General features: G+C 38.8%; 75 protein-coding genes, 2 pseudogenes and 4 riboswitches. Of the genes and pseudogenes, 56 read left to right on the top strand and 21 right to left on the bottom strand.

The genetic code is table 11. The annotated features are described in order from the left end of the window. Together J7E77_RS03360 and J7E77_RS03355 are read left to right on the top strand one after the other, a co-directional pair. Positions 1–230 (top strand): GNAT family N-acetyltransferase (locus J7E77_RS03360; RefSeq protein WP_374102942.1); only part of this gene is annotated, 230 nt, incomplete at its 5' end. A gap of 201 nt (positions 231–431) precedes the next feature. Further along, positions 432–599: a DUF2187 family protein gene (locus J7E77_RS03355; RefSeq protein ID WP_251027978.1), complete on the top strand. Its 168-nt coding sequence runs from the start codon at positions 432–434 to the stop codon at positions 597–599. A gap of 352 nt (positions 600–951) precedes the next feature. Here the strand turns inward: J7E77_RS03355 and J7E77_RS03350 are convergent, their stop codons facing one another. Continuing rightward, the gene (locus J7E77_RS03350; protein ID WP_214712336.1) at positions 952–1,101 is read right to left on the bottom strand and encodes a hypothetical protein; all 150 of its coding nucleotides are present in this window, start codon (positions 1,099–1,101) and stop codon (positions 952–954) included. Between the two features lie 1,064 nt (positions 1,102–2,165). Between J7E77_RS03350 and J7E77_RS03345 the strand changes: the two genes are divergently transcribed. After that, positions 2,166–2,708: an acyl-CoA thioesterase gene (locus J7E77_RS03345; protein ID WP_214712421.1), complete on the top strand. Its 543-nt coding sequence runs from the start codon at positions 2,166–2,168 to the stop codon at positions 2,706–2,708. 175 nt (positions 2,709–2,883) lie between these two features. Here the strand turns inward: J7E77_RS03345 and J7E77_RS03340 are convergent, their stop codons facing one another. Next, the gene (locus J7E77_RS03340; protein WP_214712335.1) at positions 2,884–4,383 is read right to left on the bottom strand and encodes a sodium:solute symporter family protein; all 1,500 of its coding nucleotides are present in this window, start codon (positions 4,381–4,383) and stop codon (positions 2,884–2,886) included. Beyond that, on the bottom strand, positions 4,383–4,586 hold the full coding sequence (locus J7E77_RS03335) for a DUF3311 domain-containing protein (protein WP_214712333.1): 204 nt from the start codon (positions 4,584–4,586) through the stop codon (positions 4,383–4,385). The genes J7E77_RS03340 and J7E77_RS03335 overlap by 1 nt, the downstream gene beginning before the upstream one ends. Positions 4,587–4,886: 300 nt before the next feature. Between J7E77_RS03335 and J7E77_RS03330 the strand changes: the two genes are divergently transcribed. Next, positions 4,887–5,363 carry a VanZ family protein gene (locus J7E77_RS03330; RefSeq protein WP_214712332.1) on the top strand — a complete coding sequence of 159 codons (477 nt, stop codon included), beginning with the start codon at positions 4,887–4,889 and terminating at the stop codon, positions 5,361–5,363. A gap of 479 nt (positions 5,364–5,842) precedes the next feature. Further along, a riboswitch (cyclic di-GMP riboswitch) is annotated at positions 5,843–5,928 on the top strand. Positions 5,929–6,683: 755 nt separating this feature from the next. Here the strand turns inward: J7E77_RS03330 and J7E77_RS03325 are convergent. Continuing rightward, positions 6,684–7,667: an LCP family protein gene (locus tag J7E77_RS03325; RefSeq protein WP_214712329.1), complete on the bottom strand. Its 984-nt coding sequence runs from the start codon at positions 7,665–7,667 to the stop codon at positions 6,684–6,686. Between the two features lie 337 nt (positions 7,668–8,004). On the opposite strand from J7E77_RS03325, the gene rfbA reads away from it, so the two are divergent. The 5 genes from rfbA (at position 8,005) to J7E77_RS03300 (ending at position 11,993) form a co-directional block, all read left to right on the top strand. Further along, positions 8,005–8,883: a glucose-1-phosphate thymidylyltransferase RfbA gene (rfbA, locus tag J7E77_RS03320; RefSeq protein WP_214712327.1), complete on the top strand. Its 879-nt coding sequence runs from the start codon at positions 8,005–8,007 to the stop codon at positions 8,881–8,883. Positions 8,884–8,896: 13 nt separating this feature from the next. Further along, on the top strand, positions 8,897–9,445 hold the full coding sequence (gene rfbC / locus J7E77_RS03315) for a dTDP-4-dehydrorhamnose 3,5-epimerase (protein WP_214712325.1): 549 nt from the start codon (positions 8,897–8,899) through the stop codon (positions 9,443–9,445). Between the two features lie 15 nt (positions 9,446–9,460). After that, positions 9,461–10,315: a dTDP-4-dehydrorhamnose reductase gene (gene rfbD / locus J7E77_RS03310; protein ID WP_214712323.1), complete on the top strand. Its 855-nt coding sequence runs from the start codon at positions 9,461–9,463 to the stop codon at positions 10,313–10,315. Further along, positions 10,315–11,343 (top strand): dTDP-glucose 4,6-dehydratase, encoded by a 1,029-nt coding sequence (gene rfbB / locus J7E77_RS03305; RefSeq protein ID WP_214712322.1) that lies wholly within the window; start codon positions 10,315–10,317, stop codon positions 11,341–11,343. The genes rfbD and rfbB (J7E77_RS03305) overlap by 1 nt, the downstream gene beginning before the upstream one ends. Before the next feature lie 515 nt (positions 11,344–11,858). Continuing rightward, complete coding sequence (locus J7E77_RS03300) at positions 11,859–11,993, top strand: BA3454 family stress response protein (RefSeq protein WP_098932569.1); 135 nt, start codon at positions 11,859–11,861, stop codon at positions 11,991–11,993. Here J7E77_RS03300 and J7E77_RS03295 read toward each other — a convergent pair. Further along, positions 11,990–12,586, bottom strand: coding sequence for a hypothetical protein (locus tag J7E77_RS03295; RefSeq protein WP_214712321.1), 597 nt, complete (start codon positions 12,584–12,586; stop codon positions 11,990–11,992). The genes J7E77_RS03300 and J7E77_RS03295 overlap by 4 nt on opposite strands. A gap of 259 nt (positions 12,587–12,845) precedes the next feature. Here J7E77_RS03295 and J7E77_RS03290 point away from each other — a divergent pair, with 259 nt between their 5' ends. From J7E77_RS03290 to J7E77_RS03280, 3 genes are all read left to right on the top strand, one after another. Beyond that, positions 12,846–13,355 carry a DUF2179 domain-containing protein gene (locus tag J7E77_RS03290; RefSeq protein WP_088089906.1) on the top strand — a complete coding sequence of 170 codons (510 nt, stop codon included), beginning with the start codon at positions 12,846–12,848 and terminating at the stop codon, positions 13,353–13,355. Positions 13,356–13,686: 331 nt separating this feature from the next. Further along, positions 13,687–14,754: a sulfite oxidase gene (locus J7E77_RS03285; protein WP_214712320.1), complete on the top strand. Its 1,068-nt coding sequence runs from the start codon at positions 13,687–13,689 to the stop codon at positions 14,752–14,754. Positions 14,755–14,869: 115 nt separating this feature from the next. Next, positions 14,870–15,463, top strand: coding sequence for a YdeI/OmpD-associated family protein (locus tag J7E77_RS03280; RefSeq protein WP_214712319.1), 594 nt, complete (start codon positions 14,870–14,872; stop codon positions 15,461–15,463). A 141-nt stretch (positions 15,464–15,604) separates the two neighbouring features. On the opposite strand, the gene J7E77_RS03275 is transcribed toward J7E77_RS03280, so the two are convergent. Beyond that, complete coding sequence (locus J7E77_RS03275) at positions 15,605–16,975, bottom strand: sigma-54 interaction domain-containing protein (protein ID WP_214712317.1); 1,371 nt, start codon at positions 16,973–16,975, stop codon at positions 15,605–15,607. A 219-nt stretch (positions 16,976–17,194) separates the two neighbouring features. On the opposite strand from J7E77_RS03275, the gene J7E77_RS03270 reads away from it, so the two are divergent. The 5 genes from J7E77_RS03270 to J7E77_RS03250 all read left to right on the top strand — a co-directional run bounded on the left by J7E77_RS03270 (position 17,195) and on the right by J7E77_RS03250 (position 22,722). After that, entirely contained in the window at positions 17,195–18,277 is a 1,083-nt protein-coding gene (locus tag J7E77_RS03270; protein WP_214712311.1) for an aromatic ring-hydroxylating oxygenase subunit alpha, read from the top strand. Beyond that, a complete protein-coding gene (locus J7E77_RS03265; protein WP_214712310.1) occupies positions 18,270–19,721 on the top strand; it encodes an aldehyde dehydrogenase family protein in 1,452 nt (483 codons plus the stop codon). Before J7E77_RS03270 ends, J7E77_RS03265 begins: the two co-directional genes overlap by 8 nt. 18 nt (positions 19,722–19,739) lie before the next feature. Beyond that, positions 19,740–20,831: a tartrate dehydrogenase gene (locus J7E77_RS03260; RefSeq protein ID WP_308160369.1), complete on the top strand. Its 1,092-nt coding sequence runs from the start codon at positions 19,740–19,742 to the stop codon at positions 20,829–20,831. A gap of 239 nt (positions 20,832–21,070) precedes the next feature. Further along, on the top strand, positions 21,071–21,259 hold the full coding sequence (locus tag J7E77_RS30390; RefSeq protein ID WP_088089896.1) for a DUF3311 domain-containing protein: 189 nt from the start codon (positions 21,071–21,073) through the stop codon (positions 21,257–21,259). Further along, positions 21,256–22,722, top strand: a complete 1,467-nt coding sequence (locus tag J7E77_RS03250; protein ID WP_214712309.1) for a sodium:solute symporter family protein — start codon at positions 21,256–21,258, stop codon at positions 22,720–22,722. The genes J7E77_RS30390 and J7E77_RS03250 overlap by 4 nt, the downstream gene beginning before the upstream one ends. Positions 22,723–23,178: 456 nt before the next feature. On the opposite strand, the gene J7E77_RS03245 is transcribed toward J7E77_RS03250, so the two are convergent. Next, on the bottom strand, positions 23,179–24,678 hold the full coding sequence (locus J7E77_RS03245) for a sodium:solute symporter family protein (RefSeq protein WP_214712308.1): 1,500 nt from the start codon (positions 24,676–24,678) through the stop codon (positions 23,179–23,181). Beyond that, the gene (locus J7E77_RS03240; RefSeq protein ID WP_214712307.1) at positions 24,678–24,881 is read right to left on the bottom strand and encodes a DUF3311 domain-containing protein; all 204 of its coding nucleotides are present in this window, start codon (positions 24,879–24,881) and stop codon (positions 24,678–24,680) included. The genes J7E77_RS03245 and J7E77_RS03240 overlap by 1 nt, the downstream gene beginning before the upstream one ends. A 135-nt stretch (positions 24,882–25,016) precedes the next feature. Between J7E77_RS03240 and J7E77_RS03235 the strand changes: the two genes are divergently transcribed. After that, positions 25,017–25,295, top strand: a complete 279-nt coding sequence (locus J7E77_RS03235) for a hypothetical protein (RefSeq protein WP_214712306.1) — start codon at positions 25,017–25,019, stop codon at positions 25,293–25,295. Positions 25,296–25,401: 106 nt separating this feature from the next. Here the strand turns inward: J7E77_RS03235 and J7E77_RS03230 are convergent, their stop codons facing one another. Beyond that, positions 25,402–27,624 (bottom strand): glycerophosphodiester phosphodiesterase family protein, encoded by a 2,223-nt coding sequence (locus tag J7E77_RS03230; RefSeq protein ID WP_251027976.1) that lies wholly within the window; start codon positions 27,622–27,624, stop codon positions 25,402–25,404. 486 nt (positions 27,625–28,110) lie between these two features. On the opposite strand from J7E77_RS03230, the gene rfbB (J7E77_RS03225) reads away from it, so the two are divergent. The 4 genes and pseudogenes from rfbB (J7E77_RS03225) to J7E77_RS03210 all read left to right on the top strand — a co-directional run. Then, positions 28,111–29,139, top strand: coding sequence for a dTDP-glucose 4,6-dehydratase (rfbB, locus tag J7E77_RS03225; RefSeq protein ID WP_214712304.1), 1,029 nt, complete (start codon positions 28,111–28,113; stop codon positions 29,137–29,139). A gap of 646 nt (positions 29,140–29,785) precedes the next feature. Next, on the top strand, positions 29,786–30,076 hold the full coding sequence (tnpA, locus tag J7E77_RS03220) for an IS66 family insertion sequence element accessory protein TnpA (protein ID WP_308160368.1): 291 nt from the start codon (positions 29,786–29,788) through the stop codon (positions 30,074–30,076). A 75-nt stretch (positions 30,077–30,151) separates the two neighbouring features. After that, positions 30,152–30,454: pseudogene (gene tnpB / locus J7E77_RS31605) on the top strand (IS66 family insertion sequence element accessory protein TnpB); the annotation flags it as partial. A gap of 52 nt (positions 30,455–30,506) precedes the next feature. Continuing rightward, positions 30,507–30,794, top strand: a pseudogene (locus J7E77_RS03210) (transposase domain-containing protein); the annotation flags it as partial. Here J7E77_RS03210 and J7E77_RS30385 read toward each other — a convergent pair. Both J7E77_RS30385 and J7E77_RS03205 read right to left on the bottom strand, forming a co-directional pair. Continuing rightward, a complete protein-coding gene (locus tag J7E77_RS30385) occupies positions 30,716–30,907 on the bottom strand; it encodes a mechanosensitive ion channel domain-containing protein (protein ID WP_308160367.1) in 192 nt (63 codons plus the stop codon). The pseudogene J7E77_RS03210 and the gene J7E77_RS30385 overlap by 79 nt on opposite strands. Before the next feature lies 1 nt (position 30,908). Further along, positions 30,909–31,547, bottom strand: a complete 639-nt coding sequence (locus tag J7E77_RS03205; RefSeq protein ID WP_251027975.1) for a mechanosensitive ion channel domain-containing protein — start codon at positions 31,545–31,547, stop codon at positions 30,909–30,911. 613 nt (positions 31,548–32,160) lie between these two features. Between J7E77_RS03205 and J7E77_RS03200 the strand changes: the two genes are divergently transcribed. After that, positions 32,161–33,336 (top strand): glucose-1-phosphate adenylyltransferase, encoded by a 1,176-nt coding sequence (locus J7E77_RS03200; RefSeq protein ID WP_214712302.1) that lies wholly within the window; start codon positions 32,161–32,163, stop codon positions 33,334–33,336. A gap of 741 nt (positions 33,337–34,077) precedes the next feature. Beyond that, a complete protein-coding gene (locus tag J7E77_RS03195; protein WP_214712299.1) occupies positions 34,078–34,746 on the top strand; it encodes a hypothetical protein in 669 nt (222 codons plus the stop codon). A 227-nt stretch (positions 34,747–34,973) separates the two neighbouring features. Here J7E77_RS03195 and J7E77_RS03190 read toward each other — a convergent pair whose 3' ends face one another. The 3 genes from J7E77_RS03190 to J7E77_RS03180 all read right to left on the bottom strand — a co-directional run bounded on the left by J7E77_RS03190 (position 34,974) and on the right by J7E77_RS03180 (position 36,289). Continuing rightward, positions 34,974–35,357 (bottom strand): GNAT family N-acetyltransferase, encoded by a 384-nt coding sequence (locus J7E77_RS03190; RefSeq protein ID WP_214712297.1) that lies wholly within the window; start codon positions 35,355–35,357, stop codon positions 34,974–34,976. Positions 35,358–35,526: 169 nt separating this feature from the next. After that, complete coding sequence (locus J7E77_RS03185) at positions 35,527–35,874, bottom strand: VOC family protein (RefSeq protein WP_214712295.1); 348 nt, start codon at positions 35,872–35,874, stop codon at positions 35,527–35,529. Positions 35,875–36,094: 220 nt separating this feature from the next. After that, a complete protein-coding gene (locus J7E77_RS03180; protein WP_214712293.1) occupies positions 36,095–36,289 on the bottom strand; it encodes a hypothetical protein in 195 nt (64 codons plus the stop codon). 338 nt (positions 36,290–36,627) lie between these two features. Between J7E77_RS03180 and J7E77_RS03175 the strand changes: the two genes are divergently transcribed. Then, complete coding sequence (locus tag J7E77_RS03175) at positions 36,628–36,948, top strand: hypothetical protein (RefSeq protein WP_214712291.1); 321 nt, start codon at positions 36,628–36,630, stop codon at positions 36,946–36,948. Positions 36,949–37,163: 215 nt separating this feature from the next. Here the strand turns inward: J7E77_RS03175 and J7E77_RS03170 are convergent, their stop codons facing one another. Then, positions 37,164–37,751, bottom strand: coding sequence for an NAD(P)H-dependent oxidoreductase (locus tag J7E77_RS03170; RefSeq protein WP_214712290.1), 588 nt, complete (start codon positions 37,749–37,751; stop codon positions 37,164–37,166). 116 nt (positions 37,752–37,867) lie between these two features. Continuing rightward, on the bottom strand, positions 37,868–38,041 hold the full coding sequence (locus J7E77_RS03165) for a hypothetical protein (protein WP_214712289.1): 174 nt from the start codon (positions 38,039–38,041) through the stop codon (positions 37,868–37,870). Between the two features lie 595 nt (positions 38,042–38,636). Continuing rightward, positions 38,637–38,721: riboswitch (cyclic di-GMP riboswitch) on the top strand. Between the two features lie 26 nt (positions 38,722–38,747). Here J7E77_RS03165 and J7E77_RS03160 point away from each other — a divergent pair. Further along, positions 38,748–38,873 (top strand): anti-repressor SinI family protein, encoded by a 126-nt coding sequence (locus J7E77_RS03160; protein ID WP_214712288.1) that lies wholly within the window; start codon positions 38,748–38,750, stop codon positions 38,871–38,873. Between the two features lie 653 nt (positions 38,874–39,526). Here the strand turns inward: J7E77_RS03160 and J7E77_RS03155 are convergent. Beyond that, positions 39,527–43,216, bottom strand: a complete 3,690-nt coding sequence (locus tag J7E77_RS03155) for a polysaccharide deacetylase family protein (RefSeq protein WP_308160366.1) — start codon at positions 43,214–43,216, stop codon at positions 39,527–39,529. Between the two features lie 505 nt (positions 43,217–43,721). Beyond that, positions 43,722–44,435: a GntR family transcriptional regulator gene (locus tag J7E77_RS03150; protein ID WP_168240990.1), complete on the bottom strand. Its 714-nt coding sequence runs from the start codon at positions 44,433–44,435 to the stop codon at positions 43,722–43,724. A gap of 430 nt (positions 44,436–44,865) precedes the next feature. Here J7E77_RS03150 and J7E77_RS03145 point away from each other — a divergent pair, with 430 nt between their 5' ends. The 16 genes from J7E77_RS03145 to J7E77_RS03070 all read left to right on the top strand — a co-directional run bounded on the left by J7E77_RS03145 (position 44,866) and on the right by J7E77_RS03070 (position 63,250). Further along, on the top strand, positions 44,866–45,885 hold the full coding sequence (locus J7E77_RS03145; protein ID WP_214712287.1) for a LacI family DNA-binding transcriptional regulator: 1,020 nt from the start codon (positions 44,866–44,868) through the stop codon (positions 45,883–45,885). Between the two features lie 276 nt (positions 45,886–46,161). Then, positions 46,162–47,427 (top strand): ABC transporter substrate-binding protein, encoded by a 1,266-nt coding sequence (locus J7E77_RS03140; protein ID WP_214712286.1) that lies wholly within the window; start codon positions 46,162–46,164, stop codon positions 47,425–47,427. Between the two features lie 162 nt (positions 47,428–47,589). After that, complete coding sequence (locus J7E77_RS03135) at positions 47,590–48,429, top strand: carbohydrate ABC transporter permease (protein WP_251027983.1); 840 nt, start codon at positions 47,590–47,592, stop codon at positions 48,427–48,429. Further along, positions 48,429–49,259, top strand: coding sequence for a carbohydrate ABC transporter permease (locus tag J7E77_RS03130; RefSeq protein ID WP_214712284.1), 831 nt, complete (start codon positions 48,429–48,431; stop codon positions 49,257–49,259). Before J7E77_RS03135 ends, J7E77_RS03130 begins: the two co-directional genes overlap by 1 nt. 35 nt (positions 49,260–49,294) lie before the next feature. Next, positions 49,295–50,629, top strand: a complete 1,335-nt coding sequence (melA, locus tag J7E77_RS03125) for an alpha-glucosidase/alpha-galactosidase (RefSeq protein ID WP_214712283.1) — start codon at positions 49,295–49,297, stop codon at positions 50,627–50,629. A 211-nt stretch (positions 50,630–50,840) separates the two neighbouring features. Continuing rightward, positions 50,841–50,921: riboswitch (cyclic di-GMP riboswitch) on the top strand. A 648-nt stretch (positions 50,922–51,569) separates the two neighbouring features. Then, entirely contained in the window at positions 51,570–52,550 is a 981-nt protein-coding gene (locus tag J7E77_RS03120) for a LacI family DNA-binding transcriptional regulator (protein WP_214712281.1), read from the top strand. Positions 52,551–52,562: 12 nt separating this feature from the next. After that, positions 52,563–53,468 (top strand): ribokinase, encoded by a 906-nt coding sequence (gene rbsK, locus J7E77_RS03115; RefSeq protein ID WP_214712280.1) that lies wholly within the window; start codon positions 52,563–52,565, stop codon positions 53,466–53,468. Beyond that, on the top strand, positions 53,465–53,860 hold the full coding sequence (rbsD, locus tag J7E77_RS03110; protein ID WP_214712279.1) for a D-ribose pyranase: 396 nt from the start codon (positions 53,465–53,467) through the stop codon (positions 53,858–53,860). The genes rbsK and rbsD overlap by 4 nt, the downstream gene beginning before the upstream one ends. A gap of 1 nt (position 53,861) precedes the next feature. Beyond that, positions 53,862–55,364 (top strand): sugar ABC transporter ATP-binding protein, encoded by a 1,503-nt coding sequence (locus J7E77_RS03105; protein WP_214712278.1) that lies wholly within the window; start codon positions 53,862–53,864, stop codon positions 55,362–55,364. Further along, complete coding sequence (locus J7E77_RS03100) at positions 55,361–56,299, top strand: ABC transporter permease (protein WP_214712277.1); 939 nt, start codon at positions 55,361–55,363, stop codon at positions 56,297–56,299. Before J7E77_RS03105 ends, J7E77_RS03100 begins: the two co-directional genes overlap by 4 nt. Before the next feature lie 24 nt (positions 56,300–56,323). Continuing rightward, positions 56,324–57,262 (top strand): ribose ABC transporter substrate-binding protein RbsB, encoded by a 939-nt coding sequence (rbsB, locus tag J7E77_RS03095; RefSeq protein WP_214712274.1) that lies wholly within the window; start codon positions 56,324–56,326, stop codon positions 57,260–57,262. A gap of 697 nt (positions 57,263–57,959) precedes the next feature. Next, positions 57,960–59,180, top strand: coding sequence for a benzoate/H(+) symporter BenE family transporter (locus J7E77_RS03090; protein WP_214712272.1), 1,221 nt, complete (start codon positions 57,960–57,962; stop codon positions 59,178–59,180). 292 nt (positions 59,181–59,472) lie between these two features. Continuing rightward, a riboswitch (TPP riboswitch) is annotated at positions 59,473–59,576 on the top strand. A gap of 111 nt (positions 59,577–59,687) precedes the next feature. Next, positions 59,688–60,371 (top strand): thiaminase II, encoded by a 684-nt coding sequence (tenA, locus tag J7E77_RS03085; RefSeq protein WP_214712271.1) that lies wholly within the window; start codon positions 59,688–59,690, stop codon positions 60,369–60,371. Next, a complete protein-coding gene (locus J7E77_RS03080; protein ID WP_214712411.1) occupies positions 60,371–60,967 on the top strand; it encodes an ECF transporter S component in 597 nt (198 codons plus the stop codon). Before tenA ends, J7E77_RS03080 begins: the two co-directional genes overlap by 1 nt. Continuing rightward, positions 60,945–62,516, top strand: coding sequence for an ABC transporter ATP-binding protein (locus J7E77_RS03075; RefSeq protein ID WP_214712265.1), 1,572 nt, complete (start codon positions 60,945–60,947; stop codon positions 62,514–62,516). The genes J7E77_RS03080 and J7E77_RS03075 overlap by 23 nt, the downstream gene beginning before the upstream one ends. Continuing rightward, on the top strand, positions 62,513–63,250 hold the full coding sequence (locus J7E77_RS03070) for an energy-coupling factor transporter transmembrane component T family protein (protein ID WP_214712262.1): 738 nt from the start codon (positions 62,513–62,515) through the stop codon (positions 63,248–63,250). Before J7E77_RS03075 ends, J7E77_RS03070 begins: the two co-directional genes overlap by 4 nt. A gap of 67 nt (positions 63,251–63,317) precedes the next feature. Here J7E77_RS03070 and J7E77_RS03065 read toward each other — a convergent pair whose 3' ends face one another. Next, positions 63,318–63,707, bottom strand: coding sequence for a VOC family protein (locus J7E77_RS03065; protein ID WP_098935158.1), 390 nt, complete (start codon positions 63,705–63,707; stop codon positions 63,318–63,320). 503 nt (positions 63,708–64,210) lie between these two features. On the opposite strand from J7E77_RS03065, the gene J7E77_RS03060 reads away from it, so the two are divergent. From J7E77_RS03060 to J7E77_RS03005, 12 genes are all read left to right on the top strand, one after another. After that, a complete protein-coding gene (locus tag J7E77_RS03060) occupies positions 64,211–66,301 on the top strand; it encodes an Ig-like domain-containing protein (RefSeq protein WP_214712259.1) in 2,091 nt (696 codons plus the stop codon). Positions 66,302–66,499: 198 nt separating this feature from the next. After that, on the top strand, positions 66,500–67,831 hold the full coding sequence (locus J7E77_RS03055) for an Ig-like domain-containing protein (protein WP_214712258.1): 1,332 nt from the start codon (positions 66,500–66,502) through the stop codon (positions 67,829–67,831). An 88-nt stretch (positions 67,832–67,919) separates the two neighbouring features. Further along, on the top strand, positions 67,920–70,265 hold the full coding sequence (locus J7E77_RS03050) for an Ig-like domain-containing protein (protein ID WP_214712257.1): 2,346 nt from the start codon (positions 67,920–67,922) through the stop codon (positions 70,263–70,265). 208 nt (positions 70,266–70,473) lie between these two features. Continuing rightward, entirely contained in the window at positions 70,474–71,709 is a 1,236-nt protein-coding gene (locus tag J7E77_RS03045) for an ABC transporter substrate-binding protein (RefSeq protein WP_214712256.1), read from the top strand. A gap of 17 nt (positions 71,710–71,726) precedes the next feature. Next, positions 71,727–73,478, top strand: a complete 1,752-nt coding sequence (locus J7E77_RS03040) for a cache domain-containing sensor histidine kinase (protein ID WP_214712255.1) — start codon at positions 71,727–71,729, stop codon at positions 73,476–73,478. After that, positions 73,468–74,640, top strand: coding sequence for a response regulator transcription factor (locus J7E77_RS03035; RefSeq protein WP_214712254.1), 1,173 nt, complete (start codon positions 73,468–73,470; stop codon positions 74,638–74,640). Before J7E77_RS03040 ends, J7E77_RS03035 begins: the two co-directional genes overlap by 11 nt. 164 nt (positions 74,641–74,804) lie before the next feature. Then, positions 74,805–76,073 (top strand): ABC transporter substrate-binding protein, encoded by a 1,269-nt coding sequence (locus J7E77_RS03030; protein WP_214712253.1) that lies wholly within the window; start codon positions 74,805–74,807, stop codon positions 76,071–76,073. Between the two features lie 61 nt (positions 76,074–76,134). Beyond that, positions 76,135–77,058: a carbohydrate ABC transporter permease gene (locus J7E77_RS03025; RefSeq protein ID WP_251027974.1), complete on the top strand. Its 924-nt coding sequence runs from the start codon at positions 76,135–76,137 to the stop codon at positions 77,056–77,058. A gap of 15 nt (positions 77,059–77,073) precedes the next feature. Further along, a complete protein-coding gene (locus J7E77_RS03020; protein WP_214712252.1) occupies positions 77,074–77,919 on the top strand; it encodes a carbohydrate ABC transporter permease in 846 nt (281 codons plus the stop codon). Positions 77,920–77,935: 16 nt separating this feature from the next. Beyond that, positions 77,936–78,907, top strand: coding sequence for a carbohydrate kinase family protein (locus J7E77_RS03015; protein ID WP_214712251.1), 972 nt, complete (start codon positions 77,936–77,938; stop codon positions 78,905–78,907). Next, positions 78,897–80,318 carry a glycoside hydrolase family 32 protein gene (locus tag J7E77_RS03010; RefSeq protein ID WP_214712248.1) on the top strand — a complete coding sequence of 474 codons (1,422 nt, stop codon included), beginning with the start codon at positions 78,897–78,899 and terminating at the stop codon, positions 80,316–80,318. Before J7E77_RS03015 ends, J7E77_RS03010 begins: the two co-directional genes overlap by 11 nt. Positions 80,319–80,333: 15 nt before the next feature. Then, a complete protein-coding gene (locus J7E77_RS03005; RefSeq protein WP_214712246.1) occupies positions 80,334–80,963 on the top strand; it encodes a YesL family protein in 630 nt (209 codons plus the stop codon). 181 nt (positions 80,964–81,144) lie between these two features. On the opposite strand, the gene J7E77_RS03000 is transcribed toward J7E77_RS03005, so the two are convergent. Next, the gene (locus J7E77_RS03000) at positions 81,145–82,992 is read right to left on the bottom strand and encodes a bifunctional diguanylate cyclase/phosphohydrolase (RefSeq protein WP_214712243.1); all 1,848 of its coding nucleotides are present in this window, start codon (positions 82,990–82,992) and stop codon (positions 81,145–81,147) included. A gap of 173 nt (positions 82,993–83,165) precedes the next feature. After that, positions 83,166–83,762 (bottom strand): DUF5317 domain-containing protein, encoded by a 597-nt coding sequence (locus J7E77_RS02995; RefSeq protein WP_214712240.1) that lies wholly within the window; start codon positions 83,760–83,762, stop codon positions 83,166–83,168. A gap of 866 nt (positions 83,763–84,628) precedes the next feature. Between J7E77_RS02995 and J7E77_RS02990 the strand changes: the two genes are divergently transcribed. Together J7E77_RS02990 and J7E77_RS31060 are read left to right on the top strand one after the other, a co-directional pair. Then, entirely contained in the window at positions 84,629–84,856 is a 228-nt protein-coding gene (locus J7E77_RS02990; RefSeq protein WP_214712239.1) for a hypothetical protein, read from the top strand. After that, positions 84,853–84,984, top strand: a complete 132-nt coding sequence (locus J7E77_RS31060; RefSeq protein WP_285290461.1) for a hypothetical protein — start codon at positions 84,853–84,855, stop codon at positions 84,982–84,984. Before J7E77_RS02990 ends, J7E77_RS31060 begins: the two co-directional genes overlap by 4 nt. The last annotated feature ends 5 nt before the right edge of the window (positions 84,985–84,989 follow it).

Here is an 84,989-nt window from a genome sequence, read left to right as displayed (position 1 = left end):
ATGCTGGAAAAGGTATTGGTCGAAGATTAGTTAATCGTATTCTAAGTGATGCACCGAAACTTGGAATTAGCCGTGTAATGTCTTTTACATACGAAACAGAGTTTTTCAAAAAATGTGGTTTTAAGATCGTCGCAAAGGAGACTTTGCCTGAAAAAGTGTGGGTGGATTGTATGAATTGTCCTAAGTTTAATTGCTGCGATGAAGTCGCAATGATTAAGTATGTTGGGTAAGGAGTCAGATAGGTTGCATACAGTGATATTAACTTGGTAGTTTACAAGAGAAATAGGAATGGCGCCATTATGTGGTGCCATTTTCTTCGTTGTTTAGGAGATGATAAATTCCTAGATTTGTAATGGTACAATGTGACCTGCGAGAAAAGACCCAAGTAAATAATCGCCACTTGGGCGGTGATTTAAGTCGAGTTAACTATTTTGTTCAAAGATAAGAGAAGGAAAAATGAAAATTCAGTCATTGTGAATATAACCGAAAATAAGACGAAGTGGGAGTTTGAAGGAAATAAAACCGTTGTGGCACATAAAAATTACAAGGTTTTTGTTGTGCATGACGTGAAAGCAAACGTCATATATACCCGATTTTAAAAGAATTGATTTGTGGTCAAAAAGTGGTTACCGTAGAAGGTAAAGAGTAGATTTTGCCCATTATTCTTAAATTAATAGTAAGTATAACTATGATATTTTTTCTGAATATTCATTAAAACTTAAAAATGTAAGCGTTTTCTATTATAATAAATAGTGGGTTGGATGGCATGTGTGGCCGTCATCGTATTTGGCGTATGCGGGGCCGATACTAGGGACAATGTTGAAATATCTTTGTGGTGATATACTAAACATCATTCGTTAAATCTTGTGTAAAATCAAGGATGAAGAAGAAAATAACAAAAACTTATTACAAATAAGATGTGCTGGATAGTATAAATGACTATCCAGTTTTTTATTGGGAATAGGTTTCATACTTCAAGATTTTAGAAACGACATTTATGACACCGTAACTCTCTAAAATTCCATCTAAAGATATGAAATAGGAAAACGAGTTGACCCCCTCTCGTTGTGGATGATAGCTGCTATGTTTCCATTCCTCCATATAACAGCCTTCTCAGCGGAAGCGTTGTTATCCACATTCTGCTGGAAGGGCCGAATATCTTAACTAACGCAAACACTGAAAAATGTCACCGTTTCATTCGTTATATTTCATTCATTTTTTCGTTTTGTTCCATTTGATTTAATTTCTTCATTGTGTATCTATTGAAAAAAAATAACATGAGGATGAAAAAAATTAAACATCCACCCATAATCCACAAGAAATATTGCATCCAATCAATGAGAACTGAAAACTCCATTCAAATCCCCCTTTAATATTTACCTGCCTTTCATTATTTCTACATTATGTAAATAATTTCCTCCTATTAAAGAGCAATAATGTAGGGTTTGAAATTTTTAAGTTATGTATTTATTTGACCATTACATGGGTTACGAAAAAGAAATCAAGGTTGATGGTGGATCATAAGCTATATAAGCATTGGTATATCGATGACTTTATTGAGTATGCCGGAATACAAGAATTAGCCTAACGAAGTATTAAGCCTTTATTTTAGTACAGACATTCTTTAGAATGTGAAAATTCCAATGGAAGGATTGCTGTAAGAGGATAAAGGTAGCTCAGGTAACTCCTGCCCTATGGTGAGCTCAAAAAGAGACCGAAAGACATAGGTGTTCGCAAGAAGGCTAAACCCTAAGCCAGCGAAGGGTTGGACAATTGTCTTTACTTGAAAATCTAAGGGGCTGGTAGTACCCCTAGTATAATGCATCGGTTTACATAATACACTACTAAATTTTTGTGGTATCTACTGGTATGATGGTGTTTCTAATTAGGGATAAGAAAAGGGGAATTAGCTATTCCAAAAGTTCCCCCATAAAGGTTTTTTATATGGAAATATAATTTTTAAATATTTTATTTATTTGAAATATTCAACTATCATTATTTATAAGCAATTAATAATTCTTCCTTAAATCAATGTCAACGCTTTTTTCAAACAGCCCACAAATCTGTCGAGTTATTTGGAGATACAGATTCTGTATTATCAGAAGGCAAAGAGCTATACAAATTCCCGTGGCGTATGTACGATGGCAACAACGGTTTAGATAACTATAAATAAGGAGAATAAGTATGGAAGAAAATATTGTAGAGAAACACGAGTTATACGAACAAGTCGTGTATTTCCAAATGATGTAAACAATCACAATACACTATTTGGGGGGAAATTAATGAGTGATGTGGACCAGGTAGCATCTATTTCCGCAGCTCGTCATAGTCGCAGGGAATGTGTAACTGCTTCAACTGATTCAGTTGATTTCTTATATCCTATTCGCACATCCGATTCGGTTTGTTTTGAATCATATGTGACATGGACAGGTACATCATCCATGGAAGTTTTTGTGAAGATTATTGCTGAAGATTTAAAAAGTGGTGAATGTAGAATTGCAGCAACTGCACTGTTAACGTTTGTCGCACTTGATCAAGATAAACGTCCAGCACATGTTCCAAAGGTCACTCCAGAAACAGAAGAAGAGAAAAAATTACATGAAACCGGACAAGACCGAGCAAGGGAACGTAAGGATAGAAAACAAAAGAGCAAAATACTAGCAGCTTTCCTAACAACAAATTACAACTTCACATCCATACTCCCTTAAAAGGAGTACTATTTTTTCAAAGCATTATCCATCCTTTTTCTCTTATTAATTAGAACATACCTTCTTAAACTAACCTGTTTCATTTAAGTCGAGGATTTTAAATGGAAAAAGGCCCTAGTGAGAATAACCTCTCCCAGGGCCTTTTTATGCATTGATAGGGTTGAAAATTCCCCCATTATGCGCCTTTTCTATGTTTTGATTGTACAGACTTTGAAGGATTAAACAGATACTCTTTTACAGAATTTGATTGATGTTTCGCTTTTGCTGTGAAAAAAGGATTTAAAATAATAATGGTTAAGAAGTTTGCTGATAATCCCCAAAACCCTTCGTAAATTCCATGCGAGCTGTTTGTTCCGTACACTGTAAATGTTGTTGCCAACCCAACAAGCAATCCAATGGTTGTTGCCTCTTTCGTTTGATTTTTCCAGAATAAGCTGACAACAATCGCAGGGAATATTTGAACCATTCCTGAAACACCTAAAAGCTGCAAAGATACTAATGCTGTAGGGAATAACAGTCCAAATAATAAAGCAAGACCAATGACAACAAACACCATTGAACGAGTTACGAGAGTTAATTTAGCCCCTTTTACGTTGGGATTGATTAAATCACGATAAATGTTGTTTGCAAATAAGTTGGAAGCACCGATCGCCATAATAGAGCATGGAATTAATGATGCTAGGGCAATCGTTGAATAAGCTAACCCTTGTCCAATACCACCGTATGAAACTTGAATTAGATTTAAAAAGGCAAAACGTGGATCGCTTCCAGCCGGTAACACATGGTACGCAACAAAGCCAAGGAAAATGACTAGGATTAAGACCACATTATATAAAGGCAAGAACATCGCATTTTTTCGAACGGCATCCGCACTTTTCGCTGTGAATACTCCTGTTGCTCCATGAGCCCACATAAATAATGCCAAGGCCGAAACTACAGAAGCTGTCATGAACCATGGAATGCCTTTGGGGCCATCTGTAGGAATCGTCAGCAATTGTGGTGATTCCTTCACAAGTGTATCAATCATCGGACTCCAACCGCCAAAATGGATAATCGGCAGAGAAACCACAAGGAATAACATAATCGCCCATACAAGAACATCTTTAATGATTGCTGTATAGGTTGGGCCTTTGATTCCGCTAAAGAATGTAAAAAGGGCCACAAGCAGGAATGACGTAATCACAACTACCTTAACATTGATATATCCTGTTCCAGCTACTTGAAGCGTATCTTGAATTCCGGCTAACTGCAAATCAATATACGGGATAAGCATCAATACACCGACAATAGCAATAATAGATGAAAGAAGTTTACTGCCAAAACGCTCTCTGGCATAGTCAGCAAGTGTGGTTAATTTAAATTGATTCGCTACTTTCCATAGCTTAGGAAGGTAAAAGTAAGAAACAAAATAGGCTAAAATACAGTAAGGAATAGCAAAGAATGCAAGACTTCCCCCTGCATAGGCTGTACTCGTCAGTCCCAAAAATGTATAAGCTGTATATAAATCAGCCCCTACTAAAAACCAAACTAGCAATCCGCCAAAGCGTCTACCGCCAACAGACCATTCCTCTACAGAACTTCGCGAAGATTTATTGCGCCCTGCTATAAATCCAATCAAAACAACGGTCAAGACAATGAATACTGTGATTAACAAAGCTGTCAAATTTCCATGCATTAGTCAAGGCTCCCTTCTGATTTTTGAAGTTGATAAATCCCAAGTGTGCAAAATGGTGTTAATACGATCCATAAAAAGAGCCAAAATTGAAGGAAGGGTAATCCTAAAACAACAGGGTCAATTCGATTTACGAATGGTAAAACAGCTAACTGAGAAATAAAAGGGAGTATTATTAAAAATACTTTCAAAAATTTTTTGCCCATTTGATGTACCTCCTGTTTGATATTCATATAATACTATTGTCTCGAAAATAGTATTGTTAAATAATTTTTCATGAGGGTTATAATAACAATTTTGTCGAGAGATTACAAGATAATTTTTTAATAATTTAAAAAAATCAAATTAACAAATTATTATAAGTTATTGGATTTATTTAGAAAATCACGGAAATAAGTGTCGCTTAGGGAAATTTTACTATAATTTTATATTCTCTGAAAAAATGGTAGAATGGAGGTTATATATTTTGGATAGTCAGAGTTGCAAATGGAGATGGAGCGAGAGTCATGTTAAAGTATCGAAAACTCATGTATCTTTTACCATGGCTAATTGTAGTCATTTGGATGTTACTCATATTTAATCTTTCGGCCCAGCCAGCTCAGAACTCTGACAAGCTTAGTATAGGAGTAACAGAGAAAGTGGTAGAAACCGTGGAGAAGGTTACTCCTGAAACGGAATTAAACTTAGACAGTTTGAATCATATCGTAAGAAAAAATGCGCATTTCTTTATTTACCTGGTCCTGGCAATATGGGTGCAGATTGCGTTAGGAGTTAATCGGGTCATAGGATTTAAACGCCTTTTGATCGTTATTGGGATCTGTGTCCTTTATGCGATCTCAGATGAATACCACCAGTTATTTGTAGCGGGCAGAGGGGCTCAGGTAAAAGATATTTTTATTGATAGTGCGGGAGTGATAGTGGGAATCGTGATTTATGGGATAGTGAATCGATTTTCATCAAAAAAAAGCGTAAAACCCTTATGAGATAAGGATTTTTACGCTTTTTTTAGATGATACTGTTGCCGGTCCAGCCTATTAGAAAATAAAATGAGTGATTACTTTGATCCAACCGAAAAACGCAATCCATAACGGAACACTAAGTGATGTACCCCAAATTAATCCAATTAATAGATTCCCCTGTTTGTCCATGAAATCCACTCCTATGATCGACATAGATAAACATTTATGTTTTTTATTGATAACGCTTTCAATAGTTGAGATCTCAAATAGGCCTTCCCCTAGGGGGTGTAAGTTTTCAGATTGTTTCCTTTATGATACCCAAACACTGTTCGGGAAAAAAGTAGAAATGTGCGAAAATTGAAAAAATATTTCGACAATAAATGTGGTGAAGTGTAAATGGATGTAAGACCGTCGTTGCGTCACTTTATTATCATATTAAATAGGTTTATAGGGCTATTAAATCCTAGTAATAGATGGTATAATATGAAAATAAACACATAGTTCGTACGAAAGGGCACTCCCATTGAAAGATGGTGTCGCAAAACTAGAGGGGCTAAGGTTTTCACAACTATGCTAGCCAGTTACCGAATATGATTGAACACCTTACTACGAATTATCAAACACACTCTAGGAGGTAATACTATGTTTATATTTATTGCAGGCCTATTTGTTGGATCGTTCTCTATGCTTTTGATTATGAGTCTAATGGTTGCAGCGAAAAGAGGAGACCAGTTAATCGAAACACATCAATAAATTGAAAGCGTTTTCTAGAACAATCCCGTCTTTTTAGGGGTTGTTTTTTTATTTTTAGGTGAGGCGATCAGAGATTCTATCACATTTTCGTTACCTAGTAGCTCTACGTGACTGTACTGAAAATTTTCGGACGTTTTAGGTCACGTAGAACCACCCTACGTGACTGAACTCAAGAAATTCCAACGTGTTGGGTAACGTAGAACCCCTCTACGTGACTGAACTCAATAAATTCCAACGTCTTGGGTAACGTAGAACTACTCTACGTGACTGAACTCAATAAATTCCAACGTGTTGGGTCACGTAGAACCACTCTACGTGACTGAACTCAAGAAATTCCAACGTGTTGGGTCACGTAGAACCACCCTACGTGACTGAACTCAAGAAATTCCAACGTGTTGGGTCACGTAGAACCACCCTACGTGACTGAACTCAATAAATTCCAACGTGTTGGGTCACGTAGAGCCACTTATCGTGACTGACTTCTTTGCCAAAGCCTATTTTTAAAAGGGTCTCCTCCCCACTCCAAAGCGAAAAAAAGCCAAATGATGCTTTATCATCATTCGGCTTAATAGAGTTACCAATCCATTCTATTTAAAAGTTCTGAGCTACTAGATCTTTGATTTTGTCCTGATTAATCACTAGCTGGTAGTTATTTGCTTTTAAGATATCATCGTACATTCTTTTTCCTTCACCGGGAATTTGGTGGTATTCCAACTGGGTGTTGGGGTCGAAATCTTTCGCTGCTAGTCCAAGGCTTAACATATCTTGTGTAGACATATTGGTCGCAATCACAAAGTCAGGGATGGATTTCACTAAAGAAGGCAAGTTGGTGATATTATTTGGACTTAAGGCTTTCTTTGCAATTCCTTTTAGTGCTTCTTCTTGTAACTTTTGCCGACCATATTCGCCACTTGCGAGGGAATAGCGCTCGTGTACAACCTCAGCTACCATTTTTCCATCAAAGGAATGGGTTCCTGCAGTTATCACTTTATCCTTGTTTTCACCATACCAAGGATGTGTTAATTTCACATCAAATGGTAAGCTCATCTCAATGCCATCGACGGCATCAACCATTGCTTGAAAGCCGCCATAATTGGTTTCGACATAGTAATTGATCGGAGTTCCCGTTAATTCAGCGACTGCATTGACTGCTGCTTCCACCCCTTTTTGGGCGCCTTTTGTGGCCTGCATAATATATTGAACACTTGTTAGTTTGGTATAGCCGTACCCATCTAAATGAACGCGGGTATCACGTGGAATGCTAATCGCATCATATTGATGTTTTGTTAAATCGACATGGACCAACATCATCGAATCCGAGTGACCTACATTTTGACCTTTCCGTTCATCGGACCCGATCAATAACAGGTTAAAAACGGGTTCTTTTACCTCGACAGATTCACTTGTTGATGTGGTATCGCCCGTTTTTCCTGAACTTACCACAGGCACCGTGGAAAAATGATTTGTCGGCTGTATCTTATAGTATTCATATCCAAGGCCCGCAACGATGAGTAAAATAATCCCCAATATGCTAAAGCCGGCAATCTTCCATTTGCGTCTATTCTTCTTTTTCATAATTTCCTCCGATGCATTGGCAAAATCAATTCTATTAATTTTACAGTTTTTAAATCATCTATTCAATCATAATTTATGGGAAATCATTGGCATTCTTGTGTCATCGAGTCAATCATTCTCAGATTCCCAGTTATCCTGAAATTAAGCTCGATTGCCAACGTAGAAATCGGGCTCTTTATTTTTACCAGCGTTAATTAAAACATCGAACATTCCTGTTCGTATGTAGCGGTGGAATATTTCGTGAACTACAAAATAAGCATATATACATAAAGGAATGAAACCCGATAGGCAGCCCAAACTAAAATTCCTTCCATAACGACCCGGAATGGAGGTTACGATGAAAGCTATTATTCTAGCAGGTGGAAGCGGGACACGCTTATATCCGTTAACGATGGTCACCAGTAAACAATTATTACCCATTTATGATAAGCCGATGGTCTATTATCCGCTTTCCACCTTAATGCTTGCAGGGATTCGTGATATTCTGATTATTTCAACTCCAGAGGATACCCCGCGTTTCGAGGCGCTGCTCGGAGATGGATCACAGTTTGGAATACATCTAGAATATAAAATCCAGGAGAGCCCAGATGGATTAGCCCAGGCTTTTTTAATTGGGGAAGAGTTTATTGGCGATGATTCTGTCGCGATGATTTTAGGAGACAATATTTTCTACGGCAGTGGGATGCGAAAAATTCTCCAACGTGCGGCTCAAAAGGAGAGTGGGGCAACCATTTTTGGTTACCATGTGCAAAATCCAGAGCGTTTTGGTGTAGTGGAATTTAATGAAAATGGAAAAGTATTAAGCGTCGAAGAAAAACCGCAGGTACCAAAATCAAATTATGCGATCACGGGATTGTACTTTTACGACAATCGAATTGTGGATATTGCCAAAAGTGTCAGACCTTCGGCACGAGGTGAGTTAGAGATTACCACTGTAAATGATCGATATTTACGGATGGAAGAACTTGAGGTTGAGCTGCTTGGTCGAGGTTTTACGTGGATGGATACGGGAACACATCAAAGTTTAGTGGAAGCCACTAATTTTGTAAAAACAATTGAGGATCATCAAGGAATTAAAATCGCGGCACCCGAAGAGATCGCCTATATCAATGGCTGGATTGATATTGATAGATTAATTGAATCAGGTGAGAAATTTTCCAAAACGGGTTATGGCCAATATCTATTAAAAGTAGCCAATGGCAGCATCAAGTATTAAAAGAGGTGATAGGTTGAATGTGATTGAGACTTCCCTGCCAGGGGTAATGATTATCGAGCCAAAACTTTTTGGCGATCATCGTGGTTGGTTTATGGAGACCTATAGCGAGGCAAGGCTTCAAGAAGCAGGAATCGTTGTGAAATTTGTTCAAGATAACCAATCATTCTCGGCAGCCAAAGGGACATTACGGGGATTGCATTATCAATTACATCCAAAAGCGCAAACCAAGCTCGTTCGCTGTACCAAAGGGGCGATATTTGATGTGGCCGTCGATCTTCGTAAAAGAAGCCAAACGTATGGAAAGTGGTTTGGAATCGAGTTAAGTGCGGAAAATAAACGTCAATTATTGATTCCTAAGGGGTTTGCACACGGATTTCTGACGGTGACCGATGATGTAGAAGTTCAATATAAAGTAGACCACTTGTATGCACCTGAATGTGACCGGGGCATCATCTGGAACGATCCAACCATTGGGATTGAATGGCCAGTTGAGATGACTCCGATACTATCAACAAAAGATGAACTGGCTCCGCTACTAGCAGATGCAGAAAATAATTTTTAATTTGGAGAATAAACGATGAAAATTCTAGTGACGGGTTTTACAGGACAGCTCGGTTTTGATGTGGTTCGTGAAGGGGCGAGGCGCAGTATTGAAATGGTTGGCGTGGGGTCAAAAGATCTGGACATAACAGATGAACGTTCTGTTTCCAAGGTTGTAAAAGAAATCAATCCGGATGCGATAATCCATTGTGCTGCCTATACGGCGGTTGATCAAGCAGAGGATGATCAAGAAAATTGCTGGAAGGTGAATGTCGATGGGACCAAGTATTTAGCCTGCGCCGCCAAGGAACTAAGGGCTAAATTTATGTATATCAGTACAGATTATGTTTTTGATGGATTGGGTGAAGTACCTTTTGACGAAACGAGCGAGCCCAACCCCGTCGGTTATTACGGTCAGACCAAATATGAAGCGGAGAAAATTGTCCAAACGATCTTATCCGATTGGTTCATCGTACGGATATCATGGGTTTTTGGACTAAACGGGAATAATTTTGTGAAAACAATGATGCGATTGTCTGAAACTAAAAATGGACTACATGTGGTGGGAGATCAAGTGGGTTCGCCAACGAATAGCTTGGATTTGTCACGTTTATTAATTGATATGATTCAAACGGATCGATATGGAATTTATCATGCCACGAATGAGGGATTCTGCAGTTGGGCTGAATTTGCTGAAGAAATTTTTCACAAAGCAGGCAAAATAGTAAAAGTTCATTCCATTAAAACCGAGGAATATTCGACCAGGGCAGTCCGACCCATGAATTCCCGAATGTCGAAGCAAAAGCTACTGGACAATGGATTTATTCCATTGCCGTCTTGGCAGGAATCCTTAGAGCAGTACTTAAAAGCGTTAAAGCAAGAGGTGGAGTAATGCAAGGGAAAAAGCTTCTTGTAACAGGTGGAGCCGGATTCATTGGTGGAAACTTTGTCCAACATATGATAAACAAATACCCTCAGTATGGTATTTATAATTTAGATGGGTTAACCTATGCGGGCGATCTAACCAAGCACCGTGAGATCGAAAAGATGGAAAACTATCATTTTATGAAAGCCGATATTGCTGATCGCGAAGCCATTCTACCGCTTTTTGAAAAAGAAAAGTTTGATTATGTGGTCCACTTCGCCGCAGAGAGCCATGTCGATCGCTCGATTACGGACCCAGAAATATTTGTTCGGACGAATGTGTTGGGGACGCAAGTGTTACTTGATGCCGCCAAACAAATAGAAGTCACCAAGTTTGTTCATGTATCAACAGATGAGGTATACGGTGAGTTAGAGCTGGATTCATCGACATTGTTTACAGAAGAGACGCCGTTACAGCCCAATAGTCCATACAGTGCTAGTAAAGCCTCCTCTGATTTCTTGGTTCGTGCTTATCACGAAACATTTGGACTGCCAGTCAATATTACACGTTGTTCCAATAACTATGGTCCCTTCCATTTTCCAGAGAAATTGATCCCGTTAACGATTTCTCGCGTAGAAAATAATCAGAAGGTACCAATTTATGGTGACGGAAAGAATATCCGTGATTGGCTGCATGTCCATGATCATTGTGCAGCACTAGACCTTGTTTTGCATAAGGGTGTTACCGGTGAAGTCTATAACATAGGCGGGCACAACGAGCGGACAAATTTAGAGGTGGTAAAAACGATTATTACCACGTTAGGAAAATCGGAAGAGTTCATTGAATTTGTCCCTGACCGTTTAGGTCATGATAAGCGCTACGCCATTGACCCTACGAAGTTGGAGAAGCTAGGGTGGAAACCAACTTACACATTCGAAACGGGAGTCGCTCAAACGATTGAATGGTATGTGGATAACAAGTGGTGGTGGGAGCAAATTATTAGTGGGGAATACAAGAATTACTTCAAGAAGCAGTATTCTTTAGATCAATCATAGATTGTCATAGCCAGGGATGGCTTAACTGCTACAAGTTCCATTTTAGTGAGAGTAGCTCACAACTATTAATAAATAAGAAGCGTTAGTTTAATAAATAAGTAAGATCCATCTTATCTAAGGTGGGTTTTTTACTTTGGGGCTATTTAGTTTCAAAGATTAAAACAAAAGGGTAATTTAAGATCGGTAAAAGGAGCCAGCCTTTTTTAGTTTATATGTTTCGACATTTTTCTGCATTCTAAGATGTGTAAAAAAATACATAAGAGATTAGAATCATATAAAGTTTGTTGATTTTATTGACTTTTCCAGTCATTACCGTTGCTAGTGAGTATATTCATTTTTGTTAAGTTGAGAATTTGTCAAATCTTGACCTTTTATTTAGCTTTAATCACTTTCATTTTATTTGTAAAATATAAAAAAGTTAAAAAACATTTTTTAGGCATAACTAAATGAACTTTGATTTATTACAGAAGTGGAATGAACAAAAAGTTAGAATTAAATAAAGGAGATAGAACAAAATGTACAAGTATACAATCTATGTAACACATAAAGGTAAAGTCTATCAAACCAACGTAATAGCTACCAAAGACCAAACAGAAGAAGAAGTTTATCGTATGGCACAAGAACAAGTTCTGAAACAATGGGCAAATTAGATACGGGATCCTGGGATTAAAGGGATTGAATGGAACTTCCACTTGAAGAATGGATTTTGGATAGCTTCCAATACTTGAAATCGAGCTGCCAATGGCGGCCTTATTTCAGCACTTGCACTTATAACTCGTGCTGGTGGTTTACTTGCATTTTTAGACCGTAAAAAAAGCCTGGCTGCCAATACCAGGCTTTTTGCTTTCTCTTTTACGGTCTTGCACTTGAAACAGCTGTCCAGCCACTGTACACTTTTACAGTGCCGACCAAGGCCGGCTGTCTTTTTGACAAGAATTCCATACCATACTTCTGATGATGCACCTGGGTATAAATTAACATCGTATTCATCCAGTCCTGCGAGCTGGTATAAAAATGATGCGGTTGCAAGTGGGGTGATTTTCAGACCGCTCGTTGTAAAGAAATTATAATTGCTCTCAATAAGATTAGCGGCCATCAAGGGTTCTTCCGGTCCGGAGATATAGGATATATCAAAACCCATTAATATCCACTGTTCTTCCGCTGCCGGAACCCGGTTGGATTCATCTTCAGATTGAACGATTTCGTTGGCTTCATCACCAAAATACATATCAAATTGCTGCAAATCCACCACTTTAGGTTTGTCGGTCTTGAATTCCTGCAAAGTGAACTTGTGATAATCCCATGCACTGTACGGTGTCGCTCTGTCCCCTGATGCTGCGAAAGCCGTTTCTGGAATTAAGGAGACGGCTAATAGATTGAAATTTTTGGTAGTAGAAACGTTAAATATCTTCTTTCCTTTTAAAGGAAGAATAACACTATTTTATTTAGATTAAAAAAGATAAAATAAAGAGTACTTTAAATATGACGATAGAGGTGCCAAAGTGAAAGAGATTCTTTTGATTTTGCTGTTACAACTGATTTATGTACCTATATACACGCTACGAACAATCTTTTTGGTTAAAAATATAACCGTGTTAGCATCGATATTAGGTATTGCAGAAATGTTAATTTATGTTTTTGGCCTTTCTCTCGTATTTGGTGGAGATCAAAGTTTTGTATCAATGGTTGTTTATGCAGTTGGCTTCGGGTTAGGAATTATCCTTGGGACGAAATTGGAACAAAAAATAGCTATTGGTTATATAAACGTAACGGTTAATACACAAGAAAAAAATAGTAATTTGATAGACACATTACGACAAAATGGCTTCGGCGTTACTTTATATACGGGTGAAGGCCGAGACAGTGAACGTTATCGAATGGAAATATTGACAAAGAGAAATAGAGAAAATGAACTAATTGCAACTGTGGAGATGTTTGAACCTAGTGCGTTTATTATTTCATATGAGCCAAGAAGATTTAAAGGCGGTTTCTTATTGGATCGACTTCGATAGATGAATTGAAACACAACAAACTGTTGTGTTTTTTATTATTTTGGCTCTGTTATACTTGGCTGTTGATTTCCGCTCCAGGCGCTTCGCTTTCCGCGGGCGTGCCGGGGAGCCTCCTCGTCGCTTCGCTCCTGCGGGGTCTCCCCTGCCCCGTACTCCCGCAGGAGTCTTCGCGCCTTCCGCTCCAATCATCATGTGCCAAAATCAACAATAAGCCTTAACATAGCCATTATTTTAAAAAAACAGATTTTAATTTAATAAGAGGGAATTTGAATAATAAACCACCGATTACATATGCATTAAATAGCAAAGCAATTTTTAAGGAGGTATTTACTTGAAAAATTTTGACCATCCCCAGGTAAAACCCTACCTAATTACAAAGACTTTATTCCCTGAAAATCAGGAAACACCTATACATTTTTTAAATAGCGATATTGTGGATGGAAAATTATTTTACAGAAGAAACCATTTTTCTTACCCTCACTTTACATCATCCTTTTATCTTCTCCCAATTGATGGACTGGTGCATACCCCAAGAATATTTTCTTTACAGGAAATTTACTCATTGCCATCGAAAACTATAAAAGTTGTTTTAGAGTGTGCTGGAGATAAGCGTGAGTTATTTCAACCAAAGGTATTTGGTGAACAATTTGGAAAAGGTGCAATCAGTCAAGGAATTTGGAAAGGTGTTTCATTAAGGACCTTACTACAGCACACTGGTTTGATTGATACTGCAAAAGAAATTGTTTTTGAAGGCTATGATTATGGAGAAAGACCTGATTCCAACCAAATTGTTAATTTTTCAAGAAGTTTACCCATTAAAAAAGCCCTTGAACCAGATATCCTTATTGCTTATGAATATAATCATCAACCCATCCCATTCAAGCATGGTTTTCCCCTGAGATTGATTGTTCCTGGATGGTATGCAATGGCTTCTGTAAAATGGATTAAAAAAATTACTGTGCTTGACAAGGAATTTAAAGGTCCCTTTCAAGTAGTTGATTACGTTTATTACCCAAACAAAGAAAACGATGGAGGAAAGTTTTCCGTCACTGCGGCCAATGTTAACTCCACCATACAATATCCTTTAGATAGACAATTATTGCATACAGGAATTTATGAAATTAAAGGAATTGCACGGACAGGAGAAGGAAAGATAACAAAAGTAGATATTAGTTTAGATGGTGGTCAAACTTGGGATCCCTGTCAACTAAATTCTCCATCCGAAAAATACTCATGGGTTCATTGGAATTATAAATGGGAGGCACTAAAAAAAGGTGAATACACGATAAAATCAAAAGCAACTGATTCTCAAGGGAATGTTCAACCTTCAGAAGCATTTTGGAACAGAAAGGGCTATGGATACAATGCCTTTGATAGTATAAAAGTTAAAGTAGAATAAAACCAAAACATTAAAAGTCCAAGATAGGATGTTATTTTTTCTTAAGAATTGGAGAAATTGAGAATGATCTTTCTTGATTGTTAGCTGATTGAAAAATTGAAGAGGGTGTTCCTTGATGACAAATAGTAGAATGAACCCTAAGGTTGATGAATTTTTAAGTAAAGCTAAAAAGTGGAAGGAAGAATATGAGAAGTTGAGAAATATCGTTCTTGACTGTAAGCTGACCGAAGAATTTAAGTGGATGCATCCTTGTTACACGTTTGAGAAAAAAAACATAGTTTTAATCCATGGATTTAAAGAATATTGTGCGCTTCTGTTTCACAAAGGTGCCTTGTTAAAGGATGCCCATGGGATTCTAATCCAGCAAACGGAGAATGTACAGGCGGCACGCCAGATTCGGTTCACGAATGTTCAAGAAATAGTTGAAATGGAAACCATCTTGAAAGCTTATATATATGAAGCCATTGAAGTTGAAAAAGCCGGTTTGGAAGTGAATTTTAAAAAGAATACAGAATTTATAATTCCTGAAGAATTTCAAAATAAATTCGATGAAATCCCTGCCTTGAAAACTGCTTTTGAAGCATTGACGCCGGGACGGCAAAGAGCATACATACTTTATTTTTCTCAACCCAAACAATCCAAAACTCGAGAGTCAAGGGTTGAAAAATATATGCAGCAAATTCTCAATGGAAAGGGATTAAATGATTAGTAACAGGGGCTTTACTAAAATAAGAAATTATAATAAATACACAAAAAAACGCCGTGCTAATTACGGTGTCTTTTTGTGTGCGATTGAACATGTAGAAAGGGATGACCGCCTACAAGTCCAATCTAAGAAAGTCCAAGACGCTCAGGTATTCATCAGGTCCTCGCAGTACTCCCGGATTAGTTTCGAGGCTTTCGACTGGCTAATCCCGAGGTCTTTCGCGACTTTCCTGGACGATTTGTAGGTTTGGTAAGCTCTTCTGATTAAGAACCGCTTCGTTTCGTCAATTGCTTTATCGAGTGAAGTGGGGAGAGCGAGCTGGGTGACTTGTTCCACGTTGTCGGTGATCATATCAGGCAAGTCGGCCACCTGGATAATTGAGTCGCTAATGACGACTAACCGTTCAATCAAGTTTTCGAGCTGGCGTACATTTCCTGGCCATGAATAATGGATTAATATATTCATACATTCTTCCGAGATAACTTTGTTGTCATGGTATTTTTTATTGAATTGATGTAAAAAGTTGTACGTGAGCGGAATGATATCTTCTTTGCGCTCCCGCAGCGGCGGCAGGTAAATGTCGATCACATTCAGCCGGTAAAATAAATCTTCCCGGAATCGTTTGTCATTGACCATTTCAATTAAGTCCCGGTTTGTTGCGGCGATGATTCGGATATCGACTTTTTTCATTTCGCTGCTGCCGATGGGAATGAATTGTTTATCCTGGATTACTTGTAAAAGCTTTGCCTGCAGGGCGAGTGGCATTTCTCCGATTTCATCAAGAAAAACCGTGCCGCAGTTCGCAGCTTCGATCAATCCCGGTTTTCCGGTTTTGTTTGCTCCGGTAAACGCCCCTTTTGAATAGCCGAATAGTTCCGATTCGAGCAGCTCTTCCGGTATGGCCGCACAGTTAATCGTCAGGAACGGGCCGTTTTTCCGCTTGCTGATCCGGTGGATGTAATGGGCGAGTACGCCTTTTCCTGTTCCTGATTCTCCTTGGATTAAAATCGTGGAATCGGTCGGCGCTACTTTTTCGCAAAAAGTCAGGATTCGGTTGATCTTGCTGCTGTTCGTAATGAACTGGCCACCTTCCTCCTCTTGAGTGGTTTTTGACTCATTGCTCGTTCCAACCGCTTTTCCCATTTTATATGTCTGTAATTCGGTCGATGTGGTGACGACAAGTTCGATTTCCCCCTCATCATTTAAGATGGGAATCGCCGACGTCATCAGTTCAGCCCCGATATACGTCTGCTGCCTCATGTAGCAAGGCTTTTTTCTTTTATACACTTCTGGCACGATCGACGGTTTCCAGTAGCCTTTTTCAAATAATTCGACATTGTATTTGCCGATGACATCACTCGGCTTCAGCCCATAATGGCGCTCACAGGCCTGGTTAACATATAGAATCCGCTTCTCGCCGTCAAGGACGAAAATTTCATCGGAGGAATGATCGAGAATTTTTAAAAGAGTTTGCAGCGTCATCTCAATATTGCCAGTTGCCTCAGGACTTTTCATAGAATGATCCTCTCTCTTCACAAGTAATGAGTTAATTTTGACAAAAATTTGACCATATTGAGTCAATTATAACTCAATATGAAAGTGTTTTTAGTAAAAATCAAAATTTTTTGTGTATTCTTACAGCTTTTTAAACTTGGCACACGAATTGCATATATACAATTGACAGGCGGCAAAGCATGTAGGCAATCATCATTTATTTACGGAGGAGAATGAACTATGGCTTATAACACAGTAGAAAATGCATCCAATCGAACATTTGAAAGAACATTGACTTATGACAAATACACAGATCCGAAAGTACTTGAAAAAGAAATAGATCTTGTTTTCTCTAAATCTTGGCAGCTAGTGGGGCATGTCAGTCAGTTAGAAAAAGTAGGTGCTTTCTTTACGACTGAAGTAGCTAACGAGCCGATTATAGTGACTCGTGGGCAGGATGAAGTCATCCGCGCTTTTTATAACGTCTGTCCGCACCGTGCAACAAAGCTTGAAAAAAGTGAGTCAGGTAAGAAGAAAATTTTACAATGCGCCTACCATGGCTGGACATTTAAATTAGATGGGCAATTAAACAAAGCACCTAACTTTAAAGGTGAAGATGCAGCTTGTGTACAAGACGCTTGTCTACGCTCAGTCCGCATGGAAATCTTGGAATCTTTAATCTTTGTTAACTTGGACGATAACGCGAAGCCGATTAGCGAATCTTACGGCGATTTCTTCGATCGCTTGAGCAAATATCCGTTTTTAAGTGAGTTAAAACGAACAAACCAAAAAACACGAGTGATTAAAGCGAACTGGAAAGCGTTTATTGACAATTATTTAGAGTGTGACCACTGCCATGTAGCACACCCAAGTTTCGTTGCCGCCCTTGACATGGATGATTATCAAATCATTACATGTGAAAATTATTCACTTCAAGGCTCAATGGTTAAACCTGATAAAAATTATGGGTCAGTCGATTTAAATCAGGCCGAAATGCAAGGCGGATCTTTCTTCTGGCTATGGCCAAACCTGATGCTGACAATTTATCCGGGTCCCGGCAATATGGCGACGATTCAAATGGTGCCGATTGATCATGAAACAACTTTGGCTGTTTACACTTATTATTTCCGTGATGAGAATTTGACTCAGGAAGAAAAAGACTTAGTTACTTTTGCTGAACAAGTGCGCCAGGAAGATGTAGAACTTGTAGAGTTAGAGCAAATCGGTTTCCGCTCTCGTGCATTTAACAAAGGAAGGTATGCGTCTTCAGAAAAAGCAATTGTACAATTTCATGAAATGGTATTGGAGGCCCTCAATGAGTAATTTAGCGAATGAAGTAAAAGTGAAGAAGCATTTTCTGATGATCAATGGCGAAAAAGTAGAAACAGCGAAATATGCTCCTTTATACTCCCCTTATTCTGGGGAAGAAATCGCTCAAATTGCGATGGCGGATAAAGAACTAACTGTACAGGCAATTGCTGCTGCCTACAACGCACGCGGAGTAATGGCAAAAATGCCGGCGTATCAGCGGGCGGAGATTTTGGAAAACGTTGTGGCGCTATTAAAAGAGAAAGCGGCCGAAGCGGCTGAAGTCATTTCTCGTGAATCAGCTAAACCAATTATGTTCGCGAAAGCGGAAGTGGCTAGAACGATTGAAACGTATAAGTTTGCGGCTGAAGAAGCAAAAAGAATTCACGGTGAAACGATTCCTTTTGACGCAGCAGTTGGCGGCGTCGGAAGAATTGGTTACACGTTAAGAGAGCCGATTGGGGTCATTGGAGCGATCACGCCGTTTAACTTCCCGATGAACCTTGTTGCTCATAAAGTCGGGCCGGCTATAGCTGCCGGTAATTCTATTGTCTTGAAGCCAGCGTCGCAAACTCCTTTGTCCGCACTCTTTATCGCGGAAATTTTTGAAGAAGCAGGTCTTCCAGCGGGCGCTTTAAATGTAGTAACAGGTCCCGGCAGCACGGTTGGGGACGCGATTGTGGAAGACGACCGTGTAAGCATGGTCACATTCACAGGTAGCCCGGGCGTCGGCATAGGCATCCGAAACAAGGCATGCTTGAAGAAGACGACACTTGAACTCGGTTCAAACTCGGCATTAATTATCGACAAAGATATTGACATCGATCAAATTATTGACCGCTGCATCATGGGCGCGTTCTCTAACCAAGGGCAAGTTTGTATTTCCCTGCAGCGTGTGTATGCTCATGAAGATGTGTATGAAGAATTTGTTGCGAAGTTCACTGAAGCAGCGAAGAAACTGAAACTCGGCGACCCGCTTGATTCGGACACATATATTTCCGCTTTAATCTCTAAAGAGGAAGCTGAACGTGTACTAGGCTGGATCGAAGAAACCAAAAGCAGCGATGCAACGATAGCTGCGGGCGGCAAACTTCAAGATGGCGTTCTTGAGCCAACAATTATTACAGATGCGGACCATTCGTTAAAAGTTTCTTGTCAGGAAGCATTTGCACCGGTTGTCGTTGTAAACAAAGTGAGTTCAGTTGAAGAAGCGATTGAGCAAGTTAATGATTCTCGCTTCGGATTACAGGCCGGAATTTACACAAACAATGTGAAAAATGCTTTGTACGCTTCACAGGAATTGCATGTGGGCGGCGTAATTATTAATGACGTGCCGACCTATCGTGTCGACCAAATGCCATACGGCGGTGTGAAAGAGAGTGGGACAGGCCGTGAAGGAATAAAATACGCGGTGGAAGAAATGACTGAAATGAAATTGGTCGTTTGGAACCAAGGCTAAAAAACGAGGGAGATCATTGTGAAGCAATTTAAAATAGCAGTTATCGCCGGAGACGGTATTGGCCCTGAAGTCATTAATGAAGGGGTCAAAGTATTAAAAAAAGTGGCTGAACTTGATGCGGGTTTCCAATTTAATTTCACTTACTATCCATGGGGATGCGAATTTTATGCGAAAAATGGAAAAATGATGGATGATGATGGAATTGAACAGCTGAAAGATTTTGACGCGATTTATTTGGGAGCAGTCGGATTTCCCGGTGTCCCGGACCATATTTCACTGTGGGATTTGTTGTTAAAAATCCGAAAAAGTTTTGATCAGTATGTTAATATTCGGCCTGTGACGCTGTTAAAAGGGGCTCACTTGCCGCTTGTGGATGTGAAACGCGAAGACATCGATATGCTGTTCATTCGTGAAAACAGTGAAGGCGAATATTCAGGCGCAGGTGACTGGCTGTTTAAAGGGCAGGAACACGAAGTCGTTTTACAAAACGGTGTATTTTCCCGTAAAGGGACGGAGCGAATCATTCGTTACGCGTTTGAAACGGCGAAAAAAGAAGGAAGATCGCTGACGAGCATTTCTAAAGGAAACGCCCTTAATTACTCAATGGTTTTCTGGGACCAGGTATTTGAAGAAGTGAGCGCAGAATATCCTGAAGTCGAAACGGCTTCTTATCTCGTCGACGCAGCGGCGATGTTGATGATTAAAGATCCAAAACGCTTTGAAGTCGTTGTGACATCGAACTTGTTCGGCGATATTTTAACGGACTTGGGTGCGGCGATCGCTGGTGGGATAGGGCTCGCTGCCGGAGCGAATATTAATCCCGAAAGAGACTTTCCGTCTATGTTTGAGCCGATTCACGGATCAGCTCCTGATATTGCAGGACAGCAGATAGCCAATCCGCTTGCCGCTATTTGGTCCGCTAGCCAAATGCTCGACTTTTTCGGCTATGAAGCATACGGAAAACTAGTGTTGGATGCGATTGAACAACTTTTGGTGGAAGATGAAGTTTTGACACCTGATATGAATGGAACTTCTACTACGTCTGACGTAGGAAACCGTGTAGTAGACCTGATGAAATCTTTAGTTTTTTCTCAAAATGTGAAAAGCTGATAGACTGATAGATTCATCTGCTGTATTAGGTATTACATAAAAGGTCTCAATTGGTCTTTTATGTAATACCCATTTCATTTGTGTTTTCGAAAATTTAAAGCGTTTTCAAACATGATGCTAAACTCACTTGTTTTTATATTATCAATACTCTACTCTAATAGAATTCGAAGAAATCGAAATAAGCAGAGAATATAAGGTCTGAAAATTCATGCTAATTTTTCGTGAGGGGGAATTTCTGAGTGAAAGTTTTAATTTGGATCCTAGCAATAATTCCTATTATTGGTGCGTTTACAGTTGTAAACCGTATCGAGCCGTATATATTTGGGTTACCCTTCATTGTTTTTTGGGCGACTGCCTGGCTCGTTTTAACTTCATTATTTTTGTACATTATTAATATTCTAATAGATAGACAGGAGGGAATTAAATGAATAGTGCTATCTTCATTCTCATAGCTACTCTTCTTCTTGCTTTCTATTTAGGTGTCCGTGCCCGCAAAGGACAACAGCTCGAAGAATGGGCCGTAGGCGGCCGTAATTTTGGTTCTATCACCATGTTTGTGTTAATGGCTGGTGAAATTTTTACAACGTATGTGTTTCTGGGAGGAAGTGGCGGATCCTACCGAATGGGAGGCCCTATCATTTATATCTTCAACGCCTTCTGCTATATTGTGCCATTCTGGATTTTGCCTCCCATTTGGCGTTATGCCAAAAAGCATCGAGTGATTACTCAATCTGACTTTTTTGCTAAGAAGTATGATAGTAAACCACTCGGGTTATTAGTAGCAATTGTCGGGGTCGTTTCAATGATTCCTTATATCGTTTTACAGTTAAAAGGACTTAAAATCATTGTATCAGAGACTTCATATGGTGCGATTTCACCCAATTTAGCGGTGTGCATTGGGGTGGTTGCTGTCACGATATTTGTGACATTGTCTGGTATTCACGGTTCAGCCTCAACAGCCATTTTAAAAGACATTCTCCTTCTCGTTGTGATTCTATTTTTAGGTATTTATTTGCCGTATCACTACTATGGCGGAATAAAGCCGATGTTTGAAACATTGGATGCGGCAAAGCCGGAGTTTTTATTAATTCCTAAAGAAGGATACAGCATATCCTGGTATATTTCGACATGTTTAACGATTGGATTAGGGCAATATATGTGGCCGCAATGCTTTGGTGCAAGCTTATCATCTAAAAATGAAAGGACACTGCGCCAGAATGCTGCTATTTTGCCGCTTTACCAAATCATTTTAGTATTCATTTTATTCATTGGGTTCACAGCCCTTTTACAAATTCCAAATTTACAAGGAGCAGATACAGATTTAGCTCTCTTTAAAATCGCAAAAGCAACGTTCGATCCGTGGGTGGTCGGAGTCATAGGAGCCGCCGGTATCTTAACCGCACTTGTTCCGTGTTCGATGTTATTACTAACTGCCTCGACGATTTTATCGAAAAATATATATAAGGCAATCAAACCGAATACCACCGATGAGCAAATTGGACGATACACTCGTAGGTTTGTCCCTATTGTGGCACTAATCGCTTTATTTTTCACTTTTTTCGGTGGAAACAGTATTATTGCCTTGCTGATCATGGCTTACAGCTTTGTGCTGCAATTATTCCCTCCACTGCTTTGCAGCTTATGGAAGAAAAACCCTGTTACTAAAACAGGCGCATCTGCAGGTATTATAGCCGGTGTCATCATGGTCGCTTATGTAACCATAACCAGTTCAACTATGGGGACGTTCTTTCCGGAAGCACCTTCGTTTATAAAAGATCTTGATATCGGTATAGCGGCCCTTGTCGTTAACATTGTTTTCATGTTCGCGGTCAGTGCATTTACTAGAACATTAGTGAAAGTAGAGACAGAGATTGAGACAAAAGCGGTATAACTGTTATCGAACAACCAGCATTTATCCTAACGGGTTCACTTTATAGGTATAAACAAGATGCAAAAGGTTGAACAAGAAACGATAAAAAGTTTAGCTAAAAAAACCAAATCACTTATCTCCAACTAACCTACAAAGGATGTTTCTTTGTAGGTTTTTTATAAATGCAGGAATTTACAATACCAAAGCAAAATTCAAAGAAAGGACACCAGGCAACCTCAAATGCGGTTGCAGGACCATGTAATCTATGCGACCGTAGCATATAGCGGCTAGGATTCCGAACGAGCAAGAGTTAAAATAATGAGCAAAAAAAATAAGAGGGGCTTCGTCCTTTTTTGGATTGTGCCCGCTCTTTTAGCTATAAGACGTTAGCCATAATTTTTCAATAAAGAAGCCTCTTACTTTTAAGATGAAACTCAGCATTGATAGGGCTACCCTCTGGGGGCTAAAACGCCCCCATTATGCGCCTGTTCTAAGTTTTGATTTTACAGAATTTGATGGATTAAACAGATACTCTTTTACAGAATTTGTTTGATGTTTCGCTTTTGCTGCGAAAAAAGGATTCAAAATAATAATGGATAATAAGTTGGCTGATAATCCCCAAAACCCTTCATAAATACCAAATGAGCTGTTTGTTCCGTATACTGTAAATGTTGTTGCTAATCCCACGAGTAATCCAATAATTGTTGCCTGTTTCGTTTGGTTTTTCCAGAATAAGCTGACAACAATCGCTGGGAAAATTTGCACCATTCCTGAAACACCTAAGAGCTGCAAAGATACTAGTGCTGTAGGGAATAACAGTCCAAATAATAATGCAAGACCAATGACAACAAATACCATGGAGCGAGTGACGAGAGTTAATTTAGCGCCTTTTACGTTGGGATTGATTAAATCACGATAAATGTTGTTTGCAAATAAGTTGGAAGCACCGATGGCCATAATTGAGCATGGGATTAAAGATGCTAAGGCAATTGTTGAATAAGCTAACCCTTGTCCAATACCGCCGTATGAAACTTGGATTAGATTTAAAAAGGCAAAACGCGGATCGCTTCCAGCCGGCAACACATGGTAAGCCACAAAACCAAGGAAAATAACTAGGATTAAGACCACATTATATAACGGCAAGAACATGGCATTTTTTCGAACGGCATCCGCACTTTTCGCTGTGAATACTCCTGTTGCTCCATGAGCCCACATAAATAATGCCAAGGCAGAAACAAGTGATGCGGTCATGAACCATGGAATGCCTTTAGGGCCAGATGTAGGAATCGTCAGTAATTGCGGTGATTCCTTCACAAGTGTATCAATCATTGGGCTCCAGCCGCCAAAATGGATAATCGGAAGAGAAATCACAAGGAATAACATAATCGCCCATACGAGAACATCTTTAATGATGGCTGTATAGGTAGGGCCTTTGATTCCGCTAAAGAATGTAAAAAGTGCAACAAGAAGGAATGACGTAATGACGACTACCTTCACATTAATATAACCTGTTCCAGCGACTTGAAGCGTATCTTGAATCCCGGCTAACTGCAAATCAATATACGGGATGAGCATTAATACGCCTACAATAGCAATAATAGAAGAAAGAAGTTTACTGCCAAAACGCTCCCGCGCATAATCGGCCAGTGTGGTTAGCTTAAATTGATTCGCTACTTTCCAGAGTTTAGGAAGGTAAAAGTAAGAAACAAAATAGGCTAAAATACAGTAAGGAATCGCAAAGAATGCAAGACTTCCTGCTGCGTAGGATGTACTTGTAAGTCCTAAAAATGTATATGCTGTATATAAATCAGCGCCTACTAAAAACCAAACCAGTAATCCACCGAAGCGTCTACCGCCAACAGACCATTCCTCTACTGAGCTTCGCGATGATTTATTCCGCCCTGCGATAAATCCAATCAAAACAACGGTCAAGACTATGAATCCTGTGATTAACAAAGCTGTTAAATTTCCGTGCATTAGTCAAGACTCCTTTCTGATTTTTGAAGTTGATAGATCCCAAATGTGCATAAAGGAGTTAATACGATCCATAAAAAGAGCCAAAATTGAAGGAAGGGTAATCCTAAAATAATCGGGTCTATTCGATTTACGAATGGTAAAACGGCTAACTGAGAAATAAAAGGGAGTATAATTAATATAAATTTCATGAATTTTCTGCCCATTATAAGAACCTCCTGATGATCATAGTAGATTATTACTATAATGAATAGTAATATTATCTCCATAATAGTATTGTTAAATAATTTTACATGTACGTTATACTAACAATTTTTCCAAGTGATTACAAGTGAATTTTTTTGATTATTTATAAAATTCCAATTAACAAACTATTATTCTTTACTGGATTAATTTTGAATTATCTATTATTTAATAAAATCATAAAAATGAATATGATTCGGTTCCTTGGCCTGTTCAACCAGGGAATGCGTGAAGTAGTTGAAATGTTTTATTTAAATGAAGAGCCTGTTGTGCTGGATGGCCGGAAATATGAAGTGCATTTTGGTCCTGTTCCGCGGACTTCCTACAAAGAAGGGATAGCCCAGACCCTTGAGTTCATGTCCTCTCGCAGAACGTAAGGAAATGTTTTGATATTCGCTTGAAAAAAGCACCAGGCGGCGGCCCGGTGCTTCTTAGTGTTGATAAAATCAAGGAGACAGTCTCCTGGTTTTCGGCTACTATTTTTTAATCTTCAAGCTGGAATGTTTGGCCGAAATGGACTTTTCCGTTTTCATCGCGGATTTCCACACCTGCTTGATTTTTTGCCGGATCTACATGGAACACACCGAAGTTGAAGAAGTTTCCTTCCGCATACAAGCGTTCAGGGCCGAAGGTAGGATCCAATGTACCAGGATTGATTTTTACGGCTCCAATCGGACCGCTGATTAATTCGTGATAATCTGTCTTGCCGTCATGATTGGCATCATATTTGATGACTTCGGCAAAATGGACATCGGTTGTGACGAAATAAACGTTTTTGATTCCTTTTTCGATAATAAAATCAGAGATTTTTTTGAACTCGTTCTCGTATCCTGTTACGTCATTAGGGTTTACTTGATCTCCGTTTGCCCATCCATCCCTGGCAGTTGCTTTTCCAGTCGGAACGGAGATTGGCACGGAAGTCCCGACAAATTTAACCTTGGCATCTGATTCGAGAAGCTGCTGTTCCAGCCATTTTACTTGTTCTTCGCCGAGCATTGTTTTATCAGGTCCATCTGCCATGGTGTTTGGAGAGCGGTAGCCGCGGTTGTTAAGAATGATCATATCCATTGATTTACCCCAAGAGTACTTGTGATAAAGCTTGTTCGCTGAACTGCGTTCACTTGAAATGGGCCAATAATCCTTAAACGCACCCAACCCCGCTTGCGTCAACGGCTGGGAAGGACCTGAAAAGTCATTGGTCACTTCATGATCATCCCATATCGCAAACGTTCCTGTTTTCTGTAAAAGACTGCGTAATCCAGCATCCGTACGGTTCTCCTTATATTTCGCCCAGAAATCCTGAACGGTTTCAGAAGGAGGGTTAGGAACAGCCGGTGTCTTATTATCTGCATAGATGGTATCCCCACTGAACAGGAAGAAGTCTGGATTGATGGCTGACATCGCTTTGAAAGATTTATATGGCGGTATCTCTCCCTGGCCGCCAGTATCTCCGCCCCAAACGATTGACATTGGCTTTAAGCTGTTTTCCTCCGGTGCTGTTTTGAATGAACCATTTACGGTGTACTGGCTGGAAACTGCATGGGCCCGGTAATGATAAGTAGTATCAGGCTTTAATCCGTTAACCTCTACATTTACTGTATAATCATGCGCTACATCTGCAGGGCTCGTTTTGACGATTGTGTCGTGTTTAAAACTGCTATCGGTTGAAATTTCAAACTGAACTCTTGCCTCTACATTGGTGCGCGCCCATAAAATCGCTGATGAATCCGTTACATCTCCGCTTGCCACTCCATGTGAAATATACGGCTTTTCCAGTAAATCAACAAGCTGGTCCGTATTGTTTGTGAACTCTCCGTCCACACCAAGGGAAAGCAAGGAAACCATATCGTCCTCTGAATTCACTGTCCATGGATGCACTAGAAGCTGATTCTGATGAGCGGCTTCCATTAGTTTCGGTACAACAAGCTCCTTACTAGGACCTACGCCAGCGGCATAGTCAGCGATCCGTTTCATTTCCTGATATACATCCTTGCCCGTCAGCATACTTCCTGAATACAGTTGAATCAGCTTTACATTAGGGGCAAGCGTTTTTAATTTACGAAGGCTTTCTTCGCTAAATGATTCGAGAAATAGCATTTCGTCATCAAGTACATTGGTTTCTTTCAAGATTTCAATTACTTTCTCTTCCATCCCTGGATATACGTTCGGCGCTTTTGTTTCCATGTAAAGGCCAACTTTTCCGTTCCCATGTTTTTTAACAAATTCAATGGCTTCCTCGAGTGTCGGCACATGCTGTCCGATGTATTCTGTTTTCGCCATGTTTGGGTAAGTTTTATTAAACCACGAACCTGCATCCAGTCGGCTGATCTCTTCGAGAGTAAAATCCTTTACCCTCCAAGGTGCCCGGTCTGGATAAAGTTCCTTTGCATTGGTTGTTCTCCCCAGCGTTTCATCATGCATGGCAATCAACTGGCCATCTTTCGTCATTTGTAAATCGAATTCCACATAATCGGCTTTCATCGTCATTGCCTGCTTATAGGCTGCCAATGTATGTTCCGGACCGTACGCAGATGCCCCTCGATGGGCAATAACGGCTACATCAGAGGTAATTGGACGTAATGTAGATTGTCCATTATCAGTAGCTGCATTTTGAATAGGGTGGGCTAAAACGGCCAAAGGAGCTCCTGAAGTTACCGAAAGAGACAGCGTAGCTAATCCAGCAATCAAACTCTTTTTCATTTTCATTTCCAATCATCTCCTATAAGTTTATGTATATCGTATTTAAAAATATAGGAGAATTGTAAAGTCGCTATTGATAGAATGTTAATGTTTAGTAAAACGGACAAAAACAGTACCTTTTTCTTATAATAGACTTTTGAAAGTATATCTATTTTTCTGTGAAAAATTACCTATAATAGCTTATGCATCTAGCAAGGGATAGCCAATCGATTTTGACCACTGCAGAAGTGATAGAATTCAAAGGGGTCTGACCCCCACTACTTCAAGCGTTATTTGAAACAACGAACATTCCTGTTCGTACGCAGTAGTGGAATATTTCGCGAACTACAAAATAAGCATATATACATAAAGGAATGACACCCGATAGGCAGCCCATACCAAAATTCCTTCCATAACTTACCGGAATGGAGGATTTGATGGATTTAGTCCATTACCATCTTGGCAGGACTCCTTAGAGCAGTACTTAAAAGCATTAAAACTAGAGGTGAAGTAATGCTGAGGAAAAAGATTCTTGTAACAGATGGAGCCGGATTCATCGGTGGGAACTTTGTACAATATATGATCAACAAATACCCACATTATGATATTTACAATTTAGATGGATTAACCTATGCGGGCGATCTAACCAAGCACCGCGAGATCGAAAAACAGGAAAACTATCATTTTGTGAAAGCGGATATAGCTGATCGTGAAGCGATACTACCGCTTTTTGAAAAAGAAAAGTTTGATTATGTCGTCCATTTTGCGGCAGAAAGCCATGTCGATCGCTCGATTTCGGAACCAGAAATATTTGTTCGTACGAATGTGCTGGGTACTCAAGTGTTACTTGATGCCGCAAAACAAATGGAAGTCATCAAGTTTGTTCATGTCTCAACGGACGAGGTATACGGTGAGTTAGCGCTGGATACATCGACATTCTTTACAGAGGAGACCCTACTACAACCCAATAGTCCATACAGTGCGAGTAAAGCATCATCTGATTTCTTAGTGAGGGCCTATCACAAAACATTTGGACTGCCGGTGAATATTACTCGTTGTTCCAATAACTATGGTCCATTCCATTTTCCAGAGAAATTGATTCCCTTAACGATTTCTCGCGTTGTAAATAATCAGAAGGTACCTGTTTATGGTGACGGAAAGAATATCCGTGATTGGCTGCATGTACATGATCATTGTGCAGCACTAGATCTTGTTTTGCATGAGGGGGTTACTGGGGAAGTCTATAACATAGGTGGGCATAACGAGCGGACAAATTTAGAAGTGGTAAAAACGATTATTACCGCTTTAGGAAAATCGGAAGAGTTTATCGAGTTTGTCGCTGACCGTTTAGGCCACGATAAGCGCTATGCCATTGACCCTACGAAGTTGGAGACGTTAGGTTGGAAACCAATTTACACATTCGAAACGGGAATCGCGCAAACGATTGATTGGTATGTGGATAACAAGTGGTGGTGGGAGCAAATTATTAGTGGGGAATACCAGAACTACTTCAAGAAGAGGTATTCTATAAATCAATCATAGATTTTCATAGCCCCGTATTCACTATTTATGGATATGGGGCTTTTTACCACAGACCTTTAGTTGAATAACAAACCAATCATATTCAAAAAGGGTATTTACTTATGTAGATACTGTTAAGAATTCAGACTTATTTGCATATTTATTGATTTAACACACTATGTCCTTTATAAGAAAAAGGCTGCCGCAGCAACCTTTATTATTGAAATCTTGTACCCTTTAGCTGTGTACACTTTTGTGTAATAGAAAACAGTCTGTTCAAATTATCCAATTGTTAACTACTGCTTTCATCATCATGGTTATCCTCGCAAACAAACAAATCCCGGAAATTAAAAATAGCCATTCCATTAGGAGTATTTAAATTTCCCCCGTTAAACTTACCTACACGTTTAGGTTTTATAGGATTAGAAATGTCATAGATTTCGACCGTGTCGTCGCCCAAATTTGATACATAAAGAATGTTGTTTGTAATAGCTAATACAGAAGGACCGTTTAAATTTCCTCCATTAAACTCACCTACACGTATAGGAGCTTTTGGATTGGAAATATTATAGATTTCGAGTAAGCGTCAAACTGTTCCCACCTCGTTACAACGCGGGATCTATGCGATAATCTCCTCAAGAAACAATTACAAGAGGAGGTTTTTTTAATGCCCAAAACTGATCTAAGAAAGGAATGGGAACGGCGGATTGCCGTTTTTAGGGCTAGTGAACAGACCCAAGCTAATTGGTGTGCTGCCAATGATTTAAAAATTCACCAGTTTAAGTACTGGTTAAAGAGAATCGAGATTCCAAGTCAACTCAGACACCCAATGCCAAATGGGCATCCGTTACTATTGAAGAAGCAGCTCCAGAGGTATATGAACCATTACATGTCAAGGTTGGCCAAGCATCCATTGAAGTCAAACCCGGTTTTAATCCAACTCTTCTTGCAGATGTAGTAAGTACCCTAAATAATAAGTTATGGTAAGTGAAGCATCTATTGATCGTGTCTACCTCCACGAGGTAGCACAGATTTACGAAAATCCATAGATGGACTGGCTGTTCTTGTAAAAGAAGAGTTTGACCTGGATCCTTTTTCTACTAGTCTTTTTGTTTTCTGTAACCGGCAACGGGACAAGTTAAAAATTCTTCATTGGGATCACAATGGTTTTTGGCTTTATTATCGTCGGTTGGAACGTGGTAAATTCCATTGGCCATCAGACAATAGTTCTATACCTTTAAAAGTAACTCGTCGCGAATTACGTTGGTTACTCGATGGATTATCTTTAGAACAAAATCAAGCTCATCCTGAAGTTACCGCCAGAACAGTCCTTTAAGAAATTATATATTATAGAAGAAATCTGGCTATATTTGTCGTATAATAGACTTATGAAAAAGACAACTAAAACTCCAACCTCAAACCCTACAATTGAAGAACTTCAAAAGCGTTTAGAGCAGCTTGAAAAGCATAATGCTGAATTAGAGGCGAAGCTAAAGAAACAAACCGAATTAGAGGCCAAATTAAATTGGCTTGAAGAACAGCTTCGTCTCCATCAGCTAAAACGATTCGGTACTTCCAGTGAAAAAACGAATCCTGATCAGCTAGAGCTCACGCTCTTCAACGAAACAGAGGCGGAAGCCAATCCCGATCTACCAGAACCTACTCTGGAACGACTCCAATTGGTAATGGCTTCGTTTGCAAGTGTTGCATTTGGAACTGTAACTAGTGCTTGACTAAAAGTTCGAATTTTAGTACTTCTGAAATTAATATCTTCTACTATACCTTCCACGCTAGGTTAAGATCCAATCTCCAATAGAAAAAGTTTTTTCTGTTACAATCACGATTCCACCAATTAGATTTCCTACCGCTTCTTTTGCAGCTAAAGCAAATGCCAGGCCCCCTAACCCAAGACATGCCACCAATCCATTTACGTCATAATCAAATTCCTGACCAATAACACTTATACTGATGGCAATCATGATTACACGGATGGCTCTTGAAATAAACGGTATAAGAATTAAATCAATCTTATTGTTGATCTTTTGATTAACACTAATTAATATTCCCGAGGTAGGAGATGACAAATTAAAAAATCCCCATGTAATTAATACAATTACCATTGAACGCAAAAATTTTAATAATAACGCATTGTGTTGTTCTATAAAAGGGGAATAATCCATTGCTACATACAAACCTAGAATAATAAAGAGCCATCCTAAAGGACGTTCAAAACCTAAACATATTTGTGTAAAAAAATCAGTTGGTGTTTTCCTAGACAATTTTAATATCAACTGAAACACATACTTTGTAAATATGTTTCTAAAAAGTATAAATAAAAGCAATATCCCTATAGAAATTCCTAAATTTTTTAACATGTCATAGTCTATTCCAACCATTGAAAAAGCCATGACAAATGAATCAAAAGACATTCTAAAATACCTTCTCTCTTCTTACGATACTTTTTTAGCAATCACAATTGATAGAAAAATCGATGTTACGTGAAAAAATAAGACCCACGAGCACCCACTTGTCAAACCATTACATCCTCATATAATAACTTTTTAAACAAGATATTTGAATACAATAAAAGTCTTAGATTATAGAAACAAATCTACTTCCAAAAATGTGAGAGTGTGAAAAAGGAAGGGTAACCATCTAGGGAGGGTTGCTTTTTGTGACTCAACTTCAGATTTTTTCGTTATAATTCGACAGAAAGAGAGAAGGTTTTATTATTAATTTTTAATAATCTATATATCACACATCAGATTACTTAAATTATGTCGATTTATGTTTGTAAAAGTCGGAATTATTTGATTTTGTCTTATTACCTCGTCTGTTAAAATGAAAAACAGATTGCAAAACTTACAACATGAAAGGAGCTTAAATTTAATGCAAAGTCTATTAGATACATTAAAGTTGGAAGACACTTTTAACATAAATGAAGAAGATGAGTTAGAATCTGAAGAGTTATATTACAAGTTATGGGGGAGATGATCGTTTATAACTCACATAAAAACATATATCCTTTACATGGAGGCAACTATGACTAAAAAACAATGTATAGCCATGCTATTAGCTGGGGGAAGAGGTACTCGATTAAAAGAATTGACCCAATACATAGCAAAGCCTGCTGTTCCATTTGGCGGGAAATACCGAATCATTGATTTTACATTAAGCAATTGTAGTAATTCTGGTATTGATACGGTTGGTGTTTTGACACAGTACCAGCCTCACACTCTTCAAAATTACATTGGTGATGGCAAGCACTGGGAGTTAAACCGAAAAAATGGAGGAGTTACTATTCTTCCACCTTATCAATGTGAGTTGGGTGAAAGATGGTATGAAGGCACCGCACATGCTATTTATCAAAACCTAAGATATATTGAAAATTATAATCCAGAGAATGTTCTCATAATTTCCGGAGATCACATTTATAAGATGGATTACAGCAAAATGCTAGAGGAGCATATAGAAACGTCAGCTGACGCCTCCATTTCTGTTATAAACGTACCATGGAATGAAGCGAACAGATTTGGCATTATGAATATTAATCCTGAATCAAAAGAAATATTAGATTTTGAAGAAAAACCAGAACATCCTAAATCAAACCTCGCCTCTATGGGCATTTACATTTTTAAATGGGAACTGTTAAAGAAATATTTAGAAAAAGAAGAAAAAAACCCATTCTCGTCTAAGGATTTTGGGAAGGACATTATCCCTTCGATGATAAATGATAATCGCAAATTACAGGCCTATTGTTTCAAAGGTTATTGGAAGGACGTCGGAACCATTCATAGTCTCTGGGAAGCAAATATGGATTTACTTTCCTTTAAAAGCAATCCAATCTTACAAAATGAAGACTGGTCTATTTATACTCATGAAACTTCCCGGCCGCCATTATATTTGGACGGAAAGGCTAGCACACACCAATCTTTAGTAAGTGAAGGCTGTAAGGTGTTTGGAAGGGTAGAAAATTCCGTTCTTTTTTATGGAGTGACCGTGGGTAAGGGCGCTGTGATTAAAGATTCCGTTATTTTACCGGGTACCATTATCGGAGAAAATGCCGTGATTAACCGAGCTGTTGTTGGCAGTGGAACGGTCATTGAAGCTAATGTTAAAGTGGGAGATGCACAGCCGTTTAGTGAAATTACCTTAATTGGGGATCACCAGACTATTCAAAAAGATATTAATGAAACAATTAAGGAAAAAGCTGTTTAGATAATAATTTTTAACATATAAACATAGGGCATTACTTTTACAAATTGATATTAAACGAACACGAACTGAATTGTTAGTTGATATAAAAAATTTAGGAAACAGAATTGAAATGGGAAGGTTTCCTACAACGGCATTTCGATGATTGTCAGAAAGAAATTAGATAAATAACAAAAGCGATGAGGTAATCTCTCATCGCTTTTACTAGTTCACTATCACATGGTTTTAGTTTTAGATCAGTATTTTGTACATAGAAGCAGAACCATAGAATTGAAAGACGGAAATCCATTGAATGAAGTAAGGATGTTGTGCTAGTCAATCATGTTGCACGATAATAAAATGACCAAGGAAACAAAATCATGAAGTATGATCCGACTACCTGAATAAACCTGCTCGTTTCGCAAATAAACGTGCTCAATTTAGAAATATAGCTAGCTTTATGATCCAGAAGCAGTGAAATTAGTCCCGTTGGAGCAGTTTATCAGCGGATTTTTGGAGGATTTCAGCGAATTGGACCATTTTATCAGCGAAAATCAAACATTTATCAGCGAATCTAGCGTTTTATCAGCGAATCCATTTTTTTGCAAAAAAAGCTGTTTGTTACGAAGATAGCAGAAATTCAATATAAAAAAGGTGAGTTTAATAGACTCCCAAATTCTGTTTTTGTTTCCTACCCCCATAAGATATTTTGGCTTGTTCGTATTCTATTAGTATGAACACACAAAAAAACACGAGGGGTATAAAATGATTAAAATAACCAAGGGAGCCCTTGCCATGGTATTAGCGGGATCTGTTACGTTTTCTGTCGCCAATGCTTTGTTAGGCGATCAACCTTTAAAACGATTAACAAAAGAAATGGCTTTACCTATATCGGCAGACCGAAAAAAAGCGGATGTAATCAACCCAGCAGAAAAAAAGGACAAACCTCAAACGCCAGCAGCGAATGTGAAGGACCATGATATTGCTGCTATCCGAGACTCTTTAAAAAATAGGAATACCAATGATACGGCAGTAACAGCCGTTCAACAAAATAGGGGAAAATCCAGCGATCGAACGACAACCAATCCTGCTAATCCGAGCGAGACAAAAACTACAACGCCTGTTGCAACATCAATACCTGTAAAAAGCACAAAAGCACCAACAACAACGAGAAAACCCACGACTACGAGAACTGCTGCAACAAGGTCAACCACAAAGCCTGCTGCACCAACAGCACCTGCGACAAGAGTCAAAGCACCACCAACAACGACAACACCTACGGCGACGAAAACTAGTACAACCACAACGAAAACTAATACGACAACTAGTGCAACCACAACAAAAACCAACCGAGGACAACAAGTTTCTCAAGCAGCAAAAGAAAAGGCCGCGAGCCGAAGCGATAAAAAGGAAAACAACGGAAAGAAAATGTAATTCTTTCAAAAAGGATCACCAAATGCTGATAACGGGTTCCGTTGCTTATCGCAAAACGTGAATTTGTAGCTGCAAATGTATAGTAAAATGTATATGAATTTGCACCGCATTTTGCGGTGCTTTTTGATTATAAAAATAAATAACTCAGTCCAATTTGAACTGAGCTGCTTCAATATTTTATTTCAAAGCTACTTCTACTAACGCACCCTTTAGTTGAATAAGCTCGTTTAAATTTGAAAGGATTGAACCAAACATTCTTCATTATCAACAATTTTCTTCTCTTCTTCAAAGACTATTTCTAGCTCGCGATAAATTTTTCTCCTGAATTTTTTCAACATAAAAATATCATTAATACTGAAATCATAGTCTTTATTTAAAAAAGGTCTTTCTAAGAGCAGTAAAAAACCTACAATTGCCTTATCTTTTTTAAGAAAATATGGTGTTAACCCATCTCTCTCCCAGATTAATTCAAATGAGTCAAACTCAAAAGAACCACTTGTTGATATGTCTAAACCATCGGTAAATTCAGAAAGGTCGTGTAAATAAAGGGAATATAAGTTGAGGAGAATATGCTTTTCATCTTTAGATATTAATTTTAATGAAACAGTCATTTTTATTCCTCATTTTCAATTAAATAACTTCTCTTACTGTGTTAATTTCTACATAGACTTGAATTTACCTTTTTATAACTATCCTGACCGTTAGTACAATACGAAAAAAGCCTTAATCCTTATCGGATCAACGCACCCGATAGCTCAATAGCAAATAAATTACAACTCGCTATTTCTCCCAAAGCTCGACCAGTCGACCTTCAGGATCTTCAATCCAAATAAACTTTCCAAACTCACTAACCTCTTTTTCCTTAACAAGAGGTACACCAATTTGTTCAAGATGCTTAATAGTCTCGTTTAGATTATGTACTTGAAAATTTAACATCACTTGTTGTTCTGTTGGAAAATAACTGTCATTCTCGGCAAAGAAAGAAAAGATAGTCTCATTTCCTAATTGGGGTTTAATCACAGTCCCATTCCAATTTTCTATTTCAATCTTCAACACTTCACTGTACCATTTTTTTATAACATCAAGATTCTTAGTTCTCCAAAATATTCCACCGAAACCTTTTATCATCGTAACTAACTCCTGTCTTTCTTTAAATTTTTAGTTTTTCGATTACATTAGATATTCGAGATTTAATGTTAAGTTCCTTCTTCAACTATACTGCTCCGTTAGCCATCCATGTAGCACAAAATCAGTGCTGCACCACAGAGAATGAAAATGGTAAGGAAGTGTCAATCCTGTTACAGACCTTAATCCAGTCAACCCTAATCGTATCTAATTGTTAATATAGTTAATGACCTGATAAATTTCTTAGCTGAATCAGATAAACCCGGCTTGGCGTTTGTAAGTAATTCAAAAAGAAGTTATTTTCTCTATAGGTTATATCTATAAATCCATTTAAATGTAATGCTGGGTCAAAATCTGGTTCTGTTAGCCAACTTCTTAGTTTTGGCGAGTCTTCTATATGAAAATTAATCTTAAACATTTATTAACCCCTTTTCAGAACTTCGTATACTTATTTGAACTACTTCTTTTTGTAATTATTATCCCTTCTTCAATTAACCTGCCTTATGAATAGTCCTTTAGTTACAAGTTTTGCATAAATTTTTTTTAAGGGCTTTTTTATAAAATATCCCTATGTAATAAAAGAGTCGTTTATTGAAATTGAATTCACCGATAGGGTCAGCATCGCAATGAAAATGATGTTTAAACAATTCAACAATGAAAAAAGGTATCGCTTCCGTTTTGTGGCAGGGGAACTCGCACTTTCGTATAATGAAAATAGATTGAATGCAGATCAAAAAATAAGATGGTGAAGCTGGTATGAGAATAAATTTATCTGAGAAACAAATCGCGGAAATAAAACGATTAGTTCAAAAAGAACTTTTGATAAAAGGGATCGAACCAACAGATGAATATCTATTTATCCACTGTTTTTCGAAAATACAGAAAGAAACCGTCTATTATCATCTGTTTAAAGAAAATGATACGTTGATAATCCGCTGCTATGCACGAGTGTTTAACAACTTAGCTATGAGCGTGATGATCAGAAGCACAGCAAAAAATGTATTTGAATATCTGGTAAACCAAACTGGATTACAAAACACAATCTATATAGAAAACGGTATAGAATTTAAATTTTAAAAAAGAAGGACCCTAAAGTTAAATATATATAAGGACAATTAAATTCCGATAGATAAAGCCTGTATCATTGATTACCAAGTAAACATTGATACAGGCTGTTTTTTTAGAACTTCATATTGAACTAACGCACCCCGTTACTTGAATAAGGGATTGTTTTAGTTTGGTGGTTTTGTGCTAAATAAAAAAGAGACCTCTTTTTCGAGGCCTCAACAACACTAAACTGTAACCATCGGAGCAAAAAGTGAATTCAATTTGGTCTTTACTTCATCCAACATTCCTTTTCGTGTTGCATCATCCACTTGAGGAACACTTCCGAAAAGTACATGACCAACACTTTCAATACCACAGAATTCAAAAATACCGGTGGTGGAAGTTTTCTTCAAGCTTTCTGTCATTCCTATGGAATCGTATATTTCTTTTGGGGTTCCATAAGTATTGATTATCAATCCCTTTTTCCCAGATAAAAGTTTATTAATGGTGCCATCTTCAGCATATTCGTAGGCAAATCCATAAGAATAAACCCTGTCAACATATCCTTTTAAAATGGCAGGTAGACCTGTCCACCATATCGGATAAATGAATGTAATCACATCGGCTTTAGTGATAAATTCCTGTTCGGTTTTTATATCTGGAGGCACTTCACCTTTACCTTCAAATCTTAAAACAGGTTCAAAATTTAATGCATATAAGTCCCTTACGGAAACTTCATGTCCATTTTCTTTTAAGGTATTTACTGTAGTTTCTAAAATGGCATGGTTATAGCTGTTAGGGTTTGGATGTGCATACACGATTAGATGATTCATTATAGTCCCTCCATTTTTTTTTATGTGGAACATATTTAAATTACCCTTTAGTACCTTTAATCATCAAAGGTAACTAAACCCATTACAATTAGCATGCTTTAGCTCTGCCACTATTTTTAATTTGTTTGTTGAAAGACTCTAAGGTATTCATTGTAATCGGCTTCACTAAATACATTAAAAATGATTTTATCCCGGCTCACCTGCGGAAGGGTGGCTGTTAGGCGGCGAGGCAGTGAAGTTCGGTAAGCGAGCCCTTCCTGCTTCTCAATAAAAAAGAGCTCAGATTGCATCTGAAAGCCCTTCTTAAACTAAACTGACCATTAGCGCTCAATAAGAAAAAGGCTCCCGCAGCAACCTAACCTTCTTGAGTTAAAGCACCCGTTAGCTCAATAAGGAATATTGTTTAACAAATCATAGAAAAAATCTAACCTTTTAGAAGGGTTACACCTTGTCCAAAAAAGACCGGTCTAAATGTTAGAACGGTCTTTCCTTATATATTCAAATATTAACTACTCTCGTCAACATGATGGTGATGATGGTCGCTGCTCTCTTCCTGGTCATGCTGGTAAGCTAGTGTACCGGGGTTTGTATTGCCAAATGTTAGATACCACGGCATCCCTAACGGTCCACCCGCTGAAGCCGGTGGCACGAACACATCGAACGTCTTATGATGATGGAGGTTGTATCGCCGCACCGAACCTGTGTCGGGACCGTCACCATTAATTGGCACTAAACTGCCCCTTTAGTTTAACAAGAGCTTTCTCATTTGTTGCACATTTTCTTCGAAGTGCGACATAACTTGCAGATATTGTTGAACTTTTTGTTTTTTATTTTGTTCAATATAGTGAACGTTTGTAGTACAATTGTTTCATATTATTAACAATTTTTAGAAAAAGGCAAACCATTTGAAAAATTGGGACGCAGCTACAGGTCTAAGGTTATAAACAGCAATGACGGCTGCGTTGCCTAAAATAGTACATATTTTAGGAGGGTAATATGTTGACTACTGCAATTGCTTGTGAAAAAGAACTAGACAAAGAATGGATTGACCTCATTATTAAGGCTCGTAATTTAGGAATTTCTGTTGATGAAATTAAAGAATTTCTAAAAAAATCATCTTGACCCCTATTTGGTCTATTTTTTTATTTACTTCGCACTTTGGGTCAAATACGACATTCATAACCAGCCCTTGTTCCACTAAACTGCCCCGTTACTTTAAGTGCAACTTTTCACAATTTATATTTTCATTTTCACATAAATATCCAATAACTCTTCAGTAAATCAACTCACGTTCACTTAAATGTTCTAATAAATTCAATCAAAATGTATATTACAAATTTGAGCACTAATTCTATAAAAAGCTTGATATATCAATAAAAATGACTATCAAATTAATATACATTTTGATAGTCATTTTGGGTAACATTTTTAATGTTTGCGATAGGGAACGAACCCGTTAAAATGCTGGTGATCCTTTTTTTAGAAACAATAAATGATATAGCATTAAAATTTATGAATTGTCTAGCTCCAGCTCCCAGCGGCTAGTGTACTTCGCTCTTCTTCCTACGATAAGTCAACATCGAATCGCTGGCGCTCTTCGTGTTTCCTTTTTCTCAGTCGAAGCGCTCCACAAGGAAGGCTTAGGCAGCATAAACATCGCACAAAGGAAAAGCGATAGCTTTTTCGAGGAGTCCATACGCCGCTAAACGGGCTCTTCCGCTTTTCTATATAAAAAAGGTCTTCCCCGAATGGGAAAGACCTGTGCGAAGTTTCCATTACATATTTTCCTTAACCTTCACCATCGAGGTTTCCTGTGTTACATTACCTTTGCGTTTTAGTTTACCCCAGCCAACGGTTACTCCTTTTATTGCCGAGAAGATCGATTTTATCACCACATAGGTCATCAGCTGCTTGTACAAGATTCGTTGCAGGAACAATGAGACTAGGGGTTTGGGACTTTCTTTCTCCAAGCGAAACGCATAGAGAGAAGTACAGAAATCCAGCAAGTAAAAAAGAATAAATCCAATCGCTGCTCTTTCAGGGTGCGGGTTAAACAGAGCTAAAATAAACAAGATATCTGCAATAGGCGATATGGTTTGATAAATATATTGGAAAAGCCACATATTTGGTAGAGCGATAAATCCTAATGAGTTATGTTTTTTATTGAATAAAGCCTCCCGATGTTTCCATAAGCATTGTAACGTACCGTAAACCCATCGGTAACGCTGTTTTGCCAGACTTTTAATATCTTCCGGCACTTCTGTAAAGGCATAGGCCTTTTCTTCAAATTCAATCCTTTTCCCCTGGCGTAAAAGGGTAAGTGTGATATCGGTATCCTCTGCCAGTGTATCCTCTTGAAAGTATCCAGCTTCTTCTACCGCCGTCTTTCTCCATGCACCGATGGCACCTGGTACAACCGTAATGCAATTGAGTGCTGCAAAAGCCCTTCTCTCTAGGTTAAAGCCTGTCACATATTCGATATGCTGCCAGTTTGTAAGAAGGTTCCCCTTATTGCCGACCTTTACATTCCCTGAAACCGCAGCAACATGTTCATTTTTAAAATGGTTAACAAGCAATGAAATGGCATTTTCCGCGATGAGTGTATCTGCATCAAGAGCCACCACGATTTCCCCGTTTGCCTCTTTAAAACCAAGATTAACAGCAGAAGATTTTCCTCCATTGGTTTTTTTAATTAATCTGACTAAGGATGAGTTTGCATAAGTTTCTTGAACGACAACAGCCGTATCATCCTTTGATCCGTCATCGATAATCAGTATCTCAAAAGCAGGGTAGTCGCTCGATAAAATAGAATCTACTGTTTTACAAATTACTTTTTCCTCGTTATAGGCGGCAATCACGACGCTGACAAAAGGGGTGAAGCTAGGATCGATCACGGTCTCTTTATACCTTTTTACTTGCTTCCTTGAAAGGAAAACGAAGATAGCCAGTCGTAAGATTCCTAACAGGATCGCTGAGTAGAACAGGAAGCTTAATCCTAAGTGCCAGCCTTGTAACACCATGAATACAGCCTTGTCATAGACCAAATAAGGGCTGTCCTTAACAGGGGGCATTATCTGACTATTACTTTTTCCAGTTAGATCAGCGATGGTGGTAAAAGTGTAGCCGCGCTGTTTGAGTTCTTTAATTATAATAGGCAAGGCTTTTACCGTGTTGGAGCGGTCACCGCCAGCATCGTGCATCAAAATCACATTTCCTTCTGGAAGCTGATCCAACACCCGCTTCACAATCTCATGACTAGAAAGTCTTTGCCAATCATCTGAGTCAATTAATTCACCGACCATGGTATACCCCATATCCTGTGCTCGAACTATTGGCTCCAGCTCGTTCCTTGTGCTCGGTTCCGCATTGGCCACAAACGGCGGACGGAAAAGAGTCATCGAATGACCGGTAATTTCTTGAAATAATCGCTGATTTGCATTTAGCTCCATTTTCGTTTGAAATGGTGTGATCGATGCAACATCCGGATGGGTAAAGGTATGGTTACCAATTTCGTGCCCTTCTTTATACATCTTGTTAACCAGTTCTGGATGCTGCAGCGCGTTCTCTCCAATGATAAAGAAGCTCCCTTTTATATGATTCTTGTCCAAAATGTCCAATATTTGTGGTGTATAGGTTGGATCTGGACCGTCATCAAAGGAAAGGACGACTTCCTTATGTTTCGGTTTGCCATACCGTACTATCTCAGAAGGCTTTGGTAATATAGTATAGGTTTCGGTTTGTATCAACCCATGTGAATCCAATTGAATCGTTCTTTTTCCTTTTTCTGATTGAGAGGCAACTTTTAAAATCTCTCCAGCACCTGTATAGTGAACAGGCTTAGGGTTGACCATGGTTTTGAGAGCATTTGATGGATCGTTTATTTCTTTTGGTTTATTCATGTAATTCCAGATCGAAGGATCTTCAGAACCGAGCCGCCAAACCGCTATTCCTTTTGAACCGCGATTCATCGCTAACTTCATTTGATTATAAAATGTAGCCGCATCTAAAAACCAAACAACATGGTTTTTCCCGTTTCGTTTGTAGCGTACATAAGGGTTGCCTATTTGTTTATTCCATTGGATTTGGAGGTTAGTTTCAATTCCTAAATCCATGGTATCGCCGAACGTCATCGTATCTGCGGGCTGATGGGAGTTTTCTTCCCAGTCGTAGCCGAAGCTTCCCAAACTCACAATCAATTTTTCAGAAGGAATATGGAGCTGGTTTAAGTTCTCTTTTACCCAATCAGATGGAGCCACAGGTCCAGGTTTACTCATCGAGTGGTGCTGGTCATAGAGCATGACAATCATCCGGTCAACATTCGTTGCTAAAGAAGTATAGTTAAAACTGTTGTTATTCGGCGGAACATCCAGTGTGACCATGAGACCATGTGGATGAAAGGCCTCATACACTTTATCGATAAAATGAGTGAAATCATCTTTGTCCTTTGGATTGATATTTTCAAAGTCTATATTGATTCCGTCAAAGTCATTTGTTCTCACATATTCCAACATCTTTTTAATAAAAAGATCTTCAGCACCGGGAGTAATAAATAAGTGGTGAAGAGTTTCGCCATCCCATTTATTATTACTAAAATTATTCACTAATGGGAGAATCTTTATATTATGGGCTTTGGCCTCTGCAATAATGGACTTGTCCGTGCTGGTTTTTAGGGTAAGGCCAGGAGTAAGCTGCATCCACCCCGGTACTAATGTTGTAATCGAATCGCTATTCTTTTTAAAAGAAGTATGGCTGTTTTTGTCCCAATCGACGTAAAAACCATACACTTCTTGTTTTTTGTTCGATTGCCCCGTATTTTTTTGCATAAGAGGGGATGGATTCGTTTTTTGAAACTGAGTGGCAAGCTGTTCTGCACTGAAACTTTTATTAATCGGCTCGATTCCGCTCTTTGCTGCGCTTTTATTCAATTGTAGTTCAGGAAATTCAGGGTTCGTATTAAGACTTTCAATAAAAATAGTCGATACTAAAATAATTAAAACCGTAAAGCCTGCACTCATTCGTTTGATAATGGACCAGCGTCTTTTGGCTGGATCAAGAAAAACATGTTCTTGATTTCTCTCCCTCTTTTTCAGCCCTAAATTGTAAAACCAATGGAAAATAAAGTAGCAGACAAGACCAATCAAGCCTCCTAGGACCCCTGAGACAAAAGTTTGTGAAAGCTGTATTTTAGACTTCAGGGTAGAAAATAACCAGTAATCCTCCAATAAACGCATATCCAGGAAGGGTAAATGATTCATCTTTGGTATAAAAAGTGGAATCAACGTTCCAAGAAATAAGGAAATGATATTAAGACGCAACAAAAGTGAAAGAACAAGCAATAATGGAATTCTAAAAATATCTAAAGGGAAAAACCCCATGAAAAAACCAAGTGTACTTGCAACCGCTCCTGCATTTCCTGTGACAGGTGCAAATAATGATCTAACAATCCACCTAAAAACACGATTCACTTTGACTCCTCCTATAGGTGTAGTGTTGAAAAATGTATCATTCTATTGTAATAGATTGATTTTATACTGTTGAATTTGTAAAAAATGTTAACTGAAAGTTATCCTACAATCTCGCGGGCAGATTTTTCGACAAAAAATGACCATCTCCAAAAATTTAGATAATCATTTAAAGATTTTGGGGGTAGGCGGATAAAGTTTTTTTAATTTTAAATGGCAATTGAGGAGGATTTTGTGTAAATGTAAAAACCTCATTTAGATATGTTGCGGAGAACGTATCATTAATAGGTGCAGTTTTTTCATTAATTTCCCTGAACCATTTCATTTAAAAGTTAAAGCTTGAATCCAGGTCCCATTCGGACAGGGCGAGGCTAAAAACGAGGTTTTTATGTTGTAAAGAAAAGCTGAAATATACTAAGCCATTGAATTGGCTATATATATTTCAGCTTAAATTAATTAAGAAATTATTATATTTTTTTTCTGATTTTTTTGAGTTTATCAGATTTTTTCATCCTTTTGAAAGCATCTGTTGGGACATATATAAGTCTTCAACTTTCTCTTGAACATCATCAAAGTTTTCATGTAACGACTTAATCATGAGCTCTCGATCTTTTGCTTTGATCGCATCAATATACAGTTGATGATTATTGATGATCCGTGTAAAGTCTTCATACTTTTCTTTAAAACGACTGCGCATGGATAGAACAATCAAGCTTTCCATCACAGGCTTTAAATTTTCCCAGATCATCAGGATGTAGGAATGATTGATTGACCGAATAATTGTTTCGTGGAATAGGACATCCTGATAGGAAAACTCATCAGCATCTCGGTATTTTATGGCAATTTTCATCATTTCTAGTATTTTATTAAGTTCCATTACTAATTCATTCGTGTCCATCCTTACTAGCCGTTCAAACACAAACGTTTCAATGAGTAAACGTACATCATAAATTTCTGCATATTCTTTTTCTGTTAAACCTATGACAACCGCACCCATTCTTTCTAATCGGATGATATTTTCAGATGCAAGTATTCTTAACGCTTCACGAATGGGTGAGCGGCTCACACCAAAATCGGCAGCTAATTTATTTTCAGATAGGATAGCACCGCTTACAATCATGCCCGAAATAATACGCATTCTAAGCTCGGATGTTACACGATCACCAGCTGAAGCTTTTGAAAGCCATTTTTCAGGATAAAGAAATTCCTTTGATTCAGCCATAAATTCACCTTCTCTTAAGGAGTATACTTGTATACAAGCATTATAATATAACATTTTATTAATGCAAGCGCTTTTTTTCGGTGACACAGGCACCGCCCGATATTTGTCGAAAGTAATTGGTGTTCAGATTGGCAAGACAATAAGGAAGGGGATCTATCGTTCTATTTACTTAATTTAATGAAGGTTAGTAAATATATTACTAAATATTTTGGAGGAGAAATAAATCAATATTAAGGTTTTTATAGTATGTTCTACTAAAGAGGTTATTAGAATAGGGGTATTTTAGAAAAAATTATCAGAAAAAATAAAATATTTACTTGTAAGCACTTTCAAAAGATGCTATTCTTTCGTTATATTCAGTAAATAATTTTGTAACTTTAAGGCAAATTTTTATTGAGGTTACCAAATGAAAGGTAAAGAGGGTTAACAGATGGCTACAATTAAGGATATCGCAGACAAATCTCAAGTATCTGCATCTACCGTTTCAAGGGTTTTAAATAACGATGATACGATTTCTGTTCAGCCAGAAACTAGAGAACGTATTCTCCAGGTTGCGAAAGAGCTTGGATATCAGACGATTGTGGAAAGACGAATGAAGCAAAAACAACAAGCTTTAGGAAAAGAATTAAGTGTTGGGATTATGCTTTGCCAATCGCTGGATGAAGAGATCAGTGATCCATATTTTTTATCCATCCGCCAAGGTATTGAACTAGAGCTTGCAAGATATGGAATCAATACGGCCACGTTTCGATTACATGAAACAGAGGCTAATCAAATGATTGATGGACTTGATGGATTGATTGTCGTCGGGAGAATTAAAGAGACGGCGTTAAAGGCCATCAGCAAGGTGGAAAATGTTGTTTATATCAATCACTCGCCAAACGAGGACCTTTATGATGCGGTCATTATTGATTTTGAAAGAGCAACAGAAAAGGTTTTACAGTACCTTTTAGATACTGGCTGCAAAAGCATTGGCTATATCGGGGGGATTGAGAAGGAGCATATCAAAAATAAGAAATTCATTTCGGAAGATAAACGTCAAACCACTTTTGAGCGAATCATGAAAGAACAAAAGTTGTACGATTCCGAGAGTGTATATATTGGTGAGTATTCAATGGCCCAGGGTTACGAATTAATGAAACAGGCGATTAGTGCTGGGAAACTTCCGGAGGCTTTTTTCATTGCCAGTGATCCGTTGGCGATTGGTGCCTTAAGAGCTTTACAGGAAGCTAAAATCAAGGTTCCTGATGATGTAGCTATCATCGGATTTGACGATATTGAAGCAGCGAAATTTGCAAGTACACCTTTGACGACAATCAGAGTGCATACCAGGGAGATGGGGAGAATTGGGGTAAAACTTTTACTAGAGCGTCTTAATGGCAGGGAGCTTCCATTAACCGTGAAAGTGCCGACAGAATTAGTGGTCAGGGAAAGCTGCAAAAAGAAGTAGTTGATAGACTTATAGTCTTTTAGGAGGTGGTTTTTGGAAGAGGGGATTATGGATTTCTCACATATTAATAGGCCTCCTGGCATAGCAAATAAGCTAGTGCCAGGTTTGAAAAAGTGACTGCAATCACTTCAACAAGGGCCATAAACAGTTAACTCCATCTTCGAAAGGGAGCTACTTTCTATTATATAGATGCTCCCAACTACTATCAAGAGAACGAACTCACTTATTGGGTAAAAGTACCCAGTGTTATTCCAAAAATACTGAGGGGGCGTTTTGATGAAAAAGCTTTTAAAAACAGTGGCCATTGCTGCCGCATTGACGACGATTGTAACAGGATGTAATAAAGCTGCTGGCAGTAAGGAAGCAAAAGATGGCAAGACGGTAATAACCTTGTATTCAACTGTAACCAATGAAGCAGATAAGATCACACTTCAAAATGTTGTTGAAAAGTATGAAAAAGAAAATCCGGATATTGATATTAAGGAAAATTATCCTGCAGATGGTTATGAAGGAATGCTGCGGGTCAAAATGGCGGCCAATGATATGCCGGACTTATTTGATACTCACGGATGGGCGATTCACCGTTACGGGGAATATGTTGAAGATTTAAAAGATATGGACTGGGTTAAGGATCTTGATCCGGCGCTGGAACAGATATTAAAGGACGAATCCGGAAAAGTCTACGCCTATCCTCTTAATCAGGCGAAGGACGGACTTACATATAACGCATCACTTCTAGAGGAATATGGAATTGAGCCGCCGGCTACGTTCGATGAATTCATGACAGCTCTCGAAACCATTAAGAAAAAAGGAAAAGGAGAAGTAACACCGCTTTGGTTCGCTGGTTCCGATAAGTCAGCGTTCGGCCAATATTTTGATCAGTTTGCGACACCATTATTAGTTACAGGTGATAAAAATTTCCAAAAGGAACTGGTAAACGGAACGTTTGACTGGTCCAACTATACGTTTTTACCAGAAAAACTGAAGGAAATGCATGACAAGAAGCTCCTTAATGAGGATGTCTTGACCGCTCAAAATCATCAGATGGTTGACTTAATGGCACAGAGTAAAATTGGGTTTATTGTTGGCGGGGGAATGCTTGGTCCTTCAGTTGAGGAACTGAACCCGAGCGTTAAGCTTGGGGTGATTCCAATGCCTGTCATCCATGAAGGGGATGAGCCGAGCTGGATTGGCGGCGAGCGTCATACGTTAGCGGTTTGGAAGAATTCGAAAGTGAAAGAAGAAGCGAAAAAGTTTCTCGAATATATCTCACAGCCGGAGATTGTGAAAGAAATCGCCGAGGGTACCTCACTCCCAGCTGGTCTGACTAATACCGAATCGAAAAACTATTACTCTGAATACTACGAAAAGTATAAGGATGTAAAAGTTGAGCCTTACTTTGACCGCGTTTACTTGCCAAGCGGAATGTGGGATCCAATGGGTGCAACCGGTCAGGAATTGCTATCTGGGACGATGAAACCTGAAGAAGTTTCGGAAAAAATGGGTAAGGAATATAAAAGATTGCTAGACCAGAAGAAATAGTTTAGCGATAGGAGGGAGGACATATTCTGCCCTCCTCCCAAACTAACATTCTAGGAGTTGGTGACTTTGATAGGAGTGGAAGCTAGAAAGCAGTCGATTGCTGACTCATCTGTAGAAGTGAAAAGGAAACGTAAAAAGCAGCAGGAATCCTCGCTTTGGTGGATGTATCTTCCAGCTCTCGCTGCCGTCTGTTTTTTTATCCTTTATCCTTTTCTTAACGGTATAAAAATTTCGTTTACAAACTGGAACGGTTTTTCGCAAACGTACGACTACATTGGGTTTAATCAGTATACAAGGATGTTGAAGGATCCTGATACCTGGCTTGTGGTAAAAAACACCCTGCTTTACGGGGTCGGCAGTACGATTTTGCAGAATGTGATCGGCCTAGGATATGCACTTTTATTAAATCAGAGTATTCGAATGAGATGTTTTACGAGGACGGTTGTGTACCTGCCGGTCATTATCAGCCCGCTGATCATGGGGTACATTTGGTATTTCTTCTTCGCCTTTCAAGGAGGGGCACTGAATGATCTGCTTGTGTTTTTCGGTCAGGAAAAAATCAATGCCTTAGGGGATCCCTCGACTAATATTTGGTTGATTGTGTTTGCTAATACATTTCAGTTTGTTGGGATTGCGATGATTATTTATCTGGCTGGATTGCAAAGCATTTCAAAGGATTTCTATGAAGCAGCCCAAATGGATGGCGCTTCTGCTTTTCAGCAGTTTAAAAGCATTACCTTGCCGATGTTAATGCCTTCAATTACGATCAACATCGTAATTAATATCATCGGCGGATTAAAGTTGTTCGATGTGATTATCTCGCTTACTGGCGGAGGTCCGGGCTATGCCTCCCAATCGATGTCCACCTTTATGTATGACCTGTATTTTAACAGGCAGGATGCTGGATATGCCGCGACACAGGGAGTGTTTATGGCCATTATTATTTTGATCCTCAGCTTGGCAGCGCTTGTGTACTTCAAACGAAAGGAGATTGAAGCGTAATGGACTATATGAATAAAAAGAAAAAGTGGCTTCTTTCCGGGTTAGCCCTTTTGATTGCGGCCTTTCACTTAATCCCTTTCTATATCTTGATTACGACCGCACTAAAAGCAAGAGGAGACTTTAGTTCGAAGTGGGTTTTTCCAGAAGTGTTAGCGTTTGAAAACTTTGCGGAGGCTTGGGAAACGGCAAATTTGAGCAATGCGCTTTCAAATACAGCGATTATTACGTTTGTGAGTGCTTTGCTGTTGATTGTTTTTGGATCGATGGCCGCTTATCCGCTGGCCAGAAGGCAATCGAAGTTGAATAAGTTTGTTTTCATGTTATTTATCGCGGTTATGGTGATTCCGCCTTTAACGGCATTAGTTCCATTGTATAAGCTGGTGGTCGATTTAGGGATGATGAATACGCACGAAATCGCCATTCTTAATAACGTGGCATCATTCTTGCCGCTAACGATTTTCTTGTATTCAGGTTTTATTCGCTCAACGATACCGAAAGAACTGGAAGAAGCAGCGAAAATTGATGGGGCCACTACACTCGGTATCTTTTTCCGGATTGTGTTCCCGCTATTGAAGCCTGTGACAGCATCGATCCTCATCATTTCATGTGTATTCATTTGGAACGATTACCAATTTGCGATTTTCTTCCTTCAGGCAGAAGAAGTCAAAACGATCACTGTTGCGTTAGCCGGATTCTTTGGGGAAAATGCCAACCGGATGAATCTAGTTGCGGCTGCCGCCATCATGGCCGTGCTTCCGATGGTCGTATTGTTCCTACTATTGCAAAAGCACTTTGTTAAAGGATTAGCATCTGGATCGGTTAAAGGATAATTTTTATCGAAAAATTTACGTATGGAGGTTTACTTATGTCTAAAATTACTTTTCTTGGCGCAGGTAGTACGGTGTTTGCAAAAAATGTATTAGGAGATTGCATGTTTGTTGATGCGTTGGACGGATTTGAATTCGCGTTATTTGATATTGATGAACAGCGTTTACGGGATTCTGAGCAAATGCTGAAAAATTTAAGAGAAAGTCTTGGGAAAAATATTACAATTAAAGCTTATTTGGATCGGAAGGAGTCATTACGAGGCGCGAAATATGTGATTAATGCGATCCAGGTTGGGGGCTATAAGCCAAGTACAGTCATCGATTTTGAAATTCCGAAGAAGTATGGTTTACGGCAAACGATTGCGGATACATTAGGAATCGGCGGGATTTTCCGTAACCTGCGTACCATCCCGGTCATGCTTGATTTCGCCAAGGACATGGAAGAGGTTTGTCCTGATGCATTGTTTATGAACTATACCAATCCAATGGCCGTTTTGACAGGAGTGATGAACCGATATACTTCTATTAAAACTATTGGATTATGTCATAGTGTTCAGGTGTGTACGAAAGAATTGTTCGAAGCTTTAGGAATGGACCGGACGGGTGTGAAGGAGAAAATTGCCGGCATCAATCACATGGCCTGGCTCTTGGAGGTTAGTAAGGATGGCGTAGATTTGTATCCTGAGATTAAGAGAAGGGCTCGTGAAAAGCAAAAAACAAAGCATAGTGATATGGTCCGGTTCGAGCTGATGGATAAGTTCGGCTATTATATAACAGAATCATCTGAGCATAATGCTGAGTATCATCCTTATTTTATTAAGTCGAGGTACCCTGAATTAATTGAGCGTTTTAATATTCCGCTTGATGAGTATCCTCGCCGTTGTGAGAAGCAAATCAATGATTGGGCAGCGATGAGGGAAGATTTGGTGAACGATAAATCCCTGAACCATGTTCGTTCTCGTGAATACGGCTCGCGGATTATTGAAGCGATTGAGACAGACGTTCCATTTAAATTTGGCGGCAATGTTCTCAATACGGGTAGACTCATTAGTAATCTTCCAGAGAAAGCTTGTGTAGAGGTGCCTTGTATTGCGGACCGCAGTGGAATCACACCAACATATGTAGGTGACCTTCCGGAACAGCTTGCTGCGTTAAACCGCACCAATATCAATACTCAATTGCTGACAATAGAAGCGGCGATTACCTTGAAAAAGGAATATATTTATCAGGCAGCCATGCTTGACCCACATACGGCTGCTGAGTTATCAATGGATGATATCATCTCCTTGTGTGACGACTTAATTGAGGCACACGGAGACTTTCTGCCAAAGTTTACTAGTGAAAGAGAAAGAGTTGCAACTGTCAGAGCCTAAGATAGTGAGGTAATCCGAAGGCTTATAAAAGAGAGACCGTGCCATGGGAACGGTCTCTCTTTATGATAATCATTTATTGTATTTTTTTTGTTGCAAAGCGCCCCATACCGTAACCCAACTTAAATACTATTATACATGTTGATTTACGTCGAATTGTTAGTCTTTCTGAATTATCTCAGTAGTGCTACTATTTCGATAGGATTTAATATGAATCTGATAAAGGAAAACATATTGAAAAGTAGGGACGCAAAGTCCAAATCTAAAGTTGAGCTATGATAGCAGGACTGCCGGAATTAATCATTCAAAGGGAAGTTGTTCTATTTGAAGTTTAAATCCATCCTATGTTTCTTTCGGAGACGACATAAGTATAGTTATTACACCAGCAAATGCATCTTATGTGGAAAGAGAAGTAGAAATAGTTTTTATTAACATTGAGCCCGAGGGCTCTTTTTTTTATCAAATTGTGGCGTAAAACATAAATATAAGACCATGGGGACGGTTTTTTGGGGGTAGGCCGAAAAAGTTCTTTTACTTTTTAAGTGGTAATTGAGGGGTATTTTGGTGCCTGTCGGGAGTAGAAAAACGATTCAACGGTAAAAGGAAGGTGAACTTGAAGAAAACCAATTTGTCCGAAATGTGAAGAAAAACGTAACAATTAAATTATTGTAAAATAATTAATAAGAAAAGTATTGACTTCAAATATAATAGCCCCTAAAATAAACTTGTAAATGCAAGCGGTTACAAAAAGAAATGGATCGATATTTTTTTGACCAGTATGTAACGGGTTACACAAATTTAGATTTCAGTATGGTTACCAACCTTTTTTTAAAGTATGTGTAACGGGTTACATAAAATGGTAACACTTTTTTTTTACAAGAGTATGTAACGGGTTACATAAATTAAATGAGAAATTTTTCATTAAGGGAAGTGAGTGAACAGCATGAGCACGATTAAGGATGTAGCAGCTGCAGCAAACGTGTCTGTTGCCACTGTTTCTAGAGTTTTAAATAATAAAGGTTATATCAACGAGGAAACCAGAAAGAAGGTTCTGCTCGCCATTTCGGAATTAAATTATGTGCCAAATGAGGTGGCCAGAAGTCTTTTTAAGAAACAGTCGAAGACGATTGCCCTGATTGTTCCGGATATTAAGAACCCGTTCTTTCCTGAAGTGGCAAGAGCGATCGAAGATGTGATGAGCAGTCAGGAATATACATTGATCCTCTGTAATTCGGATGGGCAAGTGGAAAAGGAAATCATGTATTTGGATGTCATGAAGCAGAAATATGTGGATGGAATTATTATTGTCACGAGTACATTGACGCCTAAGCATATTAAAAATAAAGATATCCCAATCGTGGCGTTAGACAGGCCAATCAGTAGCGATTTGCCCTCTGTTTCCGTTAACAATATGGAAGGGGCAAGGCAAGCGGTTCAATATTTGAAGACGATTGGCTGCAAAAAAATTGCCCATATTCGCGGTCCGCACGACATTAGTAATGCGGATGAACGGTATAAAGGCTACTTAGCTGAGGTGGAGCACGAACCGTGGTTTCACCCGGATTTAGTGGTGGATGGAAATTATCATGTGGAGCAGACAACAGAGGCGGCCACGAGGTTACTGATTACGAATCCTGATATTGATGGGATCTTTGCAGGGAACGACTATATGGCAGTTGGCGTCTTAAAGGCGGCTAGAAAGTTGGGGATTCGGGTACCAGACGATCTATCGTTAATCGGTTTTGATGGGATCCAGCTGAGCCAATTAACCAGTCCTGAAATCACGACCATGGCTCAGCCGATTTATGAACTGGGTTCTACAGCCGGTGAGCTGTTGCTAAAACTGATTGAAGGAAAGACCGTTCCGAAGCTTGATCATCTGTTTGAGGTTTCATTAATGAAAGGCCAATCTACAAGGGCTTAGGAGTGATAACATTTGAAAAATAGAAAAATAACTGTCATCGGCAGTATTAATATGGATTTAGTGACGAGTACCAATCGAGTACCGATTCTAGGGGAAACGTTGATGGGGGAATCCTTTCATACGATTCCTGGAGGAAAAGGCGCCAATCAGGCTGTTGCCGCTGCAAGATTAGGCGCGGATGTGACGATGATTGGCTGTGTCGGCCAGGATTTATTTGGCCAGGACTTATTGAAGCATTTGAAAGAACAGGGTGTCAATGTGGACAATGTGGAACCGGTCACAGATACCTCGACGGGGATCGCCGCGATTACCATCTCGAATGGAGAGAATCAGATTATTGTGATTCCAGGTGCGAATTATCATGTGACGCCTGCGCTTGTTGCATCGTTTGAGGACGTGATTGCAAAAAGTGATATCTTGTTGCTTCAACTCGAAATACCACTTGAAAGTGTCGAAAAAGCAGTCGAGCTTGCCCACAAGCATCGGGTAAAGGTTGTCTTGAATCCTGCACCGATTCAGCCGCTTTCGAAGGAATTGCTAGAAAAGGTCGATTATCTTACTCCGAATGAGTATGAACAACAATTACTCTTTGATTCGGTCAAATGGACGGAGCAAGAGCGGCGAGCAATGTTAAAGAAATGTATTATTACCAGAGGTTCAAAAGGGATTACTTTTTTTCAAGAGGAAAAAGTGGAGATTCCTAGTTTTAAAGTAGATGTTGTGGATACGACGGGTGCAGGGGATTCCTTTAATGGTGGATTCGCGTATTCGATCAGTCAAGGGGCGTCTTTGGCGGAGGCCTGCCAGTTTGCGACGGCGGTTGCGGCACTTTCGGTTACCAAGCTTGGAGCCCAAGGCGGCATGCCGACGATGGAAGAGGTTCGGACGTTTTTACGGGAAAGGAAGGAAGAATTATGAAGAAAAACGGCATATTAAATAGTCACATTTCCGAGGTCCTTTCAAGGCTTGGTCATACGGATACGATCGTGATTGCGGATTGCGGACTGCCAATCCCGGAAGAAACAATCCGAATTGACCTTGCTCTTAGCCTGGGGACCCCATCGTTTATGGAAACACTGCGAGTGGTATTAGCGGATATGGCGGTCGAAAAAGTAACCCTTGCGCATGAAATCAAAGGGCAGAATCCGAAAGTAGAGGCGCAGGTTACGAATCTAGTAAATGGTATTCCAACTGACTATCTTACCCATGAAGAACTAAAGGCGTTAACGAAGAAAGCGAAAGCGGTGATTCGTACCGGTGAAGCAACTCCCTATGCCAATATCATTTTACACGCAGGAGTGATTTTCTAATATGAGCCTCACACCTATCATCGAAATGAAGGGCATCAGCAAATCGTTTTCTGGAAACAGGGTTTTGGATCAAGTCGATTTTCAGCTTTTACGAGGTGAAATCCATGCCCTGATGGGGGAAAATGGCGCAGGGAAATCGACGTTAATTAAGATATTAACCGGTATTTACGAACGGGATGCTGGGAAGGTTTTTATCAAAGGAAAAGAAGTTCATTTTAAAAATCCAAAGGAAGCAGAGCGAACGGGAATTGCTGTGATTCATCAGGAGTTAAATATTATCCCTTATCTCACGGTCTATGAAAATATGTTTCTCGGCAAAGAGCTGACGGTCGGCAGGTTTGGGATTACGAAAGATAAAGAAATGAAGCGGAAGACGAAAGAATATCTGAACCGCTTAGGAATTGAAATTGATCCGAATACGGAAGCAGGAAATTTATCCGTTGGTCAACAGCAAATGATTGAAATTGCCCGCGCGGTAGCTGCCAATACCGAAGTCCTGATCATGGATGAGCCAACAGCCGCGCTGACAGATCGGGAAATTGAGGCCCTTTTTAAAGTGATTTCCGCCTTAAAGGAACAAGGTGTCGGGATCGTCTATATCTCCCATCGGATGGAAGAGATTTTTCAGATCTGTGACCGGATTTCAGTTCTTCGGGACGGGCAATTCATTGATAGCAAAGAAGTGGCTAAGACCAACTTTGATGAAATTGTCAAATTAATGGTTGGAAGACAGCTGGGTGAGCGTTTTCCGGAACGAGATACGGTCGTTGGCCAGGAACGATTCAAGGTCGAAAATTTAACGAGCAAAGGTTCCTTCGAAAAGATTAGTTTTTCCGTTCATCAAGGTGAAATAGTTGGCGTAGCGGGCCTGATGGGTGCTGGCCGCAGTGAAATCATGCAAGCGATCTTCGGTTATCGCTCCGTTGATGGCGGTAAGATGTTCATTGATGGCAAGGAAGTGTCGATCAAGTCTCCGTATGAGGCGATTAAAGCTGGAATTGCGTTTGTAACGGAAGACCGAAAAAGCCAAGGATTAATTCTCGAACTGTCCGTTCGCGAGAATTTTTCGATCACGACGCTCGATAAAATTTCTACTAAAAGTGTGATTTCCACGAAAACAGAAATGAACCTGGTCGATGAAATGATTGAAAAGCTCCATGTCAAAACATCGGGCCGTGAAATCAGTGTCAAATCCTTAAGTGGTGGGAATCAACAGAAAATTGTCATTGGAAAATGGTTAGGAATTAATCCGAAAATCTTAATTCTTGATGAGCCAACGCGCGGGGTCGATGTGGGGGCGAAGAAAGAAATCTATCAATTAATGAACGATTTAACGAAACAAGGAGTTTCCATCATTATGGTTTCGTCGGAGCTTCCTGAGATCTTAGGGATGAGTGACCGGGTTCTCGTCATTCATGAAGGAAAATTAGCCGCCGAGCTTAAGAAGTCAGAAGCAACCCAAGAAAATATTATGCAATCCGCCACTGGAGGGAGTAACGAATGAAGTCCTCGAAGTTCCAAATCTTACAAAAGCTAGGTCCGCTAATTGGGCTAATTGTGATTACAGTCATTCTATCCATCGTCAGCTCTAGCTTTTTAACCTTAGATAATATCTTTAATGTTTTGCGCCAAGTATCGATTAATGCGTTAATTGCCTTCGGAATGACCTTCGTCATCTTAACGGGTGGGATTGATTTATCGGTGGGGTCGATTTTAGCCTTATCCTCCGCGATAACCGCTGGGATGTTAGCAAATGGAATGGATCCTGCGCTTGCGATGTTAATCGGTTTAGGAGCAGGTGCGGTGATGGGGGCCATTAATGGTCTATTTATCACCAAAGGAAAAGTGGCTCCGTTTATCGCAACGCTGGCGACGATGACAATTTTCCGCGGGCTTACCTTGGTTTACACCGATGGTAAACCGATTACTGGGCTTTCGACGAGTTCATTTTTTGAAATCATGGGAAGAGGTTATTTTGGCTGGATTCCCGTTCCCGTCATTTGGATGCTCGCTTGTTATCTGATTCTTTATTTTATCCTGAAAAAAACCACGTTTGGCCGCAGAGTTTACGCGATTGGCGGCAATGAAGAGGCATCGATTTTATCAGGAATCAAGGTTACAAATGTGAAAGTTTGGATTTACTCGATTACAGGGACGCTTTCTGCACTTGCAGGGATTATCCTTGCCTCTCGATTGGACTCTGCTCAGCCTACTGCCGGTGCTTCTTATGAACTGGATGCGATTGCATCCGTTGTTTTAGGCGGGACAAGTCTTTCAGGCGGTAAAGGGTGGATTTTTGGAACATTGGTTGGGGCACTCATTATTGGAGTTTTAAATAATGGTTTGAATTTAATGAATGTAAGCTCCTTCTACCAGCAGGTAGTTAAAGGAGGTGTCATCTTACTAGCCGTCTTGCTTGATCGTAAAAAAACTGCCTAATAAAATTATGGGGGAATCATAAAGATGAAAAAACTATTAAAAGGGTTTCTGTTTTTAATATTACTTATGGTTGTTTTAGCTGGTTGTTCCACAAAAGCACCTTCCTCTTCTTCTGAAAAGGATTCTGCGAAAGAGAAAAAAGACGATCAATTAAAAATCGGTCTTTCGATTTCAACGTTAAATAATCCCTTCTTTGTTTCGTTAAAAGAAGGTGCTGAGAAAGAAGCAAAATCACAAGATACTGAGATTATTACGGTGGATGCGCAAAACGATTCAGCGAAGCAAGTAAGTGATATCGAAGATTTAATTCAAAAAGGTGTAAACGTTTTAATCGTGAATCCAGCTGATTCTGATGCGATTAAAGCTGCGATCGAATCTGCAAATAATGCAAACATTCCAGTGATCACGGTTGACCGTAGTGCAAATGGCGGAACAGTTGTATCCCATATCGCTTCTGACAATGTGGCCGGTGGTCAAATGGCTGGTGACTTTATTCTTGAAAAGTTAGGCAAAAAAGGTAAAGTCGTAGAATTAGAAGGAATCCCAGGTTCTTCTGCAGCACGTGAACGCGGCGAAGGGTTCCACAAAGCCATTGATGCTGTGGCTGATATCCAAGTGGTTGCCAAGCAAGCAGCAGATTTTGACCGGGCTAAAGGATTAACAGTAATGGAAAATATTCTTCAAGGCAATAAAGATATCCAAGCCGTGTTTGCACACAACGATGAAATGGCGTTAGGAGCTCTTCAAGCACTTGAAGCAGCTGGAATGAATGATGTCATTGTTGTCGGTTTTGATGCAACGGATGATGCAGTGAAAGCAGTAAATGATGGTAAAATGGCAGCAACTGTAGCGCAAAAGCCAGCTGAAATTGGCCAAAAAGGTGTACAAACAGCGATGAAAGTATTTAAGAAAGAATCTGTAGAGAAGTTTGTTCCAGTATCGTTAGAATTAATTAAAAAGTAATTTCTTTCGGAGATTGATAGAGGTTGGAGGGGAGAAGTGTGTTAGCGCACTTCTCCTTTTTTAGTTTAGTTGAAGCGTGTGCCCGTGGAGGTTGAAAAATTAGATGAACGGTAACCATAGGAAGCGTATGATGCCCGTGGAGGTTGAAAAATTAGATGAACGGTAACCATAGGAAGCGTATGATGCCCGTGGAGGCTGAAAAATTAGATGAACGGTAACCATAGGAAGTGTATGGTGCCCGTGGAGGTTGAAAAATTAGATGAGCGGTAACCATAGGAAGTGTATAAGGGACATTTTTGTTAATATTACTCGGGATCGGTTTTTCATTGGCTAACAGTATCATCTATACTTTTGTTCATGTTTATTTACCATCAGGGTGGGTGCGTAAAGGTTTGATTTACGGAGGAATGAATCTAGTTATCTTTGGGATTCCCTTTTTTTTATCAAACCCGGATCATGATTTATTTGGACCTCAAGCTCCATTAGGAATCACATTATTTTCGCTCCTTTTCCCTTTTTTAAGCTATTTTTTCCTCTAGTTTATTCCCCATCCCTTTTGTTATGATAAGGGCTGCCAGTGAGTTTTTTAATTATATTAACGGTTGTCGAAGATTGCCTTTGTCCTATACATTTTGTAGAAGGTTGTCTAAACTAACAATAAAAGTCGTTTATATGAAGAAGGGTATGAGGAGAAAAAATGGGGCAGCCAAATAGATTAGTTAGAGAGCAACCAATTGAATCATTACGTGAAAATAAAAGGAAATCAATTTTTCAAGATCTAACGACTCAAAACGTATCTTCTGGATTAATTTCTAGTACTTTAGTCATGACAGGTCCAGCGTTAATCATTCTGCAGGCAGCAACAGCAGGGAATTTCTCTAATCAGCAAACCATCAATTGGATGTTTGCCGTCTATTTTTTTGGAGGGGTGTTAGGGATTGTAATGCCTCTGTTATTTAGAATTCCCATTACCGGAGCTCACTCGATTTCAGGGGTTGCTTTTTTAGCGACAGTGACAGCACATTTTACTTATCCCCAGCTAATTGGCGGGTATGTGATGTCAGGGCTGCTGATTTTGCTGATTGGGTTGTCAGGACTTTTTACTAAAATTATTAAATGGGTTCCGAAAGAAGTCATTGCAGCCATGCTGGCGGGCCTGGTCACCAATTATGTTGCTCAGCTTGTCCAAGACGTTAAGGCGTTACCCTTAGTAGGCGGATTCGCCTTGCTTAGTTTTTTTATCAGTACGAAAATCTCAAAACGGATCCCGGCCGTTATGGTCGCAGTGGTTGTCGCTTTTATTACTTTGTTTTTAACCCAAGATCTACATAGCTCATCTAAGGAGATTGCTTTTTTCCTACCATCCATACAAATGCCGGAATTTACATGGATGGGGATGGTCACATTAGGTCTGCCTCTGGCCATGTTAATCCTAAGTAATGATGTGGCACCTGGAATCGGCGCACTAGAAAGCTCGGATTTTGAACCCCCCATTCGAAAAATTGTTTCTTTTAGTGGAGTGTTTTCGATTATTGCCAGTTTTTTCGGGGGGCAAAGTGCAAATATTGCTGGCATGATGACCGCCATCTGTTCTAGTTCGGATGCAGGGGTAAAATCAAAGCGGTATATGGCAGCGGTGGTATCAGGGGTTTTGACATTATTGTTTGGAGTATTCGCCTGGAAAATTGTACCGTTTATTCAATCATTACCCCACGCTTTTGTGTCCATGCTAGCAGGGTTTGCGCTAATCGGCGTCCTTCTTTCTAGTTTGCAGCTGGGTTTCTCCGAAAATAAATATCGCTTAAGTGCCCTATTTGCGTTCCTCATCGCGTTATCGCAAGTATCATTTTTCCATATTAGTGCACCTGTATGGGGGCTGGTTGTTGGAGCCATTATTGCGAAGACGGTGGAAGCGTAATGTGCCTGTCACGCCCCGAAATTTGTCGTAGATTGGTAGGTTGTTAGAGGGGAGTAGTTTATCAGCGGATTTTTGGGAGATATCAGCGAACTGGGCCATTTTATCAGCGGAAATCAAACATTTATCAGCGAATCTATATAATTCCGGACTCTTACCACATTTTCTGGATACTAATTGAAAATACCTTCGAGTTTCAGTGCATCTATAATCCATTTGGTTTATTTTTATAATTAAGATTTTAATTGATTGACAACATTAACCATCGAGTGTAGAGTGAAGGTTAAATTAATAGGAAGACCACTAGGGGAGCCGTTTTTTGGCTGAGACGAGAGTTATCTTGGACCCTTTGAACCTGATCTAGTTCATACTAGCGTAGGAAAGTGGAGTTCGTGTATGGATAGATATAATTATTCAGCCGCTCCATTTTTGGGGCGGTTTTTTCGTGCTTGAAAATTCAGCCGCCCCTTCTAGAGACTTTCCATTAAAACCAATAAGGGGGAGAAATTTATGAGTTTTTCAGCAGAATTAAGAAAAGAAGCAGATCCTATTTTCGAGGCGATTTTTGAACATCCTTTTGTGCAAGGAATCGCCAATGGGGAATTACAAAAGGAACAATTGATTCATTATGTTAAACAGGACTTTGAATATTTGAATTCGTTTATTCGCATCTATGGAATTGCGGTTTCTAAGTGTGAGAATCGTGAAGATATGGATATGTTTAATACGCAGATTTCTTTTATCTTAAACAGTGAAATCCATCCGCATAATAACTTTTGTCAAGTAGCAGGTGTTCCTTACGAGGTATTACATGGATATCCGTTATCTCCCTCGTCCCTTCATTACACGCGTCATATGCTTACCGTTGCGCACGAAGGAACATTAGGGGAAATTTTAGCTGTGTTATTACCATGTCCGTGGACGTATTGGGAAATTGGGAAAAGATTATTAACGGAGGTTAATCCTGATCGCTCTCATCCCTTTTATGATTGGATCAGTTTTTATGGAAATCGTACCGATTCGATTACAACTAAATTTTGTGCCCGTCTTGATGAGTGGGCAAAGCTAGCAACCGAGAGAGAAAAGGAAAAGATGAAGGAGCATTTCTTAATCAGTTGTCAGCTGGAATATATGTTTTGGGATATGGCCTATAAACTCGAAGAATGGCCTGTGAAAATGGAGGTAGTGAAATGATGACTTGGAAGATGAAAGAAGTCGTTCTTGCTGTGATACTAGCGGTGGCATGTGGAGTGATCTATTTAGGATGGTCGACGCTGTGGATTCCCATTTCCGCTCTTGTCGGGCCGGTGGGTGCAGGTTTTATGTTTGGGATTTGGGTGATTGCTAGTCCAATCGTCGCGTATATTATCCGTAAACCGGGAGCAGCGCTTATTGCAGAGGTTGCAGCGGCCGCAGTAGAGTTATTAACAGGAAGTCATTTTGGTTTGTCGGCCCTTTTAGTAGGTGTCTTTCAAGGGATCGGTTCAGAAATCGCATTCGCCATATTCGGATATAAACGCTACAACCTATTTACTTTAATGCTATCTGGAGCTTTTGCAGCGGTTGGCAGCATGATTTATAACTTAATCGCCAACGGTTTGGGTTATTACTCGAAGGAAGTATTTTTTACAACATTAGGAATTCATATCATCAGCGGAATGATTCTCGGTGGATTGTTAGCGAAGGTAGTTGTGGACGCACTCGCAAAAACAGGTGTGTTAGAACAATATGAATTGATGAAGGAAAAAAGGAAAAGGGAAAACGTAAATGGAAATGTTTCTGGGATGTAAGGATCTCTCGATTCGTTTTTTTAATCGCTCTGAAAAAATACTCAGTCATATTACTTTGTCCATCAATAAAGGCGAGAAGGTATTAATACTAGGGCCTAGTGGGAGCGGGAAATCGACGTTGATTTCCGCTCTTTCAGGTATTATCCCTGAGCATTTGGAGGCAGAGGTAAGTGGTGAAGTATTCTGCAGGAAAGATGCCGGAGTGATGTTTCAAGATCCTGATTCGCAATTTTGCATGCTCCATGTCGATGAAGAAATTGCGTTTAGTCTCGAAAATCGATCGATTCCGCGCAACGAAATGGACCCCATCATTGCTGAGTTAATGGATAAAGTAGGGCTGATGGTCGATAAGAAAACACCCATTGAAACTCTTTCAGGTGGGATGAAACAACGATTGGCGTTAGCTTGTTTGCTGGCATTAGAACCAGAAGTCATCTTCTTTGATGAACCAACAGCCCAACTAGATCCTGCAGGCCGGAATGAGATATTTGTTTTATTGAATCAATTAGCCCAAAAGACAAACCATACGATGGTATTTGTTGAACATGTCCTAGACGGCTGCATCGAATGGATGGATCGAGTCATTATCCTAAATGAGAATGGAAGTATTATCGGGGATGGTCAGCCGAAGGAAATGCTCCTGAATTTTAAAAATGAAATGAAAGAAGCGGGTATTTGGCGCCCTAAGTTGTTTCCAGACAAGTGGGAGGAAGTAGTTCGAAATGACGCGCATCCTCTATCTATTAAACTTGCTAATCTGAAAAAAACCAAACCGCTCAAGGATGGCGAGATTTTACTCCGCACCGAACATGTTGAAATTGGCTATGGGAAGAAGACCATCGTGAGCGATATTGATATAAAAATTCATAAAGGGGAATGGATTTCCATCGTCGGAGAAAATGGAAGCGGGAAAAGTACCTTTTTAAAAAGTCTGATCCGTTTGGAGCCGATTAAAAAAGGGGAAATTTACTTTCAAGATACGGAACTAAAAAAATGGTCAGAACGGGAATTATATGAAAAAGCTGGCTTTGTTTTTCAAAATCCAGAACTTCAATTCATTACGGATACTGTCTTTGAGGAAGTTGCCTTTGGCGGCCGGCAACGAAATTGGCCCGAAGAGCTGGTTCATACCAAAACCAGCCAATTGTTAGAGGAGTTTGGATTGGAATCGCATCAAAATGCTCATCCGTTTACCCTAAGTCTAGGACAAAAACGGCGGTTAAGTGTGGCGACGATGTTATTGTTTGATCAAGATTTATTATTGCTTGATGAACCAACATTCGGTCAGGATGAAAAAACAGCAAACGAACTGATTCAACGCTTAAAGGAGCGGCAGGACCAGGGAACAACGATTGTCATGGTCACCCACGATATGGATTTGGTGGATGGTTATTCTGATCAGGTCATTCTCTTCAACAAGGGAAGTGTAACCTTTCAAGGGACCCCCTATGAGTTATTCTCAAATCCGAGTAATTTCCGTGAAAGTGCGTTAATTCCACCACTCCATTACCAGTTGATGCATGCAAGAAAAGAGGGGGTTTTGGTATGAAGGCTAACGATTCATTCCTAGCGACTCTCAATCCTGCCTGTAAACTGCTCTCCCATTTGATTGTGATGTTTCTTTTAATGGCGATCTCCAATCCAAAGGTGACTTTTTTGATCTGGTTACTTGCTGTATTGATCGGTACTTTTTTAGGCGGATGGAGAATGACTTACCTTTTGAAAAGGCTATTGCCTTATTTAGGTTTTTTTATTCTTGTATTTTGGATGATGGCGGCTTTTGGAGAAGGAGAAGAAACGATTTGGAAATGGGCTTGGTTTCATGTCACTCATGAGAGTATGAATCATGGCTTAACGATTGGATTAAGGATGTTAGCGTTTGTCACGTATGGATTATTATTCACCTCTACAACAGACTTAACTTTGTTCATCATGAGTTTAATTCACCAATGTAAACTTTCACCTAAATGGGCGTATGGGCTATTAGCGGGGTTCCGCTTTGTCCCACTCTTCCAATCTGAACTAAACCAAATGAAGACGGCTCATAAAGTCAGAGGTTACAAGCAAAAAAATAGTTGGAAAGCTTTTATGAGGTACGCTTTACCACTGTTTACTCAAGGAATTAGAAAATCAGAACGTATTGCGATCGCAATGGAAGCGCGTGGATTTACGGGTACAAGAGACAGAACTTATTATCAAACAACTAAAATATTATCGAAAGACTTGGTCTATTTACTTTCTTTGGTAATTGTTGTATTGGGGATTATGATTTTTATTGGATGAATGGGGAAGTTGATAGGCTGTTAGAGGGGAGAAGTGTTCGCGCACTTCTCCTTTTTACTTTGGTTTCCTAAAGGTCTTTTTGATCGACGTTTAGTTCAATTAGATTCCCATCAGGGTCCGCACAGAATATTTGCGCAAAACCGCTCATGCCATTGGGTTTCTCTAACAGTTCAACATCCTTACTCTTCAGCCAATTCAGCGTCTCTGTGTAATCCTGCACTCTTAGTGCAAAATGACCTTCTCTGCTGCTCAGGCGTTTATCTTGGCGAATCGTTTGTGATGTAGGAAGAACGATTAGATGGAGCTGTTGTCCCTCAACTTCGTACCAGGCACCAGGAAAATCAAAATTAGGACGTTGTATTTCTTTTAAACATAAGATGCTGCTATAAAAATGCTTGGCGCGTTCTAAATTAGTAACCGTTAGACTAACATGGTGGAGCTCTTTGTATTGGATCATCGCAGTCATCCCCCCTAAATAAATTTATTTTCATCATAACACAAATAGATGATTGTTTTGGTGTGTTAAAAATTGCACCTAGGAATCACTTTTTTAGTTACCAAGTGATTTACAAGTGCCCACTTTATTGACAAAGGACCAACTTACTACACCTTTATTGGCACTTACTACAAATTTACAGACACTTACTACATAATAAATGAGACTTACGACGAAATTGCGGTCACTTACTACAAATTTTCCGAAACTTACGACATTTGCTGGATGGAAGTTGGAAATTTACAACCACTCACAATAATAGGTATGGGCACCATTCTAGTTCAGCAGCTACCAGTGGTTCCTTTATCTATGAATATGATAGTAATGACTATAGAATAGAGGTTATTTTTTCCAAACTATCTAGATTTAGGTCAAAGTATCTAGTAGTATAGTAGCGGGGGAGATGTGCTACAACCTTTCTCTTTTATAAAAGGTATTTCCTAAATATGAAAGAAGGTTTGTTTATGAACAAGAAGGTATTGATGAAAGTATTTTTCATGATGATGCTGTTACTCTCGGTTTCAGTAGGCAGTTCGGTACAGGCAGCAAGTAATAGCTCATTAAGTAATGGTACATATACGGTAGGGGAAGAAATTTCTGCAGGATTAAAGGAATTTCATATTTCAGAAGGTACAGCTACTATTCGAATTAGTAGCGGAACGGACATTTATCTAAATGAAGCGCTGGATAGTGATAAGTATTACTACTCTGATCGATTTACTGCGAGTTTGAAAGATGGAGATGAAATCGAGGTTGAATTAGACTATGGTGCGTCTAACATAGAGGTACAGCCAATCTCTAGCGTGGACTTAAACCATATGTCAGTTGGTTTTTACGAAGTGGGTACTGATATTCCAGCTGGGACATACACTTTAGAAATTAATGATTCAGAAGTTTACAATGATTTTGCTTATGTTACTATTTATGATCCACAATATCATGAAATTGGATTTCTTAGTTTATATGCTGATGATAATCCGATTGAATACACAGTTTCATCAGGGGATAAAATCTATATCTTGATGATGACAGGAACAATGAGCTTGAAGGAAAAAATTCTTGTTCCGCAAAGTATCACGTTAAACAAATCAAGTTTGTCACTCCTGGTAAACCGTACGGCACAGTTAACAGCGACCGTAAAACCATCTACTGCTGTTAATAAAACGGTTAGTTGGACTAGCAGTCATCCAGATATTGCAACAGTGGATATAAGAGGAAATGTAAAAGCGCTTAAAGCTGGAAGTACCACCATTACGGCTAGCGCAAATGGTGATCCTACTATCAAAAAAAGTATTAATGTGACCGTAATGAAAGTTGTACCCACTAGTTTGAAGTTAAGTCGATCCTCTTTAAACATCACCAATAATCAAATGGTAAAAGTATACGGGACAATAGCCCCGACTGATGCGGAAAATAAGACGATCTTATGGAAAAGTTCAAACACGAAAGTGGCCACAGTGGATGCGACTGGTAATATTAAAGGAATTGCCAACGGATCTGCGACGATTACGGCGACTGCTAGTGATAATGTTAAAGTATTTAAGACTGTTGCCGTTAGAGTTTCTACAAAAACAGTGAAAGTAAATAAAACAAGTTTATCCGTAACGGTTGGTAAGACAGCGGTACTTTCAGCCACAGTTTCACCATCGGATAGCACTGATAAGACGGTAAAGTGGAAAACTTCTAATAAAAGAATTGTAACCGTTGATAGTAAAGGGAAAATATACGCTGTAGCCAAAGGTACGGCGATAATTACCGCTACAGTTAACGGTGCTAAGGTAGTAAAGGTACAAGTTAAGGTTACTCCACCTGTTTTGGCCAAGTCTGTTAAATTAAATAAGACCTCCGTCACGCTCATTAAAGGTAAAACAATAACCTTATCTGCAACTGTAAGCCCAAGTAATGTAACGAATAAAACAGTGAAATGGAAATCTTCTAATACGAAAGTGGCAAAAGTAGATAGTAAAGGGAAAGTCACTGCAGTTGGTGCGGGGACAGCTACCATTACATCGACAACTACCAATGGTAAAAAAACTACGGCAACGATTAGAGTTCCCTATATTAAGAGTTTAAGTGCAGGTACATGGAAGGCAGGTAAAGATTTACCGGCTGGTCGTTATAAGATTACTACAAGTTCGGGTAGTGGCAATTTATTTATTGGCTCGGGCACCAATCATTCTGTAAATGAGATCTTATCGAGTAGTAATGATGGATTTGGTGTAACGGTTGTGACAACGGATATTAAAGCTGGTGATAGTATTCAGATTTTAGGGTTAAATAGTGTGCAGTTTACTCGTGTCTCAAATGTGAAATCGAATATTTTGCATTCTGGTTACTGGACGGTCGGTAAAGATATTAGTGCTGGGAAGTATAAAATCACAACTTCAAGTGGTGCTGGGAATTTAATTATTCACAGAGGATATCATTTACTTGTAAATGAAATTCTTTCAAGTACAGCGAATTATTATGAGGTTACTAGTGTGACTGTGACTCTTAAAACCGGAGATCGCATTCAGATTAGTGGTTTAGATCGAGTGGTTTTTTCTAGAAAATAATAGGTATTAGGTGAAGCCAAGTTTTCTTAGGGGAGCTTGGTTTTTTTTTGCTTATCAATAACCTATCTATCTCTGAAGATCATTGAAACAGTAATTAACATTATACTAATGATAATAAGGGGCTGGGATATTTTTTCCAAAAACACCTAGAATTAGGCTGGAGTATCTAGTAATATGGTAGCAGGGAGATGATAAATAATGAAGAGTTTACGGATGTTTTTTTTCCTAATCGTACTAATGATTCTTGCTATACCCATTCATGCGGATGGACAGGAAATGAAAGAGGTTGAAAAAAGTCTGACTAACAAACTAGGTCAAAGTATTACTCCAGGGAACTTGCCAAAAAAGTCCCTATCTATTAAACAATCATACAACCCGACGGATTATTCATTAAAAGCAAACGGTAATTATGTAGATAGCTTGTGGGATAGTTATGATACAACCCATGATATTTATTTTGAAGAAGTGTCGAATTATTCGGACTCAACTATGAACGTTCAGGTTTTTGATTTTACAGATTATGCATATTTGAAGGACTCTATTGTTACGATTGAGTTTCTAAAAAGTAACGGAGGCACACTAGTGTATTTGAATTCACTTGAATTTGATACGATTGGTTATACAACCATTAGACTAAATTCTCTTGTTCCGAAATCAATCTATCAAGGCCAGCCATATATCTATTTAAGAGTTGGTGTATCAGAATATAGTGATGATGAATACTACTCAGATGTTACGCAGTTTAAAGTGAAAAATCCTTTTTACACCGCTCCTGTGGATAAAACTCCACCATCAAAGCCAACCGTTACAACAGTTAGTGATTTGACCACGGCTGTGAAAGGGAAAGCGGAAGCTTATTCGACAGTTAGTGTGAACAGAGGAAGCACTACGATTGGAAGAGGGACGGCATTGTCAAATGGAACTTACAGTGTCACGATTCCTAAACAAAAAGCAGGGACAAAATTAACCGTTTATGCTAGAGATAGAGCGGGGAATCTGAGCAGTGGAGCAACGGTCACTGTGATTGATAAAACTGCTCCAGGCAAACCAACTGTTTACTCTGTTGGTGACAATCAAAACATTATCAGAGGTAAAGCAGAAGCCGGCTCGAAAGTGGTCATGAAACAAGGCTCGACTGTTGTAGGCCAAACGGCTGCATCTAGTTCAGGCTCTTTCACTATTAAACTTACATCGATTAGGAAAGCTGGGACGATCTTTACTACATTTGCAACGGACCGGGTAGGTAACCGGAGCCAAGGTACCACAGTTATAGTGGTTGATAAAATAGCTCCTAATGTGCCAACTGTTAATAAGGTAACCTATACCTCAACGAAGGTGACAGGAAAAGCAGAAAGAGGCGCGATGGTGTATATTTTTAACGGTTCGACTTTGGTTGGAATAGCTTCCAGCAATAGTAGTGGAAGCTTTACAGCACCCATTAACGCACAAAAGAAGGGCTCCACATTAGAAGTGATTTCATTGGATAAGGCTCGTAATCAGAGTAAGTCAACTTTTTCAAAAGTATATTAATATAAAATTTACAATTTTCCATCCCTAGATCCAAAAAAAGATTATTAGTATCCACAAATGAAGTTAACTAATGATTGGAGAGTATTATATGAACAATCTCAAAAGGACCCTTTGTTCGCTTCTATCAATTTTGCTGCTTTGCGTACCTACAATCGCTTATGGTCAAGAACCTGGTGTTGCAGGAAATTTGGCTGTAGAAGGGAATTACGTCATCATTGGTAACGAAGCAACCAATGGCGATGGAACGGCATATACGGGCACATTTAATGTAAAAAAACAAAACTTTTCATTTAACAACGATTTAAAACCAACTGCCTACCAAATGGATGTTAACAAACCTTTTAATAGTGCAAAAAACAGCAGCAAGCTGGTGAAGAAATATTTTTCTGCTCAGTCGGTCCCCGTAGTTGGTGATAGTAAACCGTTCTGGGTGACAGACTTTGTCAACAATTTTGATACGCAAATAACGGCCAAATTATTATATAGCGGGACCACGGCAAATGTCTGGGTCTATAATAATCAAATTACTAGTTTAGATGCACAAAAGTTAGGAAAAGAGTTTGATAGTAAAATTCAACCACTTATTACGAACAGCTTTGGCGGAGCGTCTGATGTGGATGGAAATGGGAAGGTCAATATCCTATGCTATGATATCGAGGATGGTTTTGATGGTAGCGGTGCATATATTGGGGGCTATTTTTGGGCAGGTGACTTATATGCTGACCCTCACTCCAATCAATCCGAAATATTCTATATGGATACCTATCCATCCATGGGTACTGGAACCACGAAGGATGTGACGGAAGCATATAGCACGTTAGCGCATGAATTTCAGCACATGGTGAACTTTAACCGGAATGTGTTAATCGAAGGCAGTACGGAATCTATGGATACTTGGTTGGATGAAGCGATGGCCATGGCTGCTGAGCAAATGTATACTGGGCAGGCATTAGATGATCGAATCGATTATTATAATTATTCGGACTCCATAACCAATGGCCATTCTTTATTATATTGGGATGATTACGGGGATGTATTAGCTAATTATTCTCTCTCCTACTTATTCGCTCAATATTTAAAGATTCAAGCGAACCAAGGAGATAGTATTTTTAAAGAACTATTAAATGATCCAAACAATGATTATCGTGCGGTGGAAGCTGCTGTACAAAAACATATCAGCCCTACCCTTTCCTTTGGGAAATTTATGACATCTTTCCGTGCTGCCCTTTTATTAAAACAGGGGACTGGGTTATATGGTTTTAAAGGGGAACCAGGCTTTGAAGCAGTCACGCCAAAATTATACAACGGTTCAGGAACGGAGCTACATGGCGGTGGGGCTGTCGTTAAGCAGCTGGATTCCCAAACAGAATATACAGTACCAGCGGATAAAGGTGCTGATGTGACATATACATTTATACCGAAAGATCTAGAAGGCGATTACACTCCGCCAGTCATCGGTTCGATTAACCCTGTGAGTGATTTTGATACAACCGTAACTGGGACAACCGAGGCTGATGCGACGGTTTATGTCAAGAAAGGGACAACGCTGCTTGGCAGTGGTGTAGCTGATCCTGCAGGAAATTTCAATGTCACGATTGATAAACAAAAGGGCGGAACCCTCCTGCAAGTATATGCTGAGGATTTAGCTGGAAATAGGAGTAAAACCATTTCAGTAACGGTAAAGGATACCATCCCTCCTGCAAACCCGATTGTCAATCCGGTGGGAGACAATCAAACAGCTGTTACAGGGAAAGCAGAAGCTGGAACGAAGGCAGTTGTGAAATCTGGTTCAACCATCATCGGTCAAGCCTTGGTAAGTTCTTCTGGTACTTTTTCTGTTAAAATTGCTGTCAAAAAAGCAGGGACCCGATTAACTGTTTTTGTACAAGATGGTGGAGGTAACAAAAGTGGAGAAGTTGCGGTCATCGTTTCAGATAAAACAGCGCCTGTTAAGCCTTCGATTTATTCCTTAGGTGATAATCAAACGATTATTTTTGGGAGAACGGAAGCGGGTGCAAAAGTAGTCATTAAGGCGGGGAGTTCTGTTTTAGGTCAGAGTTATGCGAATAGTACTGGATCCTTCCTAATAAAAATCCGAACAGCAAAAAAAGCAGGGACCCGATTAACAGTTTATTCTAGTGATAAAGCGGGGAACCAAAGTCAAACCACTGTTACGGTAGTTGATAAAACTGCACCTGCCATCCCGGTTGTCAACAAAGTAACGCATCTATCAAAATCGGTTACAGGAAAAGCTGAAGCAGGATCAACTGTATATATTTATAACGGTGTAACTTTGATTGGTAAAACGCTCACAGATAAATACGGAAAGTTTAAAGCAGTGATTAAGGTACAGAAAAAGGGGAAATCATTAGAGGTTTCTGTATTAGATAAGGCTGGGAACCAGAGTAAGGTGAAAGTTGTGAAGGTATATTAATATCTTGGTTCGAGCCTGAATATGTTGAATGCCAAGTTTCTTAGGGAACTTGGCTTTTTGTGAAGGAAACTTTTGTCTCTATACGCCTTTATTGTCAGATTTTTTTAATATCAATGTATTCTGAATTATAGTAGTATAAAAATAAGATTTTTGAGTGAACAGATGTGTTAATTAAAACTAAATTTAAACCGGAAATAACGGGGGTTCTATGAAGTCTCTTTTTCGTTGCATTTGTTTATCTATTTTATTATTGACAGCGTGTAATGGTAATAAGGTAGTCGAGTTAACCACCAATAAAGAAAAGGTACACCTTGAGTTTTTTACACCCAAAATTGAAACAGAGCCAATCTTTGAGGAGTTAATTCATGAATTTGAAAAACAACATCCTACCATTGATATTAGTCAAGAAGTTATACCAGAAGGGATGAGGGTATTAAAAACTAGAATAGCGAGAGGGGATATACCAGATATTTTCATTACCTATCCTATTGAGCAAGATTACCTCATCAGGGCAGATAAAGGTTATTTACTAGATTTGACTCATGAAGATTTTATACAGAATATCGAACCAAGCATACAAAATCGCTATCTTGTCAATGGTAAAATGTATGGTGCCGCATTAACCCAGAATGCTGTAGGCGTGCTATATAATATAGATCATTTTCAAGAATTGAATCTTTCCATTCCACAAACCTGGGATGAGTTTATTGAGGTTATGGAAAAATTAAAAGCTGCAGGAAAAACACCTTTGTTAATGCCAAATAAAGATGCTAACCGATCAAGTATTTTTAATTTAAACTTTGTAGCAAACGACATTAACACTCATTATTGGGAGAAAGAAACATTTTCTATCTCGAAAAATAAAGAGTGGAGGGAAATTTCAGAAAAGACGATAACTGCTCTATCGTATGTACAATTAAATTCCTTTCAGGATGATTTCTTTGAAGTGAATCGCAAATTTGCAAATGGACAAGGGTCTATGTACGTTATGGGGACATGGGCTTTAACTGAGATTGAAAAACATAATCCCAATTTACATTATGGAATTTTTCCATTTCCGGCAACAAATCAACCAAAACAAAATAAGGTTTTGGGTGGTGTTGATATAGGACTTGCTATTTCTTCTAATACGAAACATCCAAAGGAGGCCAAGCAGTTTTTAGCCTTTTTAACCAATAAGGAAATTGCTCAAAGACTTTCGGATTACGAGGGATCGATTAGTACGGTCAAGGGAGTTAATATTAATACACCTCAATTAGAATTATTAAATGAAAAAATACATGAAGGTAAAACCGTAAACTGGCCAAACCATTATTGGGCAGGAGGAACAGCTGCAGAATCCGATTTTCGGAAATATACCTTACAGTTTTATTATGATAAGAATATCGATACCTTTCTTAACAATCTCGAAGACATGTTTAATTATTATAAGGATTTAAAATAGAAGAAATAGGTGTCTGTATGCTTAGATTTCAACAAAAAATGATCATAGCCTTTTTACTTTTTATTTTACTGCCTATCATCATATTAGGGTTTGTATCATACAAAATTTCATCAACAACCTTACAACAAAAGATAAGCAATCAAACGGTTCAGACATTAAGGGCTGTTAATCGAAATATAGTGGCTTCTGTATCAGAAGTAAATGCTTTTTCAGACTATGTTATTTCATCAGGTGAAATTCACTCGTTTTTAAGAACAAATGATAGGACATCCATTATCGAATTTTACAATAAGAAGCAGGCGATTGCGGGCATTATGCATGGAAACTCGCAAATAGATGATTTTATTTTATATAGTAAAAGCGGGAGTGCTACCCATTTAAAAAATACACAGATTCCATCATTTAAAACATTCCAAGCAAGCCTTTTTAATCATCAAATACTGCAAGAAAAAGGAAGATCCGTTTGGTTAACCCCGTCTGAAATTCATCCATTTAATCATGAAAAAAGGTTTGTGCTAACTCAAGGAAGAGTGGTAAAGGATATTGATACTCTTACTGACTTAGGTTACTTGATTTTAGACGTCAAACTAGACCTATTTGATAATATCTTTAAGGACGTCCAAGAAGATACAGCATATGGAATGTTAGTCAATCAAAATGGGACGATATTATATTCATTAGACAGGGATTTAATTGGTAAGCAGTTTGATATCGACCAATTCTCTGAGATTCAATCACAGGAAAATGGATATCTCATTGATTATTGGAATCGTGAGAAAAGCTTAATTACGTATATGCCGTCAAGTTTTACTACTGGAACGAATTCATCTGCCATTTTGATTTCTATTAAACCTTGGAAGGATATTTCCAACGATATTCAACATATTCGAAATACAACGTTGTTAATTGTCGCTTTTGCTGTAATCATTGCCGTCCTTTTTAATGTTTTATTCTTAAAAAATATTTCGCGTTTCATTCAAGAGCTACTAAAACATATGAAACTAGCTGAAGTAGGTATGTTAAGTAGTCGAATGGAAAGTTTCAAATTAAAAGAATTAGAGAAAATTTCGTTAGGATTTAATAACATGATTTCTCGGATTCAACAATTATTGAAAGAAGTGGAAACCGAACAGGAACGTAAGCGGGAAGCGCAATTCAAAGTGCTGCAACAACAAATTAACCCTCATTTTTTATATAATACGCTTGAATCAATCAATGCGCTTGCTGCATTAAATGGCCAAAAAGAAATTAGTAAAATGACGATTAATCTCGGAAAATTATTACGGATTAGTATTAATGGAGGCTATGAAGTTAAGGTTCAAGATGAGATCCGTCATGTCATTAGCTACTTAGAAATTCAAAAAATCAGATATGATAATCGATTTTCATTCATGGTTGAAGTAGACGAAGGGTTGAAAAACGAACCTGTTTTAAAACTCATTCTCCAGCCGCTCGTTGAAAATATCTTAATCCATGCGTTTGATCAGGAACACGTCGGAATCATCAAAATTAGAGCTGCCATGACCAATGGGCAAGGTCAATTTTGGGTTGAGGATAATGGCAAGGGAATTGATAAAAAAGCCTTGTTGAAATTAAATGGCTGGGAACCAGAGAAATGTAACGGCAGAGGTCATGGGATTCGTAATGTTCAGGAACGATTAGGACTTTATTATGGTGAAAATTATGGGTTAATCATTTGTTCAGATGAAAAGAATGGAACGATAATAAAAATTTCATTTCCAATAAAAGGTGAAAAACATGGGCTTTAAAGTATTAATTGCAGATGATGAACCACTAATATTAAAGAATCTTACACAAATTATTGATTGGCACGCATTAGATTGTCTGATTATAGGTACCGCCCAAAATGGCCAGGAAGCATTAGAGATACTAGAAAAGGAACGAATTGACCTCCTATTAACGGATATATCGATGCCGGGGATTTCTGGTATTGACTTATTAAAGCAGATACAAAAATTACCTTATCAACCGATTACATTATTAATAAGCGGTTATGATGATTTTGAATATGCTAGAGAAGGTTTAAAAAATAATGCCCTTGATTATATCCTAAAACCGATTGATTATGATGAATTACAAGAATGCGTTGAACGTGCTATTGGGGAATTGAAAAATCAAAAAATAAAGGAACATGAGTATGAAAAATTCCTGATTTATGAATTGATTACAATGGAAAATATAAAACCGGAAGTGATCAATAAATATCAGCCCTATATTGCGATGGCAGTGAAATCCCCTGAGCAAAATATAGAATCGATCATTCACCAGATCCATGATTCCTGTATGAAAGGGAATACGAAGCTATTTATTTATCGAATCTCGGATGTGGATGTCATTGTCGTGCTAGAATTCTCAAACAATTTACCTGTTCCAATTGATGGATGTGTGAAGGGTTTTGCCCAACAAATCGTCCAGGAAGCTTCACAAAAATGTATAGTATCCATTGGTCCATCCGTAGAATGTTTATTGGATATACGAAAATCAGTAGATCATACAAGGGAATTAATCAAGTTTGATGCCTTTATAAAGAGTGCTATTATTACTGACGGACTGATCAAAGAGGAGTATAAACGAAAACAAACATCAGCAGACTTGATGAATAATGCAATATCTTTTATAAAGAATCATTTTGAACAAGATTTGGGTATAGAGCAAGTGGCAGAACAGGTTGGTTTGAGTGTAAGTTATTTTAGTAATCTTTTTAAACAAAGAACTGGAGTAACCTTCCTTGAATATTTGACGGATGTGAGAGTCAATTACGCATGCCTGCTTTTAGAAAATCTAGATTTAAAGACGTATGAAATAGCTCAAAAAGTGGGCTATACGGATCAACGATACTTTAGCCAGGTCTTTAAGAGGAAAATGAAGAAAACACCAAGTGAATATCGAAAACTATTTAAGAAAGATTAGCTTTAAGTCTCTCAATATTTTTTTGGGAGGCTTTTTCCATTTCGAAAATAGTAAAAATTTAAACAATCATAAGAGGAATACCTCATTTTGAAAGCGTTTCAATTATTTTATGCTTAATATGTGAAAACGCTTTATGGAAAAAACAAGACAGAGGGGGAAAAGTAGTGAAAAAACTGTTCGCAATTAGTATGTCTATTGTCTTATTATTAGGAATCTTGAGCGCATGTAGTAGTGATAGCGCATCAAAGAGTGAAAGTGGAGCCGTTAAATTAACATTATGGCATCCAAAAGGGGATACATCAGAAGCGTATAAAGAAATTATTAAAGAATTCAACAAGGAAAACAAAGGGAAAATTGAAGCAGAACTTACATTAATTCCTCGAGGTAATAAATATGCCTATGAAGATAAAGTTTCTGCTGCAGCAACAAGCGATACACTTCCTGATTTGGTAGCTATGGATGGTCCGAACGTGGCCAACTACGCTGATTCTGGGATTATCCAGCCTATTGACGGTCTTGTCGAAAATCAAGATGATTTTGTAGATTCGATCATTACACAAGGTACGTTTGATGGTAAGTTATATACCGTTGGAGCCACAGAATCAACAGTTGCCTTGTTTTATAACGTTAAAATGTTAAAAGATGCGGGTATCACACCTCCTACAAAGCTAGAAGATGCATGGACATGGGATCAATTCTATGAAGCTGCTAAAAAATTAACAGATAAAAAGAAAGGTATTTATGGTGTAAACTGGACCCTCGATTACGGTGAATGGATTATCTATTTCTCAGGTCCTACCGTATGGAGTAATGGTGGAAGCTTTATTGCTGAAGATGGTACAAAAGCTGATGGTTTTGTAAATGGTCCAAAAACAGTGGAAGCTTTAAAATACCTTCAAAAGTTTACAAAGGAAGGTCTAGTTAATCTACAACCTAAACCAACTGAATTTGAAGATGGAAAAGCTGCAATGATGTTAATGGGTTCTTGGGAATGGAGAAAGTTACAAGATTATCCTAAGACTGAGTGGGGGATTACTTATTATCCAAGAAGCAATTCTGGAGAGCAAGTTTCACCATCAGGTGACTGGAACTGGGGAATTTCTACGGATACAAAGCATAAAAAAGAATCAGCCACTCTTCTGAACTATATTATGAATAAAGAAAATATCATTAAATTAGCAAAAGCTGATAATAAGCCAGCAGCACGTATGTCTTCATTTGAAGAAATGACAGAATGGAATGAAGCACCTCTTAACATCTTAAAAGATCAAGTGTTAAATACAGCTCATCCTAGACCTGCTACAACTTCATACCCTGTATTGTCTACTAAGTACGGGCAGGCCGTTCAAAATATTTTCCTTGGCGGTGACGTTCAGGAAGAATTAGATAAAGTAGCGAAAGAAACTGATGAAGATATTGCACGTAAAAAATAAAAACTAGATAAAGGCAATCGTATGATTGCCTTTTTTGATACTACAATGTGGAGGTGTAAACATGGCGGAAATTGTTAAAAGCGGTGATAGTCACTTGGCATACAAACGTGAAAGTCCAATGACCTACAAACGTCAACAAAAAGTGCTAGGGGTGTTGTTCTCTCTTCCAGCCTTAGCATTATTGTTTACATTTTTGATCTTGCCGGTTATATTGGCGTTCTTCTATAGCTTTATGAATTACAATATGTTAAACCCAGATGCAAAAGTGTTTACCGGCTTCGATAATTATATAAGACTTTTTCAAGATAAAATCTTTTTTACCGCATTAAAAAATACATTGTATTTTACCGTTCTTGTTGTCCCGCTTCAATGTGGCGTGGCGCTTTTGTTAGCTATTCTTGTGAATAAAAAGGTGAAGGCGGCTTCCCTAGGACGCGTATTTTTCTTTAGCCCGGTAGTCACCTCCATGGTGGTTGTCGCTATTCTTTGGACATTTTTATACAACGTGGATAATGGATTGATCAATAATGCATTGAACTTTTTTGGATTTGAAAACCAGCCGTTTTTGTTAAGTCCGGACCAAGCGATGAACTCCATCATCTTTATGTCTATCTGGCAAGCTGCTGGATTTCAAATGATGATCTTCCTGGCAGGATTAAAGGATGTCCCTGAGGAATTATACGAAGCGGCTGAAATAGACGGTGCAAATGTATGGCAGAAATTTAGGAATGTAACCCTGCCGTCTATCCAACATGTGACTGGTTTTGTCCTGATTATCACAACGATTCAAGCCTTTCGATTATTTATCCAGCCTTATGTTATGACGAATGGTGGACCGAGTGATTCAACAAAAACGCTTGTTTTTATGCTTTATGAAAATGGCTTCCAATTTCGTGATGTAGGTTATTCTTCTGCGATCGCCGTAGTCTTTTTCCTAGTAGTTATCATTACGTCATTGTTACTTAAAAAACTATTAAAACAATAAAGGGGTGGATTGATGATGACAAACCGTACAAAAAAACGTATAGGAAAAATGGGTATTACAATTAGCATCCTCGTGCTTGGGTTTTTGTTTATCTCCCCACTCCTTTGGATGATCATTGCATCCGTCAAACCTGAAACATTGATTTTTAAAGATATGGGATTTGAAGCGTTTATTCCGAAAGAAACGACCTTTGATAACTATGCAAAAATTTTATTCAACGAAAATATTAACTTCTTTCATTATATGGGGAACAGTTTATTTACAGTTGGAATGATTGTCATCTTAGGTACAGTCGTCAACTCCATATGTGCCTATGCACTTGTAAAATTGAAATTCCCCGGCAGTGATCTCATTTTAATTATCATCATTGCTTTATATGTTGTTCCATTTGAAAGTGTATTAATTCCCCTCTATATTGTTGTCAATAAATTTGGGTGGATTAATGAATTTCCGGCACTCATTATTCCGTTTATTGCTAGTGCATTTAATATCTTCTTATTCAGACAATTCTTCATGGGTTTTCCAAAGGAATTGGAAGAAGCAGCACAAATCGATGGAGCATCCCCATGGCAAACCTTTGTCCGGATTGTTGTTCCTAATTCAAAACCTGTGTTTGCGACAGCTGCCATTTTAACATTTGTCACCCATTGGAGTGATTTTATGTGGCCACTTATTGTTGCAACAGATCAGTCTATTCAAACTGTACAAATTGGGATTCAATATCTCTTTACAGATAATAACATTCAATATGGTCAAATCATGGCTGCACTTACGTTAACAACGATTCCTGTTATCTTGATATTCATATTTTTCCAACGCTATTATGTCCAAGGGATCACTTCAAGCGGCGTAAAAGGTTGATTAAGGAGAAAGCAATATGTTCGAAATTGTATCTTTAGGCGAATTATTGATTGATTTAATCCCCCATAATGACTATACACCCGATAACCCTTCCTATGAGGCAAAAGTAGGTGGGGCACCAATCAATGTGTTGTCTGGATTAGCGAAGTGGGGACACTCCACTGCTTATATTTCAAAGGTAGGAAACGATGCATTTGGAACCTATTTGAAGAAAAGTGTCCAAAGTGAAGGGATCAATGTTGATTACGTGCTCATGGAAGAAGCGGCACCAACTACTGTGGCCATTGTTTCTCTCGATGAAAATCGGGATCGGACCTTCGATTTTATTCGTAATCCTGGTGCTGACCAACTTTTAACGAACGATGAGATTGAATACCATCTGATTCGGGAGGCGAAGATTTTTCACTTTGGTTCTCTTTCCTTAACCCATCATCCTTCGAGGGAATCAACGCTAGAAGCATTGAAATATGCAGAAAAGGAAAATAAAATCATCAGTTTCGACCCGAATTATCGTCCATTATTATGGGAAAATCAAGAAGATGCCAAAAGGATGATGATAGACGGGTTAAAATGGGCAGATATTGTAAAAATTTCCGATGAGGAAGTACAGTTTATTATGAATGAAGCTGATCCACTAAAAGCCTCTCAACTGCTTGCCGAAAATTACCATATTCCATTGTTGTTTATGACAAAAGGAAAAGAAGGTGCCATGGTCATTTGCAACGGGCACCTACTTGAAGAAAAGGGGATTGAGGTACAGCCAGTTGATACAACAGGAGCAGGGGACGCCTTCATGGCCTCTGTGCTTCATCAGTTTTTAGTAAAAAGCAAACCGATTCAAGAATTAACGAAAACTGACTTAAGTGATATGCTTCAATTTGCAAATGGTGTGGCGGCACAAACTACTACAGTAAAAGGCGGGTTTAGCGTCGTACCTGCCTTGGATCATTTGGAAACTATAACTGGAGGTGTTCCTCATGTACGATGAACAATTTCGACCGCAGCTTCACTTTAGCCCAAAAGAAAAATGGATGAATGATCCAAATGGGTTGGTATATTACAAGGAAGAGTACCATCTTTTTTATCAATATCATCCACATGATATCGTATGGGGGCCTATGCACTGGGGCCACGCGGTAAGTAAAGACCTGTTACACTGGGAGGAATTGCCGATTGCTCTTTACCCGGATGAATTGGGACAGATTTTTTCAGGCAGTGCGGTTATTGATAAACAAAACACCAGTGGATTAAAATCTTCTGATGAAGATGTGATGGTAGCAATCTTTACCCATCATGGTAAGGACAATGAAAAGCAGAGCATTGCTTATTCCAATGATCGAGGGCGATCATGGACTAAATATGCTGGGAATCCCGTTATTGATAATCCGGGAATAAAAGATTTCCGAGACCCAAAGGTATTTTGGCATGAGGAGTCACAAAAATGGGTGATGTCTCTAGCATGTGGTGATTGTATTCATTTTTATGGGTCACCAAATCTAATTGATTGGAATCTTCTGTCCACATTCGGCAGTGAATACGGTGCACATGGAGGCGTTTGGGAGTGCCCGGACTTAATTCCATTGGCGGTGAAAGGTGAGAACGAAAGGAAATGGGTATTGATTGTTAGTATTAACCCAGGCGGTCCGAATGGAGGATCCGTTGTCCAGTATTTCATTGGTGATTTTGATGGGACGACTTTTTGCTGTGATGATGAAAACGAGGTAGTGAAATGGGCCGATTTTGGGCGTGATTTTTATGCAGCCGTTACATGGAGTAATCTCTCTGAACCTACTTGGATTGGATGGATGAGCAATTGGCAGTATGCCAATCAAGTCCCGACAAATCCTTTTAGAAGCGTGATGTCTATTCCGAGGAAGTTGAGTCTGCGCAGGCAAAAAGGTGATTTGACCTTAGTTCAAACACCATTTGACCTATCATCTTTATATAAAAATCCGATTCTATCTAATGAAACTATAACCTTACAATCCAGTCAATCTGGTCCAATTGTATTGGATAATCTCCAATTTATTGCAGAAGCAAATGTGGTAAAAAATACGGCTTCCTCTTTTTCCATCACGCTTAGCGGAGAGCAGGAGAAACTGCAAATTATCTTTGATCGTGTAAAACATGAAGTGAGGATTGATCGAAGAAATAGTGGTCAAGTTTCATTTTCAGAGCATTTTGCGAGTGTGGATACGATGCCATTAGCTGAAGTTAATGATTTTACCTTCATTCTAGATAAAACCTCGATTGAATTGTTTGTCAATCAGGGTAGTCGTGTCATGACAGAGTTATTCTACCCTTGTGAATCAGATTATAAGCTAGAGTTTATGGCAACCGAAGGGGAAGTTGTTTTATCCAATGTAACTATACACAGCCTTGAATCTACTTGGAAATAAGAAAGGAAGATAGACATGAATCCTTGGGATGGAAAAACCGCATTATTCATGAGAACTGTAACGAACATCATGATCCTAAATCTCTTATGGGTTATCTGTTCTATGCCCGTATTTACGATTGGACCCTCAACTGCTGCGATGTATGGGGTAATAAGAAAGTGGCATTTATATAAGGATCCTAGTGTTATTCGAAGTTTTATTCATGAATATCGGTTATTTTTCAAACAAGGATCTATGGTCGGTACTGTTTGGATCTTCCTTGGTTTTTTACTTGTGTTAGATGTAGTCTATTTCCTGCAAATTCCAAGCAACGTAAAAGTAGTGCTGATTGTCATAACCATAACGGCTCTCATCATCTATCTTTTGACTAGTGCCCTATTGTTTTCTATTCTGGTTCATTATGAAACAAAAGGAATTGGACTTATCAAACAAGCATTTACATTTTCATTGATTGATGTAAAGACAACCTTTGCAATTATACTTATGTGGATTGCAGCAGGCATTGTACTTTTTTATGCTCCATTAGCTATTTTTGTCATTTTTGTTCCTGTTTCGATGATTTCGTTCCGATTTGCATTGATTTCATTTGATAGGATTTGTAAATTACCTAAGATCCAATCAAAATATATTGCCCTAGAAAAATGAGGAAACCTTCCTGCTTCTCCTCTTTTTTGTATAACTTTGATGCAGGGGTCAGATCAAAGAGCTTAAATTTATCATTTGAAAAAGAAAACCTCATTTAGACACGTTCTGGTGAACCGGGTCTAAATGAGGTTTTTCTTTTTCTACTATTGATTTTTTTCTTCTGCCAACTGTGCGGAAAGTATTAGCCATTCACTGCGGCAAGCTCTTCTTTTCGTTCATCCCCGGAGTGATCAAACTCCTTGATCATCGCTATAAACGGTTCAATGAATTGAGGATCAAATTGTTTTCCAGAGCAGTCGCGCAATTCAGCGATCGCTTCATGGAAGGTTTTTGTTTTTTGATAAGGACGCTCGGTTGTCATTGCGTCAAAGGAATCGATCACACAGAGAATTCGCGCCAGCTTTGGAATCGATTTTCCTGCTAAGCCATATGGATAGCCGTTCCCATCATAGCGTTCATGGTGGAGTTCAACTAGCGGAATCAAGTCTTCTAATTTCTTATTCGTTGAAATGATCTCTTTTCCGTAGGTTACGTGCTTCTTCATCAATTCCCATTCATGAGGCTCAAGCTTTCCTTTTTTATTTAAAATCTCCCGCGGGATTTCTATTTTTCCAATGTCATGAACAAGAGCTCCAAGAATCAGCGTTTTGCGTTCATGAATACTTAAGTTAAGCATTCGTGAAAAATCAACCGCATATTGGTAGACCCGTTTACTGTGGCGATAGGTATAGACATCTTTTGAGAGGAAGATCTTTAATTGAAACTCCGCTTCCTCCAACTCCTTTTCAAGTGAAAGCGAGTGATGAACGGAATATTCGGAATGCCCATTATAGATTTGGACAAGATTTTTCCCTTGGTTTTTCGCCGCATACATCGCTTGATCCGCTTTGTTCAGAAGTTCAGAAATATTGTAGGTCTCTTTTTCACATTCGGCAATCCCAGATGAAAAGGACAAGCAGCCGTAAGGGAGACGTTCCACCCCTTTATAGTAGGTGTCATTTACTTTCTTCCGTAATTCATTCATGAACGAATAAGCTGTTTTACGATCGGTGTTTGGCATGATAATCGAAAATTCTTCGCCGCCATAGCGTGCAACGATAAAATTTGCAGCGTCGGACTCGGTTTTTAAAATGGCACCAAATTCTTGGAGCAGATGATCCCCTTGAATATGCCCGTACAGATCGTTGAATTTTTTAAAATCATCTATATCAAGGATGACCACACTTAATGGCTGATCCGTTTCCTTTGCGATCGCTACTTCTTTTTCCAAAATTTCTTTAAAGTAACCATGGTTATTGAGACCAGTAAGGGTGTCTTTGTTGGCTTTATCCAGGGTTTCTTGAAACAAGCGGAAATGTTCATTAAATGCTACCGACAAAAGGATCGAAATGCACACAAACATAACGAGGCCCAAGATTGGATTTACCTGAATAAGAATTCCAAGTACAAGTGAGAGTAATAATGTACAAAGGTAGCTTACTAGAAAGGTTTTATCCCTTACAATTCCGGTCATTAATTTAATCGAGCTTTCTGTTTGCAGCAGAAGGAAGTATAAACTGATTAAAATCGTGTTTAGAATAAAATAGGCACTAAGTGAAAGAATGTAAGGTAATAAGTTGCCTGTATTAATGTCACCTACGACTCCATTGGTCGAAGTAAAGAGAAAATAGGAAAGAATCATCATAATACTATAGATTGAAAAATTGAATAGATGTTTCCACCAGACAATCTTTCGTTTATATATGGCATAGATCACCGAATTGATTAGTAAAACTTCTAATGTAAAATTTAAGCCAAATAAAAAAATGCTGGCTAGATAAATTGCAGAGTCCATCGAAATGGAATTTCCGTCAGGTGGAATGGGGATCGTGTAATGATTTAGGAGTAATATCGCTCCTACTAAGGTAAGGGTAATTACTAATTTTGAAGTATCGAGGAAATTAAAGGGTTTTAACAGTAAAAATCCTATACTTCCGAGAAATGAAACCATCAATAAATAGAGATTAGCCGGTTGTTTGATTCTGTCCATTTTTAATCACTCATATCTAAAAATATTAGAATGGAGAAGTAAGATAATTTTACTCCTCCATTCTTCTTATTATATTAGTTTCATTCCAGATGTTAAAGCAATAATCATTGAAGCAAGAATAATAGCATTTACGATAACACTTGTTAATTTAAGGCCTTCTGGCTTTTGTGGTTTCATTTGGTTTCACCTCCTTTAATGGAGAGTGACCTTTCATGCCTATTCTTTGCTGCAGGGTGTTTTAGCATTAAGTATTGAATAAAGAGGAAGGCACCGATATTCATAATTATATCACCGATGCTAATAATTTGTGTTCTAGGATATGGGTCTGTAATTGGGATAATATCGCCTAAGATGCCTAGTTTTGTAGATTCTGTTAGCGCTGTATGCTTCGCATATAATTGCTCTTTAAAAACATCGAGATAACCAGCTGGTAAAATAGATGCAGCATCTAATGATACCGGCATTCTACCGCCGTTCGTCACCATAACCAAGAAATTGAGAAATACACCTAGTAAAATCAGATTAAAACCTGCGTTTTTGCGGTTTATAAATAAAAATAGTAAACCGAGTACATATACCACAATGTATATGTATCCGCTTACCTGTCCGAGAAATTTGCTATCGTTTTGGAGAATAAAAACGGCTAATTCAACGACCAATAATAGCGGAAAGATCCATCCCCACTTTAGCTTTAGTTGTGCCAGTGCTCTTAAGTTCCCTTTGCGAAGAAAACCTACGATAAACGAAATAATGATGCCGTCAAATACCATCAGCTGATACCTACCTATGCCAGAATATATAACAAATAGAAAGAGTTCAAAAATTCCATGAAGAAAAAATATTCCCACAATAATATAATCAAAGATATTCGTCGAATGCAAGGAGTATTGCGTGTTGTTTGTGTCGAATTTGTGTATATTCTGATGTCTTGACTCGATTAATCTTGTTTCATAGGATTGTTCCACGATACCTTAATAGAATAAAAGATTAAAGTTCGGCTCAATCTCCGTTAAAGAGGTAGGGATCTATCTGATTTTATGGATGCGCAAATAAAAGGTGTTAATGCGCAAATAAAAGCTGATAATCCGCAAATAAACAATGACATTTTTCGATTACGCAGCGTTTGAGGAGGCAAAAAGTTGGAAAACTCGTCTCGATGAGCAGTTTATCAGCGTATTTTTGAAGGATATCGGCAAACTGGACCATTTTATCAGCGGAAATTCAACTTTATCAGCGAATCAATTTTTCCACAAATAAAACCGGCTATTTATTACGTGGAGTGCAAGATGTCCATTAGTAAGCTCCAGAAAAGAGGTGTTTTAAAGATAGTTCTCGACAAACTTTTCAGCCATTTAGAGGAATAAATCCAGGAATGGCACGGGCTGAGCCCTCTTTTAATCAAACGTTTATATAGTAGGGAAAAGGGGCGGAATTAATAGAATGGTGTAAGTTCAAGCAAAACCAGTCTGTTATTGTGGAAATAATGGTTATTTCCTGCGGAATGATCCCGGGTAAACCGACAATTTCCCGCCTGCATTAGCAGGGGAAATCCTTATAGGTCAATACTTGCAGCTGTTTCAACCAAACGTTTGATTAGTATAGCATATATGGTATTTAGTCGAATGGCCGTCGTTTAATGGCAATAATGGCTATGGTGCTATTTATTTCCTATTTCCAGTCCATTTTTCAACAATTAATTTACGTATTTGGAGAGACAAACGCATATTTATCAAGGGATGTCAAAGTTTTAATCAAACGTTTGATTGAAAGGGAAACTTGGGGGAAATGGGTGAGATTTGTCATTTCATTGGATGGATTTGGAGTAAATAATCAACGGGCGGGCGGAAATGGAGAGGAGTTTTGAGGAGAGCGAGAACTAGTACTCAAGAGGCTGTAACCGACCGTGAAGGCGAAAAAAGAGAGAGAGTTTGGTCGTTAAGAGAGGTTCTATGTGACCGTGAAGGAAGAGAAAAGGAGAGTTCGGTCACATAGAGAGG

Source organism: Bacillus sp. ISL-77 (genome assembly GCF_018613105.1).
This window is presented reverse-complemented; position numbering and strand designations above follow the sequence as displayed.

Excerpts from the sequence above, each read along its gene's own strand:
- J7E77_RS03350 (WP_214712336.1), bottom strand. The coding sequence starts at position 1,101 with ATGGAGGAATGGAAACATAGCAGCTATCATCCACAACGAGAGGGGGTC.
- J7E77_RS03340 (WP_214712335.1), bottom strand. The coding sequence starts at position 4,383 with ATGCATGGAAATTTGACAGCTTTGTTAATCACAGTATTCATTGTCTTG.
- J7E77_RS03335 (WP_214712333.1), bottom strand. The coding sequence starts at position 4,586 with ATGGGCAAAAAATTTTTGAAAGTATTTTTAATAATACTCCCTTTTATT.
- J7E77_RS03330 (WP_214712332.1), top strand. The coding sequence starts at position 4,887 with ATGTTAAAGTATCGAAAACTCATGTATCTTTTACCATGGCTAATTGTA.
- J7E77_RS03325 (WP_214712329.1), bottom strand. The coding sequence starts at position 7,667 with ATGAAAAAGAAGAATAGACGCAAATGGAAGATTGCCGGCTTTAGCATA.
- rfbA (WP_214712327.1), top strand. The coding sequence starts at position 8,005 with ATGAAAGCTATTATTCTAGCAGGTGGAAGCGGGACACGCTTATATCCG.
- rfbD (WP_214712323.1), top strand. The coding sequence starts at position 9,461 with ATGAAAATTCTAGTGACGGGTTTTACAGGACAGCTCGGTTTTGATGTG.
- rfbB (WP_214712322.1), top strand. The coding sequence starts at position 10,315 with ATGCAAGGGAAAAAGCTTCTTGTAACAGGTGGAGCCGGATTCATTGGT.
- J7E77_RS03300 (WP_098932569.1), top strand. The coding sequence starts at position 11,859 with ATGTACAAGTATACAATCTATGTAACACATAAAGGTAAAGTCTATCAA.
- J7E77_RS03280 (WP_214712319.1), top strand. The coding sequence starts at position 14,870 with ATGACAAATAGTAGAATGAACCCTAAGGTTGATGAATTTTTAAGTAAA.
- J7E77_RS03275 (WP_214712317.1), bottom strand. The coding sequence starts at position 16,975 with ATGAAAAGTCCTGAGGCAACTGGCAATATTGAGATGACGCTGCAAACT.
- J7E77_RS03270 (WP_214712311.1), top strand. The coding sequence starts at position 17,195 with ATGGCTTATAACACAGTAGAAAATGCATCCAATCGAACATTTGAAAGA.
- J7E77_RS03265 (WP_214712310.1), top strand. The coding sequence starts at position 18,270 with ATGAGTAATTTAGCGAATGAAGTAAAAGTGAAGAAGCATTTTCTGATG.
- J7E77_RS03250 (WP_214712309.1), top strand. The coding sequence starts at position 21,256 with ATGAATAGTGCTATCTTCATTCTCATAGCTACTCTTCTTCTTGCTTTC.
- J7E77_RS03245 (WP_214712308.1), bottom strand. The coding sequence starts at position 24,678 with ATGCACGGAAATTTAACAGCTTTGTTAATCACAGGATTCATAGTCTTG.
- J7E77_RS03240 (WP_214712307.1), bottom strand. The coding sequence starts at position 24,881 with ATGGGCAGAAAATTCATGAAATTTATATTAATTATACTCCCTTTTATT.
- J7E77_RS03230 (WP_251027976.1), bottom strand. The coding sequence starts at position 27,624 with ATGAAAATGAAAAAGAGTTTGATTGCTGGATTAGCTACGCTGTCTCTT.
- rfbB (WP_214712304.1), top strand. The coding sequence starts at position 28,111 with ATGCTGAGGAAAAAGATTCTTGTAACAGATGGAGCCGGATTCATCGGT.
- tnpA (WP_308160368.1), top strand. The coding sequence starts at position 29,786 with ATGCCCAAAACTGATCTAAGAAAGGAATGGGAACGGCGGATTGCCGTT.
- J7E77_RS03205 (WP_251027975.1), bottom strand. The coding sequence starts at position 31,547 with ATGTCTTTTGATTCATTTGTCATGGCTTTTTCAATGGTTGGAATAGAC.
- J7E77_RS03200 (WP_214712302.1), top strand. The coding sequence starts at position 32,161 with ATGACTAAAAAACAATGTATAGCCATGCTATTAGCTGGGGGAAGAGGT.
- J7E77_RS03195 (WP_214712299.1), top strand. The coding sequence starts at position 34,078 with ATGATTAAAATAACCAAGGGAGCCCTTGCCATGGTATTAGCGGGATCT.
- J7E77_RS03190 (WP_214712297.1), bottom strand. The coding sequence starts at position 35,357 with ATGACTGTTTCATTAAAATTAATATCTAAAGATGAAAAGCATATTCTC.
- J7E77_RS03185 (WP_214712295.1), bottom strand. The coding sequence starts at position 35,874 with ATGATAAAAGGTTTCGGTGGAATATTTTGGAGAACTAAGAATCTTGAT.
- J7E77_RS03180 (WP_214712293.1), bottom strand. The coding sequence starts at position 36,289 with ATGTTTAAGATTAATTTTCATATAGAAGACTCGCCAAAACTAAGAAGT.
- J7E77_RS03175 (WP_214712291.1), top strand. The coding sequence starts at position 36,628 with ATGAGAATAAATTTATCTGAGAAACAAATCGCGGAAATAAAACGATTA.
- J7E77_RS03170 (WP_214712290.1), bottom strand. The coding sequence starts at position 37,751 with ATGAATCATCTAATCGTGTATGCACATCCAAACCCTAACAGCTATAAC.
- J7E77_RS03165 (WP_214712289.1), bottom strand. The coding sequence starts at position 38,041 with ATGCAATCTGAGCTCTTTTTTATTGAGAAGCAGGAAGGGCTCGCTTAC.
- J7E77_RS03160 (WP_214712288.1), top strand. The coding sequence starts at position 38,748 with ATGTTGACTACTGCAATTGCTTGTGAAAAAGAACTAGACAAAGAATGG.
- J7E77_RS03150 (WP_168240990.1), bottom strand. The coding sequence starts at position 44,435 with ATGGCTGAATCAAAGGAATTTCTTTATCCTGAAAAATGGCTTTCAAAA.
- J7E77_RS03145 (WP_214712287.1), top strand. The coding sequence starts at position 44,866 with ATGGCTACAATTAAGGATATCGCAGACAAATCTCAAGTATCTGCATCT.
- J7E77_RS03140 (WP_214712286.1), top strand. The coding sequence starts at position 46,162 with ATGAAAAAGCTTTTAAAAACAGTGGCCATTGCTGCCGCATTGACGACG.
- J7E77_RS03135 (WP_251027983.1), top strand. The coding sequence starts at position 47,590 with ATGTATCTTCCAGCTCTCGCTGCCGTCTGTTTTTTTATCCTTTATCCT.
- J7E77_RS03130 (WP_214712284.1), top strand. The coding sequence starts at position 48,429 with ATGGACTATATGAATAAAAAGAAAAAGTGGCTTCTTTCCGGGTTAGCC.
- melA (WP_214712283.1), top strand. The coding sequence starts at position 49,295 with ATGTCTAAAATTACTTTTCTTGGCGCAGGTAGTACGGTGTTTGCAAAA.
- J7E77_RS03120 (WP_214712281.1), top strand. The coding sequence starts at position 51,570 with ATGAGCACGATTAAGGATGTAGCAGCTGCAGCAAACGTGTCTGTTGCC.
- rbsD (WP_214712279.1), top strand. The coding sequence starts at position 53,465 with ATGAAGAAAAACGGCATATTAAATAGTCACATTTCCGAGGTCCTTTCA.
- J7E77_RS03105 (WP_214712278.1), top strand. The coding sequence starts at position 53,862 with ATGAGCCTCACACCTATCATCGAAATGAAGGGCATCAGCAAATCGTTT.
- J7E77_RS03100 (WP_214712277.1), top strand. The coding sequence starts at position 55,361 with ATGAAGTCCTCGAAGTTCCAAATCTTACAAAAGCTAGGTCCGCTAATT.
- rbsB (WP_214712274.1), top strand. The coding sequence starts at position 56,324 with ATGAAAAAACTATTAAAAGGGTTTCTGTTTTTAATATTACTTATGGTT.
- J7E77_RS03090 (WP_214712272.1), top strand. The coding sequence starts at position 57,960 with ATGGGGCAGCCAAATAGATTAGTTAGAGAGCAACCAATTGAATCATTA.
- tenA (WP_214712271.1), top strand. The coding sequence starts at position 59,688 with ATGAGTTTTTCAGCAGAATTAAGAAAAGAAGCAGATCCTATTTTCGAG.
- J7E77_RS03080 (WP_214712411.1), top strand. The coding sequence starts at position 60,371 with ATGACTTGGAAGATGAAAGAAGTCGTTCTTGCTGTGATACTAGCGGTG.
- J7E77_RS03075 (WP_214712265.1), top strand. The coding sequence starts at position 60,945 with ATGGAAATGTTTCTGGGATGTAAGGATCTCTCGATTCGTTTTTTTAAT.
- J7E77_RS03070 (WP_214712262.1), top strand. The coding sequence starts at position 62,513 with ATGAAGGCTAACGATTCATTCCTAGCGACTCTCAATCCTGCCTGTAAA.
- J7E77_RS03065 (WP_098935158.1), bottom strand. The coding sequence starts at position 63,707 with ATGATCCAATACAAAGAGCTCCACCATGTTAGTCTAACGGTTACTAAT.
- J7E77_RS03060 (WP_214712259.1), top strand. The coding sequence starts at position 64,211 with ATGAACAAGAAGGTATTGATGAAAGTATTTTTCATGATGATGCTGTTA.
- J7E77_RS03055 (WP_214712258.1), top strand. The coding sequence starts at position 66,500 with ATGAAGAGTTTACGGATGTTTTTTTTCCTAATCGTACTAATGATTCTT.
- J7E77_RS03050 (WP_214712257.1), top strand. The coding sequence starts at position 67,920 with ATGAACAATCTCAAAAGGACCCTTTGTTCGCTTCTATCAATTTTGCTG.
- J7E77_RS03045 (WP_214712256.1), top strand. The coding sequence starts at position 70,474 with ATGAAGTCTCTTTTTCGTTGCATTTGTTTATCTATTTTATTATTGACA.
- J7E77_RS03040 (WP_214712255.1), top strand. The coding sequence starts at position 71,727 with ATGCTTAGATTTCAACAAAAAATGATCATAGCCTTTTTACTTTTTATT.
- J7E77_RS03035 (WP_214712254.1), top strand. The coding sequence starts at position 73,468 with ATGGGCTTTAAAGTATTAATTGCAGATGATGAACCACTAATATTAAAG.
- J7E77_RS03025 (WP_251027974.1), top strand. The coding sequence starts at position 76,135 with ATGGCGGAAATTGTTAAAAGCGGTGATAGTCACTTGGCATACAAACGT.
- J7E77_RS03020 (WP_214712252.1), top strand. The coding sequence starts at position 77,074 with ATGACAAACCGTACAAAAAAACGTATAGGAAAAATGGGTATTACAATT.
- J7E77_RS03015 (WP_214712251.1), top strand. The coding sequence starts at position 77,936 with ATGTTCGAAATTGTATCTTTAGGCGAATTATTGATTGATTTAATCCCC.
- J7E77_RS03010 (WP_214712248.1), top strand. The coding sequence starts at position 78,897 with ATGTACGATGAACAATTTCGACCGCAGCTTCACTTTAGCCCAAAAGAA.
- J7E77_RS03005 (WP_214712246.1), top strand. The coding sequence starts at position 80,334 with ATGAATCCTTGGGATGGAAAAACCGCATTATTCATGAGAACTGTAACG.
- J7E77_RS03000 (WP_214712243.1), bottom strand. The coding sequence starts at position 82,992 with ATGGACAGAATCAAACAACCGGCTAATCTCTATTTATTGATGGTTTCA.
- J7E77_RS02995 (WP_214712240.1), bottom strand. The coding sequence starts at position 83,762 with ATGGTATTTGACGGCATCATTATTTCGTTTATCGTAGGTTTTCTTCGC.
- J7E77_RS02990 (WP_214712239.1), top strand. The coding sequence starts at position 84,629 with ATGGCAATAATGGCTATGGTGCTATTTATTTCCTATTTCCAGTCCATT.